Source organism: Mesorhizobium sp. WSM1497, from assembly GCF_001672455.2.
GTDB lineage: Bacteria > Pseudomonadota > Alphaproteobacteria > Rhizobiales > Rhizobiaceae > Mesorhizobium > Mesorhizobium ciceri.
In genome coordinates this window covers 3634019-3747885 of sequence record NZ_CP021070.1, presented here as the reverse complement: position 1 = coordinate 3747885, position 113867 = coordinate 3634019, and the positions used below count along the sequence as shown (strand labels likewise).

108 protein-coding genes, 2 tRNA genes and 2 riboswitches (2 of these 112 running past the window's edge) are annotated in these 113867 nt (G+C 63.7%); of the genes, 45 read left to right on the top strand and 65 right to left on the bottom strand.

The genetic code is table 11. The features are described from left to right. The 4 genes from A9K65_RS18180 to A9K65_RS18165 all read left to right on the top strand — a co-directional run. Nucleotides 1-942, top strand: the 3' portion of a protein-coding gene (locus tag A9K65_RS18180; protein WP_013531167.1) for a methyltetrahydrofolate cobalamin methyltransferase. The gene continues 33 nt to the left of window position 1, outside the view; 942 of the gene's 975 nt are visible here — the last part of the coding sequence; its start codon lies beyond the left edge, outside the window; the stop codon is at nucleotides 940-942. Then, nucleotides 893-3046 carry an ASKHA domain-containing protein gene (locus A9K65_RS18175; protein WP_064994035.1) on the top strand — a complete coding sequence of 718 codons (2154 nt, stop codon included), beginning with the start codon at nucleotides 893-895 and terminating at the stop codon, nucleotides 3044-3046. Before A9K65_RS18180 ends, A9K65_RS18175 begins: the two co-directional genes overlap by 50 nt. A 186-nt stretch (nucleotides 3047-3232) precedes the next feature. Then, nucleotides 3233-3418 (top strand): hypothetical protein, encoded by a 186-nt coding sequence (locus tag A9K65_RS18170; RefSeq protein WP_013531165.1) that lies wholly within the window; start codon nucleotides 3233-3235, stop codon nucleotides 3416-3418. 232 nt (nucleotides 3419-3650) lie between these two features. Next, on the top strand, nucleotides 3651-4598 hold the full coding sequence (locus A9K65_RS18165) for an alpha/beta hydrolase (RefSeq protein ID WP_064993726.1): 948 nt from the start codon (nucleotides 3651-3653) through the stop codon (nucleotides 4596-4598). Nucleotides 4599-4624: 26 nt separating this feature from the next. Here A9K65_RS18165 and A9K65_RS18160 read toward each other — a convergent pair whose 3' ends face one another. After that, nucleotides 4625-5524, bottom strand: coding sequence for a LysR substrate-binding domain-containing protein (locus tag A9K65_RS18160; RefSeq protein WP_013531163.1), 900 nt, complete (start codon nucleotides 5522-5524; stop codon nucleotides 4625-4627). A 220-nt stretch (nucleotides 5525-5744) separates the two neighbouring features. Here A9K65_RS18160 and A9K65_RS18155 point away from each other — a divergent pair, with 220 nt between their 5' ends. The 4 genes from A9K65_RS18155 (at nucleotide 5745) to A9K65_RS35215 (ending at nucleotide 7881) form a co-directional block, all read left to right on the top strand. Further along, nucleotides 5745-5930: a hypothetical protein gene (locus A9K65_RS18155; RefSeq protein WP_064993727.1), complete on the top strand. Its 186-nt coding sequence runs from the start codon at nucleotides 5745-5747 to the stop codon at nucleotides 5928-5930. Between the two features lie 339 nt (nucleotides 5931-6269). Beyond that, the gene (locus tag A9K65_RS36510; RefSeq protein ID WP_013531161.1) at nucleotides 6270-6404 is read left to right on the top strand and encodes a hypothetical protein; all 135 of its coding nucleotides are present in this window, start codon (nucleotides 6270-6272) and stop codon (nucleotides 6402-6404) included. A gap of 345 nt (nucleotides 6405-6749) precedes the next feature. Beyond that, on the top strand, nucleotides 6750-7688 hold the full coding sequence (locus tag A9K65_RS18140) for a GlxA family transcriptional regulator (protein WP_348625597.1): 939 nt from the start codon (nucleotides 6750-6752) through the stop codon (nucleotides 7686-7688). A gap of 13 nt (nucleotides 7689-7701) precedes the next feature. Then, nucleotides 7702-7881: a DUF1778 domain-containing protein gene (locus tag A9K65_RS35215; protein WP_245321833.1), complete on the top strand. Its 180-nt coding sequence runs from the start codon at nucleotides 7702-7704 to the stop codon at nucleotides 7879-7881. Here A9K65_RS35215 and A9K65_RS18135 read toward each other — a convergent pair whose 3' ends face one another. From A9K65_RS18135 to A9K65_RS18065, 15 genes are all read right to left on the bottom strand, one after another. Beyond that, nucleotides 7882-8664, bottom strand: a complete 783-nt coding sequence (locus A9K65_RS18135; protein WP_013531158.1) for an ABC transporter ATP-binding protein — start codon at nucleotides 8662-8664, stop codon at nucleotides 7882-7884. Beyond that, the gene (locus tag A9K65_RS18130) at nucleotides 8661-9434 is read right to left on the bottom strand and encodes an ABC transporter permease (RefSeq protein ID WP_013531157.1); all 774 of its coding nucleotides are present in this window, start codon (nucleotides 9432-9434) and stop codon (nucleotides 8661-8663) included. The genes A9K65_RS18135 and A9K65_RS18130 overlap by 4 nt, the downstream gene beginning before the upstream one ends. Nucleotides 9435-9541: 107 nt before the next feature. Next, nucleotides 9542-10492 carry an ABC transporter substrate-binding protein gene (locus tag A9K65_RS18125; protein WP_024501319.1) on the bottom strand — a complete coding sequence of 317 codons (951 nt, stop codon included), beginning with the start codon at nucleotides 10490-10492 and terminating at the stop codon, nucleotides 9542-9544. A 154-nt stretch (nucleotides 10493-10646) separates the two neighbouring features. Continuing rightward, nucleotides 10647-10991: a peptidase inhibitor family I36 protein gene (locus A9K65_RS18120; protein ID WP_024501320.1), complete on the bottom strand. Its 345-nt coding sequence runs from the start codon at nucleotides 10989-10991 to the stop codon at nucleotides 10647-10649. A gap of 78 nt (nucleotides 10992-11069) precedes the next feature. Continuing rightward, a complete protein-coding gene (locus A9K65_RS18115; protein ID WP_064993728.1) occupies nucleotides 11070-11918 on the bottom strand; it encodes a DUF1194 domain-containing protein in 849 nt (282 codons plus the stop codon). Nucleotides 11919-12012: 94 nt separating this feature from the next. After that, the gene (locus tag A9K65_RS18110) at nucleotides 12013-14574 is read right to left on the bottom strand and encodes an FAD-dependent oxidoreductase (RefSeq protein ID WP_063168209.1); all 2562 of its coding nucleotides are present in this window, start codon (nucleotides 14572-14574) and stop codon (nucleotides 12013-12015) included. A 153-nt stretch (nucleotides 14575-14727) separates the two neighbouring features. Next, nucleotides 14728-15486, bottom strand: a complete 759-nt coding sequence (locus A9K65_RS18105) for an FkbM family methyltransferase (RefSeq protein ID WP_027160515.1) — start codon at nucleotides 15484-15486, stop codon at nucleotides 14728-14730. Continuing rightward, nucleotides 15483-16715: a DUF2029 domain-containing protein gene (locus A9K65_RS18100; protein ID WP_064993729.1), complete on the bottom strand. Its 1233-nt coding sequence runs from the start codon at nucleotides 16713-16715 to the stop codon at nucleotides 15483-15485. Before A9K65_RS18100 ends, A9K65_RS18105 begins: the two co-directional genes overlap by 4 nt. Before the next feature lie 21 nt (nucleotides 16716-16736). Further along, nucleotides 16737-18167, bottom strand: coding sequence for an aspartate aminotransferase family protein (locus A9K65_RS18095; protein WP_198327643.1), 1431 nt, complete (start codon nucleotides 18165-18167; stop codon nucleotides 16737-16739). Nucleotides 18168-18271: 104 nt separating this feature from the next. Next, nucleotides 18272-19279: an NAD(P)-dependent oxidoreductase gene (locus A9K65_RS18090; protein WP_064993731.1), complete on the bottom strand. Its 1008-nt coding sequence runs from the start codon at nucleotides 19277-19279 to the stop codon at nucleotides 18272-18274. Continuing rightward, nucleotides 19276-19725 (bottom strand): EamA family transporter, encoded by a 450-nt coding sequence (locus tag A9K65_RS18085; protein WP_064993732.1) that lies wholly within the window; start codon nucleotides 19723-19725, stop codon nucleotides 19276-19278. Before A9K65_RS18085 ends, A9K65_RS18090 begins: the two co-directional genes overlap by 4 nt. Before the next feature lie 124 nt (nucleotides 19726-19849). Further along, nucleotides 19850-21202, bottom strand: a complete 1353-nt coding sequence (locus A9K65_RS18080; protein WP_064993733.1) for an FAD-binding oxidoreductase — start codon at nucleotides 21200-21202, stop codon at nucleotides 19850-19852. Nucleotides 21203-21204: 2 nt separating this feature from the next. Further along, a complete protein-coding gene (locus tag A9K65_RS18075; RefSeq protein ID WP_013531146.1) occupies nucleotides 21205-22638 on the bottom strand; it encodes a UbiA family prenyltransferase in 1434 nt (477 codons plus the stop codon). Nucleotides 22639-22844: 206 nt separating this feature from the next. Then, a complete protein-coding gene (locus A9K65_RS18070; protein ID WP_023812335.1) occupies nucleotides 22845-23108 on the bottom strand; it encodes a hypothetical protein in 264 nt (87 codons plus the stop codon). A 156-nt stretch (nucleotides 23109-23264) separates the two neighbouring features. Further along, nucleotides 23265-25751 carry a mechanosensitive ion channel family protein gene (locus A9K65_RS18065; RefSeq protein ID WP_027160520.1) on the bottom strand — a complete coding sequence of 829 codons (2487 nt, stop codon included), beginning with the start codon at nucleotides 25749-25751 and terminating at the stop codon, nucleotides 23265-23267. Between the two features lie 239 nt (nucleotides 25752-25990). Here A9K65_RS18065 and A9K65_RS18060 point away from each other — a divergent pair, with 239 nt between their 5' ends. The 5 genes from A9K65_RS18060 (at nucleotide 25991) to A9K65_RS18040 (ending at nucleotide 32749) form a co-directional block, all read left to right on the top strand. Continuing rightward, the gene (locus A9K65_RS18060; RefSeq protein WP_013531143.1) at nucleotides 25991-27250 is read left to right on the top strand and encodes a sarcosine oxidase subunit beta; all 1260 of its coding nucleotides are present in this window, start codon (nucleotides 25991-25993) and stop codon (nucleotides 27248-27250) included. A 17-nt stretch (nucleotides 27251-27267) separates the two neighbouring features. Beyond that, complete coding sequence (locus A9K65_RS18055; RefSeq protein WP_027160522.1) at nucleotides 27268-27564, top strand: sarcosine oxidase subunit delta; 297 nt, start codon at nucleotides 27268-27270, stop codon at nucleotides 27562-27564. Beyond that, complete coding sequence (locus tag A9K65_RS18050) at nucleotides 27561-30554, top strand: sarcosine oxidase subunit alpha (RefSeq protein ID WP_064993734.1); 2994 nt, start codon at nucleotides 27561-27563, stop codon at nucleotides 30552-30554. The genes A9K65_RS18055 and A9K65_RS18050 overlap by 4 nt, the downstream gene beginning before the upstream one ends. Continuing rightward, nucleotides 30547-31134, top strand: a complete 588-nt coding sequence (locus tag A9K65_RS18045) for a sarcosine oxidase subunit gamma (protein ID WP_013531140.1) — start codon at nucleotides 30547-30549, stop codon at nucleotides 31132-31134. Before A9K65_RS18050 ends, A9K65_RS18045 begins: the two co-directional genes overlap by 8 nt. A 172-nt stretch (nucleotides 31135-31306) precedes the next feature. Beyond that, nucleotides 31307-32749, top strand: a complete 1443-nt coding sequence (locus A9K65_RS18040; RefSeq protein WP_064993735.1) for an MFS transporter — start codon at nucleotides 31307-31309, stop codon at nucleotides 32747-32749. 11 nt (nucleotides 32750-32760) lie between these two features. Here the strand turns inward: A9K65_RS18040 and A9K65_RS18035 are convergent, their stop codons facing one another. After that, entirely contained in the window at nucleotides 32761-33465 is a 705-nt protein-coding gene (locus tag A9K65_RS18035) for a nitroreductase (protein WP_064994036.1), read from the bottom strand. Nucleotides 33466-33690: 225 nt separating this feature from the next. On the opposite strand from A9K65_RS18035, the gene A9K65_RS18030 reads away from it, so the two are divergent. From A9K65_RS18030 to A9K65_RS18010, 5 genes are read left to right on the top strand one after another with little or no spacing between them, the layout of a single operon-like run. Next, nucleotides 33691-34233, top strand: coding sequence for an XRE family transcriptional regulator (locus A9K65_RS18030; RefSeq protein WP_032807957.1), 543 nt, complete (start codon nucleotides 33691-33693; stop codon nucleotides 34231-34233). A gap of 20 nt (nucleotides 34234-34253) precedes the next feature. Continuing rightward, nucleotides 34254-36707, top strand: a complete 2454-nt coding sequence (locus A9K65_RS18025; protein ID WP_064994037.1) for an FAD-dependent oxidoreductase — start codon at nucleotides 34254-34256, stop codon at nucleotides 36705-36707. Further along, nucleotides 36704-37609, top strand: coding sequence for a homocysteine S-methyltransferase family protein (locus tag A9K65_RS18020; protein ID WP_064993736.1), 906 nt, complete (start codon nucleotides 36704-36706; stop codon nucleotides 37607-37609). Before A9K65_RS18025 ends, A9K65_RS18020 begins: the two co-directional genes overlap by 4 nt. Further along, nucleotides 37602-38783 (top strand): pyridoxal phosphate-dependent aminotransferase, encoded by a 1182-nt coding sequence (locus tag A9K65_RS18015; RefSeq protein ID WP_063172401.1) that lies wholly within the window; start codon nucleotides 37602-37604, stop codon nucleotides 38781-38783. The genes A9K65_RS18020 and A9K65_RS18015 overlap by 8 nt, the downstream gene beginning before the upstream one ends. Then, nucleotides 38780-41230, top strand: coding sequence for an FAD-dependent oxidoreductase (locus A9K65_RS18010; RefSeq protein WP_064993737.1), 2451 nt, complete (start codon nucleotides 38780-38782; stop codon nucleotides 41228-41230). Before A9K65_RS18015 ends, A9K65_RS18010 begins: the two co-directional genes overlap by 4 nt. A gap of 48 nt (nucleotides 41231-41278) precedes the next feature. Here A9K65_RS18010 and A9K65_RS18005 read toward each other — a convergent pair whose 3' ends face one another. The 7 genes from A9K65_RS18005 to A9K65_RS17970 form a co-directional block, all read right to left on the bottom strand. Then, nucleotides 41279-41866, bottom strand: a complete 588-nt coding sequence (locus A9K65_RS18005; RefSeq protein WP_064993738.1) for an NAD(P)H-dependent oxidoreductase — start codon at nucleotides 41864-41866, stop codon at nucleotides 41279-41281. After that, nucleotides 41866-42447, bottom strand: coding sequence for an NAD(P)H-dependent oxidoreductase (locus tag A9K65_RS18000; protein ID WP_064994038.1), 582 nt, complete (start codon nucleotides 42445-42447; stop codon nucleotides 41866-41868). The genes A9K65_RS18005 and A9K65_RS18000 overlap by 1 nt, the downstream gene beginning before the upstream one ends. Beyond that, the gene (locus tag A9K65_RS17995; RefSeq protein WP_064993739.1) at nucleotides 42447-43850 is read right to left on the bottom strand and encodes an FAD-binding oxidoreductase; all 1404 of its coding nucleotides are present in this window, start codon (nucleotides 43848-43850) and stop codon (nucleotides 42447-42449) included. Before A9K65_RS17995 ends, A9K65_RS18000 begins: the two co-directional genes overlap by 1 nt. Beyond that, the gene (locus A9K65_RS17990) at nucleotides 43850-45142 is read right to left on the bottom strand and encodes a cytosine deaminase (RefSeq protein ID WP_064993740.1); all 1293 of its coding nucleotides are present in this window, start codon (nucleotides 45140-45142) and stop codon (nucleotides 43850-43852) included. The genes A9K65_RS17995 and A9K65_RS17990 overlap by 1 nt, the downstream gene beginning before the upstream one ends. Before the next feature lie 195 nt (nucleotides 45143-45337). After that, nucleotides 45338-46189, bottom strand: a complete 852-nt coding sequence (locus A9K65_RS17980) for an ABC transporter permease (protein ID WP_063172405.1) — start codon at nucleotides 46187-46189, stop codon at nucleotides 45338-45340. Continuing rightward, nucleotides 46176-47003 (bottom strand): ABC transporter ATP-binding protein, encoded by an 828-nt coding sequence (locus A9K65_RS17975; RefSeq protein WP_064993741.1) that lies wholly within the window; start codon nucleotides 47001-47003, stop codon nucleotides 46176-46178. The genes A9K65_RS17980 and A9K65_RS17975 overlap by 14 nt, the downstream gene beginning before the upstream one ends. 11 nt (nucleotides 47004-47014) lie before the next feature. Continuing rightward, nucleotides 47015-48019 (bottom strand): ABC transporter substrate-binding protein, encoded by a 1005-nt coding sequence (locus tag A9K65_RS17970; RefSeq protein ID WP_063172407.1) that lies wholly within the window; start codon nucleotides 48017-48019, stop codon nucleotides 47015-47017. A gap of 264 nt (nucleotides 48020-48283) precedes the next feature. On the opposite strand from A9K65_RS17970, the gene A9K65_RS17965 reads away from it, so the two are divergent. After that, a complete protein-coding gene (locus A9K65_RS17965) occupies nucleotides 48284-48667 on the top strand; it encodes a RidA family protein (RefSeq protein ID WP_024501344.1) in 384 nt (127 codons plus the stop codon). A gap of 54 nt (nucleotides 48668-48721) precedes the next feature. Further along, the gene (locus tag A9K65_RS17960; protein WP_063168225.1) at nucleotides 48722-49525 is read left to right on the top strand and encodes a creatininase family protein; all 804 of its coding nucleotides are present in this window, start codon (nucleotides 48722-48724) and stop codon (nucleotides 49523-49525) included. A 103-nt stretch (nucleotides 49526-49628) separates the two neighbouring features. Here the strand turns inward: A9K65_RS17960 and A9K65_RS17955 are convergent, their stop codons facing one another. Both A9K65_RS17955 and cobD read right to left on the bottom strand, forming a co-directional pair. Then, nucleotides 49629-50138, bottom strand: a complete 510-nt coding sequence (locus tag A9K65_RS17955; protein WP_063172408.1) for a tyrosine phosphatase family protein — start codon at nucleotides 50136-50138, stop codon at nucleotides 49629-49631. Continuing rightward, a complete protein-coding gene (gene cobD, locus A9K65_RS17950; protein ID WP_084015792.1) occupies nucleotides 50135-51184 on the bottom strand; it encodes a threonine-phosphate decarboxylase CobD in 1050 nt (349 codons plus the stop codon). Before cobD ends, A9K65_RS17955 begins: the two co-directional genes overlap by 4 nt. On the opposite strand from cobD, the gene cbiB reads away from it, so the two are divergent. Continuing rightward, a complete protein-coding gene (cbiB, locus tag A9K65_RS17945; RefSeq protein WP_064993742.1) occupies nucleotides 51183-52154 on the top strand; it encodes an adenosylcobinamide-phosphate synthase CbiB in 972 nt (323 codons plus the stop codon). The two genes, cobD and cbiB, sit on opposite strands and share 2 nt — an antisense overlap. A gap of 36 nt (nucleotides 52155-52190) precedes the next feature. On the opposite strand, the gene cobO is transcribed toward cbiB, so the two are convergent. From cobO to A9K65_RS17920, 5 genes are all read right to left on the bottom strand, one after another. Beyond that, nucleotides 52191-52805 (bottom strand): cob(I)yrinic acid a,c-diamide adenosyltransferase, encoded by a 615-nt coding sequence (cobO, locus tag A9K65_RS17940; RefSeq protein WP_013531120.1) that lies wholly within the window; start codon nucleotides 52803-52805, stop codon nucleotides 52191-52193. Between the two features lies 1 nt (nucleotide 52806). Next, a complete protein-coding gene (cobU, locus tag A9K65_RS17935; RefSeq protein ID WP_064993743.1) occupies nucleotides 52807-53322 on the bottom strand; it encodes a bifunctional adenosylcobinamide kinase/adenosylcobinamide-phosphate guanylyltransferase in 516 nt (171 codons plus the stop codon). Continuing rightward, complete coding sequence (locus A9K65_RS17930) at nucleotides 53315-54085, bottom strand: CbtA family protein (RefSeq protein WP_064993744.1); 771 nt, start codon at nucleotides 54083-54085, stop codon at nucleotides 53315-53317. Before A9K65_RS17930 ends, cobU begins: the two co-directional genes overlap by 8 nt. Before the next feature lie 18 nt (nucleotides 54086-54103). Beyond that, nucleotides 54104-54283 carry a CbtB domain-containing protein gene (locus tag A9K65_RS17925; protein WP_013531117.1) on the bottom strand — a complete coding sequence of 60 codons (180 nt, stop codon included), beginning with the start codon at nucleotides 54281-54283 and terminating at the stop codon, nucleotides 54104-54106. A gap of 35 nt (nucleotides 54284-54318) precedes the next feature. Beyond that, a riboswitch (cobalamin riboswitch) is annotated at nucleotides 54319-54515 on the bottom strand. A 65-nt stretch (nucleotides 54516-54580) separates the two neighbouring features. Further along, nucleotides 54581-55780 (bottom strand): MFS transporter, encoded by a 1200-nt coding sequence (locus A9K65_RS17920; protein WP_064993745.1) that lies wholly within the window; start codon nucleotides 55778-55780, stop codon nucleotides 54581-54583. 223 nt (nucleotides 55781-56003) lie between these two features. On the opposite strand from A9K65_RS17920, the gene A9K65_RS17915 reads away from it, so the two are divergent. Together A9K65_RS17915 and A9K65_RS17910 are read left to right on the top strand one after the other, a co-directional pair. Next, nucleotides 56004-57002: a DUF1624 domain-containing protein gene (locus A9K65_RS17915; RefSeq protein ID WP_064993746.1), complete on the top strand. Its 999-nt coding sequence runs from the start codon at nucleotides 56004-56006 to the stop codon at nucleotides 57000-57002. Beyond that, nucleotides 56999-57475, top strand: coding sequence for an isoprenylcysteine carboxylmethyltransferase family protein (locus tag A9K65_RS17910; protein WP_024501351.1), 477 nt, complete (start codon nucleotides 56999-57001; stop codon nucleotides 57473-57475). The genes A9K65_RS17915 and A9K65_RS17910 overlap by 4 nt, the downstream gene beginning before the upstream one ends. Before the next feature lie 87 nt (nucleotides 57476-57562). Here A9K65_RS17910 and A9K65_RS17905 read toward each other — a convergent pair whose 3' ends face one another. From A9K65_RS17905 to A9K65_RS17895, 3 genes are all read right to left on the bottom strand, one after another. Continuing rightward, a complete protein-coding gene (locus tag A9K65_RS17905; protein WP_013531113.1) occupies nucleotides 57563-57949 on the bottom strand; it encodes a MerR family DNA-binding transcriptional regulator in 387 nt (128 codons plus the stop codon). Nucleotides 57950-58106: 157 nt separating this feature from the next. Then, nucleotides 58107-59525, bottom strand: coding sequence for a magnesium transporter (mgtE, locus tag A9K65_RS17900; protein WP_013531112.1), 1419 nt, complete (start codon nucleotides 59523-59525; stop codon nucleotides 58107-58109). Nucleotides 59526-59715: 190 nt separating this feature from the next. Beyond that, a tRNA-Leu gene (locus tag A9K65_RS17895) sits at nucleotides 59716-59800 on the bottom strand. A gap of 234 nt (nucleotides 59801-60034) precedes the next feature. On the opposite strand from A9K65_RS17895, the gene lipB reads away from it, so the two are divergent. After that, on the top strand, nucleotides 60035-60778 hold the full coding sequence (gene lipB, locus A9K65_RS17890; protein ID WP_064994040.1) for a lipoyl(octanoyl) transferase LipB: 744 nt from the start codon (nucleotides 60035-60037) through the stop codon (nucleotides 60776-60778). Nucleotides 60779-60798: 20 nt separating this feature from the next. On the opposite strand, the gene A9K65_RS17885 is transcribed toward lipB, so the two are convergent. From A9K65_RS17885 to A9K65_RS17775, 23 genes are all read right to left on the bottom strand, one after another. After that, nucleotides 60799-62049, bottom strand: coding sequence for a peptidase M50 (locus A9K65_RS17885; RefSeq protein WP_064993747.1), 1251 nt, complete (start codon nucleotides 62047-62049; stop codon nucleotides 60799-60801). A gap of 519 nt (nucleotides 62050-62568) precedes the next feature. Further along, nucleotides 62569-63252, bottom strand: coding sequence for an ABC transporter ATP-binding protein (locus tag A9K65_RS17880; RefSeq protein WP_027160544.1), 684 nt, complete (start codon nucleotides 63250-63252; stop codon nucleotides 62569-62571). After that, nucleotides 63249-64535, bottom strand: a complete 1287-nt coding sequence (locus tag A9K65_RS17875) for a lipoprotein-releasing ABC transporter permease subunit (protein WP_013531108.1) — start codon at nucleotides 64533-64535, stop codon at nucleotides 63249-63251. Before A9K65_RS17875 ends, A9K65_RS17880 begins: the two co-directional genes overlap by 4 nt. After that, nucleotides 64532-65860, bottom strand: coding sequence for a proline--tRNA ligase (proS, locus tag A9K65_RS17870; RefSeq protein WP_064993748.1), 1329 nt, complete (start codon nucleotides 65858-65860; stop codon nucleotides 64532-64534). Before proS ends, A9K65_RS17875 begins: the two co-directional genes overlap by 4 nt. 633 nt (nucleotides 65861-66493) lie before the next feature. After that, nucleotides 66494-66778, bottom strand: coding sequence for a DUF1467 family protein (locus A9K65_RS17865; RefSeq protein ID WP_064993749.1), 285 nt, complete (start codon nucleotides 66776-66778; stop codon nucleotides 66494-66496). Then, entirely contained in the window at nucleotides 66775-67179 is a 405-nt protein-coding gene (mce, locus tag A9K65_RS17860) for a methylmalonyl-CoA epimerase (protein ID WP_063168232.1), read from the bottom strand. The genes A9K65_RS17865 and mce overlap by 4 nt, the downstream gene beginning before the upstream one ends. A gap of 110 nt (nucleotides 67180-67289) precedes the next feature. After that, nucleotides 67290-68960, bottom strand: a complete 1671-nt coding sequence (locus tag A9K65_RS17855; RefSeq protein WP_013531104.1) for a ribonuclease J — start codon at nucleotides 68958-68960, stop codon at nucleotides 67290-67292. Between the two features lie 117 nt (nucleotides 68961-69077). Beyond that, nucleotides 69078-69899 (bottom strand): biotin--[acetyl-CoA-carboxylase] ligase, encoded by an 822-nt coding sequence (locus A9K65_RS17850; RefSeq protein ID WP_063168233.1) that lies wholly within the window; start codon nucleotides 69897-69899, stop codon nucleotides 69078-69080. Nucleotides 69900-69904: 5 nt separating this feature from the next. Then, the gene (nuoN, locus tag A9K65_RS17845; protein WP_013531102.1) at nucleotides 69905-71341 is read right to left on the bottom strand and encodes an NADH-quinone oxidoreductase subunit NuoN; all 1437 of its coding nucleotides are present in this window, start codon (nucleotides 71339-71341) and stop codon (nucleotides 69905-69907) included. A gap of 18 nt (nucleotides 71342-71359) precedes the next feature. Then, nucleotides 71360-72865 carry an NADH-quinone oxidoreductase subunit M gene (locus A9K65_RS17840; protein WP_024501357.1) on the bottom strand — a complete coding sequence of 502 codons (1506 nt, stop codon included), beginning with the start codon at nucleotides 72863-72865 and terminating at the stop codon, nucleotides 71360-71362. Continuing rightward, nucleotides 72865-74838 carry an NADH-quinone oxidoreductase subunit L gene (gene nuoL / locus A9K65_RS17835; RefSeq protein ID WP_064993750.1) on the bottom strand — a complete coding sequence of 658 codons (1974 nt, stop codon included), beginning with the start codon at nucleotides 74836-74838 and terminating at the stop codon, nucleotides 72865-72867. Before nuoL ends, A9K65_RS17840 begins: the two co-directional genes overlap by 1 nt. 10 nt (nucleotides 74839-74848) lie before the next feature. Continuing rightward, a complete protein-coding gene (gene nuoK, locus A9K65_RS17830; protein ID WP_010910101.1) occupies nucleotides 74849-75157 on the bottom strand; it encodes an NADH-quinone oxidoreductase subunit NuoK in 309 nt (102 codons plus the stop codon). A 1-nt stretch (nucleotide 75158) separates the two neighbouring features. Beyond that, complete coding sequence (locus A9K65_RS17825; RefSeq protein ID WP_013531099.1) at nucleotides 75159-75779, bottom strand: NADH-quinone oxidoreductase subunit J; 621 nt, start codon at nucleotides 75777-75779, stop codon at nucleotides 75159-75161. A gap of 125 nt (nucleotides 75780-75904) precedes the next feature. Then, nucleotides 75905-76396, bottom strand: a complete 492-nt coding sequence (nuoI, locus tag A9K65_RS17820; protein ID WP_013531098.1) for an NADH-quinone oxidoreductase subunit NuoI — start codon at nucleotides 76394-76396, stop codon at nucleotides 75905-75907. Then, entirely contained in the window at nucleotides 76396-77439 is a 1044-nt protein-coding gene (gene nuoH / locus A9K65_RS17815) for an NADH-quinone oxidoreductase subunit NuoH (RefSeq protein ID WP_013531097.1), read from the bottom strand. The genes nuoI and nuoH overlap by 1 nt, the downstream gene beginning before the upstream one ends. Before the next feature lie 2 nt (nucleotides 77440-77441). Beyond that, entirely contained in the window at nucleotides 77442-79523 is a 2082-nt protein-coding gene (nuoG, locus tag A9K65_RS17810; RefSeq protein WP_064993751.1) for an NADH-quinone oxidoreductase subunit NuoG, read from the bottom strand. A 73-nt stretch (nucleotides 79524-79596) separates the two neighbouring features. Further along, nucleotides 79597-80286, bottom strand: coding sequence for an NADH-ubiquinone dehydrogenase (locus A9K65_RS17805; RefSeq protein WP_027160548.1), 690 nt, complete (start codon nucleotides 80284-80286; stop codon nucleotides 79597-79599). Nucleotides 80287-80356: 70 nt separating this feature from the next. Next, nucleotides 80357-81661 (bottom strand): NADH-quinone oxidoreductase subunit NuoF, encoded by a 1305-nt coding sequence (gene nuoF, locus A9K65_RS17800; protein ID WP_013531094.1) that lies wholly within the window; start codon nucleotides 81659-81661, stop codon nucleotides 80357-80359. Nucleotides 81662-81671: 10 nt separating this feature from the next. After that, nucleotides 81672-82946: an NADH-quinone oxidoreductase subunit E gene (locus tag A9K65_RS17795; protein WP_064993752.1), complete on the bottom strand. Its 1275-nt coding sequence runs from the start codon at nucleotides 82944-82946 to the stop codon at nucleotides 81672-81674. Continuing rightward, nucleotides 82947-84137: an NADH-quinone oxidoreductase subunit D gene (locus A9K65_RS17790; RefSeq protein ID WP_024501361.1), complete on the bottom strand. Its 1191-nt coding sequence runs from the start codon at nucleotides 84135-84137 to the stop codon at nucleotides 82947-82949. Beyond that, nucleotides 84138-84740, bottom strand: coding sequence for an NADH-quinone oxidoreductase subunit C (locus A9K65_RS17785; RefSeq protein WP_024501362.1), 603 nt, complete (start codon nucleotides 84738-84740; stop codon nucleotides 84138-84140). Nucleotides 84741-84744: 4 nt separating this feature from the next. After that, entirely contained in the window at nucleotides 84745-85326 is a 582-nt protein-coding gene (locus tag A9K65_RS17780) for an NADH-quinone oxidoreductase subunit B (protein ID WP_013531090.1), read from the bottom strand. Further along, nucleotides 85317-85682 carry an NADH-quinone oxidoreductase subunit A gene (locus A9K65_RS17775; protein WP_010910112.1) on the bottom strand — a complete coding sequence of 122 codons (366 nt, stop codon included), beginning with the start codon at nucleotides 85680-85682 and terminating at the stop codon, nucleotides 85317-85319. Before A9K65_RS17775 ends, A9K65_RS17780 begins: the two co-directional genes overlap by 10 nt. A gap of 331 nt (nucleotides 85683-86013) precedes the next feature. On the opposite strand from A9K65_RS17775, the gene A9K65_RS17770 reads away from it, so the two are divergent. From A9K65_RS17770 to A9K65_RS17735, 8 genes are all read left to right on the top strand, one after another. Continuing rightward, nucleotides 86014-87213, top strand: a complete 1200-nt coding sequence (locus tag A9K65_RS17770; RefSeq protein WP_064993753.1) for a winged helix-turn-helix domain-containing protein — start codon at nucleotides 86014-86016, stop codon at nucleotides 87211-87213. Between the two features lie 30 nt (nucleotides 87214-87243). Then, a riboswitch (cobalamin riboswitch) is annotated at nucleotides 87244-87448 on the top strand. A gap of 38 nt (nucleotides 87449-87486) precedes the next feature. Further along, complete coding sequence (locus A9K65_RS17765) at nucleotides 87487-87915, top strand: DUF1636 family protein (RefSeq protein ID WP_013531088.1); 429 nt, start codon at nucleotides 87487-87489, stop codon at nucleotides 87913-87915. Between the two features lie 2 nt (nucleotides 87916-87917). Beyond that, nucleotides 87918-88955, top strand: a complete 1038-nt coding sequence (gene cobW / locus A9K65_RS17760; RefSeq protein ID WP_064993754.1) for a cobalamin biosynthesis protein CobW — start codon at nucleotides 87918-87920, stop codon at nucleotides 88953-88955. A gap of 18 nt (nucleotides 88956-88973) precedes the next feature. Continuing rightward, the gene (cobN, locus tag A9K65_RS17755) at nucleotides 88974-92336 is read left to right on the top strand and encodes a cobaltochelatase subunit CobN (RefSeq protein WP_064993755.1); all 3363 of its coding nucleotides are present in this window, start codon (nucleotides 88974-88976) and stop codon (nucleotides 92334-92336) included. Continuing rightward, nucleotides 92333-93826, top strand: coding sequence for a precorrin-3B synthase (cobG, locus tag A9K65_RS17750; RefSeq protein ID WP_064993756.1), 1494 nt, complete (start codon nucleotides 92333-92335; stop codon nucleotides 93824-93826). The genes cobN and cobG overlap by 4 nt, the downstream gene beginning before the upstream one ends. A 2-nt stretch (nucleotides 93827-93828) precedes the next feature. Continuing rightward, complete coding sequence (locus tag A9K65_RS17745) at nucleotides 93829-94461, top strand: precorrin-8X methylmutase (protein WP_064993757.1); 633 nt, start codon at nucleotides 93829-93831, stop codon at nucleotides 94459-94461. After that, complete coding sequence (locus A9K65_RS17740; protein WP_063172428.1) at nucleotides 94458-95216, top strand: precorrin-2 C(20)-methyltransferase; 759 nt, start codon at nucleotides 94458-94460, stop codon at nucleotides 95214-95216. Before A9K65_RS17745 ends, A9K65_RS17740 begins: the two co-directional genes overlap by 4 nt. After that, entirely contained in the window at nucleotides 95213-95977 is a 765-nt protein-coding gene (locus tag A9K65_RS17735) for a precorrin-3B C(17)-methyltransferase (protein ID WP_064993758.1), read from the top strand. The genes A9K65_RS17740 and A9K65_RS17735 overlap by 4 nt, the downstream gene beginning before the upstream one ends. On the opposite strand, the gene A9K65_RS17730 is transcribed toward A9K65_RS17735, so the two are convergent. Continuing rightward, complete coding sequence (locus tag A9K65_RS17730) at nucleotides 95941-96717, bottom strand: cobalt-precorrin-6A reductase (protein WP_064993759.1); 777 nt, start codon at nucleotides 96715-96717, stop codon at nucleotides 95941-95943. The two genes, A9K65_RS17735 and A9K65_RS17730, sit on opposite strands and share 37 nt — an antisense overlap. Before the next feature lies 1 nt (nucleotide 96718). On the opposite strand from A9K65_RS17730, the gene A9K65_RS17725 reads away from it, so the two are divergent. The 7 genes from A9K65_RS17725 to cobT are packed head-to-tail and all read left to right on the top strand — an operon-like array spanning nucleotide 96719 to nucleotide 103060. Beyond that, a complete protein-coding gene (locus A9K65_RS17725; RefSeq protein WP_064993760.1) occupies nucleotides 96719-97948 on the top strand; it encodes a bifunctional cobalt-precorrin-7 (C(5))-methyltransferase/cobalt-precorrin-6B (C(15))-methyltransferase in 1230 nt (409 codons plus the stop codon). Further along, complete coding sequence (locus A9K65_RS17720) at nucleotides 97945-98331, top strand: cobalamin biosynthesis protein (protein ID WP_064994041.1); 387 nt, start codon at nucleotides 97945-97947, stop codon at nucleotides 98329-98331. Before A9K65_RS17725 ends, A9K65_RS17720 begins: the two co-directional genes overlap by 4 nt. Continuing rightward, nucleotides 98328-99092, top strand: a complete 765-nt coding sequence (cobM, locus tag A9K65_RS17715) for a precorrin-4 C(11)-methyltransferase (protein WP_064993761.1) — start codon at nucleotides 98328-98330, stop codon at nucleotides 99090-99092. The genes A9K65_RS17720 and cobM overlap by 4 nt, the downstream gene beginning before the upstream one ends. Then, nucleotides 99089-99907, top strand: a complete 819-nt coding sequence (gene cobA / locus A9K65_RS17710) for a uroporphyrinogen-III C-methyltransferase (protein ID WP_063168247.1) — start codon at nucleotides 99089-99091, stop codon at nucleotides 99905-99907. Before cobM ends, cobA begins: the two co-directional genes overlap by 4 nt. Further along, on the top strand, nucleotides 99904-101217 hold the full coding sequence (locus tag A9K65_RS17705; RefSeq protein ID WP_064993762.1) for a cobyrinate a,c-diamide synthase: 1314 nt from the start codon (nucleotides 99904-99906) through the stop codon (nucleotides 101215-101217). The genes cobA and A9K65_RS17705 overlap by 4 nt, the downstream gene beginning before the upstream one ends. Before the next feature lie 3 nt (nucleotides 101218-101220). After that, nucleotides 101221-101997, top strand: coding sequence for an adenosylcobinamide-GDP ribazoletransferase (gene cobS / locus A9K65_RS17700; RefSeq protein ID WP_064993763.1), 777 nt, complete (start codon nucleotides 101221-101223; stop codon nucleotides 101995-101997). Nucleotides 101998-102049: 52 nt separating this feature from the next. Further along, nucleotides 102050-103060 carry a nicotinate-nucleotide--dimethylbenzimidazole phosphoribosyltransferase gene (gene cobT, locus A9K65_RS17695; protein ID WP_064993764.1) on the top strand — a complete coding sequence of 337 codons (1011 nt, stop codon included), beginning with the start codon at nucleotides 102050-102052 and terminating at the stop codon, nucleotides 103058-103060. A gap of 459 nt (nucleotides 103061-103519) precedes the next feature. Here cobT and A9K65_RS17690 read toward each other — a convergent pair. Together A9K65_RS17690 and A9K65_RS17685 are read right to left on the bottom strand one after the other, a co-directional pair. Beyond that, nucleotides 103520-103595, bottom strand: a tRNA-Lys gene (locus tag A9K65_RS17690). 106 nt (nucleotides 103596-103701) lie between these two features. After that, nucleotides 103702-104610 carry a PhzF family phenazine biosynthesis protein gene (locus A9K65_RS17685; protein ID WP_027160563.1) on the bottom strand — a complete coding sequence of 303 codons (909 nt, stop codon included), beginning with the start codon at nucleotides 104608-104610 and terminating at the stop codon, nucleotides 103702-103704. A gap of 101 nt (nucleotides 104611-104711) precedes the next feature. Here A9K65_RS17685 and A9K65_RS17680 point away from each other — a divergent pair, with 101 nt between their 5' ends. The 4 genes from A9K65_RS17680 to A9K65_RS17665 all read left to right on the top strand — a co-directional run bounded on the left by A9K65_RS17680 (nucleotide 104712) and on the right by A9K65_RS17665 (nucleotide 108311). Beyond that, on the top strand, nucleotides 104712-106004 hold the full coding sequence (locus A9K65_RS17680) for an efflux RND transporter periplasmic adaptor subunit (protein WP_064993766.1): 1293 nt from the start codon (nucleotides 104712-104714) through the stop codon (nucleotides 106002-106004). Between the two features lie 4 nt (nucleotides 106005-106008). After that, complete coding sequence (locus A9K65_RS17675; RefSeq protein ID WP_063168254.1) at nucleotides 106009-106722, top strand: ABC transporter ATP-binding protein; 714 nt, start codon at nucleotides 106009-106011, stop codon at nucleotides 106720-106722. Beyond that, nucleotides 106719-107936: an ABC transporter permease gene (locus tag A9K65_RS17670; protein ID WP_064993767.1), complete on the top strand. Its 1218-nt coding sequence runs from the start codon at nucleotides 106719-106721 to the stop codon at nucleotides 107934-107936. Before A9K65_RS17675 ends, A9K65_RS17670 begins: the two co-directional genes overlap by 4 nt. A gap of 132 nt (nucleotides 107937-108068) precedes the next feature. Continuing rightward, nucleotides 108069-108311: a hypothetical protein gene (locus tag A9K65_RS17665; protein ID WP_013531069.1), complete on the top strand. Its 243-nt coding sequence runs from the start codon at nucleotides 108069-108071 to the stop codon at nucleotides 108309-108311. On the opposite strand, the gene A9K65_RS17660 is transcribed toward A9K65_RS17665, so the two are convergent. Further along, nucleotides 108308-109024 (bottom strand): hypothetical protein, encoded by a 717-nt coding sequence (locus tag A9K65_RS17660; protein WP_064993768.1) that lies wholly within the window; start codon nucleotides 109022-109024, stop codon nucleotides 108308-108310. The genes A9K65_RS17665 and A9K65_RS17660 overlap by 4 nt on opposite strands. Before the next feature lie 3 nt (nucleotides 109025-109027). Next, nucleotides 109028-110140, bottom strand: coding sequence for an endonuclease/exonuclease/phosphatase family protein (locus tag A9K65_RS17655; protein ID WP_013531067.1), 1113 nt, complete (start codon nucleotides 110138-110140; stop codon nucleotides 109028-109030). Nucleotides 110141-110329: 189 nt separating this feature from the next. Here A9K65_RS17655 and A9K65_RS17650 point away from each other — a divergent pair, with 189 nt between their 5' ends. Then, complete coding sequence (locus A9K65_RS17650; RefSeq protein WP_013531066.1) at nucleotides 110330-110896, top strand: BA14K family protein; 567 nt, start codon at nucleotides 110330-110332, stop codon at nucleotides 110894-110896. A gap of 107 nt (nucleotides 110897-111003) precedes the next feature. On the opposite strand, the gene ilvC is transcribed toward A9K65_RS17650, so the two are convergent. From ilvC to A9K65_RS17635, 3 genes are all read right to left on the bottom strand, one after another. After that, complete coding sequence (gene ilvC / locus A9K65_RS17645) at nucleotides 111004-112023, bottom strand: ketol-acid reductoisomerase (RefSeq protein ID WP_013531065.1); 1020 nt, start codon at nucleotides 112021-112023, stop codon at nucleotides 111004-111006. A 100-nt stretch (nucleotides 112024-112123) separates the two neighbouring features. Then, nucleotides 112124-112837 carry a TetR/AcrR family transcriptional regulator gene (locus tag A9K65_RS17640; RefSeq protein ID WP_244514306.1) on the bottom strand — a complete coding sequence of 238 codons (714 nt, stop codon included), beginning with the start codon at nucleotides 112835-112837 and terminating at the stop codon, nucleotides 112124-112126. 117 nt (nucleotides 112838-112954) lie between these two features. Then, complete coding sequence (locus A9K65_RS17635) at nucleotides 112955-113413, bottom strand: MarR family winged helix-turn-helix transcriptional regulator (protein WP_064993769.1); 459 nt, start codon at nucleotides 113411-113413, stop codon at nucleotides 112955-112957. A 99-nt stretch (nucleotides 113414-113512) separates the two neighbouring features. Between A9K65_RS17635 and A9K65_RS17630 the strand changes: the two genes are divergently transcribed. Further along, nucleotides 113513-113867, top strand: partial view of a glutathione S-transferase family protein gene (locus A9K65_RS17630; RefSeq protein ID WP_064993770.1) — the 5' portion only. Its footprint extends 392 nt past the window's final position; the window shows 355 of its 747 coding nt (coding positions 1-355); its start codon is at nucleotides 113513-113515; the stop codon falls past the right edge of the window.

The following is a 113867-nucleotide window of genomic DNA, read 5'->3' as shown; positions in this document are numbered from 1 at the left end:
GAAATCATCATCGGCTTCGACCAGCCGTTCTGCGTGATCGGCGAACGCATCAACCCGACCGGCCGCAAGAAGCTGGCCGCCGAGATGATCGCGGGCAATTTCGAGACCGTCATCAGGGACGCATTGGAGCAGGCAGCCTGTGGCGCCACCATGCTCGACGTCAATGCCGGCGTCACCTCGGTCAATCCGAACGAGACCGAACCCGGCCTTTTGGTGCAGACGCTGGAGATCGTGCAAGGGCTGGTCGACCTGCCGCTGTCGATCGACAGTTCCGTCACCGCCGCGATCGAAGCCGCACTCAAGGTTGCCAAGGGCCGCCCGCTCGTCAACTCCGTCACCGGCGAGGAAGAAAAGCTCGAAGCCATCCTGCCGCTGGTCAAGAAGTACAACGTGCCGGTCGTCGCCATCTCCAACGACGAAACCGGCATTTCGATGGACCCGGACGTGCGTTTCGCCGTCGCCAAGAAGATCGTCGAGCGCTGCGCCGATTTCGGCATTCCGGCGCATGACGTCGTCGTCGACCCGCTGGTCATGCCGATCGGCGCGCTGGGCGATGCCGGCCGCCAGGTCTTCGCGCTGCTGCGCCGCCTGCGCGAAGAGCTCAAGGTCAACACCACCTGCGGCCTGTCCAACATCTCTTTCGGCCTGCCGCATCGCCACGGCATCAACGCCGCCTTCATCCCGATGGTGATCGGCGCCGGCATGACCTCGGCCATCATGAACCCGGTGCGCCCGCAGGAAATGGAAGCCGTGCGCGGCGCCAATGTGCTGAACGGCACCGACGAGAACTGCACCAACTGGATCCGCACCTACAAGGATTATAAGCCGGCCGAAGGCGGCCAGGCCGTTGCCGCCCCGACGCAAGTCAATGCGCCGGGCGACGGCGCCGGCAATGGCGGTCGCCGCCGTGGCGGCCGTGAAGCCCGGATGGGCCGAGGATAAGCGCGCAATCGTGAATTCACCTGCAAACATCACCGACCCGCTCGTGCTGTTCATGCCGTCGGGCAAGCGCGGGCGGTTTCCTGTCGGCACCCCGGTGCTCGATGCCGCGCGCCAGCTCGGCGTCTATGTCGAAAGTGTGTGCGGCGGACGCGCCACTTGCGGGCGTTGCCAGATCGAAGTGCAGGAAGGCAATTTCGCCAAGCACAAGATCACCTCCTCCAACGACCACATCACGCCCAAGGGCGCCAAGGAAGAGCGCTATGAGCGCGTCCGCGGCCTACCCGAACGGCGTCGCCTCTCCTGCTCGGCACAAATCCTCGGCGACCTCGTCATCGACGTGCCGCAGGATACGGTCATCAACGCGCAGACCATCCGCAAGGATGCCGACACCAGGGTCATCGCCCGCGATGCGGCGATCCGCATGTGCTATGTCGAGATCGAAGAACCCGACATGCACAAGCCGCTTGGTGATCTCGACCGGCTGAAGATCGCGCTGATGCACGATTGGGGTTTGAAAAGCCTCGATTTCGATTTTTATCTGCTGCCGCAGGTGCAAGGCATCCTGCGCAAGGGCAACTGGACCGCGACCGCCGCCATCTACAAGGATGCCGACTCTGAGACAGCGCGCGTCGTAGCACTTTGGCCCGGCCTCAAGAACGAAGCCTATGGGCTGGCCTGCGATATCGGCTCGACCACCATCGCCATGCATCTGGTGTCGCTGCTGTCGGGCCGCGTCGCCGCCTCGTCGGGCACCTCGAACCCGCAGATCCGCTTCGGCGAGGATCTGATGAGCCGCGTCTCCTATGTGATGATGAACCCGGACGGCCGCGAGGGCATGACGGTCGCCGTGCGCGAGGCGATCTCGGGTCTCGTCGACAAGGTCTGCGCCGAAGGCAATGTCCAGCGCAACGACATCCTGGACAGCGTCTTCGTCGGCAATCCGATCATGCACCATCTGTTCCTCGGCATCGATCCGACCGAGCTTGGCGGCGCGCCCTTTGCGCTGGCTGTCTCAGGTGCGGTGCATATCAAGGCATCCGACATCGGCCTGAAGCTTAACCAGGGCGCCAGGCTCTACATGCTGCCTTGCATCGCCGGCCATGTCGGAGCGGACGCGGCGGCCGTCACGCTGTCGGAAGGCCCGCATCGCCAGGACGAGATGATGCTGATTGTCGATGTCGGCACCAATGCCGAGATCGTGCTCGGCAATCGCCAGCGGGTGGTTGCTGCCTCCTCGCCCACCGGCCCTGCCTTCGAGGGCGCCGAAATCTCCGGCGGCCAGCGAGCAGCGCCCGGCGCCATCGAGCGCGTACGCATCGACCCCGATACGCTTGAACCGAAATACCGCGTCATCGGCTCTGAACTGTGGTCCGACGAGCCGGGCTTCCTGGAAAGCGTCCAGGCGACCGGCGTCACCGGCATCTGCGGCTCCGGCATCATCGAAGTGGTGGCGGAGATGTATCTCGCCGGCATCATTTCCGAGGACGGCGTCATCGACGGCGGGCTTTCGGCGCGCTCGCCGCGCGTTACGGCCAACGGCCGCACCTTCTCCTATGTGCTGAAGGACGGCTCCGCCGCATTGATGGAAGATGGGCCGAAGATCACCATCACCCAGACCGATGTGCGCGCCATCCAGCTTGCCAAGGCAGCGCTTTATGCCGGCACCAAGCTGTTGATGGAAAAGCAGAACACCGAGCATGTCGACCGCATCCATTTCGCCGGCGCCTTCGGCTCCTTCATCGATCCGAAATACGCCATGGTGCTGGGCCTGATCCCGGATTGCGACCTCGACAAGGTCTCGGCGGTCGGCAACGCCGCCGGTGCCGGCGCGCGCATGGCGCTGCTCAATCGCGGCTACCGCCGCGAGATCGAGGACACGGTCAGCAAGATCGAGAAGATCGAGACGGCGCTGGAACCGAAATTCCAGGAGCATTTCGTCTACGCCATGGCGCTGCCCAACAAGGTCGATCCGTTCCCGAAACTGTCGGCAGCGGTGAAACTGCCGCCGCGCAAGACGGTCAGCGAGGATGGCGTTGCCGGCGACGCCGCTCCGCGCCGGCGTTCGCGCGAAGGCCACGAGGGGCGGAGGCGTGGACGGGAATAAGCGGCCCGCCCCCGCCAACACCTTTCGAAACTCATTTGCATGCAAATGTTTCCGGATCGTCTGATCCGGAAACCAAAACGCTGTTTTCGTGAAATTCGCCAGATACATGGCAGGCGCATTCAACCGGCATCGAACGGCAGGCAGGAAATATCTTTCAGCCGCTGCAACGCTCCAGGGGAGACAACGATGTCAATGCTCGAAAGCCTGAGCCGCTATGGCACCGCCATCAGACAAGCCCATGACCGCAGCAAGGCGCGGCGCCTGCTGAACAGCCTGCCACCTGAGATCCAGAAGGACATCGGCTGGCCGGTGTCGCCGCGATCCAGTGAAAGGGCATCCCTCAGCAGCGCTATCTGGAGCGCCGCGCGCTGATGACCTTCGCCGACAAATGCAAATTGCTCGGCATGCGCCGGGGACCTCGCATGTCTCCGGCGACCACCAGCAACCGGCTGCGAGCCGCACTTTTACCGCGTCGCTGACCACTGCGGCGCGGATCAAACCGCCGTGTAGACGCGGGCGCAAATCTTGACATTTTCAGCCACGGCACAATCTTTCGATTTAGGGGGTTCTCTTAGTCGGCTTTGGCCGAAGTTCGTGTATTCGCATGCCAAGTTTGAAAAGCCATGTCGTGTCTTTTGTCTTGCGGCACAGCCGTAAGCAGGCATTTGCCAGTCCGGAAAATCTGCAGCGCTGGATCGCGGCCGCGCGCAAGACCGAGAACCACCGGCCGCCCGCCTCGCTGCACCAGCGTCTCGACATCGAGATGCATACGGTCGATGGCTTCCCCGTATACGAAATCCCACCCAAGTCCGGCGAACAGAAGCGGATTCTCTACTTGCACGGCGGCGCCTATGTCTTTGAAATCACGCCCTATCATTGGCACCTGATTGCCGACATGGCGGATCGGTTGGGCTACGCAATCACGGTGCCGATCTATCCAATCGCCCCCGAACATGATTTCCACGCCATGTTCGGAATGGTTGGCGATGTTTACCGGCAGATGCTCGCCGAGACGGAGGCCGAGGACATCGTCTTCATGGGCGATTCGGCCGGCGGCAACATGGCTGTGGTGCTGACCATGATGGCCGCCGAAGAAGGACTGTCCCTGCCGTCACGACATGTGCTCATTTCGCCGGGTCTCGACGTGTCGCTCACCAATCCCGCAGTGTTCGAGGCGGAACGCAACGACCCTTGGCTGGGCATAGCTGGCGGACGAGAGGCGATTCGTCTGTACAGTGCCGGCATCGATCCCAGCGACTGGCATATCAGCCCGGTCTATGGAGACCTGTCAGTGCTGCCAAGAACACTGCTTTTGACAGGCTCGCGCGATCTTTTGACGCCCGACAATCTGATCTTCGCGGAAAAAGCCCGCGCCGCCGGCGTTGAAATCGATCTTGTCTACGAGGAAGGCATGTTCCACGTCTGGCCGCTGATCGACATGCCGGAGGCCCGGCGCGCCCGCGAGCGCATCGTCGAATTTCTCGGGGAGAGCCGGATCGTGCAAGACACGAGACTAAGGCCTGAACAGCGCCCCGCCGAAGCGGCGGAGTAGCTCTATATATCGTCCTTACCAGCCGGTCAGAACTTGCCGGTTTCCCGGAACACTTCGAAGGTCGCGCGGATGTGGTCGGCGACGGCCTTGACCGGCGCGCTGGCGTCCGGCGCCACCACCATCGCCAGATTGTAGGTGCCGATGTCGGGCATGCCGTCCTTCGGGCAGAGTTCGACCATGTCGTTGCCGAGAAACGACTTCGGCAGCGGCGCCACGGCGAGATCGGACATGATCGCGGCGCGCTGGCCGGCCGTGTGCGCGCTCATATAGGCGATGCGGTAGTTGCGGCCCTCGCGGCCAAGCGCATCGAGCGCTCCGGCGCGCCAGGCGCAGCCCTCTTCCCAAAGCGACACCGGCAAGGGCTCGCGCAAATGCGCGCAGCCACCCTTGGCGCCGGCCCAGACAATCGGCTCGGTCAGCAGCACCTCGGCGCCGAGCGCGCTGGTCTTGTAGGAATTGGTCAGCAGCGTGATGTCGAGCGCCCGGTCGTCCATGCGCCGGCGCAGATTGCTACTCTGGTCGATGGTGACGTCGACGGCGATCGACGGATGCGACTGCGCGAAACGCTTCAGCACATGCGGCAGCACGCGCTCGCCGTAATCGTCCGGCGAACCAAGCCGCACGACACCGACAATCTCGGGAATGATGAACTTCGACACCACCTCGCGGTTGATCGACAGCAGCCGGCGGGCATAGCCGAGCAGCATCTCGCCGTCCGTGGTCAGCGACACCGAGCGGGCGTCGCGCGCGAACACGGAGCGGCCGAGAATGTCCTCCAGCTTCTTGATCTGCATGGAGACGGCCGACGGCGTGCGAAAGACGGCATTGGCGGCGGTGGTGAAGCTACCGGTCTCGGCAATCGCCACGAAAGTGCGCAAAACGTCGAGATCGAGCAGTGGCAGCGGATGATTGAGCGGGGCGTTCATGGCAACCGACCTTCAATTTTTCTGATACAAAACATCATTCCATTTCGTTTGATTGAACATCAGATTGGGAGGATAGTCAACTCCATCGAATGAGGCAGCTGCCACAAGCAGCCATGAAACGACCCGACACAGACCTGCATTCGACACGAAATGAAGTTGAAACAAGCCCGACGTAACCAACGCGCTGTCTGGCACCCGCCAGCCACCAAAGGAGAAAGAAATGTCTATCCTGTCGTCTCTTGGTCGCATCGCGACCGAATTCACCGCGGCACGCGCCCGCTACCAGACCGAGCGCGCCATCCGTTCCTTGCCGATCGAACTGCAGAAGGATATCGGCTGGCCTGAGGCTTCCGACACCAAGACCGGTACTCGCAATGGCATCGGATCCTGGGCTGGAGCAAAGTAGATCGTGTGTACTATGTGCTGAAGGCCTGCCGCGCGAACCGCCCGGCAGGCCTCCTCTATTTTATTTGTATTCAAATGAGTTTTGGAGCCATGTCGCCAACGCATGACGCATATGAGAAAGCCGCATAGCAGCTCCTGTTTTCACTTAATGCCTTGTAAATGATCGTAAATTTTGGGCACCTTGCCAAAATCTGTCGCAATCGATGTCGCATTTCATATCAAGCGGTTCGCTTTTGCGATTTAGTTTCTGCTTACACAAGCCTATATCAGCGCCAGCAAACGAGCTGCCCCACTCCATCAAGCGAAGGCGACCCGTCTGAGCAACCGATTGGAGATGATTATGAAGCTTTTTGCCCGCCTCTTTGCCCGCCGCGAAATGAACCTGACCACCGCTCTCGAGCGTCAGCGTCTCGCCAACACCATGCCCGGCCAGACTGGCGCCATGAATGCGGCGCGCCTCGGCTTCGTCGCCTGAAGATTTTCCAGGCAGCGCATCCCTGCCGCTGCTTTAAAACTGCAACGCCGCCTGGCTCCAGCCAGAGCGGCGTTTTTGTTCTGCGCACAGGCTGTACGCTGCCTGTCCCTTGAACAGTTCGTGCCACTTCCGGGCCCCGCTGCACGCCGATTGCCCATTTGCGACCCATGTCGCAAATTTAATCTTGTCGTAGCGGCGTAGCCGATTGACAGACATGGTTTTTCCTGATGTCGCTATGCTATTCGCGACATCCTGTTCGCGCCATGGCTGTGTGAGGTTCCCTTGAACGCCGTAAAGCATCCGATCAAGCGGTCGTTTGTATTCTTCCTTATTCCCGATTTCACCATGATCGCCTTTGCGACCGCGCTCGACCCACTGCGCTCGGCCAATCGCATGCTCGGCTACGAGGCCTATCGCTGGCGCCTCGCCAGCATCGACGGCAAGCCGGTGCGCGCCTCGAACGGAGTCGAATGCGCGGTCAACACGTCGCTCGAGGATGAACGCAAGAAGATGGCAGGCCCAGATCGGCCGAACATGGCCATCGTCTGCAGCGGCATCAATGTCGAGCGCTACCAAAACAAGTCCGCCTTCGCCTGGCTACGCGAGGAATACAATCGCGGCGTCGCCGTTGGCGGCCTGTGCACCGGCGCGCATATCCTCGCCGCCGCCGGCCTGTTGTCCAACAAGCGCTGTGCCATCCACTGGGAGAACCTGCCGGGCTTCTCCGAGGCGTTCCCGAAGGCCAATGTCTTTGCCGACCTCTTCGAGATCGACCAGAACATCTACACCTGCGCCGGTGGCACTGCCGCACTCGACATGATGCTGAAGCTGATCGGCGACGACTTTGACGAGAACCTCGTCAACCGCGTCTGCGAGCAGGTGCTGACCGACCGCGTGCGCAGCCCCACCGACCGCCAGCGCCTGCCGCTACGCGCCCGCCTCGGCGTCCAGAACTCGAAAGTGCTGACCATCATCGAGTTGATGGAAGGCAATCTGTCGGAGCCGCTGTCACTGATCGAGATCGCCGATCATGTCGACCTGTCGCGCCGCCAGATCGAGCGGCTGTTCCGCACCGAGATGGGCCGCTCCCCCGCCCGCTATTATCTCGAAATCCGGCTCGACCGCGCTCGGCACCTGCTGATCCAGTCCTCGATGCCAGTGGTCGAGGTGGCGGTCGCCTGCGGCTTCGTCTCGGCCTCGCATTTCTCCAAATGCTACCGCGAACTCTACGCCCGCTCGCCGCAGCAGGAGCGCGTCGACCGCAAGCAGCTGCTGGCCGCCTGAGCAGAGGTGTCACGTGAGTACGAGAACGACTCGACCCGAAAGACTGGCCGACCGGCGCATCTTTCCTCTCGATGTCGAAAAATGGCTAGCGCTCAAGGCGGCTCTGGACGCCCCGAAAAGTGATCTTCCTCGCCTCAAGCGTCTGTTGAGCGAGCCAAGTATCTTTCCAGATGATCAGGCTGTGTCGGTCTGACTACGCCTGCGCCGTGCGCATCGCCTCGACCCGAATATCCTCGGTCAGCCGCGCTTTCAGCGCCGAGAATTCCGGGCTGGTCTTCAGCGTGTAATGGCGCGGATGCGGCAGGTCGATGGCGACATCCGACTTGATGCGGCCGGGCCGCGCCGTCATCACGATGACGCGCGAGGCCATGAAGATCGCCTCCTCGATGTCATGGGTGACGAACAGCACCGTCTTTTGGCGCCGTTCCCAGATGCCGAGCAGCAGTTCCTGCATCAGACCGCGCGTCTGGTTGTCGAGCGCGCCGAACGGCTCATCCAGCAACAGGATCTCCGGATCGTTAGCCAGCGCCCGGGCGATCGCCGTGCGCTGCTGCATGCCGCCGGAGAGCTGCTTCGGCCAATGGTTCTCGAACCCTTTCAGGCCGACGAGATTGACGTAGGAAGCGACGACCCCGTCCCGCTCCTTTTCGGGCATTCCGCGTTCGCGCAAGCCGAAAGCGATGTTCTGCGCCACAGTCAGCCAGGGAAACAGCGTGTAGGACTGAAAGACCATGCCGCGATCCGGCCCCGGCCGGGTCACCGCCTTGCCGTCGAGCAGCACACGGCCCTCGCTCGATGCTTCCAGGCCCGCGACAATCCTGAGCAGTGTCGACTTCCCGCAGCCGGACGGCCCCAGAATAGTGATGAAGTCGTTGGCGGCGACCGCCAGGTCGATCGGCATCAGCGCCTTGACCGGCTGACCGCCGCGCACGCCGGCAAAGGTGCGCGAAACGCCCTCGATGAGAAGCTTGTTCACGCCAGGCTCCACGGAAAGAGCCAGCGGTTGAAGGCCTTGAAGGCGAAGTCGGACAACAGCCCGATCAGTCCGATGACGATGATGCCGAAGATGATCTGACCCGTCGCCAGCCGCGACTGACTGTTGATGATCATGTAGCCGATGCCGGATGACGAGCCGATCAGTTCCGCGACGATGACATAGGTCCAGGCCCAGCCGAGCACCAGCCGCAGCGTCTCGGCGATCTCCGGCGCATTGGCCGGCATGATCACCCGGTTGACGATGCCGCTGTTGGTGGAACCCAGCGTGTAGGCGGCCTCGACCAGATCGCGTCGTGTGCCGCCAACTTTGACCGCGATGATGAGGACGATCTGGAACACCGAGCCGACGAAGATGACCAGCAGTTTTTCCAGCTCGCCGATGCCGGCCCACAAGATGAGCAGTGGGATGAATGCCGACGCAGGCAAGTAGCGGGCGAAGGAGACAAAAGGCTCCAGAAACGCCTCCACCGGCTTCCAGGCGCCCATCGCGATGCCAAGCGGCACCGCGACGACCGAGGCAAGCAGGAAGCCGCCGAAGACGCGCCAGATGGTGATCAGAACGTCGAGCCAGAAACGGTCTTCGACCAAAAGCCGCCAGCCATCCCGCAGCATCGACAGCGGATCGGCGAGGAAGATGCGGTTGACGTGGCCGCCTAGCGTGATCCAAGCCCAGAAGGCCACGAAAAGCACGAAGAAGGAAATGCCGAGCACGGTTCGGATGCCCGGCGAGACTGGATGCAAGGGGCGCATCGTCAAATCGTCGCCATTTTCAAATGGTCCCCATGCTCAAATCGCGCTTTGTCCAAGAGAAGGCGGCAGCGCCAGGCGCCGCCGCTTGATGGTCAAAGGCCGAACGATCAGTTCGAAACCGCGCTGGTGTCAGCCAACGTGGTGACGTCGGGCGCTTCCTTGATCAGTCCCATCTGCAGCAGCAGTTCGCCAGCGGTCTTGGAAAAGTCCTGGAATTCCTTGGTGAAGAACTGTTTGTTCTCCGCCCGGTCGGCCCATTTCAGGTATTTCGCCGAATCCTCGAATTCCTTGGCCGACTGTTTCACGTCGGCACCCATGGTCTCGTAGGATTTCTGCGGATCGCTCTTGATCAGGTCGAGTGCATCAAAATAGCTGTCGGCCAGCGCCTTGGCGGCATCCGGATTGGTTTTCAGGAATTCGGGTGTGCAGCCCACCGTGTCGAGCACCATCGGGTAGTCGAGCGTCGTCGCCAGGATATGGCCCTGGTCCGACTTGTCGCGCACCGCCGAGATGAACGGCTCGTAGGTGACGGCGGCGTCGTTCTGCCCGGCGAGGAAAGCTTGCGCCGCCGCATCAGGCTCCAGATTGACGACGGTGACGTCCTTCGTCGACATGCCGTTCTTGTTCAGCACCCAGGCGAGCATGAAATAGGGCGACGTGCCCGGCGCCGATGACGCGACGTTCTTGCCCTTGAGATCGGCGACGGTCTTGATGTTGTTGCGGGCGACGATGCCGTCGGCGCCGTAGGATTTGTCGAGCTGGAAGATCTGCTTGGTGGTGACGCCGCTGGCGTTCCACACCAGCCAGGTCTCCACCGTGGTGGCCGCGCATTGCAGGTCGCCGCTGGCGATGGCGAGCGGCCGGCTCGCTTGCGGCACCTTTTTCAGGGTCACGTCGAGTCCGTGTTTCTCGAAGATGCCCGCCTGCTTCGCAAGCGTCAGCGGCGCGAAGCCTGTCCAGCCGCTGATGCCGATAGTGACCGAGGTGGCAGCCATCGCCGGTGCGGACAGGCCGGCGGCAAGTGTCAGAGTTGCGGTAAGAACGGCGATCCTGTTCATGTCGGTTCCCCTTTTGTTTTTGCTGGGGAATTGTCTCACAGACGCCAATCGGCTTGTCAATGAACAGCTTGGTGAGGCAACCGGCAGGCCCGGCTCTGCTGTCGGCCAATGGCTACCACCGCCAGAAATCCATCGTGGCTAATCCAAAATGGCCTCAATAATCGTCGCAGGTGCACTCCGCCGACGATATACGGTCATTCCAGTCGCTGCCGCCGAAATCGCGGATCCGGCGCCGGATCTCGATCGAGCGGCCACCCATCCGGGAGTCCTCATAGGCAATGAGTGTGCAACCCCGGCGCACAATCACCGACGACACACGGTCGTTCCAGAACTGGCCGCCGCGAAAGTTCACGGAATCGTCGGGGCCCATACCGATGGACCGACCGCGAAAATTCGCGTGCTCGAACATCATGCAGGCGGGCTCATCATTGTATTGGGCGCTGGCGGCGTCGGCAAAAAGCACGGACGCGACAGCAGTCAGGATGGCTAGACGTTTCATCTGATGTTTCCTCGGTTTTTGCCGCGGCCCCTCCGACTGGATAGCGCGGTCCGGCCAATTTGCCAATGCTTCGGTCGCCTAGCGGCTGTCAAACATCCAGCTGCGGTTGCGCCACATTTTCTCGCCGACCAGGCAGTCGGTGGCGGGCTTGTCCTGCGCCAATACCACCGGCGGATGCGTGGCTTCTTCTGCCGCCCATTGCGGCGAGGTCGGGCCGGCGAGTTCCAGCACCAGCTTGCGACGGATGGCTTCGGGAAACTGCGTCCAGTCATTGACCGGAATCATGAAGGCTCCGGGTCCGCCGATGACGCAGTCGCTGTAGTAGCGATCGAGATTGCTGACGTCGTAGGCGCCGGAAAAACCGCCTCGCGTCATCAGCGGCAGGCCGTTGATGACGATGCCTTGCTTGATCAGATCGTCGCGGGTCAGGTTGACCGGCGCGCCTTGATTGTTGGGGCCATCGCCCGAAATGTCGATGACCCGCTTCGTGCCCTGGTAGCCGCTTTCGGCGAACAGGTCATTGCCGAACTCCAGCGCTCCGGAGATCGAGGTGCGCCGCGCGCTGTTGGGCGGCTGAGCGGATAGTTGCGCAACCACCCGCTCGGCGTCGGTGCGGCTGGCGATCACCGTCCACGGCACGATGACGCGCTGCCAGTTGGTGCCGGCCCATTCGACATAGGTGACGGCGATCTTGCCATAAGCGCCATCGGCAATGGCCTGCAGCACATTGTCGTGCGTCAGTGCCGCGGCGTAGCCGTGACGCTGGATCTCGAGTTCGTCCGGAGACATCGACAGCGAGACATCGACGGCCAGCACCAGCTCGACATCGACGGGCTCGTCAGCTTGGGCCGCGGGCGTCAACCAGAGCGTCAGTGCGAACGCGGCGCAGCCTGAAAGGAAATGTCTTGCGCAGGCAAAAGCAGACATGCCGCGAAGGTAAGCGAAAACCGTCGGCTTAAAAAGAGAAAAGCCCGGCCGATGGCCAGGCTTTTGCCTTCATGCCCTTTGCGCCGGCTAGCAATCAGCTGCGCGGCTTCAAATTCTCCGGATCGTAGAGCGGCTTGTAGCCGACAGCCGCCACTTCGACCGGATATGTCTCACCGAAATACTCGATCGTGAGCTTGCGGCCTTCCTGGGCGTACGCCCACGGCAGATAGGCAAGACCGATATTCTTGCCGATGGTCGGGCCATAGGCCATCGAGGTGGTGAAGGACCGCCGGCCGAGTTCGTCGACCAGCGTCTCGCCGGTCTTCGGATCCATCACCGGCATGGTGCCGACGGGATAGCGGGCAACGCCTTTGGAATCGACATTCTCGGTCATCACCAGCGTGCACAGCATGGCCGGTTGGTGCTCGCGGGCGCGGTATTCGACGTGCTTCGCCTTGCCGCAGAAATCGTTCTCCTTGACCTTTGGACGAGCGAGATCCGCTTCGAGCAGATTGTACTCGGTCAGAAGGTCGGCGTTCTGCAGGCGCAGGCTCTTTTCCATGCGGCGCGTGTTGGCATAGGTCTCGACGCCGAAAGGCATCACGCCGGTCGAGCGCAGCGCGTCCCACACAGCGAGACCGTCCTCGTAGCGCATATGCAGTTCCCAGCCCTGCTCGCCGACATAGGAGATGCGGAAAGCGGTGACGTCCTTGCCGCCGATCCGGACCGGCTTGATCGCCGCGAATGGGAAGTTCTCAACAGAGAGCCCGTCCGGGTTTTCGACCACCTTCTGCAAGGTCGCCCGGGCGTTCGGTCCCCAGATGCCGATGGTGACGAACTTCTCGGTCACGTCGGTGATGGTGACGTCGAAACCTTTGTCCTGTGCCGTGCGGCGCATGTACTGGAAGTCGCGCGGGCCAGCGTCCGCGCCGTCGATCAAACGACAGCGGTCGGCCATGCGAATGACGGTAAAGTCGGCCCGCACCATGCCTTCCTCGTCGAGGAAGTGGGTGTAGATGCCCTTGCCGATGTTGTTGTCGCCGCCAATCTTGGCTGCGCACAACCATTCCAGCAGCGCGACATGGTCTGGACCTTCGATGTCGTACATGGCGAAATGCGACAGGTTGACGATGCCGCAATCCTCGCTCATGGCGAGATGTTCGGCATTGGAGACGCGCCAGAAATGGCGGTTGTCCCATTCGTTCTCACGCACCGGCACCCGGTTGCCGTATTTCTCCAGGAGATGCTCGTTGGCGGCATAGCCGTGGGCGCGCTCCCAGCCGCCGAGTTCCATGAAATAGCCGCCGAGTTCTTTCTCGCGTTCCCAGAACGGCGAGCGCCGGATATTGCGGGCCTTGGAGAACGGCTCGCGCGGATGCACCGCCGGATTGTACACCTTCATCGCCGTCTCGGTGCAGCGGTCCCAGATGAACTGCTCCTTGGTCTGGTGCGGATAGAACCGTGCATAGTCGATGGCATGGTGATCGATTGCGGTGCGGCCGTCGGTCATCCAGTCGGCGATCAGCTTGCCCATGCCGGGACCATCCTTGACCCAGATGGCAACGGCATACCACAGACCCCGCACCTTCTGGCTTTCGCCCATCGACGGGCCGCCATCCGCGGTTACCTGGAGAAGTCCATTGAACGAATGGCTCTCATTATAGCCGAGTTCGCCGAGGATCGGCGTCAGTTCCATGGCGCGTTCGAGCGGCGCCAGGATCTGTTCCATGTCGAGATCGCGTTGCGACGGCGAAAGCCGCGCCTGGTCCTTCTCCAGCAGGTCGCGCGGGTGGCAAAGGCGCGGATTGGTCTCTTCGTAATAACCCCATTCGATCTGCCCGCCCTCGGCGGTCTTGGGATCACCGGTGTCGCGCATATAGGCCGAGTTGCCCTGGTCGCGCAGCAGCGGCCAGCCGATCTCCTTGCCGGTGCCGGCGAACTCGTTGTAGGGGCCGAAGAAGGTCAGCGGATGGTCGATCGGCATGACCGGCAGGTCTTCGCCGACCATTTCCGCTATCAGCCGGCCCCAAATCCCGGCGCAGACGACGACATAGTCGGCCTCGATGGTGCCGCGGTCCGTCACCACGCCTGATATGCGGCCGTCCTTGACGACCAGCGACCGGGCCGATGTGTTGGCGAAGGATTTGAGCTTGCCCGACGCTTCCGCCTGGTCGACCAGCTTGCCGGCGACCGTCTGCGAACGCGGGATGACCAGACCGGCATCGGGATCCCAAAGACCACCTTGGACAATCGCTTCTTCGATGAGCGGAAATTTTTCCTTGATCTCGGCCGGCTCGATCAGGCGCGCGCGCGTGCCAAACGCCTTGGCCGAGGCGATCTTGCGCTTGATTTCTTCCATTCGGCTGTCGTCGCCGACACGCGCGACCTCGAGGCCGCCGATACGCGCGTAATGACCCATCTTCTCGTAGAAATCGATGGAGTAGAGCGTCGTCCAGCACGACAGGAAATCGTGGCTGGTGGTGTAGCAGAAGTCGGAGGCGTGCGCCGTCGAGCCGATATCGGTCGGGATACCTGATTTGTCGATGCCGACAATGTCATCCCAGCCGCGTTCGATCAGGTGATGGGCGATCGATGCGCCGACAATACCGCCCAGGCCGACGATGACGACCCTCGCCTTTTTCGGAAACTCTGCCATTGCCCGCGACTCCAAAGTGATAAAGCGGGCGGACTATAGGGCGGAGCGGCAGGGCGATTGAAGCCTGTTTGCGACATTGGCAAAAAGCCGAGCGACCAGACGGCAGAATGCTTCACATCGGGCGCCTGGGGCGGTTCGCTTTCGGTGGCTAACTCAGGCGAAGGCCCAGATGTCTTCGGCCTGGAAGCCGACCTGATAGCCTGATGTCTTCAGCTTGACCACGACCTGGCCGATCTCGGCGGCCGGCAGCGCGCCAACCTCGACCTTGATCATGCCGGGGCGGTAGCGCTTGAGGTCGAGCTGTTCGAAGACGATCCAGTCGGCGCCCTCGCAATCGATGAGGAAGGCATCGATATGGATGATGCCGTTGCGGTCGAGCAGCGTCTGCAAGGTCTCGGATGGCACCTCGATATCCCTGAGGTGCGGGGCGAACTTGTTGAAGTTGGCGTCGGCCTCGCCCCAGGCATTCTTGCCCGACATCAGATTGGTGTCGGTGACCGACGAACAGCCGATGAATTCGATGGGCAGCGTGCCGGACTCGAGCGCGGCTGCATCGAAGGTGTGGACGGTGATCGTCCCCTTGGCCTTTGTCACCGCCACCGGCTCGATGATGAACCGGCCGGTATCGGGATAATTGGCGCGCAGCCGTTTCTGATTGTAGGGGATCGGCTCGACCAGCATCGCGCGTGCGCCAGCTATGCGGTGCAGCCACGGCGTCACATCGTCGAACAGCGCGCCGTCGCAGGCGCCGACATTGACCATCTGGAACGGCCGCCCTGCCCCACCGAACCGCGCCTTCAGCGCCGCCTTGGCCAGGAACTTCGTGCCGCGCAGCGATGGTCCGCGGTCGAGAACGCCACTGGGAAGACCGAGCGACAGGGCAACGCGCGCCAGGCTGGATAGCGAACTCATGACTTGTCTCCAGGAATGATTTGCATGGCAGCGCGATTCTGACCGCGAGCCGCGGCCGCCCACAACGCCATGAGCGGCGTCGCCAGCAGCAGGAATGGCGGGATCAGATGCGGAAAATAGATGCGCGTGTCGTGGATCGGGAAGACGGTGAACTTCGCCAGCGCGCCGAGCACCAGTGCCGCAAACAGGATGCCGGCGCGGCGATCGAGGCGGAAGCCGGCGCGGGAGGCGGCAAACCAGCCGGCCAGTGCCAGCACCGACACCCCGACCCAGCTGTTCAGGCTGACGGCACGCAGCAGCGAGGTGGCAAATGCCCTGAGATAGGCAACGATGGAGAATGGCGGCTCGAACCCGTCCATATTGTAATGCTGCTCTATGCTGGAGAACCACAGATGCGGCCACCAGCCGGGATGATGCGCCCAGTGCGAGATGGCAAAATAGGCAACGAAGGAAGCGGCAAAGCCGGCCAGCGCGCCCCACGATTTCTGCCGAAAGGCGACCAGCAGCACGGCAAAAACAGCAAGGAAAACAATATTGTCCGGGCGCACCATGAAGGCGAGGAAGAGCAGGATCGCGGTCGCCATCTCGCGCCCGCGGACATAGGCATAGAGCCCGCCGAGCAGCAGCGCTGACGTGAGCAGATCCGGCGTCGAAGCGCGCGCCGCATCGCCGAAATCGGCCATGATCAGCACCGCGCCGACCACAGGCGCCAAGGCCAGTGCCCCCTCGGAGCGCAGCCACATCAGGGCGATCGCGCCGAACAGCAGAACCGAGACCACTGAGACTAGGCGCATCGCCTCGACCGGCGATATCACCGCGCTCATCGTCGACAGGACCTCGGCGTAGAGGAACTTGATCCTGTACATGCCGAGCAGCGAATGGAAGTCGGCGGCATTTTCTGTCATGTGGCTGCGGAAGCCGCCGCCATCATCGGTCAGCGCCTTATAATCGCTTGCCGAAACGCCCGATTTGACTGTGTTGTAGGCATAGTCGTGCAGGGCTTGTGCATCGGGATAGGTGCCCTCCTCCGATATAGCGAGATAGGGCAGCATGTCCCAATTGGCGTCGGGCATCACCCATGCCGTGAACGCTGTAAAAAGGATGTAGAGCGCGAAGGCCGCAGCGCCGATCGGTGCCGCCAGCCGCGCATAAGTCCCCTCGCCCCACGCCAGGCCGGCTCCGGTGAGCCGGTCGAGTGGGTTTTGTGGAGCGGGCGACTTGGTCAGCATCGTTGTACCCAGCGAACTCGCTTAACGAACCTGGCTTTTGACGAAATCCTTCACGATCGACACGATGCCGCGCGACAGCAGGCTGTCGAAGGCATCGACGAAGCGATCGACATGCTCGCGCTGGCAGATCAACGGCGGCTCCAGCCGGATGACGTTGCGGTTGTACTCGGTGAAGGCGACCAGCACGTCGTAGTCGCGCAGCAGCAGCGCGCCGACGAAGCCCGACAGCGAGCCCTTCAGCTTGTCGTCGAGCACACTGACGATCGGCCGCAGCACCATCGGCAAGGTCTGCGAGAAGTCGTGGAACTCCAGGCCGACCATAAACCCCTTGCCGCGCACATCCTTGATGATCTTCGGGTACTTTTCCCTGAGCGCCTGCAGGCGCTGCAGCAAATAGTCGCCGGTGACGGCGGCATTGTCGATCAGCCCCTCGTCGTAGAGCACGTTGAGCCCTTCGATCGAGGTGACGCAGGCCTCGCCCATTCCGCCGAAGGTCGCCATGGCATGGATCATCGCCGTTTTCGGTGTGCCATAGGCCTTCATGTAGACCTCGCGCCGCGCAATCATCGCGCCGACCGCCGCCTTGCCGGCGCCGAGCGACTTGGCCAGCGCCGTAACATCGGGAACGACGCCGTAATGTTCGAAGGCGTAGAAGCGGCCCGAACGGCCGTAGCCGCACTGCACTTCGTCGGCGACCCACAGCACGCCATACTGGTCGCACAACGCGCGCAGCTTCTGCCAGTACTCGGCAGGCGCCTGGATGATGCCGCCGCCGCCCTGGATGGTTTCCAGCACGATGACGCCGACCTCCGGGTCGGAACGGAACAGGCGCTCGACCGCCTCGATGTCGGCAAACGGGATACGGACCGTGTTTTCGGCCACCTTGAAGTCGGCGCGGTAGAGCTGGCCGTCGGTGATGCCGAGCACGCCCTTGGTCTTGCCATGGAAGGAATTCTCGGCATAGACGACCTTCGGCCGCTTCGGACCGGCGGCGCGCTCGGCGAGCTTAACCGCCGCTTCCATCGCTTCCGAGCCGGACGAACCCAGAAACACCATGTCGAGATCGCCGGGCGAGCATTTGGCGATGTTGTGCGCAAGTGCCGCCGCATATTGCGACATGAAGGCGATAGCGATTTCCTGGCGCTTCTCCTCCTGGAATTTCTTGCGTGCTTCCAGGATGCGCGGATGGTTGTGGCCAAAGGCCAGCGAACCGAAGCCGCCGAAGAAGTCGAGGATCTTGCGGCCGTTCTGGTCGATGTAGAACATGCCTTCGGCACGCTCGATCTTGATCTTGTGGAAGCCGAGCAGCTTCATGAAGTGCAGCTGGCCGGGGTTGAGATGCGCCTTGAACAGGTCGGTCATCTCTGCGACGTCCATCGCCTTGGCCTGCTCGACACTGATCAGGTTGGGCTTGGCGATGGTGGCGGGCGACAGCGCCGGCGCACTGACCATGGTGCGCGCATTCGTCTGTTCGGGCTTGGCCATGACGGTCATTTCAATCTCCTGTCTGCACGCACGACCGCAATCGTGCGCAACGAAAGCTGTTTTGCGAGCCGCTATTCGGCGGGCACATGTTTGGTGGCGACCGCGTGCCCGGCTTTCTTGGCGCGGTACTCGCTATAGGCGGCGATCAGCATGTCCTCGTCGCGATATTGCGGCGCCCAGCCGAGCTGACGCCCGGCCTTGGACACGTCGAGCACGCATTCCTCGTCGGCGATCAGATACTGTTCTGGGTCCATGATCGGCATGTTCATCAGGTCGAGCAGGTCCAGCGTGCGCTTGACCGCCCAACCCGGTGTCGGGATCAGGATCGATTTCGAGCCGGAATGCCTGATCAGATCGCCGAGCAGCTTCTTGACGGGCGGTGGATTGAGCGAACCCAGATTATAGGCCTCGTTTGGCACGCCGGCCTTCCAGGCCGCGCGGGCGGCCTCGGCGCAGTCGAACACCGAGATAAACTGATAAGGGTTCCTGCCCGAACCGATCATCGGCACCGGAAAATTCCAGTCGATCAGCTTGAACAGTTTTTCGAGAATGCCGAGCCGGCCGGGACCGATGATCAGGCGCGGGCGAAACAGCGAGATCGACATGCCGCGCTTGCGCCACTCGGCCGCCAGCTCCTCGGTCTTCTGCTTCGACCAGCCATATTCGCCCAGCGGCGCCACCGGGTGCTCCTCGGTCATAGGCTGCGTGACCGTGTGGCCGTAGATCATGTCGGTCGTGTAGTGGACGAGTTTTGACGCACCGGCTCCGTCCATGGCCTGCATGATGTGCTCGGTGCCATGGAAATTTACAGGGAAGAAGAAGTCATGCCGCTTGGCGCGCACCTGGATCGGCGACAGCATCTTGGCCGACAAATTGTAGACCATGTCGTCGGCCTTCAGCCCAATCGCGGCGACCGAGGCCGGATCGGTGACGTCGCATTGGATAAAGCGGACGCTGCGGTAATGCGGCAGGTCGCTCTTGACGATGTCGGCGACGACAACCTCTTCACCATCGGCCACAAGCTTCGGGGCAAGATGGCGGCCGACGAAACCGTCACCGCCGAAAATCATATGTCTCATCGAACGATCTCGTTTGCTTGGATCTTGTCGGGCGTGATGGAAGCGGTCTGGTCCTCATGCCCTTGCCCACCCAAATCCCGGCCACTTTGCGCGATCAGCACCGTGCCGACGCAGATGAAGGCGATGCCGGCGATCCGCCAGCCATTGAGGTCCTCGCGGAAGACGAAATAAGCGAAGATGGCGACGGCAACATAGGCGAGGCTGAGGAACGGATAAGCGAAGGAGAGCTCGACCTTGGACAGCACATAGAGGTGCGAGGCCATCGAGATGACGAAGGTACACAGGCCAAGGAACACCCAGGGGCTGAAGACGATCTGCAGCAGCTTGACGAGCGGATTGACGCCCTCGAACGAGATCGGTCCGAGCGACATCATGCCTTGCTTCAGCATCAGCTGCGCCGCGGCATTGGTCACGACTGTAAAGAGAATGAAGACGATGTATTTCATGAGTTCCAAGCCACCCCTTCACACTTCCTACTACAAACCCGCAAACATTTGGTGAAGTCCCAACATTGTTTTGAGTGAATCGCGCTATCAACCATCTGTTAACCAATAATTATTCGGATTTTATCTATTCGGCTGCCTCGACCGAGCCTCGCCGCACATCCAATTTCTTCGCAGTGCGCGCCCAGAAGTCGGACATGAAGGCGTGGTCGCGGAGCGCTTCCAGCCGCTGCCATTCGGGAAAGGACGAAGCGAAGATTTCGGCCCCCATGCGGGCGTCCTTGTACGGATTGACCGCGCCGCCGGCCTCGACCGTGATGCGGTCGAGCTCCCGCAGCAGTGTCAGCGTCGCGGCGCCCCTGTTGGGGAAATCCAGTGTCAGCGTGTAGCCGGGACGCGGAAACGACAGCAGCGCCGGCGAGCGGATGGAGCCGAAGCGTTTCAGCACCGTGAGGAACGAGCCCTGCCCGGCTTGCCTTGCAGCCGCCAGCAATGCCGGCACGGCCTCGCGCGCCGTCTGTTCCGGCACCACGCTCTGGTGCTGGAACAGCCCTTTCGGCCCATAAAGCCGGTTCCAATCGCGCACGCCGTCGAGCGGGAAGAAGAAGCCCTGGTAGCCGGCCTGGCGCGGCACCGTTGCCCGGCTCTTCCTCCACCTGTAGGCAGCGTTGAAGGCGGTCAGGAACGGCCGGTTGAGCACGTTGAACGGCGGCTGGACCGGCACCGAGAAATTGCCGCCGGCGCGCGAAGCGGCATGCGAGCCGTGCTCGGCGTGATTGCCAGTGAGCAGCAGGCCGCGACCGCTGTTGCGACCGCCGGCAAGCTGGTCGATCCAGGCGACCGCATATTCGTTGGCCTGATCGGCCGCCGCGGCCAGGTCGAAGAATTCGCAGAGGTCACGAAACGGCGTCGCCCTTTCGACGATGTCGAGGGAATGCACCCGCATCAGCCGGATCGAGGCCGACAGAATGAGGCCGGTCAGCCCCATGCCGCCGATCGTCGCCGCAAACAGCCGCGCATTGTCTGTCGCCAAGCAGCGATGGGTCCTTCCATCGGACCTGAGCAGCGTGAAGCTCTCGACATGGCAGCCGAAGGTGCCGCGCCGGTGATGGTTCTTGCCATGCACGTCATTGGCGATGGCCCCGCCGAGCGTGACGAATTGCGTGCCTGGCACAACGGCGGGGAAGAAGCCGTAGGGGGCAGCGTGGGCGATGATGTCGGACAACAGCACGCCGGCATCCGCCTTGAGAACACCGGTTTCGGCGTTGAAGGCGTGGATCCGGTTCAGCGATCGCATATCGACGACCGCTCCGGCCCCGTTCTGGCAGGAATCGCCGTAGGAGCGGCCATTGCCATAGGCAAGCAGCGACGCCGGCTTGGCCTGACCGCCCTTCAGCAGCGTGATCGCCTCGTCGGCACCGATGGCGCGCGGCGCCGGCGGCGTGGCAAGGCCAAAGCTTGGGAAACGTCCGGCGGCCATGCCTACCAGCCCCCGATGACCAGCATCACCGCACCGATCAGCACCACGATCTGGCTGCGCCAGTCGCGGATGATGAAGACGACCGGATCGTCATGCATCTCGTTGCGGCGCGCCAGGATCCAGACGCGCATGGTAAGATAGAGCACGATCGGCGCCAGCGGCCAGATCAGCCATGGATGCGGATAGAGTTCCCGCACCGCGACACTGTCCATGTAGAGCGCCAGCACCAGCGCCGAGGAGAAGGCCGAGGCCATGCCGGCCTGGGCGACGATCTCCTGGTCTTCGGTGCGATAGCCGCGACCGGCAATGCGCTCGCCGGGCGGAATGGCGGTGGTGCGCAGTTCGACGAAGCGCTTCACCAGCGCCAGCGACAGGAAGAAGAAGATGGAGAAGGCCAGCAGCCAAAACGAGACGTCGACGCCGGTCGCCGCCGCACCGGCCAGGACGCGGATCGTGTAGAGGCCGGCGAGCGTCAGCACATCGACCAGCAGCATGCGTTTGAACGACAGCGAATAGGCGGTGGTGACGACCATGTAGCCGCCGAGCACAGCCATGAATTCGGGCGACAGGAACAGCCCGGTGCCGATGCCGATCGCCAGAAGCACCGCGATCGCCCCAAGTCCGAACGGGATCGACAGCGCGCCGCTGGCGAACGGCCTGTTGCGCTTGGTGAGGTGTTTGCGGTCGAGCGCGAGGTCGAAGAAATCATTGAGGATGTAGATGGCCGATGCCACCGCGCTGAACGAGACGAATGCCAGCAGGCATTCCCAGATCATGTCGGTGTTGAAATATTCATGCGAGAGCACCATCGGCACTGCGATCAGCGAATTCTTCAGCCACTGATGCACGCGCAGCATCTTGACGATGGTCCGCAAAGTCGGCTTCGGCGCCGGCACCGTCTCGGCGCCATGTGCCGCCTGCCAGCGCGCGGCATGGCGGTCGGGCGCGACGACGATCGCGTTGCGTGCGGCATCGAAGACCTGGAGGTCATGGCGGCTGTTGCCGGCGTAGTCGAAACCGCCATCGCCATAGGCTGCGATCAGCGAGGCGCGCTTCCTGCCCGAGGTGAGATTGGCGAGACCATCGGTGGCCAGCACCTGGTCGAAAATGCCGAGATGGGCCGCGATGGCGTCGGCGAACTTGCGCGGCGTACCGGTCGCCAGCACGATCTTGCGGCCCTCGGCGTGCTCGGTCCGGAGGCGGCAAAGCAGCACCTCGCGATAGGGCAGCGATGCCGGATCGATGTCGATGCGCTGCGCGATCGCCTGCTTTAGCCGCGCCGGCCCGCCGGCGATCCAGAACGGTACGAGGAAGATATAGAGCGGGTTCTTCTTGAGAAGGATGAACAGCCCTTCCCACAACAGGTCGGTTGCGATCAGCGTGCCGTCGAGATCGACCGCAAGCGGTATTGCGTTCCTGTCCGATCGCGCATCCATGTCCGTCCTGCCCTGCCCGCGTAGAGTTGCGCGCCGCTTTTCGGCGTCTTGAGGCTGGTATAGCGGGCGATGGCGTAGCGAACGTTAAAACGCACGGTTGCAGACGGCTGCCATGGCGGTATTTCCGGTGTCATTGTTAAACAACCGCTACCGGAAACGATAAAAGGCCGGGCAAATGCCCGGCCTCTACAATCGTGACGCCAAGATTACTTGATGCGGGCGACACCGCCCGAGATCTCGACGGTTTCCGAACCGGTCAGGGCTTCGAGATCGCCATTGGGCAAGGTGACGAAGCAGCCGTTCGGGCAGAACTCAACCGTTTCGCCACCGGCCAGCGCAAGGTCGGTCTTGCTGCCGCCCTCCGTTACGACCAGCGTGCGGGTCTCGGCGTCCTTGTTGACCGCGCTCGCGGCATGGACCGAGCCGATGGCAGCGACCAGGGCGACTGCAGCGACGAGAGACTTCCACATGGTGCAATATCGGTGTTCCCACCGCCTCTGTTGCATTTGGCAAGGCATTTTCGCCTTTGCATGGAGCTTATATGAGATGGAAGCTGAACCGCAACTGAATGCCCCATTCATGCCGCAATCGATTCCGGGCAGGATTGAGGTCGACGGAGTCCGAGCCTAGTCCGGGTCCGGCTTCTTGGTTTTGCGAGACTTGACCAGTCGCTTCTTCTCCGCTTCGGCTTCGGCCCTTATCTGCTCCTGTTCGGCGAAGTCGGCCTCGATCTTGTCGTCGTCCGTCGGCCAGGCCTTGGGCTTGTGGGCCTCGACCACGGCGCGCGGCGTCGAGGGGATCTCGATGTGTTCGCTGCTGAATTTTTCGAGGACGGCAAAACGGATGTCGTTCTGCGCGATGTTGCCGTTCATCACGTCGGCCAGGAACACGCGGATTTCGAATTCCAGGGCGGCGGGGCCGAAATTGGAAAACAGCACGAAGGGTTCGGGGTTCTTCAGCACCATCGGGTGGCTGCGGGCGATCTCCAGCAGGACGGCATGAACCTGCTTGACGTCGCTGCCATAGGCGACGCCGACCTTGATGTCGACGCGGCCGAGCTTGTTGCGGTGCGTCCAGTTGCCGACGGCGTTGTTGATCAGGTTCGAATTGGGCAGGATCACCGATTGCCGCTGGAAGGTTTCGATCTCGGTGGCGCGCACGCTGATCTTCTTGACCGTGCCGCTGACGTCGCCGGCAACGATCCAGTCGCCCACCTTGAACGGCCGCTCGGCCAGAAGGATCAGGCCGGAAACGAAATTGGACACCACGTTCTGCAGGCCAAAGCCGATACCGAGGGAAAGAGCGCCGGCGACCAGTGCCAAGCTGGACAGGTCGATGCCCGCCGCCGAGATGCCGACCAGTGCCGCCAGCGCGACGCCGGCATAGCCGACCGCCAGCCTGATCGAGTTGCGCACGCCGGTATCGACCTTGCCACGCGCCATGACCGAGCCGTCGAGCCAGCCCTGGAACCAGCGCGTCAGGAAATAGCCTATGACGAAGACGACGATGCCGGAGAGGATGCCGGTGACCGAGATCGTCACCGAGCCGATGTTGATCCCGGTTGCGAGCTTGTAGGCCCAAGCCTGGATATCGCCGGGCTGGAAACCCCACATCAGCAGGATCAGCGGCAGGAACACCAGCACGATCATCACATTGATGGCAACGCTGACGACAAGGCCGAGCTGGTCGAGGGCCGTATCCTCGTAGCTGGAATTGGCCGACAGCCAGCGCCCGACGGAGGTGTTGGCGAAAGCACCCTCCTCGCCGATCGCCTGCGCCGACAGGAAGCCGATATAGGCGGTGATCAAGGCTGTGCCGGTGACGACGACCTGCAGCGAAACGAACAGCGCAAGGCCGATATAGCCGAGCAAGGCGGCTATGATGGTGAATAGGCCAAGGCCCAGCGACAGGTAGCGCAGCCATGCCGGCCAGGGCCGCCAGCTTCCGTCGCGCGCCTTGAACGGCCTCAGCATCGCCATCAGGATCAGGATGATGCCGACGATGATGGTGGCGACAAAACTGCGGGCGATGGTCAGCGACAGCGGCGAACCCATCTTGTCGTTGATCACCGACAGGAAGGTGTTGACGCTGATGACCACGGCCATGGCGGTGGCCAGGCGCACCAGCCAGCGCGCCGGCCCGGTTTCGACCGGGATCAGGCGCCAGTTCGGCAGCCGCGGTTCCAGCGCCGCATTGGTCAGCCGGTTGACGCAGAACACCACGCCGATGACGGTCGCCAGCGCGTTGAGGAAGAGCCCAATGTCGCCGCGCAACACATTGTAATAATTGAAAAAGAAAATCGTCGATCCAAGAAAGGCGGCAACCGCCAGCGTCGGCAGCAAGGTCGACCAGAAGGCCACCGAAAGGCGGCTGAGATAGGATGGGTCCTCATTGGTGGGGTCGGCTTCGAACACCCGCCCGAACAGGCGCCTGCCGCCAACCAGCAGCACCAGCGCCAGCCCGAGCGCCACGAAGGTTGCCGCCAGGATCGCCTGGAACTTGAATTTGAAGGCAAAGCTCAACCAGGACGACACCGCCTTGTAGAGATTGCCGAACTCGTCGCGGGCGTCGGAAAACACCTGCGGGCTGAGCGCATCCGACAGCACGTAGCGCTTGGTCAAAAGATTGCGGAACAGCTCGCTACGCATATTGCCGATCTTGTCGATCAGCCCGCTGATGCGGATCGACAGGTTCTGTGCGCTGGCAACGACCGCGTTGATCTCGGCCTTTTCCGATGCAAGCGCCTGACGCTCGCCCGTCACGATGTCGGGCTCCTGCGGCTGGCCCGCCGCCGGTGGAGGACCCAGCACCTCGATGCGATTGTTGATCTCGGTGAGCCGCGAGCGGAATACCAGCGCACTGGTGAGTGCCGCCCGCGACAGGTCCTCCAGCTGCAGACGGATCTCCACGAGTGAGGCATCGTCCTCACCGTCCTGCTGTATCTTCTTCTCGAGATCGTCCGTCTTGGCCGTTAGATCCTGGATGACCTTTTGCTGATCGGTGACCAAACCGGCCGAGCCCTGGCCGAGCGCTTGCGCCATCGCCTCAAACGAAAGCGGCGCCGAAACGACCAGCGTGAGTACCAGGATGAGACGAAGCAATCGGAAAAGCATGATTTGTTGGCGACTCATCGGCGGCAAAGGCAATTTGAAAGCCTGTCCTTGATAAAGACGGCCCTATCATGGGGCAAGCCGTCGTATCGCGAGCCCATCCGATCATTGGCCCCAACCGGCCACTCACGCCGAGTGATCCCATCCGGGCGTCGGCCAGTCGAAAGGCGATGGCGCAATATTGGCTTTGCGGATGCGGCCTGCTCTATAGTCTGCCGCATCGCCCGAACCGGATGACATCAATGGCAGAGTACTCGGCCTTTTCGCTGCTCGCGAACGCGCTCAAGGGAAACAAGGATTGGAAGCCGGCATGGCGCAAGCCTGACCCGAAGGCGTCCTATGACGTCATCATCATCGGTGGCGGCGGTCATGGGCTGGCGACCGCCTATTATCTTGCCAAGGAACACGGCATCACCAATGTCGCCGTTGTGGAAAAGGGCTGGCTCGGTTCCGGCAATGTCGGCCGCAACACCACGGCCGTGCGCTCGAATTATCTGCTGCCTGCCAACACCCGCTTCTACGAACACTCGATGAAGCTGTGGGAGAACCTGTCGCACGAGCTCAACTACAATGTCATGTTCTCGCAGCGCGGCTGCCTGAACCTGGCGCACACGCCGGCCCAATTCGACGACTATGCAAGGCGCGGCAACGCCATGCGCCATCTCGGCGTCGATGCCGAACTGATGACGAAGACTGAGATCAAACGCCTGATTCCGGCGCTCGATATCTCCGACAGCGCTCGCTTCCCGGTGGTCGGCGGCCTGATGCAGCGCCGCGCCGGCACCGCCCGCCACGATGCGGTGGCCTGGGGCTATGCGCGCGGCGCCGACAGGCGCGGCGTCGACATCATCGAAAATTGCGAGGTCACCGGTTTCCTGCGCGACGGCGACCGCATATCAGGCGTCACCACTTCGCGCGGCGACATCCGCGCCAGGAAGGTGGCCGTGGCGGTCGCCGGCAGCACCGGACGCGTCATGCAGATGGCCGGCATCGAGACGATGCCGATCGAGAGCCATGTGCTGCAGGCCTTCGTCACGGAATCGCTGAAGCCCTTCATCGACACGGTCGTCACCTTCGGCATGGGCCATTTCTACATGTCGCAGTCGGACAAGGGCGGCCTCATCTATGGCGGCGATATCGACGGCTACAACAGCTACGCCCAGCGCGGCAATCTGCCTGTCGTCGACGAGGTGATGAGCGAAATGCTGGCGTTGTTTCCGGGCCTCGCGCGCGTGCGCATGCTGCGCTCCTGGGGCGGTGTTTGCGATATGTCGATGGACGGCTCGCCGATCATCACCGCCGGCCCCCTGCCCGGCATGTATCTCAACTGCGGCTGGTGCTATGGCGGCTTCAAGGCGACGCCGGCTTCCGGCTGGTGCTTCGCCTGGACCATCGCCAAGGACCAGCCGCACGACCTCAACGCGCCCTTCACGCTCGACCGCTTCCACCGCGGGCTGGTGATCGACGACAAGGGCCAGGGTGCAAACCCGCGGCTGCATTAGGCAATAGGTAGAGTCCAATGTTGATCACTTGCCCCTATTGCGGCCCGCGCGACGTCATCGAGTTCACCTATCAGGGTGACGGCAATCGTGAGCGTCCCGACCCCGCCTCGCAGAATTTCGAGGCGTGGAACGCCTATGTCTATGACCGGCTGAATCCGGCCGGCGATCACAATGAGATCTGGCAACATTCCGGCGGCTGCCGCGCGCATCTCAAGGTCGTGCGCAACACGCTGACGCATGAGATTTCCAGCGTTGCCTTTGCGCGGGGCGATCATGGGCCGGCCGCGCGCCGCAAGGCGGAGGACAAGGCATGAGCCCGCGCCGTGCCGACACCGGCGGCCGCATCGACCGGCTGAAAACCATCCGCTTCACCTTCGATGGCACGGCCTACACTGGCCATGCCGGCGACACGCTGGCGTCAGCCCTGCTGGCCAAGGGCCTCACGTTGTACGGGCGTTCGTTCAAATACCATCGCCCACGCGGCCTGCTCACCGCAGGCGTCGAGGAACCCAACGCGCTGGTGACGGTGCTGAAGGGCGAGGTTCGCGAGCCCAACATTCCAGCGACCATGGTCGAGATCCATGACGGGCTGGTTGCCATCAGCCAGAACCGCTTTCCCTCGCTTGCCTGGGACATCAACGCCGTCAACCAGCTCGGCGGCAAGATCCTGTCGGCCGGGTTCTACTACAAGACCTTCATGGGACCGGTGTTCGGCCCGCTCAAGGGCACGCGTTTCTGGATGTTCTGCGAACACTTCATCCGCCGCGCAGCCGGTCTCGGCAGTGCCGGATCGGCGAAAGACCCGGCCCGCTACGAACGCATGAACGCCATTTGCGACGTGCTGGTCGTCGGCTCCGGCCCTGCCGGCCTGATAGCCACCAAGGCCGCCGCCGATCAGGGTGCGCGCGTCATGCTGGCCGATCTCGAGCCGCATTTCGGCGGTTCGGCCAACTGGTCCGAGGAAACGATCGATGGCGCGCCTGCCGCCGATTGGGCGCGGCGCACCGTCGCCCAGCTCGCAGGCCGCGACAATGTCCGGCTTCTGCCGCGCACCACGGTATGGGGTTACTACGACAACAACACGCTTGCCGCGCTCGAACGGGTCAGCGACCATAAGGAGCACCCCGGCAAGGGCGAGCCGCGCCATCGCTATTGGGCGATCCGCGCCAAATCCGTGGTCCTGGCCACTGGTGCGTTCGAGCGGCCGCTCATCTTCCCCGGCAATGACCGGCCAGGCGTGATGCTGGCGCATGCCGCCGAGCGCTATGCCAACGAATTCGGCGTGCTGCCGGGCGAGCGGATCGCGTTGTTCACCAACAATGACAGCGCCTATAGGGCGGCTGTCGCCTTGAAGAAGGCCGGTGCCGCGGTCGTCGCCATCGCCGATGTCAGGCCGGAACTTTCGCCGGAGATGCGCAAGCTGGCCGCGGAAGCCGAGGCAGAGATCTTTGCCGGCCATGCCGTCGTCGCCACCGAAGGCGGCAAGGCGCTGTCCGGCCTCAAGCTGCAGCGCTTCGACATGGCCAATGGGGCACTCATCGGTGATGCACGCAGTATCCATGCCGATTGCCTGCTGATGTCCGGCGGCTGGTCGCCGACCATCCATCTGGCCAGCCAGGCCGGCGCCAAGGCGGAATGGAACGCCGCGCGGCAAGCTTTCCTGCCGCCAAAGCCGACACAGAGCTGGATCGGCGCAGGCGCCTTCACCGGAAGCTTCTCGACGGCCGAAGCCATCGCCGAAGGCCGCGCCGCCGGCCTCGCCGCCGCAGGCGGGCAGAGCACACCGTCCATGCTGCCGACCGTCGAAGCAGTGCCTGGCGATCCCGACCCCGCCCCGGTGTTCGAGATCAGGGCCAAGGGCAAGAGCTTTGTCGATTTCCAGCACGACGTCACGGCCGAGGACGTGCGGCTGGCTCACCGGGAAGGCTTTGTCTCGGTCGAGCATCTCAAGCGCTACACCACGCTCGGCATGGCGACCGACCAGGGCAAGAGCTCCAACGTGCCTGGCCTTGCCATCATGGCCGAGGCGCTGGGCAAGCCGATCCCCGAGGTCGGCACGACACGCTTCCGGCCGCCCTTTGCTCCGGTGTCGATCGGCTCGCTGGCTGCCGAGCGTTTTGGCGACCTGAAGCCAGAACGATTGACGCCGATGCATGACTGGCATCTGGCCAATGGCGCGACGATGTATTCCGCCGGCCTCTGGTACCGGCCGATGATCTATGGGCTTTCAGGCGAAACGGTCGAGCAGGCCTATGTGCGCGAAGCCAAGGCGACGCGCGAAAGCGCCGGCATCGTCGATGTCTCGACACTGGGTAAGATCGCGGTGCAAGGCCCTGATGCCGCCGCATTCCTCGACCGCGTCTACACCAACATGTTTTCGACGCTGGCCGTCGGCAAGGCCCGCTACGGGCTGATGCTGCGCGAGGACGGCCTCGCCTTCGATGATGGCACCACCTGGCGGCTCGGCGAGCAGGATTTTCTGATGACCACCACCACGGCCAACGCCGGCAAGGTGATGCAGCATCTGGAATATTTCCTCGACGTGATCTGGCCGGAGCTGAAAGTCCACGTCACCTCGGTGACAGACGAATGGGCAGGTGCCGCGATCGGCGGCCCGAAGGCCAGGCAGATCCTCGCCTCTTGTGTCACCGGCACGTCGGTCGACAACGCCACCTTGCCCTTCATGGGCATCGTGCGCGGCGATATAGCAGGCGTGCCGGTGATGATCTGCCGGCTGTCCTTCTCCGGTGAAATGGCCTTCGAGGTCTATTCCGGCGCCGGCCATGGCACCCATGTCTGGAAAGCGCTTGTCGAAGCCGGCAAGCCGTTCGGGCTGGTCACCTACGGTCTTGAGGCATTGGGCACCATGCGCATCGAAAAGGGCCATGTCACCGGCGCCGAGATCGACGGCCGCACCACGGCGCGCGACCTGCATCTCGACTGGATGCTGTCGAAGAAGAAGCCGTTCATCGGCTCGGCGATGATGGACCGCGAAGGCTTGATCGCATCGGACCGCCTCGAACTGGTCGGCCTGATCGCCCTCGATAACCGGCCGCTCAACGGTGGCGCCCACATCGTCGAGGAGGTTGACGAAGCCAATCCGCACGACTCCATCGGCCATATCACCGCCTGCTGCTATTCGCCGGCGCTCGGCAGACATATCGCGCTGGCGCTGATCGAGGGCGGCAAGGCACTGCACGGCACGCGCGCCCACGTCTCCGATCCCTTGCGCAACCGGTTCGGACCGGTCGAGATCGTCTCCAACCACTTCTTCGATCCGGACGGGAGCCGCATGCATGGTTGAGCACCAATCCCCGCTTGAGCCGGAATTTCACGTCGGCTCGCACGGCAATTTCGAGCATGGCGTCGAGATCATCCTGACCGAGACGAGGCCGGGCTCGATCGTGCAACTCGCCGCCTGGCCCGGCGAGGAGAAGAGGCTGATCGCAGCCATCCGCACCGTCACCGGGCTGGCGCTTCCCGATGGCGCCGGCGGCGGAGTGAGCGACGGGGTCAAGTCAGTGTTCGGCTTCGCGCCGGGGAAGTTCACCGTTGCCGACGAGGCCGAAGGGCTGGCCGCTGCCTTTGCCAAGGTGGTGACCTCGGCCATCGGCACGGTGACCGATCTCTCGCACGGCCGCACCGCCATCCGCATTGCCGGGCCGAAGGCCGAATGGGTGCTGGCGAAATTCTTCGCCATCGACTTTTCGCTGCCGGCCTTTCCCAATGGCGCCGGCCGCTCGACCGCTCATCACGACGTCTTCGCCCAGATCCAGCGCACCGGCGCCGACCAGTTCGACATCTATGTCTTCCGCTCGTTTGCACGCTCGTTCTGGAAGGCGCTCTGCCACGCCAGCGAGGAAGTCGGCTACGAGGTGCAATAGGCGGCGCCGAAAGGTCAGCTCGCACTGTTCTGGCATCAACGCCAGCCGCTTCTGCCGCTAGAGAATCAGGCCGCAGGCGCCCATGGTGCGAGAACGTGGCCGCCCAACCGGCCCAAGGGATATGAAATCCCTTCTTCAAGAGTCGGCACATTCGTTTGGTTCGAACATCTCCATGACCGCAGAACTATCCGCCGGCGCCGCGGACCGCGCCGACGTGCCGGCCAGAGCCTTGCTCCTGCTGCCGCTGACGGTCGCCTGCGGCGTGTTCATGACCAGCCTCGACCAGAATGTCGTGGTGACCGCGCTGCCGGGCATCAGCGAAAGCCTCGGCCGTCCGCCCAGCCAGCTCGGCCTGCTGATCACCGTCTATGTCGCCAGCCTGATCATCTCGATGCCGCTTGGCGGCTGGGCTGCCGACCGCTTCGGCCTGCGCAACGTCTACTGCTTTGCCTTGCTGGTGTTCGCCGCCTCGTCGGCGCTTTGCGGGCTGTCCGACAACATCTGGACGCTGGTTGGTGCGCGTGCGTTGCAAGGCTTCGGCGGCGCCTTGATGGGCACACTCGGCCAGGTCGTCATCCTGTCGACTTTTCCGCGCAGCCGAACGCTCAAGATCAACATGTACATCTCGCTGGCCGGCCAGTCCGGCCCGCTGGTCGGTCCGCTCGTCGGCGGTGCGCTGACCACCTACATTTCCTGGCGCTGGATCTTCTTCATCAACGTGCCGTTCGCGCTGGCGGCGGCAATTCTTGCCGCCTCGCTGTTTCCGACGATGACCAAGCCCGTGCGCACGCCGTTCGATTTTCCGGGCTTCCTGCTGGTCGGCAGCGGCATGGTCCTGCTGGTCTTCGGCATGGATTCGCTTGCCGCCAAGGACGCCGCGGGCGGCATCATCGCCGGCGAACTGGCGCTGGCGCTCGTCATCCTGACCATCGCCTCGTTCTACTGCCTGCGCGTGCGCAATCCGCTGCTCGATCTCAAGCTGTTGCGCATCCGTACCTTCCGCATTTCGTTCCTCACCGGCGGCGGGCTGGACACGATCGGCCTTAGCTCGGTCGTCTTCCTGCTGCCGCTGATGTTCCAGCTCGGCTTCGGCATGAGCGCGGTGCAGGCGGGATCGCTGACCTTCGTCGCCGCGGTCGGCTCGGTGGCCATGCGGTTCTTCATGCCGCGTGTCCTCAACCGTTTCGGCTTTCGCCGCGTGCTGGTCTACAACACGCCCATCGTCGCCGCCCTGGTTGCCGGCTTCGCGCTGATGCAGGCGACGACGCCGGTGTGGATCGTGCTCACTTACATCTTCGTCTTCGGCGTCTTCCGCTCCGCGCAATGGGCCTCGACCGGCAACCTCGCCTATTCCGACATCGCGCCCGAGCAGCTCGCCCGTTTCAGCGCGCTCTATTACATATTATGGCAGCTGGCGGTGGCGATCAGCGTCGGCCTGGCCGCCGCGGCATTGTCGTTTCTGGCGGGCGGCGGCCCCGCCGTCGCCGACGATTTCCGCATCCTGTTCGTGATCGAGGGCATCATCACGCTCTGCGCGCTGCTCGCCTATCTCAAGCTGACACCCCAGGACGGCGCCCATGTCAGCGGCCACGGCGCACAGATGAACACGGAATGAGGCTGGCTGGCTTATTCTCTGAACGTCACCCACTCTTGCAGCGGCACGCGGTCGGTGCGGAAGGCGTTTTCAGGTTTTGACGTATCTTCATAACCAAGCGCCATGCCGCAGACGACGATCTCTTCGTCGGGAATGTCGAGCACCGGCCTGATCTGCCGGTGATAGGGCGCGAACGCCGCTTGCGGGCAGGTATGCAAACCCCTGCCCCGCGCCGCCACCATGATGTTCTGCAGGAACATGCCGTAGTCGATCCATGAGCCCTGGTTGAGGCGGCGATCGATGGTGAAGATCATGCCGACCGGCGCGTCGAAGAAGACGAAGTTGCGGTCGTGCTGGGCGCGCATCTTGTCGACCTCGCGGCGACCGATGCCGAGCGCGCCATAGAGGCCGAAACCGTTGGCGCGACGTCGCGTCAGGTACGGCTCGAAGAACTGCGTGGGATAATACCGGTACTCGTCCCAATCGGCTTTTTCGGCGCGAATGCCGGAATTGAGAATGGCGTCCGATATCCGCTGCTTGCTCTCGCCCTTGGTGACATAGACCTTCCATGGCTGCATGTTGGTGCCGGATGGGGCGCGCGCCGCAACCGCCAGAATGGCGCGGATGATGTCGTCTTCGACCATGTTGGGCAGGAATGCGCGCACCGAACGGCGCGACAGGATCGCCTCGTCGACAATCTCGGCATCGCCCTCGATTCGGGGGTTATTTTCCAGCATGGGCCGTCCCTTACCCTTTGTCTCGATCGGACGTCCCCACTCGCCGCTCTCGGCGGAGCCTTTGCATGAACCGTCAAAATCGCGCAAGCAAATCTTGTGCATCCGTGAAAATCTGCTTGATTTTTTCATGAGCTTGATTTCTCATGAAATTTGCCGGTAATTTTTCATTAAGAGAGCGTTTTGCCTTCGACTACCGCAAGAACATTGCAGGGACCTGACGAACGCGTGCTGGCCGGCGACATCAGGGCCCTGCGCAAGGCGCGCGGGCTGACGCTCGCCGAGATCGGCCTGAAGCTAGGCCGTTCGGTCGGCTGGGTCAGCCAGGTCGAGCGTGGCCTGTCGACGCCGTCGCTCGGTGACCTCAGGGCCTTCGCCGAACTGTTCGGCGTGCCGATCAGCCTGTTCTTCAGCCATGACGTACCTGTCGAAAGCGAGCGCGGCGTGGTCGTGCGCGCCGGCAGGCGCCGCACGCTTGGCACAAGCGAATCCGGCCTGGTGGAGGAGCTTCTGTCGCCCGATCTCGGCGGTAGCTTCGAGATGGTGCGTTCGGTCTTCGCGCCGGGCGCGGAACTGAAGGCCGAGGCGCAGCGGCCGACCGAGGAAGCCGGATACGTCGCGTCCGGACTGTTCGACATCGAGATCGGAGGTGTCTGGCATCGGCTTGGCGAGGGCGACTCCTTTCGCTTCGAAGGCAAGCCCTACCGCTGGCGCAATCCGGGTGCCGAGCCGGCAATTGTCATCTGGGTGGTTTCACCACCCGTCTATTGAGTTCAAGTTTGGAGAAGAACATGGCGGGTTTGCCGAGCACGGCGCGCGTGGTGATCATCGGAGGCGGCGCCGTCGGCACCTCCGCGCTCTATCATCTCGCCAAGGCGGGCTGGACCGACTGCGTGCTGCTTGAGAAGAACGAGCTGACCTCCGGCTCGACCTGGCATGCCGCCGGCAACGTGCCGACCTTCTCCTCGTCCTGGTCGCTGATGAACATGCAGCGCTATTCGACCGAGCTTTATCGCGGGCTGGCCGACGCGGTCGACTACCCCATGAACTATCACGTCACCGGCTCGCTTCGCCTTGCCCACTCGCTCGAGCGCATGCAGGAATTCCAGCGCGCCAAGGGCATGGGCCTCTACCAGGGTATGGACATAGACATTGTCGGTGTCGACGAGATCCAGCGTCGCTATCCCTTCATCGAGACGCATGAGCTGAAAGGCGCGCTCTACGACCCGAGCGACGGCGACATCGATCCGGCGCAACTCACCCAGGCGCTGGCCAAGGGTGCGCGCGACATGGGCGCGAAGATCATCCGCTTCTGCCCGGTCACAGGCGTGCGCCGCGAGAACGACGAGTGGGTGGTCGAGACGGCACAGGGCGAGATCCGCTGCGAGATCGTCGTCAATGCCGCCGGCTACCGCGCCGCCGAAGTCGGCCGGATGTTCGGCCGCGACGTGCCGATGATGGTGATGAGCCATCAGTACATCCTGTTCGAGGAGATCCCCGAACTCGCGGCATGGTCGAAGGAACAAGGCAAGAAGCTGCCGCTGCTGCGCGACGTCGACACCTCCTACTATCTGCGCCAGGAGAAGAACGGCATGAATCTCGGCCCCTATGAGCGCAATTGCCGCGCGCATTGGGCCACCCACAATGACCCGATGCCGGAGGACTTTTCCTTCCAGCTGTTCCCCGACGATCTCGACCGGCTGGAACATTATCTGGCCGACGCCGTCGCCCGCGTGCCGATCCTTGGCACGGCCGGCCTGTCCAAGGTGATCAACGGGCCGATCCCCTACACGCCGGACGGCAATCCGCTGATCGGTCCGATGCCTGGCGTTCCCAATGCCTTCGAGGCCTGCGTCTTCACCTTCGGCATCGCCCAGGGTGGCGGCGCCGGCAAGGTGCTGGCCGAATGGGTGACCGAGGGCCGGACCGAATGGGACATGTGGTCGTGCGACCCGCGCCGCTTCACTTCCTATGCCGCGGCGCCGGACTATTGCGTCGCCAAGGGCATGGAGATCTACGGCAACGAATACGCCATCCAGTTCCCGCGCCATGCCTGGCCGGAAGGCCGCGACCGCAAGCTGTCGCCGATCCACGATCGCATCAAGGCGCTCGGTGGCCGCTTCGATGCCTATAATGGCTGGGAGCGCGCCACCTGGTACGCGCAGGACGGCGATGACATTTCCGAGGAAGCCACGCTGACCTTCCGCCGCGACGGGCCATGGCAGCATCGTGTGCGCGAGGAATGCCTGGCCGTGCGTGACGCTGCCGGCATTTTGGACCTGCCTGGGTTCTCGCGCTTCAATCTCGATGGTCCCGGTGCCGCCGAATGGCTGAGCCTGCAGGTCACCGGACTGGTGCCGAAGCCAGGCCGCATCGGTCTCGTCTATTTCGCCGACGACAAGGGCCGCATCGTCACCGAAATGTCCGTCGTGCGTCACGACGAGAACCTGATGACGCTGATCACCGCGGCGGTCGCGCAGTGGCATGATTTCGAATGGCTGAAGTCGCGCATGCCCAAGGACGCACCGTTCAAGCTGATTGACCGGACCGAGGAATTCTCGACCCAGATCCTGGCAGGCCCGAACTCGCGAAAAATCCTCGCCGATGTCTGCGAAGCCGACCTCACTCTGCCATGGCTGACGCATCAGGAGACGAAGATCGCCGGCCGCTGGGCCAAACTCGTGCGCGTCTCCTTCGCCGGCGAACTCGGCTGGGAAATCCACACCAGGATCGACGACACCGCCGCCATCTTCGATGCCGTTTGCGCCGCAGGCCAGCAGCACGGGCTGAAGCCTTTCGGCATGTACGCGCTGGATTCGCTCCGGCTTGAGAAAGGCTACCGCACCTGGAAGGGCGACCTGTCGACCGACTATTCGATCCTGCAGGGCGGGCTCGAACGCTTCGTCAAATGGGACAAGCCCGACTTCCGTGGCAAGGCGGCACTGCTGAACGAAAAGCAGCAAGGCGTGAAGAAGCGCTTCGTTACGCTGGTGGTGGAAAACCCCGGCGATTGCGACGCTCCGTCAGTTTCTACACTCTGGCATGACGGCAAGATCGTCGGCGAGACGACGTCCGGCGGCTGGGGCCATCGCATCGACAAGTCGATCGCGCTCGGCATGCTGCGCGCCGACCTGGCCGAACCAGGTACATCAGTCGAGGTCGAAATCTTCGGTGACCGCTTTCAGGCAATCGTGCAGAAGGATGAACCGCTGTGGGATCCGAAGAACGAAAGGCTGCGCGCATGAAGAAAATCATCCTCACCGATGGCGGCATGGGCCAGGAACTGGTCCGCCGCAGCCAATCCGAGCCGACGCCGCTATGGTCGGCCAGGGTGCTGATCGACGAACCGGATCTGGTGCGCGACCTGCACGCGGAATTCATCCGTGCCGGCGCACGTGTCATCACCATCAACACCTATTCTGCGACACCCGAACGCCTGGCGCGCGAAGGTGCGGAAGACCTATTCAAGCCATTGCAGAAGCGCGGCATCGAATTGGCCAGGCAGGCCCGCGACGAGGCCGGCGATGCAGCCATCGCCGGTTGCCTGTCGCCGCTTTTCGGCAGCTATGCACCGGCACTGACCATTTCCTTCGAGGAGACGCTCGAGATTTACCGCCGCATCGTTGCCGAGCAGGCCGATGGCGTCGACCTGTTCCTGTGTGAAACCATGGCGTCGGCGGACGAAGCCCGCGCAGCGGTGACCGCTGCATCGGAAAGCGGCAAGCCGGTGTGGGTATCGTGGACGCTGGCTGACCACGGCAAGCCGCGGCTGCGCAGCGGCGAAGCCATTGCCACTGCGGCAAGCGCGCTCGACGGCCTGGCAGTCGCCGCGCGGCTGGTCAATTGCTGCCGGCCGGAAGCAATCGCCGCGGCTTTGCCTGAACTGATCGACCTCGGCGGCCCGGTCGGCGCATATGCCAATGGCTTCACGTCAACCGAAGCACTTAAGCACGGCGGCACCGTCGATGTACTGCACGCTCGTCACGACCTTGGCCCGGATGCCTATGCCGACCAGGCGATCGGCTGGGTGGAGGCTGGCGCCAGCATCGTTGGCGGCTGCTGCGAAGTCGGACCACCGCACATCGCCGCCCTGCGCGACCGGCTCGAACAGGCCGGCTACGAAATTTCGGGAGTTTTGCATGCCTAGACCATCATCGCGCATTTCCGGCATCGTGCCTTCGGGCAAGGACGGCTGGGAAGTCCATTTCGCCGCCTGGACGCGCAAGGAGGCCGGCGAAGACATCATCATGCTGTCGGTTGGCGACCATGATTTCGACACGCCTTCGCAGACCATCGAAGCCTGTGTGACCGCGGTTCGCGGCAGCAATCATCACTACACCCCGCTTCCCGGCTTGCCGCGCCTGCGCAAGGCGATGGCCGCGGCCTCGAGCGCCTGCACCGGCGTCGAGACATCGCCGGATCAGGTGATCGCCACGCCGGGCGGCCAGGCCGCGCTCTACGCGGCCGTGCAGGGCGTGCTCGACCAGGGCGATCACGCCATCGTCGTGGCGCCCTATTATGCCACCTATCCCAACACGTTCAGCGCCGCTGGCGCTGATTTCACCGTCGTCGAGACACCGGCCGAGGATGGCTTCCAGCCGCGTGCCGACATGATCCGCGCGGCAATCCGGCCGAACACGCGCGCCATCCTGATCAACACGCCGAACAATCCGACCGGTGCGGTCTATTCGCGCGAGCGGCTGGAACAATTGGCAGAAGTCTGCCGGGAGCACGACCTCTGGCTGCTGTCGGACGAAGTCTACTGGACGCTCGGCGGCGGCGAGCACGTCTCGCCGCGCTCGCTGCCAGGAATGGCCGAGCGCACGCTGGTCATCAATTCGATGTCCAAGAGCCACGGCATGACCGGCTGGCGCATGGGCTGGCTGACGGGACCGGAGCAGATGATCACGCTCATGATCAATCTCAATCTGGTGACGACCTACGGCCTGCCGGCCTTCATCTCGATCGCTTGTTCCGAGGCGCTGGAGAACCGTTACGGCGTCAAGGAGATCGCCGAACGCTACGCGGCACGCCGCACCGTCTTGCTCGACGCTGTGCGGGGCATGAACGATGTCACCGTGCGCGGTTCGGAGGGCGGCATGTATGTCATGCTCGACATCTCGGCCGTCGAGCCGGACGACGAGAAATTCGCCTGGGCCCTGCTCGACAAGGAAAAGGTTGGCGTGATGCCCGGCTCCAGCTTCGGCGAGGCGGCCGCCGGCCACATTCGCATCAGCCTCTGCCAGCCCGAACCCGTGCTGCAGGAAGCTGCACTTCGTCTGCGCCGCTTTGCTTCCAGCTACCGTCGCGAGGCAGCATGACCCCCAAGGCAGTTCCCGCCAAAGCAAGAGCGGTCATCATCGGCGGCGGCGTTTCCGGCTGCTCGGTCGCCTATCACCTGGCCAAGCTCGGCTGGACCGATATCGTGCTTCTCGAACGCAAGCAGCTGACGTCGGGCACGACATGGCATGCCGCCGGCCTGATCGGCCAGCTTCGCGGTTCGCAGAACATGACGCGGCTGGCGAAATATTCCGCCGACCTCTACGTCAAGCTGGAAGCAGAGACCGAAGTCGGCACCGGCATGCGCCAGGTCGGTTCGATCACCGTGGCGCTGACCGAGGAGCGCAAGCACGAGATCTACAGGCAAGCGTCGCTGGCGCGTGCCTTCGATGTCGACGTGCGCGAGATTTCGCCCAGGGAAGTCAGCGAGATGTACCCGCATCTCAATGTTTCCGATGTCGTCGGCGCCGTGCATCTGCCGCTCGACGGCCAGTGCGACCCCGCCAACATCGCCATGGCACTGGCCAAGGGCGCGCGCCAGCGCGGTGCGACCATCGTCGAGAACGTCAAGGTCACCAAGGTCCACAGCAAGGCCGGCCGCGTCACGGGCGTGTCCTGGACACAAGGCGAAGAGCAAGGCACGATCGAGGCCGACATCGTCGTCAACTGCGCCGGCATGTGGGCGCGCGAACTGGGAGCGCAGAACGGCGTCACCATCCCGCTGCACGCCTGCGAGCATTTTTACCTCGTCACCGAGCCGATCCCCGGCCTCACCCGCCTGCCGGTGCTGCGTGTGCCCGACGAGTGTGCCTACTACAAGGAGGACGCCGGCAAGATGATGCTGGGCGCTTTCGAGCCGGTGGCAAAGCCCTGGGGCATGGACGGCATCCGTGAAGATTTCTGCTTCGACCAACTGCCGGAGGATATGGAGCATTTCGAGCCGATCCTCGAAATGGGCGTCAACCGCATGCCGATGCTGGCGACCGCCGGCATCCACACCTTCTTCAATGGTCCCGAGAGTTTTACGCCCGACGACCGCTACTATCTCGGCGAGGCGCCGGAACTGTCCGGCTACTGGATGGCGACCGGCTACAACTCGATCGGCATCGTCTCCTCCGGCGGCGCCGGCATGGCGCTGGCGCAGTGGATCAATGACGGCGAAGCGCCCTTCGACCTGTGGGAAGTAGACATCCGCCGCGCCCAGCCGTTCCAGAAGAACCGCCGCTATTTGAAGGAGCGCGTCTCTGAAACGCTTGGCCTGCTCTATGCCGATCATTTCCCCTATCGTCAGATGGCGACGTCGCGCAATGTCAGGCGCTCGCCGCTGCACGAGCATCTGAAGGCGCGCGGCGCTGTCTTCGGCGAAGTCGCCGGCTGGGAGCGCGCCAACTGGTTCGCCCGCGAGGGCCAGGAGCGCGAATACCGCTATTCCTGGAAGCGCCAGAACTGGTTCGACAACCAGCGCGAGGAACACCTTGCGGTCAGGAATGGCGTCGGCCTGTTCGACATGACCTCGTTCGGCAAGATCCGTGTCGAGGGCCGCGACGCCTGTGCTTTCCTGCAAAGACTATGCGCCAACGACATGGATGTCGCGCCGGGCAAGATCGTCTACACCCAGATGCTCAACCAGCGCGGCGGCATCGAGAGTGACCTGACGGTCTCGCGGTTGTCCGAGACGGCGTTCTTTCTCGTCGTCCCAGGCGCCACGCTGCAGCGCGATCTGGCTTGGCTGCGCAAGCACGTCGCCGACGAGTTCGTCGTCGTCACCGACGTAACGGCGGCCGAAAGCGTGCTCTGCCTGATGGGCCCGGACGCGAGAAAGCTGATCCAGAAGGTCAGCCCGAACGATTTCTCCAATGAGAAAAATCCGTTCGGCACGTTCCAGGAGATCGAAATCGGCATGGGCCTGGCCCGCGCCCACCGCGTCACCTATGTCGGCGAACTCGGCTGGGAGCTCTATGTCTCGACCGACCAGGCGGCCCATGTCTTCGAGGTGGTCGAGGAGGCAGGTGTGGATGTCGGCCTGAAACTCTGCGGCCTGCACACGCTGGATTCCTGCCGCATCGAAAAAGCGTTCCGGCATTTCGGCCATGACATCACCGACGAGGACAATGTGCTGGAAGCCGGCCTCGGCTTCGCGGTGAAGACCGCCAAGGGCGACTTCATCGGCCGTGATGCGGTGCTGCGCAAGAAGGAAGCCGGCCTGTCACGCCGGCTCGTACAGTTCCGGCTGAAGGATCCGGAACCCCTGCTCTTCCATAACGAGGCGATCCTGCGCGACGGTAAGATCGTTGGTCCGATAACGTCTGGCAATTACGGCCATCACCTCGGCGGCGCAGTCGGGCTGGGCTATGTGCCTTGCGAGGGCGAGAGCGAGGCGGATGTGCTGGCGTCGTCCTATGAGATCGAAATCGCCGGCGAGCGTTTTGCGGCGGAAGCCTCGCTGAAGCCGATGTACGATCCGAAATCGGAGCGGACGAGGATGTAGTGCCTTTTCGCCTCCCCCTTTGTGGGGGAAGGAAGGAAAGTCGCCCTCTCAAAACCTTTCCAGCTTCCCTCGCACCTTCGCCAGAAACGCCGCCCTTGTCGCCGGTGTCGAGGCATCCATCAAATAGTGCGCCAAGAAAAAGGTCCGGCAGCGCGTGGCACACAGCGCCCGCATGCCGCGCAGCAGGGTCTTGCGTCCCGGCTGGCCGACGACCACGCTCCACCAGGTCGGGGCGCCGCAGGTGGTGATGACGCCGACCTTGGTTACATGCGTCATCAGCGACTTGATCCGTCCCTTGCCGGCCGGCAGCTTGAAGGCGACGTCCGTTGCCCACACCCGGTCGAGCCAGCCCTTCAGCATCGCCGGCAGTCCGTACCACCAGGTCGGATAGACGAACAGGATCGCTTCGGCCCAGTTGAGCAGTTCGAAATGCGGCTTCAGTGCCGGGTCCTGCGGCGCCTGGTCATTGTAGGAGCGCCGCTCGCCGCAGCCCATCACCGGGTCGAATTTCTCCGCATAGAGGTCGAGCAGCCGCACCTCCCAGCCTCGTCGCATCAGCACGTCGATGGCAGTGTCGCGGATGGCGGCGCAAAAGCTCTCGGGTACCGGATGGCAGTAGACCACCAGCGCGCGCATCAGAAGGCATCCATGCTGGCCGCGACCTTGGTCGTGAAAGCCTTGCGCGAGCCGTCGGTAGACAGGTTCATCGCGTAGTGCGCGAGGTAGGTCACCGGCGCGCCCGGTTTGACGGTGGCGCGCAGCATCCGCTTGATCAGCCTGCGCGGCGGATCGCCCATCAGCAGGGCGCGGAACCGGCTGCCGCCGTAGGTGGTCACCGCCGCAACCTTGCGAATGTTGTGCAGCGACGGCTGCGCCTTGCCGTCGACCAATTTGAACGACACGCCGGGCAAGAACACGCGATCGAAAAAGCCTTTCAGGATCGCTGGAAAGCCATAATTCCAGACGGGATAGGAAAGCACCAGCGCATCGGCGCGCAGCAGGCGCTCGACATAAGGCGCGACAGCGTCGGCGGGGCCACGTGGGTTGTGGTAGTCCAGCCGCTCCTGGCGCGTCAGTCGCGGATCGAAACCCTCGGCATAGAGATCGCAGTCGTCGACCGTATGGCCCGCCACCGTCAGGCGCTCGACGATCATCCGGTGCAGGCCGGCATTGAAGCTGGTCTCGACCGGATGGGCGTAGAGGACGAGGATGTTCATCATCCTACCTTCTGCAGCCCCTTGAACAAAAAAGTCCGCCCGGAACGGTAGTCGTAGTCGGGGTTTTCCCAGGCGATCATCTTGCCGGGGTTGAGGAGCCCTTGCGGATCGGTCTGGCGCTTGAAGGCGAGTTGCACCGCGTCGGTCTGCTTCATGCCGCCCTCTTCCAGCGTGTAGCGATGCGGGTTGAAGATCGGGCAACCGTTCGCTTCATGCAGGCGCACGATCTCGTCGAGCCGCGCCTCGGTCGTGAACTTGACCAGCGGCAGGCCGAAGCAGGTAATGTTGCCGTCCAGCCGCACGAATTCGAGATGCGAGAAAACCTCGCCCGGAAACATCGCATCCATCTTCTCGACAAGCGCCAGCTGGTTGGGAAAGGGATAGAGCGACTGCAGATAGGTGATCGAAGGGTCGACGCGCAGCGCCCTCAGCGTGGTGTGGTTCCAAGCCAATTCATAGGCCGGCGGCAGGCCTTTTTTCTCATCCGGCGTCGCCGTGGCCGCATTGTAGATCACCTCGCCGCCGGCACGCCGGGTGAAGGCAAGAAAAGCGTCCAGCCCATGCTGCGCCACCATGACGACGCAAATGCTCTGCCCGTCGCTCAGGAATTTCTGGTGCCGCTTGAAATAGAGCTGCGGCACGGGTGCTGCTATCGGCGTGATCAGCTTGGTCAGGATGCCGTCCTGACACGCCAGCGCATTGCCATAGCGGGCCGCATCCATGAAAGCGTCGAAGCCGACAATGACGTCGATCCAGTCATAAGCCGCGGTCAGCGGCATCTCGACTTCCGATATGATGCCGTTGGTGCCGTAGGCATGGGTCACCTTGTGCAGATCCGCGCCGGTGAGCTCGAGCGCTTTCGGCTCGGCCTCCATGGTCACCACGCGCAGCCGAAGCACATTGCCGAAATCGCGCAACCCGCCGAAATTGATCGAGCCGACGCCGCCCGAACCGCCAGCGATGAAGCCGCCAATCGAGGCTGTGTTGTAGGTGGAGGGCGATAGCCGCAGTTCCTGCCCGGAATGCGCCCGCGTTGCCTTGTCGATATCGGCCAGGATCGCCCCCGGCCCGGTCACGACGCGACCCGGAGCGATCGACTTGATCTCGTTCATCTCGGCAAGGTTGAGCACGACGCCGCCGGAGAGCGGCATCGCCTGGCCGTAATTACCGGTGCCGCTGCCGCGCGGTGTCACCGGCACGCCATGACGATGACAGGCGGCAAGCACGCGGATCAGTTCGGCCTCGTTCTTCGGCGTCACGATCAGGTCGCCGGTGACATGGTCGAGCTGCTGCTTCAGCACCGGGCTGTACCAGTAGAAGTCACGGCTCTTCTGCTGGACGATGGCCGGATTGTCGTCGACCTTCAGGCCTTCGAGATCGCGTTTGAGCGCCGAAACATCCATCATTCCACCATCAGTTCGTCGAGTTCGGCATAATCTGGCAATTGGCGGTCGATCACCTTGCCGCCGCGCACCACGATGCGATCCGATTCGGGCCGCGACAGCAATTCCGTCCAGCTTCGGCCTTTGAACACGATGAAATCGGCATCACCGCCGGCAGCCAGCGTGCCGAAGCCATCAAACCGCATCACCTTGGCCGGCGTCGCGGTGACCGCTTGCGGCCAGTCGGCGACCGGATGATCGAAATGCAGGATGCGCGTCGCCATGCGGTAGACCTCCAGCATGTCGAGATCGCCATAGGCATAGAAGGGATCACGCGTGTTGTCGGAAGCAACCGCCACCGGAATGCCCCTCGCCTTCATCTCGTGCAGCAGCGTCACGCCACGCCAGCGTGGCGTGGTGCCGTCGGCGCGCCGGTCCTGCAGATAGAGATTGCACATCGGCAGCGAGACGACGGCGAGCCCCGCTCTCGCCACCTTGTCCAGCGTGTCGAGCACGTCGAGATCCGGCTGGCGCGCCAGCGAGCAGCAATGGCCGACGAGGATCTTTCCTTCGAAACCGTTCCACAGAGCGGCCTCGGCGATCTTCTTCAGCGATATGGCGGAAATGTCGTTGGTCTCGTCGGCATGGAAATCGAGATCGAGGCCATGCTTGATGGCCTGCGCGAAGACGTGGTCGAGCAGCTCTTCGAGGTCCGGCGCCATATAGGTGACGACACCGAGCACGCCCTTTGCCGCGGCAACCCTCTTTGCCAGCCTGTCGAACCACTTTTTGTCGCGCACGCCTTCGATGCCGAGCAGGCAGGCGCCCTGCAACTCGATGCGGCCGCGCCATTCCTCGCGCATCGCCTCGAACACCGGCCAGGAGATTTCCTCCTGCGGCGCGACGCTGTCGATGTGGGTGCGCAGCGCCCTTGTGCCATGGGCGTAGGCGCAGCGCAGCGAGAAATCCATCCGCCGCGCCAAATCCTCGGCGCTCCAGCGTGCCACACGATCGGCACCGGCGGCATTCAGCGCGCCCATGAACGTGCCGTCGGGATTGGGCTTTCGCGGCCAGATATGGCCCTTGTCGATATGCGTGTGGCAGTCGACGAAGCACGGCAGGATTATACGGCCGCCCAGGTCGACCGCATCAGCGGATCGGCCATGCGCGGTGATGCTGGAAATCTTCCCGTCGGCCACAGCGATGTCGGCAAGCCCGAAGCCGTCAGCATCGAAGGGCGCGGAAAGGCCTGGCGTCAGTGAGCGATGAAGGCGAACATTGGCGAGATGGTAAGAGCCGGAGGTTGGTATCAAGCGTTGCCCTCCTCTGCCCTGCCGGGCATCTCCCCCTCAAGGGGGGAGATTGGCAGCGTCCGTGCCGGCTCATTTTTTTCAATGTTGGAGATTGGCGAAGATCGTGACAGCGGCCAATCTCCCCACTTGAGGGGGAGATGTCCGGCAGGACAGAGGGGGGCGCCTCGCACCAACATATCAATCACGTCACACACCCTAGCGCTCCTGCTTCAGCGCGCTTTCATGCCAGCGCCGCAAGATGAGATGCGATATCAGCGACAGCACGAGGAAGATTAAAATGCCGGTCAGCGAGATCAGGAACAGCGCCGCGAACAGCCGCGGCGCGTTGAGCCGGTAGCCGGCCTCGATGATGCGCGAGGCAAGGCCGGACGACTGGCCGGTGGTACCGGCGACGAACTCGGCCACCACGGCGCCGATCAGCGACAGGCCGCCGGCGATCTTCAACCCGCCGAGGAAATAGGGCATCGCCGCCGGCAGCCTGAGATAGCGCAATTGCTGCCATCGCGTCGCGCCGTTGAGCTTGAACATGTCGCGCAGATTGCGGTCGACGGAGTTGAGGCCAAGCGTGGTGTTGGACAGGATCGGAAAGAAGGCGACGATCCAGGCGCACAGCAGAAGCTTGGTCGTCTGGTCGTTCACATAGATGTTGATCAGCGGAAAGATCGCCACGATCGGCGTCACCTGCAGCACGATGGCGAAGGGGAAGAACGACATCTCGACCCATTTCGACTGCGCGAACAGCACCGCCAGCCCGACCCCGCCTATGACCGCCAGAGCCAAGCTGAGAAAGGTGATGCGCAAGGTGACCAGCAGCGAGGAAAACAGCAGGCCGGCATCGTTGTAGAGCGTCCACAGCACCACGCCGGGACGCGGCAGGATATATTGCGGGATCTCGTTCCACACGCAGATGCGATCCCACAGCCAGATCGCCAGGATCATGATCGCCAGCGGCAGCACCCAGCGGCCGATCCGTTCGAACCGCGCCTGGCGCACGCGGCGTGCTTCCTCGGGATCGAGTTGGAGCATCCGCTCGTCAATGACCGTCATAATGCGCGCCTGCTGTTGAGTTGATGGCCTTGACCAGCACGTCGGAGGCCTGACGGCACAGTGCCGCATAGTCTGGCGAGGTGCGAAACGCCTCGTCACGCGGATAGGAGGCCTCGATGGCGAGTTCGTCGAACACCCTGCCCGGCCGCGCCGCCATGACGACGACGCGGTTGGACAGGAACACGCTTTCGAAGACACTGTGGGTGACGAAGACGACGGTGAACCGTTCGTCCTGCCACAGTTCCAGGAGATCGTTGTTGAGCTTGAAGCGGGTGATCTCGTCGAGTGCCGCGAACGGTTCGTCCATCAGCAGCACGCGCGGTTTGGTCACCATGGCGCGCGCTATGGATACGCGCATCTTCATGCCGCCTGACAGTTCGCGCGGCACCGCGTTTTCGAAGCCGGTCAGGTGAACCCGCGCCAACATCTCCGTTACCGCCGGTGTCGCCTTGGCGCGCGAAATGCCTTTCAGCCGAAGCGGTAGCCAGACATTGTCGAAAACATTGGCCCAGGGCAGCAGCGTCGGCTCCTGGAAGACGAAGCCGATGTTCGAGCGGTCGAGCGAGCCGCCACCGCGCCAATCGAGCACGCCGGAAGTTGGCGTCGACAGGCCGGCGATCAGCCGCAGCGCCGTCGACTTGCCGCAACCCGACGGCCCGAGCAGGCTGACGAAATCGCCTTCCCGGATGGTCAGGTCGACGTCGCTGAGCGCCGTCACGCCGTTGGAGAACACCTTGCCGACGCCCTTCAGCGCCAGGAGCGTCGGGGCCGCACCCGACGCAGCCGGCGCTTGCGCCACTTTTTCCCTTATCATTCCGGGGCGGCCTATTTCTTCAGCTCGAGCCCGACGCCTTTGTTGATGAAGGTCAGCGTGTAGGCCTTCTTGATGTCGATGCCGGCTGGCGTGACCTTGGCCTTGACCATCTTGTCGTAGAAACTCTTGATCCGCGCGTCGGTCATGGCGCCGATGCCGAGCTTTTCGGTGTCGCCGGAATCGGCCAGGCCGAACTTCTTCATCTGCTCGATCGAGAACGCGATCTGCTCGTCGCTCATGTCGGGATTGTCTTTCTTGATCATGTCGTTGGCGGCTTTGTTGTCGCCGTAGAGATATTTGTACCAGCCCTTGGCCGAGCCATCGACGAAGCACTGGACCACCTCCGGCTTCTTGTCGATCGTGTCCTGCATCACCTCGATCGTCGTCGAATAAGTGTCCCAGCCATAGTCGGCGAGCAGGAACTGGTTCGGCACGAAGCCGCCTTCCTTCTGGACCGCGAACGGCTCTGAGGTGACGTAGCCCTGCTGGATCGACTTCTTGTTGGCGAGGAAGGGAGCGGTGTTGTAGGTGTAGGGCGCGCGTTTGGAGGCGTCGAAGCCGAGTTCGATGACCATCCACTGGAAGAAGGTCTGCACGCCCTCGTCGCCCAATATGTACTGGTCGGCGTTCTTCAGGTCCTCCCATTTGTCGAGCCCCTCGCCGGGGTGGGACATGATGACCTGCGGGTCCTTCTGGAAATCCGCCGCCACCACGCGCATCGGTATGCCTTGCTGGACCGCATCGAAGGCCGACAGCAGATTGCCGCCCATGTAGAAATCGATCTTGCCGGCCAGCAGCATCGGCCGGCCGCTGACTTGCGGACCGCCCTGCATGATGGTGACGTCGAGGCCGCAGGCGGCGTAGGTGCCGTCCGCCACGGACTGGTAATATCCGCCATGTTCCGGCTCGGCCAACCAGTTGGTGCCGAAGGTGACTTTCTCATTCGCAGCCGCACCCAGCGTGCTGGCTGTAAGCAGGGCCACAACCGCCACCGAGATCTTCTGTTTTCCGTACATCGACACCACCCTCTGTTTGCTCCGGCGCGCCACGCGCCAGGCTCGACACCAAAGATTCAAGAAGCAAGACACATGCCACCGGCGTCTGGCGCCGGGACCGCCCGCTTGAAAGACGTTGCCATGCCAAGCGCGAACGGGTCATGCTGTACGGAAGGCATCGTGCCTATTTTTTGAACGGCTGTCCACAATCGCCCGGGCAACATGCACCGCCATCTTGAAGGTGTAATGAGTCCGGCTTTAGGTGGCGGCATCCAGGAGATTGCCATGTTCAAATTCCTCACCCCGAAGTCCATCAAGCCGCCCTTTGCCCGCTATAGTCACGGCGTCGAGGTGCCGGCCGGCAAGCGGCTTGTGCTGTGCTCGGGCCAGGTCGCCATCACCGCCGACGACCTGATTCCCGAAGACGCCGGAGCGCAGGCCGAACTCTGCTTTCAAAACATCGCGGCGATTCTCGGCGAAGCCGGCCTGGGTCTCAGGGATATCGTGCGCATCAACGCCTATGTCACCGACCGCGCGCATCTGCGGCCCTATATGGACGTCCGCGACCGGCTGTTTTCGAGCCCCGCGCCAGCGTCGACATTGATGATTGTTTCCGGCTTTGCCCGGCCCGAATTCAAGGTCGAAATCGAGGCCATCGCGGCGGGGTGATCGACAGGCCGCCCGTCCCGCGCTAGGTCTGCCTGAGCATTGAAGAGGCATGACATGACCGTACCCAAAAGACGCGTGTGGTGGGGCGACTACCGGACCACCGAATACGCCTCGATCGATCCCGAGGCGACCATCGCCGTGCTGCCAGTGGCGGCGATCGAGCAGCATGGGCCGCATCTGCCTGTTTCGACCGACACGTCGATCATGAACGGCATGCTCGACACGGTCATTTCGCGCCTGCCCGACGATCTCGACATCCGCATCCTGCCGGTGCAGGCCGTGGGCAAGTCCAACGAACACCTGCATGCGCCGGGCACCCTCACTCTGCCGGCAACCACGCTGATCGAAGCCTGGACCGAGCTTGGCCTGTCGATCGCGCGCGCCGGTGTGCGCAAGCTGATCGTGGTCAATTCGCATGGCGGCAACGAGGAGATCATGGGCATCGTCACGCGCGAATTGCGCGTGCGCGAAAAGATGCTGGCGGTGAAGACCAGCTGGCAGCGTTTTGGCCGTCCGGCCGGCATGTATACCGAACTGGAGGACCGTCACGGCATCCATGGCGGCGATGTCGAGACCTCGCTGATGCTGCATTTCCGGCCGGACCTCGTGGACATGGGCAAATCAGACAATTTCGTTTCCAATGTCGCCAAGGCCGAAAAGGAATTTTCGCTGCTGCGCCACACCGGCACCCACGCCTTCGCCTGGATCGCCAGCGATCTCAACCCGAACGGCGTCGTCGGCGACGCCAGCATCGCGACGGCGGAGAAGGGCCGGCTGACGGCAGAATATCAGGCCGACGGCTTCATCAGCCTGCTGCAAGATGTGCGCAAGGCGAAGCTCGCGGAGTGGTTGACGTAGCCTCCAAACCAGTGGCAAGCGCTGTCATCGCTATTCCAGGTCCTCTTGAACAAACGAGGCGATGGAGGAGGCGGATCAGACGAACAACGATATGGGGGCAAAGCTAGCTGTCGATCCTCAGCGCAAAGGGCGTGCCTTCAAAGGCGTCCGCGCCGCGCCCGATCGATTCGATCGCCTCGACCATGCGGCCGTTGCGCTCAAGCAACGCATCGGCCACGGCGATCAGTCGCGGATTGGGCGTTGCCGAAGGCGACAGCGCCCGCAGCGTCCGCGCCAATTCGGCCTCGTCACGCTTCGGCGCCAGTGCTGCCGCGATGATAAAGGCCGAAGCCGTCGAGCGGCTGATGCCGGCATAGCAATGCACGAGCATCGGCCTTGCCCGGTCCCACCGGCGCGCGAAATCGAGCAGATTGCGGACATGGTCTTCGCCCGGCATGGTCATGCCGTCCTGCGCCACCGCGATGTCGTGCATGACCAGATGCAGGTGGTTTTCCCTCGAGATCGAGGCCGGCCGCACCACCTCCGTTCCGGCGGCGAGCAGCGAAAGCATGCGGTCGGCGCCGGTCCTGGCCACCGTTTCCTCGATCTTTGCCAGCGAGCAGACATGGATCATTGTTTGGAACCCTTCGATTGATGCTTGCGCCGCGACGCCCATTCGGCAAGTGCGGATTCGAGCCGCTGCCATTCCTCCTCACTGCCCGGCAGGCCGGCGCGCAGAACGTCAGGCCGGTCGGCAAAATGGCGAAGCAGGATGCCGCGCTCGCCGAGCGCTGCAAACAAATCGGCGGCATTGGTCAGACTGAGGAAACGATACAGTGTGGTTCCGCCCGCAACAGGAACGCCGAAGCGGCCGAAAAGCGCATCGAGACGCGCCGATTCACCGGCCAACGACGCCCGCATCACGTCCTGCCACCCGATGTCGGCAAGCGCGCGGATGCCATATTCCAGCGCCGGGCCGGCGACGGCCCATGGTCCGAACTGCGTATCCAGCCGGTCGACCGTCGCAGTATCGGAAAGTGCAAAGCCGAGCCGCAGCCCGGCCAGGCCAAAGAACTTGCCGAACGAGCGCAGCACGACGAGGCCGCCCCGACCGACATCGCCCGCGACGCTGTGCTGACGCGGGCCGACATCCATGAACGCCTCGTCGACGACCAGCAGTCCGCCCTTGGCGCGCAATCCGGCGGCCAGAGCCAGCAACCGGTCGCGCTCTATGACACGTCCATCCGGATTGTTCGGATTGACGATGATGACGAGGTCGGCGTCAGCCAACGCTTCGAAATTATCGACCTCCGCCGCCTGGTGCCCGGCGATCGCGGCAGCGCGGGCATGTTCGGCGTAGGTCGGACCCAGCACCAACGCCTTGCCGGGCGAAATGAGCGACGCAACGCGCGGCAACAGGATCTGTGTGCCCGGCGCCGCCACGACGTTGGCTGGCGACGGCGCGCCGTAAGTACTGGCCGCGATCTCTGTCAGGTCGCGTGTGCGCGCGGCTTCCGGCAACCGCGACAGCGAGGTGGCGGGCAGGTCGAAAAGCGGGTAGGAGTGCGGATTGATACCGGTCGAGAGGTCGACGAAAGGCAGCAGGGCGTTGGGGAAAAGCACCCTCGCGCGGCCAAGACTTCCACCATGGTCCACAACCGCCCCATTAAGAAGCTTCATGTCAGTCCTGATCGCTTTCCTGTCATTGGTCGTCGAATTCGCCCTCGGTTACCCCGACTGGCTGTTTCGCGCCATCGGCCATCCGGTGACGTGGTTCGGCAGGCTGATATCCTTTCTCGACCGCAGGCTCAACCGCGCCACTGATCCCGACGCGCTGCGTCGCAAGCGCGGTGTCCAGGCGCTGCTGGTCATCGTGCTGGTGCCGGCGATAGTCGGCCTGGGCGTACAGATCCTGTTCTGGTTCGTTCCCATGGGCTTGGTCATCACGGCCCTTCTGGCAACGTCGCTGCTGTCGCAGAAGAGCCTCTATGAGCATGTCGAGGCGGTGGCTGACGCCCTCGACACCGGCGGCATCGCCTTGGCCCGCCTTGCCGTTTCGCGGATCGTCGGTCGCGACCCTGAAACGCTCGACCGGGCCGGTGTCTGCCGCGCGGCGATCGAGAGCCTGGCCGAGAATTTTTCCGACGGCATCGTCGCCCCTGCCTTCTGGACCGGCGTCGGCGGCTTGGCCGGCGGCGCCGCCTACAAGGCCGCCAACACCGCCGATTCGATGATCGGCCACCGCACCCCGCGCCACGAGGCGTTCGGCTGGGCGGCGGCGCGCTTTGACGATTGGATCAACCTGCCGGCGTCGCGGCTGACGGCGCTTCTGATCGTGCTGGCGGCGTTCTTCGTCAAAGGCGCTGATGTGAAAAAAGCCTGGCATGCGGTGCGGCGCGACGCGAAAAAACACCGCTCGCCCAATGCCGGCTGGCCGGAAGCGGCGATGGCCGGTGCGCTCGGCCTGGCGCTCGCCGGCCCGCGCTTCTATGGCGGCGTGCTGGTCGACGACGTCTTCATGGGCGAAGGTGGGCGGCGTGAAGCCGACAGCCTCGACATCAGGCGGGCGCTGAAACTCTATCGCGTCGCCGACTATCTGCTGATCGCTCTGTTCGGGTTGGTTTCGGTCGTTGTCATCGTTGTGACCTAACCTCACCCTCCCCCGTCTGGGGAGGTTGAGGAACACTCAGAACTCGATCCCCTGCTGCGCTTTCACGCCGGCGGAAAAATGATGCTTGGTCACGCTCATTTCGGTGACGAGGTCTGCGGCCTCGACCAGCGCCGGCTTGGCGTTGCGGCCGGTGACAACGACATGCAGGCCCTCGCGCCGCGCTTTTAGCGCGCCAACCACTCTGTCGAGATCGAGATAGTCGTAGCGCAGCGCAATGTTCAATTCGTCGAGCACCAGCAGGCTGATCGACGGATCGGCCATCAGTTCGAGCACCTTGGCCCAGGCGGCTTCGGCGGCAGCGATGTCGCGCTTCAGATCCTGGGTTTCCCAGGTGAACCCCTCGCCCATCGCGTGCCACACGACACGGTCGCCGAAGGCGGCGAAGGCGTCCTTCTCGCCGGTGTGCCACTTGCCCTTGATGAACTGGACGACACCGACGCGCTTGCCGTAGCCGAGCATCCGCAGCGCCAGCCCGAAGGCGGCCGTGGTCTTGCCTTTGCCCGGGCCGGTGTTGACGATCAGCAACCCCTTCTCGACCGTCTTGCTCGCCACCTCGGCATCCTGCACCGCCTTGCGCTTGGCCATCTTGGCGCGGTGGCGCTCTTCGTCCTTATTGTCGATATCGGTCATATCATTTCACCTTGAGCGGCAGCCCCGCCACCATCAGCAGCACCGTATCGGCAGTCGCCGCGACCTGCTGGTTGAGCCGGCCGGCGGCATCGCGAAAGCGGCGCGCCAGTGCATTGTCCGGCACGATGCCTTGTCCGACTTCATTGGACACCAAGAACCAGGGTCCGCGCGGCCGCGACAGCACGTCCGCCAATCGCCGGCATTCCAGCTCGAAATCGTGTTCGGCCAGCATATGGTTGGTCAGCCACAGCGTCAGGCAGTCGACAAGCACCGGCCGATCGTCCGGCAAGGCGGCAAGCGCGCCGGCGAGATCGAGCGGTGCGTCGATGGTCGTCCAGCCTTCGCCGCGCCGCGACCGGTGCAACGCGATGCGCTCACGCATCTCGTCATCATAGGCTTGCGCCGTGGCGATATAGGTCCAGGGCGGCGGCAAGGCGGTCGCCAAAATTTCGGCGTGTGCGCTCTTGCCGGAGCGCGCACCGCCGATCAGGAAGGTCAGTGTCTTGCGATCAGGCAAAGCTGTCGCGCAGGCTGGTCGCGGTGCCGGTGAAGCGGCGGCGCACCACGCCGACAACCGCGCCGAGCACCAGCCAGAACACCAGATTGGTCACGGTCACCGCCACCACGAACTGGTGATGCAGCCCTTCCGGAATCGCCGTCTCGTAACTGTCGGGCTGCGGTGCCCCGACAACATGCGGTGCGACGATCAAAAGGACGGCAAGGATCGCCAGCGGCAGCGACTTGCGGAACGCGATCAGGCCGAGACCGGCAGCGGTTGCCGCCACCGTTGCCCACCACCAGATCTGGCGCTGGGTGAGATCGGCGGCCGGCATGGCCGGCAGTTCCGGCGGCAGGCCGAGGCCCGGCGCCAGCGTGAACACGGCAAAGCCGGCCAAGCCCCAGAACACGCCCTGGCGCCAACCACCGATACCGCCGGCGAATTCGGAAACCGCGACCAGGATCAATCCGAAGCCGATGCCGGTGACGATGTTGGCAAGCACGCTGAAGGCGAAACGCTCGAAACCGTCTGCCGGCGCCCAGCCCTCGTCTTCCGCCGCAGCAGTCGCTTCGGCAGGGGCCGGAGCGGCTGTGCTCATGGCATTGCTATCCGTTGCTGCCGGAGCGGCATGGTCATGGTGATGCCCGCCGCCCGCCTGTTCGTAGACTTCCGCCTTCAGGATCAGCGGCACGGTCGCATAGGCCTGCATGCAGGCGAGAACGACGCCGGCCACGAGCCCTGCGATCGCCGCGATGAACACGACGTTGCGAAACAGGTTCATGATGTCGTCAGCCCCTCGTCAGTGGCAGGGAAACGCCATCGAATGGCGATAGTCGTGAGCCGCATTGTGGACCGCATCGATATGCGAGAAGCCGACAAAGCCCATCACGAAAATGCCGAGCAGCGCGGCGAGCGCAAGCTGCATGAAGCGCGACTGCGAGGAGACGGAAGCGCCGAGGGAGACGGAAGCGGTAGTCATGTCTTGTCCTTTCGCCCTCCACCCGAGGGCATCGAAGTCAGTTTCCTGTCGCCGGCAGGTCTCCTGGCTCACGGATCAGCGTCCTTCCCCACCTTCCCGAAGAAAAATCTTCAGTGGCATATGGAGAGGACTACCGCACACAGTTGCGGGGGCAGCCACGGCATTGGGCGAAATCCGCCCTTACCGCATTCCCTCTTGGCTCCAAAATGGAACCGGCGACACCGGCGACTATAGGCAGAATCCTCGCGTCCGGCAAACCAAATTCCGCCGGCGACCGTTGCGAATGCGCCATGAAGGTCAAAGCGATTTCGGCAGATAGCGCCACGTCACGAAGCCGCAGACCGCCGCCAGCAGGCCAAGCGTGACGAACACCGAGCCCAGGCCGAAGAAGGCCAGCACCACCGAATAGACCAGCGGCGGCGTCAGCTCGGAAAAGTCGAGATAGGTGCGATAGACCGCCGCCATCTGCGATCTTTCATAGGAGCGCACCGAGCGCATGAAGGCGGTCGAGCCGAGCGCGTCGAGTGCAATGGTGAAGAAGGCACCGCAGAGCAGGAAGGCGCCGGTGAGCAGCGGCACGGTTTCGCCGACGAAGCCCGCCGCCAGAAGCGCGGCCGACATGGCGAAATAGGCAAATGTCATGGTCCTGCGGCCGCCAAAGCGCTTTCCCGCCTTGCCCCAGAAAATCGCCATGAACAAAAGCGCGTTGCCGGCCGAAACCAGCAGGCCGCCGGCCAGCTTGCCCTCACCCGTAATGACCATGAACAGCGGCCCATAGACGAAGAACGTCGTCCAGAAACAGGAGCGCCCAAACGCGATCAGCCAGGCCAGCCTGAGCCTGGGCTGGGCGATGAAGCGGCCGATATTGGCGAGCGGATTGGCTGGTCGCGTCTTGCCGGGACGGATCGACGGGTTGTCGCCGAGCCGGTAGGTCCAGAACAATGCCAGCAGGGCTAACGCGAACACGGCCACCGCGCCATGCGCGGCATAGACGCCGAAGCGCGTGTAGAGGAAGATGCCGAGCGTCGGCCCACCGGTCCAGGCCAGCATCGACCACGCCATGCGCAGCGATTCGGCCTGCATGAAGTCGGTCTTGCGGATGTGGTCCATGATGTAGAGGTTGAGCGTGATCGACAGCGCGCTGGCGCCCATCACCCGGCACAGCATGCCGGCCAGTTGCCCGGCAAGCGTGTCGGTGACGAAGAACAGCGAGCCGATGGCCAGCAGGCAGGCGCCCGCCGTGTAGACCCAGCGCCGGGCGAAACGGCGGATCAGCATCGGCATGAACAATGTCACCGACAGGCCGAGCATCGCCACGACGGTGTAGAGGATCGAGACGATCTGCTCGTTGTGCAGGATCTCGTAAGCCTGGATCGGGATGACGCTCGACACCGTGGCGCGGGCGAAGGATTCGACCGCATAGAGCGAAGCGAAGGTGCGCGCGTCCGCGGCCTTGAGGGCCGGTAGCCAGATCGGATGGCGCACATGGGTGGACATTGCTTTCCCCGAAGCAGATTCACCGGGTCAAATCTGCCGTGGCGACCTCAGCGCCAATAAGAGGAAACCGACGTGCATCCGGCAAAAGCGAAGCCGGCCAAAGGCTTTCCGGCACTGGCCCAATGCCGCGGCTGATCCGGCGTTATCGGCAGGGTTGCCGGTCTTCTTTTGTCCTGGGCAACCGTGATAGTCCTCCAGCGGGGCTGAATCAGAATGCGAGACCATGAGCATCCAAACGCCGACCGCGCCCGTTCAGGATCGACCAAAGCGCATCGTCGCCATCGACATCGTGCGCGGCATCGCGCTGATCGCCATGGCAAGCTACCATTTCACCTGGGATCTGGAGTTCTTCGGCTACACCGATCCCGGCCTGACCGCCTTCGGCTGGTGGAAGATTTACGCGCGCTGCATCGCCTCGACCTTCCTGTTCCTGGTCGGCGTCAGCCTGTATCTCGCCCACGGTCGACAAATCCGCTGGAACGGCTTCTGGAAGCGGTTCGCCATGGTCGCCGGAGCCGCGATCGCGATTTCGGTCGTTACCCGCATAGCCACTCCGGACGGCTTCATCTTCTTCGGCATCTTGCACGAGATCGCGCTGGCCAGCCTGCTCGGTCTCGCCTTCCTGCGCCTGCCGGCGCTGCTGACGCTTGTCGTCGCCGCGCTCGTTATCGCCGCCCCCGTCTATCTGCGCTTCGAGGCCTTCGATCACCCATGGCTGTGGTGGGTCGGCCTGTCGGCGACCAATCCGCGCTCCAACGACTACGTTCCGCTGTTTCCGTGGTTCGGCGCCGTACTTGCGGGCATCGCGGTGACAAAACTCGCCGCAGGTGCCGGCCTGCTTGCCAGGCTTGCCAATCTGGCGCTCGGTCGCTTGGCCAACCCGCTGGTCTTCATCGGCCGGCACAGCCTGGCTTTCTATTTGATCCACCAGCCGCTGCTGATCGGCTGCGTCTGGCTGTTCTCGCAAATCATGCCGGCGCAGGTCGAAACCCCGCAGGTGAATTTCCTCAAAACCTGTCAGCTGTCCTGCGAGCAGTCGCGCGACACCGAGTTCTGTACGAGCTACTGTGTCTGCATGCTCGATACGCTCGAGGGCGAGTCCACGCTTGATAGGCTCTACAACAACGATCAGACTGCGGAGTGGAAAGCGCATTTGTCCGATCTCGCCGGCATGTGCACCGCCAAGACCGACAGCAAGTTGATGGAGGGAGGGGCCGAATGACCGAGAACCAACCGAAGCCGGGGCTCATACCGTGGCCGCCGCTGATCTACATCGCCGCCATCGCCGTCAGCATCGCACTGGGCCTGCTCTATCCCCTGCCCTGGATCGGCGACCTGCTGGGCGATATCCTGTTCGCGGCCGGCTGGGTGGCGCTGTTTGCCGTCGCCGCACTCTGGTTCACCGCGATCCGCACCATGATCCGGGCCAAGACCACGCTCAACCCCAACGCTGTACCCGATCACCTGGTCACCACGGGTCCCTTCGGCGTCACCCGCAATCCGATGTATCTGGCCAACACGCTGCTGTTGATCGGCGTCGCCTTTGTCTCGGGCATCGTGTGGTTCCTGCCACTGGCGTTCATCGCCGCCTATGCCACGCAGAAGGTGGCGATCGAAGGCGAGGAAAAGGTGCTGGCAGCAAAATTCGGCAAGAAATACCGCGACTACGCCAAACGCGTGCGCCGCTGGATTTGAGCTGGCTTTCAAGCGGCCAATCTCCCCCCCCCTCGTGGGGGAGATGTCCGGCAGGAGAGAGGGGGCGCTGTCCCTCAAACTCTCTGCCTACGTATTCACGCCAAGCTCCACCAGCCGCTCCACACAAGACTCCTCGGCCTGGTCGAGTTCAGCCAGCGTCTCCTCGAGGTCGCGGCGTTTCTGCCGGAGATCCTCGCGCTTTTCCTCGATGCGCTTGATCATCAGGTTGAGCTGGCCGACTTCGCCGGGCGGCTCCTTGTACATCTGGATGATTTCGCGAATCTCGTTGATCGAGAAGCCAAGCCTTTTGCCGCGCATGATCTGGCGAATGAGCTGCCGGTCGGAGGGGCGAAACAGCCGCGTGCGGCCGCGCCGCACCGGCTGCACCAGCCCTTCGTCCTCGTAAAAGCGCAGCGTCCGCGTCGACACGTCGAACTCGCGGGTCAACTCGGTGATCGAATAATATTCTCGCATTGCCACTCCCACACGCCGAAACACCGGGGCGATCGCCATGCCGGCGTCACCCTTCTGTCCCGAACCAAAACCCATGCCATGCCGGAATCGACATGGCGCCCCGCGCGAGCCTCGCACGGCATTTACGTAAAAGTCAATTGAGCCAAAAGGCGTGCCTTCAGGGCACGCCGAACCACCACGTGGCAATGCCGAGAAATGCAAAGAAACCGACGACGTCGGTAACCGTGGTGACGAAGACCGCCGAAGCGACCGCCGGATCGACCTTGAAACGATCGAGCAGCAGCGGGATCAGGATGCCGGCCAGGGCGGCCACGAACATGTTGATGATCATCGCCGCCGCGATGATCCCGCCCAGATTGGGATCACGGAACCAGGCTGCCGCGACGATGCCGATCAGGATGGCGAAGACGATGCCGTTGATGAAGCCGACACCCATCTCGCGGCGAATGATGCGGCCGGCATTGTAGATGTCGAGATCCCTGGTCGCCAACGCCCGCACGGTGACGGTCATGGTTTGCGAGCCGGCATTGCCGCCCATGCCCGCGACGATCGGCATCAGCACCGCCAGTGCCACGATGTGTTCGATCGTGCGGTCGAACAGGCTGATCACCGACGCCGCCAGGAACGCGGTCAGAAGGTTGATCAGCAGCCACGGAACGCGTGAGCGCGAGGTCGAAAAGATGCTGTCGGAAAGCTCTTCGTCGCCGACGCCGCCCATGCGCATCAGATCTTCCTCGGCCTCCTGCTGGATGACGTCGACGACATCGTCGATGGTCAGAACGCCAACCAGCCGTTCGTTCTCGTCGACGACCGCGGCCGACAAAAGATCGTACTGCTCGAATTCCCGCGCCGCCTCTTCCTGGTCCATGGTGGCCGGAATGGCGTGCCGCGTCTCGTGCATCACCTCCTCGACCTTGACCGAACGCTTGGTGCGCAGGATCTGGTCGAGGTCGATGGCGCCGAGCAGCTTGAAGCTCGGATCGATGACGAAGATCTGGCTGAAGCGCTCGGGAAGATTGTTGTCCTCGCGCATGTAGTCGATGGTCTGGCCGATCGTCCAGAACGGCGGAACCGCGACGAACTCGGTCTGCATGCGGCGGCCGGCCGTCTCTTCGGGATAATCGAGCGATCGGCGCAGCCTGATCCGCTCGGTGAACGGCAGTTGGGACAGGATCTCGTCCTGGTCTTCCTGGTCGAGATCCTCGAGAATGTAGACGGCGTCGTCGGAATCGAGCTCCTGCACCGCCTGCGCGATCTGCGCATTGGGCAGATTGTCGACGATCTCCATACGGATCGCCTCGTCGACCTCCGTCAGCGAGGAGAAGTCGAAATCGGCGCCCAGGAGTTCGACCAGCGCGCGGCGCTGTTCGGGATGCAGCGCCTCGAGCAGGTCGCCGAGCTCCGACTGGTGCAGGTCGTCGACTTCATGCTTGAGGGTCAGCGTGTCGCGGTCGGCGATCGCCGCGCCGATCCGCGCCAGGAAGGACGAAAGCACGGCGCCGTCCTCGCCATAGATGTCGGCGTGGTTGTCCTCGGCGGCCCCGGCGCCGGTCGTCCGTTCGTGCTCGCCTTCCACCAGCGCCTCCCGCCACAAGAATCCCGGAAAAGGTGCAAATCAGGTCTAGAGCATCGGACCCAAAAGGGGAAACCGGTTTTGGGAGAATCCGACGCTCAAAAAGAAAGTGGCGTAAAGTGCGGGAATATCAACGAAATGCGTCCCGCCCGCAGCGGGCGAGACCGGCACAAATCGGATTCTGGGAAGAGAATGGTGCGGTCGAGAAGACTCGAACTTCCACGGGTTGCCCCACAGCGACCTCAACGCTGCGCGTCTACCAATTCCGCCACGACCGCACGTGGTAGAGCCGGAACCGACCGGCTCGCGGCGTGTAGCAAATCGTTTCCGGTGAAACAAGTGCACGGCAAGCAATAATGTCAGGCGATTGGCATAATGCTCCACAGGGCCCGAACGCAGCGCCGGAACTGGACGTTTGCGCCTGATATCGCCATATGGAAGGCAAGTTGATGTCGCCCAAAGGTGCGAGGCGTTTTTGGGCGCGCCATGGACAAACGAAAAGACGATACGCCATGACCGAACGCAGCCAGATCGCCACGTCGTTCCTGCCGCTTCCCGGCTCGGCACCGGTCGAATGGCTGATCGAGCCCGGCCTTACCGCCTATCCCGAGGCACTTGCCTTCATGGAGGCGCGCGCCGAGGCGATCCGCAGCGGCGCTGCCGGCGAAATGGTCTGGTTGGTCGAACACCCGCCGCTCTACACGGCCGGCACCAGCGCCCGTGGCGAGGATCTGATCGACGGCAGCCGCTTCCCGGTCTTCGCGGCCGGACGCGGCGGCGAATACACCTATCATGGGCCGGGCCAGCGGGTCGCTTACGTCATGCTCGACCTGAAGCGGCGGCGCGAGGATGTCCGCGCCTTCGTCGCGGCGCTCGAACAGTGGATCGTCGGCACGCTTGCCGCTTTCAATGTGCGGGGCGAGCGCCGCGAGGACCGGGTCGGCGTCTGGGTCGTGCGGCCGGATCGCCCTGCTCTGCCGGACGGCTCGCCGGCGGAGGACAAGATCGCGGCCATAGGCATCCGGCTGCGGCGCTGGGTAAGTTTTCACGGCATCGCCATCAATGTCGAGCCCGATCTCGAACATTTCAGCGGCATCGTGCCTTGCGGCGTGCAGGACCACGGCGTCACCAGCCTCGTCGACCTAGGCCTTCCCCTGACCATGGCCGATCTTGACCTGGCGTTGAAATCCGCCTTCGAGGATGTGTTCGGTCCCGCCACGGCGTTGCCTGTCGAAGCCGAGCGCAAAGCCGGCTGATCTTCCGGATCCGGTACGGCTCAAATCAGTTGGGCAGAGGCCCACAACACGCCATAGCCATGGATGGCGAACACCGCCAGCAACGCCGCCGCCATGGCCAGCCGGTCGATGGTGCGGATCGGCTTCAGCTCGTGACGCGGCTTCACCCCACTGCTCATCGTCAGCAGGCTGAGGAGCGAAAACACCGCTCCCGTCGCGAGCAGGAAGGTGGCGGAAAAGCCGGCCTGCCAACCCACGGCCAGGAAAGCCGAGAGCAGGAAGAAGGAAGCCAGCGCCAGCGCGACCGGTCCCGGACAGATCTGGCGCAGCACCTGGCCGCCGTCGAACTTCCACACCGGCACCAGATTGGCGATGTTGAACAGTGCGGCGAAACCCGCCAGCGTCGCCAGCAGGGCCGCCGCCAGCCGGTGACCTTCCGTGCCGGCAAAGGTGCTTGCGGCGATGGCGATCGGCACCAGGAAGGCGGAAAAGCCGGCGCCCATCAATGCCACGAAAGCCACTTCGAAACGGCTGTCATAGGGCCGCCCGCCAATGGCGATGCCGCCGAGCAGCGGAATGAAGATCATCCGCGCCCGGTTGTGGCCCATCAGCCGGAACGCCGCCATATGGCCAAGCTCATGCAGGGCGACCACCGATGTGAGGATCGCGGCCAGTGCCAAACCGCCGAAGTGAAGGCCGAAGAATGGCCACAGGATCAGCGCCGAAAGCCCGGCAAAGCCGACCTGGCTGAGCGGATGCTCGAACCAGCCGCCCTTGCGATACTTTCCGGTCCGCGCCCAGCGCTGCAGCTTGGAGAGTTCGCGGCGCAGGGCGAAATAGCGGAACACCAGGAAGGCAACGCCACGATAGCGATCGGTCTGGCTGAGCGTCACCCGCGTGCTGTTGCCTTCCGAAACGAGTTCGGCGGTTTCGCGAAAGTCCTTCCAGAACGAAGCGTCGAGTGCCGTATCCTCGATGACACGCATCGAGAAGCGGCTGCCTTCGACGACGTCTTCAAACCGCGACTTGCGTTCGATCGGCTTGCCGTCGCGACCTTCCCAGGACAGCGTGATGCGGGCCACGCCCTCGCCGTCCGGGGCCTCGGCGGACAGGATCTCACCGGACCAGCCGGCATCGCTGCCGAGCGGCCACAGCGCCTGCCAGAGGCGCTGCCGATCCATCGCCACCAGACGGGTCAGCCGGACCGTGCGCAAACCAAGCGGCACCGTCATCAACAGAAAGATCAGCCCGAGATTGCTGGCCACCAGAATGGCCGTGACGATGGGCGACACCTGGACGTTGCTCCCTGTCTTGCCGGGGCACTCTAACGTCGCTGCGGCAAGAAAAGCTTAACGGCGGAGCGGTCTTCGACCGCATGGGACCCACGGCGGCGAACGCCGCCAAATCACATGGCTCCAATCCAGATCGCCATGGAGACGAGAAAGGTGCTCATGCAAACCAGTGAGATGACATCCTGAACCAGATCGGTCATAACTCTCTCCTGTTGTTGATATGTTCGTATTTTGTTCTAATTTTGTTTCAAAGTCAACGGACACAATCCGGCCGTGTCCGAATTTCCGGGCGATCAGATCGGCAGGGTTAAGAAAAGGTTGACGGGCGAACGACGGTTGCCCAGCGCCGACCAGGGCACGACGAGACTGGGGTCAGGCCGAGCCGAGAATGGTGGATTTCGAGAACCGGAGCGGAGCGTACTTTTGGGTACGTGAGCACCGTTCTACCGCGACGGGGTAGAACGGGAAGCGCAGGAAGCCGCCTTTCGCAGGCCGGCCTCCCCCCAGTATCGCCGTGCCCTAGAGCGGCACCACTTTGCCGTCGGCCAAGGTGACGCGCCGGTCCATGCGCGATGCCAGTTCGTGATTGTGGGTGGCGATCAGCGCCGCGAGGCCCGATTGCTTGACCAGCGCCGCCAGCGCCTCGAACACATAGGACGCGGTGACCGGGTCGAGATTGCCGGTCGGCTCGTCCGCCAGCAGTACCAGCGGCGCATTGGCGACCGCACGCGCAATGGCGACGCGCTGCTGTTCGCCGCCGGAGAGCTCGGACGGCCGGTGCGCCGCGCGTTTGCCGATCTGCATGTAATCGAGCAGCTGCGCCGCGCGCTCGGCCGCGTCCTTGCGGCTGAGCCCCTTGATGAGCTGCGGCATCATGATGTTTTCCAGCGCCGAGAATTCCGGCAGCAGGTGATGGAACTGGTAGACGAAGCCGACATCGTTGCGGCGGATCGCCGTGCGCTCGTCGTCGGACAGCCGCCCGCAGGCGCGGCCGGCCAGGATGACGTCGCCGGCGTCGGGACGCTCCAGCAGGCCGGCGGTGTGCAGCAGCGTCGACTTGCCGGTGCCAGACGGCGCCACCAGCGCCACCATCTCGCCGCGCTTCAGCGAGAAGTCCGCACCATTGAGAATGGTGAGCTTTCGCGGTCCCTGGACGTAGTGCCGCTCGACGCTCTTCAGCTCGATAATGACCTCGGCCACTATTCGTACCTCAAGGCTTCGACCGGATCGAGACGCGCGGCGCGCCATGCCGGAAACACCGTTGCCAGGAAGGACAGGCCGAGCGCCATCAGGACGACATAGGTCGTCTCGCGCGGATCCATCTTCGCCGGCAACTGGCTGAGGAAATAGAGTTCAGGATTGAACAGCACCTTACCGGTCATCCACGAGAAGAACTGGCGGATCGATTCGATGTTGGTGCAGATCAGTACGCCGAGCAGCACACCGGCAAGCGTGCCGGTCACGCCGATCGCCGCACCCGTCATCAGGAAGATGCGCAGGATGGCGCCGCGCGACGCCCCCATGGTGCGCAGGATGGCGATGTCGTGGCCCTTGTCCTTCACCAGCATGATCAGGCCGGAGATGATGTTCAGCGCCGCCACCAGCACGATCAGCGTCAGGATCATGAACATGACGTTGCGTTCGACCTGCAACGCGGAGAAGAAGGTCTCGTTGCGCTGGCGCCAATCGACCATGTCGATCGGCCGCTGCGCCGCCGCCTCCACTTTCGGTTTCAGCGCATCGACATCGTCTGGATTGTCGACATAAATCTCGATCGTTTGCGCCCGCCCGTCCATGTTGAAATAAAGCTGCGCTTCGGAAAACGGCATGTAGACGATGGACGTGTCATATTCGGACATGCCGACTTCGAAGATCGCCGCGATCTTGTAGCCCTTCATGCGCGGCGTGGTGCCGATCGGCGTCACGTCGCCGTCGGGCGAAATCAAGGTGATGGTATCGCCAAGCGTCAGGCCGAGATTCTCAGCCATGCGCTTGCCGATGGCAACGCCCTCGCCAGAATCGAAATCGGCGATCGAACCCTGCTTGATGTTGCTGGCAACGATGGCGATCTTGCTCAGATCCTCGCCGCGTATGCCGCGAACCAGCGCTCCGGTTCCGCCGCCGACATTGCCTTGCGCAAGCACCTGGCCATCGATCAGCGGGATGGCGTATTTGACGCCTGCTACACCGTTGATGCGGCTGGCGACCTGCGCATAGTCCTCCAGCGGCGAATCGAGCGGCTGCACGATCAGGTGGCCGTTGACGCCGAGGATGCGCGTCAAAAGCTCCGCCCTGAAACCGTTCATCACCGCCATGACCACGATCAGCGTGGCGACGCCCAGCATGATGCCGAGGAACGAGATCGAGGCGATCACCGAGATCACCGTCTCCTTGCGCCGCGAACGCAGATAGCGCCAGGCGACCATGCGCTCGAAGATGGAAAAGGGTCCGGCGCCGACCGATCTTGCCGCCACCGCCTCGCTCATGCGGCGACACCGAAGCGCTTCTTCGCGTCCGCGATAGGCAGCGTCTCGCGCTCGCCGGTCTTGCGGTTCTTGATCTCGATCTCGCCGGCGGCGACACCGCGCGGTCCGACGATCACTTGCCAGGGAAGGCCTATCAGGTCGGCGGTGGCGAACTTGCCGCCGGGCCGCTGGTCGGTGTCGTCGTAGAGCACGTCCTTGCCGGCGGCGACGAAAGCGGCATGCAGTTCGTCGCAGACGCCGTCGCACTCGGCGTCGCCCGCCTTCATGTTGATCAGTCCGATGTCGAACGGCGCCACCGCCTCCGGCCAGATGATGCCGTTGTCGTCATGGCTGGCTTCGATGATCGCCGCGACCAGCCGCGACGGACCGATGCCGTAGGAGCCGCCGGAGACGAAATGATCCTTGCCGTCGGGTCCGGTCACCTTGGCGCCCATGGGCTTGGAATATTTGTCGCCGAAATGGAAGATGTGGCCGACCTCGATGCCGCGCGCCGAAACCTTGTCGCTCTCGCCGATCTTCTCCCACGCCGCCTCGTCATGCATCTCGTCGGTGGCGGCGTAGGGCGTCGTCCATGTTTTGACGATGTCGGCGATCTCGGCGTCGTTGGCAAAATCGGTGTTGGCGCCGGGCACATCGAGCGCAAGATAGTCGCGGTGGCAGTAGACCTGGCTCTCGCCGGTGTCGGCCAGGATGATGAATTCATGGCTGAGATCGCCGCCGATCGGCCCGGTGTCGGCCCGCATCGGTATAGCCTGCAGCCCCATGCGCGTAAAAGTCCGGAGATAGGACACGAACATCCTGTTGTAGGCCGCCTTGGCGCCTTCGAAGTCGAGATCGAAGGAATAGGCGTCCTTCATCAGGAACTCGCGCGACCGCATGACGCCGAAGCGCGGCCGCACTTCGTCGCGGAACTTCCACTGGATGTGGTAGAGATTGAGCGGCAGGTCCTTGTAGGACTTCACATAGGCGCGGACGATCTCGGTGACCACTTCCTCATTGGTCGGGCCGTAGAGCATGTCGCGGTCCTGCCGGTCCTTGATGCGCAGCATCTCCTTGCCGTAGTCGTCATAGCGGCCGCTTTCGCGCCACAGATCGGCCGACTGGATGGTCGGCATCAGGATTTCCAGCGCACCGGCGCGATCCTGCTCCTCGCGGATGATGCGGCAGACCTTGTCCAGCACCCGCTTGCCGAGCGGCAGCCACGAGAAACTGCCCTGCCCCTGCTGGCGGATCATGCCGGCGCGCAGCATCAGCCGGTGCGAGACGATCTCGGCCTCGCGCGGATTTTCTTTGAGGATCGGCAGGAAATAGCGCGACAAACGCATGGACAGGTCCGTGAGTGAGGAGGGCCGCGTCAGAATCGGCGCGACTTTGGCTTGCTTGACCCGGCTTCATAGCCATTTCAAGGCGGAATGGGAACCCGGACGCTTCGGCCCGAAAAGCGGAATCGATTTCCAAAAAACATGGGTAGCCGGGATCAGAAGCGTCGCACCGCCGTTCGCCCGTCCAGAAGACCCATGGCGCTGCAAGGCCTCCCGGTCACTGTGCGCGTCTTGGTGATCGTTCGCCAAGCAACGCCTGCCACACTATTGTGCAGTGCAGCACGAGAATGCCCGTTTCAAGGCAAAATTCTTCGTGACATTTTCATTCGCCTTAGGCTAATGTACCTCGATAACCGAGAGGGCAGAAAAAAATCTGCTCTCCTACGCGGTCAAAGTCTTGGGAGGATGCGATCTAGGCGCGGTTACTCGCTGCCGCCGGAAACCGGAAACAGATCGGACGCGTTTAAATTGCAAGGCCTCGTGCCTTGCATTTTTTTTGTGCAATCATCTGCTTAGCGCAACGCGTTGCCAAACCACCTTACCCAGCGTCAGCGCTCGTCAGGCCGCAAAACGGCACGACGTTCCCCGCCGAAACCCGCCCGGTTCCGACATATGAAAACGCCGTCGCTGGACAGTCTATTTAGCCGGCGTCTGGCTGAATTCCGGCACGATGTGCGGGATGTCGTTGAGGCTGTATCCCAGCCCATGCGTCAGGCCATAGAAAATGCCCATCAGGATCGCGGTGGCGATGGTGGTGCGGATCACGGCGCGCAGCATGTGAGGCCCACGCGGCGCGCTCGGAACCGTGCCGAGCGTCACGTCGTGATCGTCGTCCTGCGTCTTCACGCTGAACGGCAGCACGGCGAACAGCACCACCCACCAGGTCGCGAAAAACAGGGCGGTGAACGAAACCCAGCTCATGATTGCTCCAGTTCGATCAGCGTGCCGAAGAAATCCTTCGGATGCAGGAACAGCACCGGCTTGCCGTGCGCGCCGATCTTCGGATTGCCGTCGCCCAGCACGCGGGCGCCGGCGGCCTTGAGCTGATCGCGCGCGGCCAGGATGTCGTCGACCTCATAGCAAAGGTGATGCATGCCGCCGGAGGGGTTCTTCTCCAGGAAGGCGGCGATCGGCGATCCCTCGCCCAAAGGCTCCAGAAGTTCGACCTTGGTGTTGCCGACATTGACGAACACCACCGTCACCCCGTGCTCCGGCAGCGCCTGCGGCGCCGTCACCTCCGCGCCGAGCGTGTTGCGGTAGGCCGCTACGGCAGCAGCCAGATCCGGCACGGCAAGCGCGACATGGTTCAGACGTCCGAGCATAGGTTTTCCTCAGGGCAGTATGGCAATAGGGCAGTATGGCAATAGGGGAAAAGCTGACCTGCTTCGTATCGAAATCCCTACTGCCCTACTCCCTTACTGCCCTACTCCCCTCAGCGAGTGACGAACACCGTCACCAGCGGCTTCTTGCCCCAGGCTTCGTTGGCGGCGCCGCGCACGGCGCGCCGCACTGCTTCCTGCACCAGGTCGAGGTCTTTTCGGCGCTGACGGGGGATCGAGTCCACCGCGCCGATTGCCGCATCGATCATCAGATCTTCCAGCGACTCGCCACGGCCATCGGCCTCGGCGACGCCGATGGCGACCAAATCGGGGTCGCCGGCAAGCTCATATTTGTCGTCCAACACGACATTGACCGCCACGTGGCCGGCAAAGGACAATTTGCGCCGGTCGCGGATGCCCATCGCCTGATCGGTGCCGATCAGTCTGCCATCCTTGTAGATACGGCCGAACGGCACCTGATCCATGATGGTGGCTGGGCCGGGAGCAAGCCTGAGCATGTCGCCGTCGCGCACCTGCGCCACCTGGCCGATGCCCGATGTCGACATCAGCGAGCCCTGCGCCACCAGATGTGCCGCCTCGCCATGCACGGGAACGCCGATCTGCGGGCGCACCCATTCATACATCTTGCGCAATTCGCTGCGCCGCGGATGGCCGGAGACATGCACCAGCGCATCGCCGTCCTCGATGATCTTGACGCCGAGGTCGATGAGACGGTTCTTGATCTCGAGGATCGCCTTCTCGTTGCCGGGAATCGTACGCGAAGAAAACACCACTGTGTCGCCTGCCGTCAGCGACACCGACTTCATCTCTTCGCGCGACAGCTTGGCCAGTGCGGCCAGCGGCTCGCCCTGGCTGCCGGTGCAGATGATGACCAGGTTTTCGCGCGGGATGAAACCAAAATCCTCCTCGGCGATGAACTCCGGCAGACCGTCCATGTAGCCGAGTTCTCCGGCCACATCGATGACCCGCTTCAGCGAACGGCCAAGCACCAGGCACTGGCGTCCGGCATCGCGGGCCGCTTTGGCGATCGAGACGATGCGTCCGACATTGGAGGAGAACGTGGTGACGGCGACACGGCCTTTGGCAGCCTGGATGACGCCCTTGAGGCCCTCGCCCACAGCCACTTCCGAAGGCGACTCGCCTTCGCGCAGCGCATTGGTCGAATCGCAGATCAGCGCCAGAACGCCCTTGTCGCCATAGGCGCGGAAACGCGCCTCGTCGGTCTTCGGCCCGATCGTCGGCTCCGGATCGATCTTCCAGTCACCGGTATGGATGACGGTGCCTGCCGGCGAGGTGATCGCCAGCGACATCGGCTCGGGAATCGAGTGCGCGACCGGAATGGCTTCGATCTCGAAGGGGCCGACGGTGAATTTCTCGCCCGCCCGGTAGATCGTGACCGGTATTTTCGGTGCGCCCTGCTCGCCTTGCCGCTTGGCTTCCAGCAGGCCGGCGCTGAACGGCGTCATCCAGACCGGCGCCTTCAGCTTCGGCCATGTGTCGAGCAGCGCGCCGTAATGGTCTTCATGCGCATGCGTGATGATGATGCCGCGCAGATTGGCGAGGTTCTCCTCGATGAAGCGTGTGTCGGGCAGCACTAGGTCGACGCCCGGCAGGCTGGCATCGGGGAAGGTCACTCCGACATCGATGACGATCCATTCGCGCGCGCTGGGCGGCCCGTAGCCGTAAAGAGCGAAGTTCATGCCGATCTCGCCGACGCCGCCGAGCGGCACGAAGACGAGTTCGGCGTTTTCCGCTTTCGCCATGATTTTTCCCTTCCTGGCCCTCAGGCCAAGCTCAAAAGCAATTCCGGGAAAAGTGTGTAACGGTTTTCCCACCGGAGTTGCGTAAAAACAAACAGTTAGAACCGTTCATGAACGGCCCTATGCCCTGGCCGAAGCGACCGCGCCGAAATGCACATCGCCGGCGGCGATCGTCCGAACCGAACCTTCATCGTCGCGGATCACGAAACGGCAGTCCTCGTCAATGGTCTCAAACACCCCGCGCACCACATTACCGTCAATTCTGACGGCAACCTCGCCGCCGAGCCCCGCGGCACGATCAAGCCACCGTCGCCTGACGGCGGCAAGTCCGCGCCCCTCATCCCACAATCGGGCATTCTCGCTCCAGGCATCCGACAGCGCCAGGAACAGTGTTTCCGCATCGCATGCCGCGCCCAGCGCGCGCAAGGAAGTTGCGGGATACGGCAAATCCTCAGGGTATGCCACCACATTGACGCCGATGCCGACCGCCACTCCGAAACGGCCGCCCTCGAGGATTGCCGATTCCAGCAGGATGCCGGCCAGCTTGGCGCCGGAGGCAAGCACGTCGTTCGGCCATTTCAGCTCGAAACGGTTTTTTCCTTCGCTGCCACCGTCGAGGCCAATGGCGATCCGGCCCTTCGGCACCACGGCATCGAGTGCATCGGCCAGCGCCAGTCCTGCGACGAAGCCCAACGTCGCGGCAAGGCGAAGCTCTGCCTTGGTGATGACGAGCAGCGTCGCCGCCAGGTTGCCTTCTGGGGTCGCCCAGACGCGGCCGCGCCGGCCACGCCCGCTTTCCTGCTTCTTGGAAACGACCCACAATTTGCCGGCGTCGCCTGCCCTTGCGTGGTCCAGTGCCAGCGCATTGGTGGAGCCGACGCTCTCATGCGCCTCGAGCCGGAACCCTTCCGACGCCGAGGTTGGAGCCAGCCGAAATGCCATGCCGTCTAGAAAAACGTCTTGGCGGCGGCTTCGGCATAGGTGCCGATCGGCCCACCGATCAACACGTAGAACAGCACGAAGGCGCCGGAGACGCCGAGCACGACACGCAATTCCGTCGCCATCGGCACGAAGCCGCCGACCGGTTCGTCGAACCACATGATCTTGATGATGCGCAAATAGTAATAGGCGCCGACCACCGAGGCCAGCACGCCGATGATCGCCAGCGCGTAGAGATTGGCGTTGATGGCGGCGAGGAAGACGTACCATTTCCCCCAGAAGCCGGCGAGCGGTGGAATGCCGGCGAGTGAGAACATCAGGATGGTCAGGATCGTCGCCATGACCGGATTGGTCGACGACAGGCCGGCCAGGTCGCTGATCTGCTCGACATTGCCTTCCTTGCGCCGCATGGCGAGGATGAAGGCGAAGGTGCCGAGCGTCATCACCAGATAGATCAGCATGTAGATGGCAACGCCGCGCACACCGGCCTGGCTGTTGGCGGCAAGGCCGACCAGCGCGTAACCCATATGGCCAATCGAGGAATAGGCCATCAGGCGCTTGATGTTGGTCTGCCCGATTGCGGCGAAGGAGCCGAGTGCCATCGAGGCGATCGAGATGAAGACGATGATCTGCTGCCAGTCGGCGGCGATCGGCTTGAACGCGCCCATGGTGACGCGCACGATCAGTGCCATCGCCGCCATTTTCGGCGCCGCCGCCAGGAAGGCCGTCACCGGAGTCGGCGCGCCCTCATAGACGTCAGGCGTCCACATGTGGAACGGCACCGCGGAAATCTTGAAGGCAAGGCCGGCCAGCACGAAGACGAGGCCGAAAACGAGGCCAAGCTGGCGCTCGCCGCTGCCGAGTGCCGTGGCGATTTCCTGGAAGCCGGTGTTGCCGGTGTAGCCGTAGACCAGGCTGATGCCATAGAGCAGCATGCCCGACGACAGCGCACCGAGAACGAAATATTTGAGGCCCGCTTCGGTCGAGCGCAGATTGTCGCGGTTGATCGCGCACAGCACATAGATCGCCAGCGACTGCAGCTCGAGGCCGAGATAGAGGCCGATCATGCTGTTGGCCGAGATCATCAGCATCATGCCGAGCGTGCACAGCAGGATCAGCACCGGATATTCGAACTTGTCGAAACGCTCCGCCTTGGCGAAGCGCATCGACATCACCAGCGTCACCGCCGAGCCGACCAGTGCCAGCACCTTCATGAAGCGGCCGAAGGAATCCTGGATGAAGGCATTGCCATAAGCGCTGCCCTGCCCGGTTCGGAAGATCAGCCAGGCGCCCGCGATCGCCAGCACGGCAACCGCGAGGCCGGTTACCGTGTTGGCCGTGTTGGCGCGCGAATAGGCTCCGACCATCAGCAGCGCCAGCGCTCCGACGGCAAGGATCAGCTCTGGCGTCGAGAGCGACAGGCTGGAGAGAAGGTCCGGCGTCATGGTTCGCAAAACCTCTGGTCAGTTCGCCGCCGCGGTCTGCGCGGCGCCGATGGATGCAGTGACATTGGTGACGAGCGACTTGACCGATTGGGCCGTCGCGTCGAAGACCGGGGCGGGATAGACGCCGAAGAAGATGACCAGCACGACCAGCGGGTAGATGATCACCTTCTCGCGCGGCGACAGGTCGAGCAGTCCCTTCAGGCTCTCCTTGGTCAGTGCGCCGAAGATCACCCGGCGGTAGAGCCAGAGCGCGTAGGCGGCCGACAGGATGACGCCGGTGGCGGCGAAGAACGCCACCCATGTGTTGACCCGGAACACGCCGAGCATGGTCAGGAACTCGCCGACGAAGCCGCTGGTACCGGGCAGGCCGACATTGGCCATGGTGAAGATCAGGAACACCGTGGCGTATTTCGGCATGTTGTTGACCAGCCCGCCATAGGCCGCGATCTCACGTGTGTGCATGCGGTCGTAGATGACGCCGACGCACAGGAACAGCGCGCCGGAGACGAGGCCGTGGCTGAGCATCTGGAAGATCGCGCCCTGCACGCCTTCCTGGTTCATGGCGAAGATGCCCATGGTGACGAAGCCCATATGGGCAACCGACGAATAGGCGATCAGCTTCTTCATGTCCTCCTGCATCAGCGCCACCAGCGAGGTGTAGATGATGGCGACGACGGACAGCGCGAAGACCAGCGGCGCGAACATTTCCGACGCCAGCGGGAACATCGGCAAGGAGAAGCGCAGGAAGCCGTACCCGCCCATTTTCAACAGGATGCCGGCCAGGATGACGGAGCCCGCCGTCGGCGCCTCGACGTGCGCGTCGGGCAGCCAGGTGTGCACCGGCCACATCGGCATCTTCACCGCGAAGGAGGCGAAGAAGGCAAGCCATAGCCAGGTCTGCATGTTGGCCGGGAAGTTGTGGGTCAGCAGCGTCGGGATGTCGGTTGTGCCGGACTGGAAGAACATCGCCATGATGGCGAGCAGCATCAGCACCGAACCGGCGAGCGTGTAGAGGAAGAACTTGAACGAGGCGTAGACGCGCCGCTTGCCGCCCCAGACGCCGATGATGATGAACATCGGGATCAGGCCGGCTTCGAAGAAGACGTAGAACAGCACGATGTCCAGCGCGCAGAACACGCCGATCATCAGCGTTTCGAGCAGCAGGAAGGCAATCATGTAGGCCTTGACGCGCTTCTCGATCGATTCCCACGAGGCCAGGATGCAGAGCGGCATCAGGAAGGTCGTCAGGATGACGAACAGCATCGAGATGCCGTCGACGCCCATATGGTAGGAAATGCCGGAATCGAGCCAGGCGACCTTCTCGACGAACTGGAAGCCGGACTGCGAATTGTCGAATCCGGTCCAGATGAACAGCGAGATGATGAACGTGAAAGTCGTCGTCAACAGCGCGATGGCGCGGATGTTGCGGCGTGCATTTTCGCTGTCGTCATTGATGAACAGGATAAGCAGCACACCAACCAGCGGCAGGAAGGTGACCAGCGAGAGGATTGGCCAGGCGGTCATCAGAGCATCATCCAGGTGACGAGTGCGGCAACGCCGATCAGCATGGCGAAGGCGTAGTGGTAGAGATAGCCGGTCTGCAGCTTGACGACGCGGTTGGTGACATCGACGACGCGCGCCGAAATACCGTCGGGGCCGAGGCCGTCGATGACGGTGCCGTCGCCGGTCTTCCACAGGAAGTGGCCGAGGCGCTTGGCGGGCCGCACGAACAGGAAGTCGTAGAGCTCGTCGAAATACCACTTGTTGAGCAGGAAGGCGTAGAGCCCGCGATGCTGCGCGGCCAGGTTGACCGGCATTTCCGGCGAGCGGATGTAGAATTTCCAGGCCAGCGCGAAGCCGATCAGCATGGCGATGAAGGGCGACAGTTCGACCCACAGCGGCAATTCGTGGATGTCGTGCAGGATGTGATTGTCAGGCAATGTGAACAGCGATGCCTTCCAGAACTCGGCATAGCCCTCGCCGATGAAGGCGTTGTGGAAGATGACGCCGGCAAACAGCGCACCCGCAGCCAGGATGAACAGCGGCACCAGCATCACCGGCGGCGATTCATGGACATGGTGCATGACCTCATGGCTCGCCCGCGGCTTGCCGTGGAAGGTCATGAAGATCAGCCGCCAGGAGTAGAAGGAGGTGAAGCAGGCGGCGATGACCAAAAGCACGAAGGCCATGCCGGCAACCGAATTGTGGCCGGCAAAGGCGCTCTCGATGATGGCGTCCTTGGAGAAGAAGCCGGCGGTGCCGATGACCGTCACCGGAATGCCGACGCCGGTCAGCGCCAGCGTGCCGATCACCATCATCCAGTAGGTGGTCGGGATCAGTTTCCTGAGGCCGCCCATCTTGCGCATGTCCTGCTCGTCGGACACGGCATGGATGACCGAGCCCGAGCCGAGGAACAGCAGCGCCTTGAAGAAGGCATGCGTGAACAGGTGGAAGATCGCCGCGCCATAGGCGCCGACGCCGAGCGCCACGAACATGTAGCCGAGCTGCGAGCAGGTCGAATAGGCGATGACGCGCTTGATGTCGTTCTGGACGAGACCGACGGTGGCCGCGAAGAAGGCCGTGAAGGCACCGATGAAGGTCACGACCGTCAGCGCCGAATGCGACAGTTCGAACAGCGGCGACAACCGCGCCAGCATGAACACGCCCGCCGTCACCATGGTGGCGGCATGGATCAGGGCCGAAACCGGCGTCGGGCCTTCCATGGCGTCCGGCAGCCAGGTGTGCAGCGGCACTTGCGCCGACTTGCCCATGGCACCCATGAACAGGAGCAGGCAGACGATCGTCATGGCCGCCTGCTTGTCCAGCGCATGGCCAAGGAAAGTCAGCACCGCGGCACCCTGCGGCGCGCCTTCAGCGGGGATGAACGTCGCCGCATTGGCGAAGATGGTGCCCAGATTGACCGAGCCGAACAGCACGAACACGCCGAAGATGCCGAGTGCGAAGCCGAAATCGCCGACACGGTTGACGACAAAGGCCTTGATTGCCGCGGCATTGGCCGACGGCTTCTTGTACCAGAAGCCGATCAGCAGATAGGACGCCAGCCCCACCCCTTCCCAGCCGAAGAACATCTGCACGAGGTTGTCCGCCGTCACCAGCATCAGCATGGCGAAGGTGAACAGCGACAGATAGGCGAAGAAGCGCGGCCGGTTCGGATCGTGGTGCATGTAGCCGATCGAATAGATGTGGACCAGCGCCGACACGGTGTTGACCACCACCAGCATGACCACCGTCAGCGTGTCGATCCGGAGCGCCCAGGACGCTTCCAGCCCACCCGACTGTATCCAGCGCAGCACGGGCACGGTGAACACCTCGCCATGGCCGAAACCGACGGTGAAGAACGCGACCCACGACAGCACGGCCGCGATCACCAGGAAACCCGAGGTGATGTATTCGGACGCCTTGGCGCCGAGCGACGTGCCGAACAGGCCGACGATCAGGAAGCCGAGCAGGGGAAGGAAGACGATGGCCTGATACATGGTGGTTCCGTCAACCCTTCATCATGTTCACGTCTTCGACCGCGATCGAGCCGCGGTTGCGGAAGAAGACGACGAGAATGGCAAGTCCGATGGCGGCTTCGGCCGCCGCGACCGTCAGCACGAACAGCGCGAACACCTGGCCGACCAGATCGCCGAGTGCTGCCGAAAAGGCGACGAAGTTGATGTTGACCGCCAGCAGGATCAGCTCGACCGACATCAGGATGACGATGACGTTCTTGCGGTTCAGGAAGATGCCGAACACGCCGAGCGTGAACAGAACAGCCGATACGGTCAGATAATGTGCGATGCCGACAACCATCTCAGAGTCCCTCGCCTGTCTTGACCTTGCGGATTTCCATGCCGGTCGCCGGTGTGCGGCCGACCTGGGCTGCGATCGACTGCCGCTTGACGCCTGGCTTGTGGCGCAGCGTCAGCACGATGGCGCCGATCATGGCGACCAGCAGCACGAGGCCCGAAATCTGGAAGTAGTAGAGGTAGTCCGTATAGAGGATGTCGCCGAGCGCGGCGGTATTGGTCCGCGTGGCAAGATCCGGAATGGGCTTGGAGACCGTCGAAGCGAGCTGCGGCGCGAAGGTGTAGCCGCCGAGAACCACGATCAGCTCCGCCGCCAGGATCAGCCCGACCAGCGCGCCGATCGGCGCATATTGCAGGGCGCCGCTCTTCAGTTCGGCGAAATCGACGTCGAGCATCATGACGACGAACAGGAACAGAACCATCACCGCGCCGACATAGACGACGAGCAGGATCATCGCCAGGAACTCGGCGCCGGTCAGCATGAACAGGCCGGCGGCGTTGAAGAAGGTCAGGATCAGGAACAGCACCGAATGCACGGGGTTGCGCGACGAAATGACCATGAACGCCGATGCCACCGCGACAAAGGCGAAGAGGTAGAAAAAGGCCGCCTCTAGTCCACTTAACATTGGGGATCCCCCGGGTTCCTGTACAAACAGGACAACCGTCCTGTTTCGATGTTTGCTGCCGCCTCCGGCCGCAAGTTTCGTTGTGTCCTTAGACGAGGCCCCTCGCCCCGTCCATGCGTCAAATATCAGCGGTAGGGCGAGTCCAGCGAGATGTTACGCGCCAGCTCGCGCTCCCACCGGTCGCCATTCGCCAACAGCCTGTCCTTGTCGTAGTAGAGTTCCTCGCGCGTCTCCGTCGCGAACTCGAAATTCGGCCCCTCGACAATGGCGTCGACCGGGCAGGCTTCCTGGCAGAAGCCGCAATAGATGCACTTCACCATGTCGATGTCGTAACGCACCGTGCGGCGGGTGCCGTCATTGCGGCGCGGGCCGGCCTCGATGGTGATGGCCTGCGCGGGGCAGATCGCCTCGCACAATTTGCAGGCGATGCAGCGTTCCTCGCCGTTCGGGTAACGGCGCAACGCATGCTCGCCGCGGAAGCGCGGGCTGGTTGGCCCCTTCTCGTGCGGATAGTTGATCGTCTCCTTCGGCGCGAAGAACTGGCGCATCGACAGGAAGAAGGCGCTGACGAAATCCTGCAGCAGCAGCGATTTGGCGGCTTGGGAAAGAGCGGACATCACGCAAACCCCGTGATCTTGAGGAAGGCCGCGGTGGCGACCACCATGAACAGCGAGATCGGCAGGAACACTTTCCAGCCAAGCCGCATCAATTGGTCGTAGCGGTAGCGCGGCACGAAGGCCTTCACCATGGAGATGCCGAAGAACACGAAGCAGACTTTCAGCACGAACCAGATGACGCCCGGCACCCAGGTGAACGGCGCGAAGTCGAACGGAGGCAGCCAGCCGCCGAGGAACAGGATGGTGGCCAGCGCGCACATCAGCACGATGGCGACATACTCGCCGAGGAAGAACAAAAGGAACGGGGTCGACGAATATTCGACCATGTGGCCGGCGACCAGTTCCGATTCGGCTTCGACCAGATCGAAGGGCGGGCGGTTCGTCTCGGCCAGTGCCGAGATGAAGAAGATGATGAACATCGGGAACAGCGCCAGCCAGTTCCAGTCGAGGAAGGTGTTGGGCAGGCCAAGCCGCGTACCAATTCCATCATGCTGCGACAGCACGATATCGGTGAGGTTGAGCGAGCCGGCGGTGAGCAGAACGGTGACGATGACGAAGCCGATCGAGACTTCGTAGGACACCATCTGCGCGGCCGAGCGCAGCGCGCCGAGGAACGGATATTTCGAGTTCGACGCCCAGCCGCCCATGATCACGCCGTAGACCTCGAGCGAGGAGATGGCGAAGACATAGAGGATGCCGACATTGACGTTGGCGATCGCCCAGCCGTGGCTGACCGGGATGACCGCCCAGGCCGAGATCGCCAGCACGGCCGACACCAGCGGCGCCAAAAGAAACACGCCCTTGTTGGCGCCTGACGGGATGACCGGCTCCTTGAAGACGAACTTCAACAGATCGGCGAAAGCCTGCAGCGTGCCCCAGGGGCCGACGACGTTCGGGCCACGGCGCAATTGCACCGCCGCCCAGATCTTGCGGTCGGCGTAGAGGATGTAGGCGACGAAGATCAAAAGAACAACGATCAGCACGACTGACTTCAACAGGATCAGCAGCGCCGGCAGCACGTAGAAGGAGAAGAAAGTGTCCATGCTTATTCTGCCGCCTGCTTGAAGCCGCTCTTGGCCAGTGCCGAGCATTCCGCCATCACGGCCGATGCCCGCGCGATCGGGTTGGTCAGGTAGAAATCCGTCACCGGCGAGGTGAAGGTGCCCTTGTTCAGCCGTCCGCCGAGCTTCGCCACCTCGGCGATATCCTCGGCATTGCCGGCCGCGACCTGGTCGATACGGGCCAGATGCGGGTATTCGCCATAAAGCTTGGCGCGCAGCTGCGGCAGCGAATCGAACGGCAGTTTCTTGCCGAGCACATCCGACAGCGCCCGCAGGATCGCCCAGTCCTCGCGCGCCTCGCCCGGCGCGAAGCCGGCGCGGTTGGTCTGCTGCACGCGCCCTTCGGTGTTGACATAGGTGGCCGATTTTTCCGTGTAGGCGGCCGCCGGCAGGATGACATTGGCGCGGTGCGCGCCCTGGTCGCCATGCGTGCCGATATAGACGACGAAGGCGCCGCCGGTCTTGGCCATGTCGATCTCGTCGGCGCCGAGCAGGAACAAGAGCTCCATTTCGCCCAGCATGCCGGCAACGTTTCTGCCGCCCTCGCCCGGCACGAAGCCGAGATCGAGACCGCCGACGCGCCCGGCCGCATTGTGCAGCACGGCAAAGCCGTTCCAGTCTGCGCGAGCAGCGTTGACGGCGGCCGCGAGCTTGGCCGCCTGGCCGAGCACGGCTGCGCCATCGGCACGCGCCAGCGCGCCCTGTCCGACGATGATCAGCGGGTGTGTCGCCTTCTTCAGCGTCTGGAAGAACTTGCCGTTTCCGTCGGCCAAATCCTTCAGCGAATCCGGCCCGGCGCCCAGCTGTTCGTAGTCGTATCGGGTATCGCCGACATCGCCGATGACACCGACCGGCAGATTGCCGGTCCGCCAGCGCTTGCGGATACGGGCGTTGAGCACCGAGGCTTCATAGCGTGGGTTGGCGCCGATGATCAGCACCGCATCGGCCTGCTCGATGCCTTCGATGGTCGGGTTGAAGATGTAGCTCGCACGGCCGAGCGCCGGGTCGAGTGCAGCGCCATCCTGGCGGCAATCGGTGTTCTTCGAGCCGAGCGAAGCCATCAGCAGCTTGAGCGCATAGGTTTCTTCGACGGCGGCGAGATCGCCCGCGATAGCGCCGATCTTTTCGGGCGCCGTCTTCGACACCGCATCCTTGATCGCGGCGAAGGCCTCGGCCCAGCTGGCGGCAACCAGCCTGCCGTCCTTGCGCACATAGGGGCGGTCGAGACGCTGCGTGCGCAGGCCGTCCCAGATGAAGCGGGTCTTGTCGGAGATCCACTCCTCGTTCACCGCCTCGTTGACGCGCGGCAGGATGCGCATCACTTCGCGGCCCCGGCTATCGACGCGGATCGCCGAGCCGACCGCATCCATCACGTCGATGGATTCGGTCTTGGTCAGCTCCCACGGCCGCGCCTGGAAGGCGAATGGCTTCGAGGTCAGCGCGCCGACCGGGCAAAGGTCGATGACATTGCCCTGCAGCTCCGAGGTCATCGCCTGTTCGAGATAGGTGGTGATCTCGGCATCCTCGCCACGGCCGATCAGGCCCAGTTCGGAAATGCCGGCGACTTCGGTGGTGAAGCGGACGCAGCGCGTGCAGTGGATGCAGCGGTTCATCACCGTCTTCACCAGCGGTCCGATGTATTTGTCTTCGACCGCGCGCTTGTTCTCGTGATAGCGCGAGGAATCGACGCCGAAAGCCATCGCCTGGTCCTGCAGGTCGCATTCGCCGCCCTGGTCGCAGATCGGGCAATCCAGCGGATGGTTGATCAGCAGGAACTCCATCACGCCTTCCCTGGCCTTCTTGACCATCGGCGTGTTGGTGAAGATTTCCGGCGCCTCGCCATTCGGGCCGGGACGCAGGTCGCGCACGTTCATGGCGCAGGAAGCCTGCGGCTTGGGCGGCCCGCCCTTCACCTCGATCAGGCACATGCGGCAATTGCCGGCGATCGACAGCCGCTCATGGAAGCAGAAGCGCGGCACTTCCGCGCCAGCGTCTTCCGCCGCCTGCAGCAGCGTGTAGTGGTCGGGTACAGTGATCTCTTTCCCGTCGACCTTGAGCTTTGCCATTCGCCTCAAACCCCTGCGGAGTTCCCGCAATCTCTTTTTCCGGACGCGGTCGAGACCACGTCGGGCACTTCATTCACTTCTTGACGGCGAGCGCCGCCGCTTGAGCTGTCCAATCGTCGCGGCCGATGCGGCCGCCGAGCGACAGATAGTCCTCGACCCAGGCAACCTCTTGCGGCGTCCATGCCGCGATCTGGGCATACGTCCAGATGCCGAGGCCGTTGAGAACCTTTTCCAGCTTGGGCCCGATGCCCGATATCGCCTTGAGATCCGCCGGTTTCGCCGGCTTCTCCACGGCCTTGGGCTGCCTGAAATCCTCGGGCAACAGCGCATCGCCGACGCCGCTTGTTGCTGGAGCGGCGTTTGCGGCCGGCACGGCAGTTGCGGCTTCCTTGGCGGCAATATCGGTGACCTCCCTGGCGAAGGACTGCGCCTCGGCGATCATGGTTTTCGCCGTCGCCCGCGCCTTGGTGGAGGAAGAGTTCGGATCATCGAACTGCGCGACGCGCGCCTCGAAATCATCGACGATCGGCTGCAGCAGCCGTTGCGAGGCTTCTGCCGCACCTGAAAACGCGCCCAGCCAGACGCCGAAAGCATGATTGGCAAGCCCGAGGCCAAGCGCCGACATCGCCGCCGCACCCGCCACAGGATGCACGAAAAGGTTGACGGCACTGGCCATCTCCTTCGGCATCATCCTGGTCAAGTCCTGGTTCATCTTGTCGATCTGGTCCAAATTGGGCATCAGCGGGTTCGAATACGGCGCCATAGAGTTCTCCTGGTCGTTTCGTCGTTCGCCCGCCCTTCGCTGCGGACTTTCGTCCGCGTAAAACGTTCTTCTATTCCGCCGCCACCATCACAGGCTCGGCCCGGTGCGCATTGCGCGAAAACTCGTCGATGCGCCGCTCCACTTCGCCGCGGAAATGCCGCATCAGGCCCTGGATCGGCCATGCCGCCGCGTCGCCCAGCGCGCAGATCGTATGGCCTTCGATCTGCTTGGTGACGTCGAGCAGCATATCGATCTCGCGCTTCTGCGCCTCGCCGCGCACCAGCCGTTCCATCACCCGCCACATCCAGCCGGTGCCTTCGCGGCATGGCGTGCACTGGCCGCAGCTCTCGTGCTTGTAGAAGTAGGAAAGCCGCGCGATCGCCTTCACGACATCGGTCGACTTGTCCATGACGATGACAGCCGCGGTTCCGAGGCCGGATTTGAGATCGCGCAGCGCGTCGAAATCCATCGGCGCGTCGATGATCTGTTCGGCCGGCACCAGCGGCACCGAAGCGCCGCCCGGTATGACCGCCAAAAGATTGTCCCAGCCGCCGCGAATGCCGCCGCAATGCGTCTCGATCAGCTCGCGGAACGGGATCGACATCGCCTCTTCGACCGTGCACGGATTGTTGACGTGGCCGGAGATGCAAAACAGCTTGGTGCCGACATTGTTGGGCCGGCCGAAGGACGAGAACCAGGCCGCGCCGCGGCGCAGGATGGTCGGCGCAACCGCGATCGATTCGACATTGTTGACCGTGGTCGGACAGCCATAGAGGCCGACATTGGCCGGGAATGGCGGCTTCAGCCGCGGCTGGCCCTTCTTGCCTTCGAGGCTTTCGAGGAGCGCTGTCTCCTCGCCGCAGATATAGGCGCCGGCGCCGTGGTGCATGTAGATGTCGAAATCGTAGCCGGAGGTGTTGTTCTTGCCGATCAGCTTGGCCTCATAGGCCTCCTCGATCGCGCGCTGCAGCGCCTCGCGCTCGCGGATGAACTCGCCGCGCACATAGATGTAGGCGGCAACCGCACCCATGGCGAAACCGGCAAGCAGCGCGCCCTCGACCAGCGTGTGCGGGTCGTTGCGCAGGATGTCGCGGTCCTTGCAGGTGCCGGGCTCGGATTCGTCGGCGTTGATCACGAGATAGCTCGGCCGGCCATCGCTCTGCTTGGGCATGAACGACCATTTGAGGCCGGTCGGGAAGCCGGCGCCGCCACGGCCGCGCAGGCCCGACGCCTTCATCTCGTTGACGATCCACTCGCGGCCCTTGGCGACGATGCCGGGCGTGTTATCCCAGGCGCCGCGCGCCATCGCGCCGGCCAAGGACTTGTCGAACAGGCCGTAGATATTGGTGAAGATGCGGTCTTTATCCCCGAGCATTTTTCGTCCCTCAGACCGGCTTCTTGCCGAAGACGCGGATGTATTCGGCGACGCCACCCTTGGCGAGCGCCTTGGCCTGCTTGACCCAGTCGTCGCGATCGATGCGGCCCTGGAAAGAGAGATAGCCATCCACCCACTCGCGTTCGGCCTTCTTCCACGACGCGACCTGCGCGAAGGTAAAGATGCCCAGCGTATGCAGGATGCCCTCGATCTTGGGGCCGACGCCGGAGATCAGTTTGAGGTCATCGACCTGTGCCGGCCTGTCGATGCCGGCCGGGCGATTCTTGTCCCCGAGCGACGGTTTGGCCGGCTTGGCGGCCGGTACCTTGACCTCTGGCGCCTTGAAGGCGGAGGCCGGCTCGGCCTTGGTGATGGGGCCACTGCGCTGCTTGGAAACCTGCTCGACTTTGGAGTCTGCCTTGTTGGCATTGGCGGCCGAATGCAGTGGAGCGGCAACACTCGCCGCCTTTTCAACCGCCGGCGCGACCTTGGTTTTTGAAGGCGTCTTCAACGCCGGGCTGGTTTCAGGGGCGTCGGTCTTCGGCTTGCTGGTGTTGGACGGTGCGACAGGGGCCGCGGCCGGCGCCGGCACTGCGACGATCGCGTCGGGTGCCGCCCTGGCGGCCTTGGCCGCCTCCCTGGCTTCCCTGTCGCGGGTCGACTTGAGGATCGCCTTTTCGCTCTTCAGCGTGGTGAGGCCGGAGGCCGGCTCCGAGCCGGTGCGGCCATTCTGCGGCCCCGGTTCTACCGCAGCACCCTTGCCGGCGTCATAGAGATCGATGATTTCAGCCAGGCGTTCCGGCGTCAGATCCTCGAACGTGTCCTTGAAGATCATCACCATCGGTGCGTTGACGCAGGCACCGAGGCATTCCACCTCTTCCCAGGACAAGGTTCCCTTGTCGTTGGTGTGGAACTGGTCGTGATGGACTTTGGAGCGGCAGACATCCATCAGCGCTTCCGAACCGCGCAGCATGCAGGGCGTGGTGCCGCAGACCTGGATGTGCGCACGCGTGCCGACCGGATTCAACTGGTACTGCGTGTAGAAGGTCGCGACTTCCAGCCCGCGGATGCGGGGCATGCCGAGCATGTCGGAGATCGTCTCGATCGCCGCCTTCGTCACCCAGCCTTCCTGCTCCTGTGCTATCATCAGAAGCGGGATGATGGCCGACTGTTCACGGCCCTTCGGGTACTTCTTGATCCATTGCTTCGCAGCCGCGGCATTCGCCCGGTTGAAGGCGAAGGATGCTGGCTGGACGCTGGCTTCTGCGAGACGGCGGACTGACATTTAGCGATCGACCTCACCAAACACGATGTCGAGGGAGCCGAGAACGGCGGTGACGTCGGCCAGCATGTGGCCGCGGCAGAGGAAATCCATCGCCTGCAGATGCGCGAAACCCGGCGCGCGCAGCTTGCAGCGGTAGGGCTTGTTGGAGCCGTCCGAAACCAGATAGACGCCGAATTCGCCCTTCGGCGCCTCGACCGCGGCGTAAACCTCGCCGGCCGGCACGCGATAACCCTCGGTGTAGAGCTTGAAGTGATGGATCAGCGCTTCCATCGAGCGCTTCATCGCCTGGCGCTTGGGCGGCACCACCTTGCCATCGAGGTTCGACACCGGGCCGGTGCTCTCCTTGCCGAGCAAAAGGTCGACGCACTGGCGCATGATCTTCGCCGACTGGCGCATTTCTTCCATGCGTACGAGGTAGCGGTCGAAGCAGTCGCCGTTCTTGCCGATCGGAATATCGAAATCCATCTCCGAATAGCATTCATAGGGTTGCGACTTGCGCAGATCCCAGGCTGCACCCGAGCCACGCACCATCACGCCCGAAAAACCCCAGGCCCAGGCATCCGCCAGCGAGACGATGCCGATATCGACATTGCGCTGCTTGAAGATGCGGTTGCCGGTCAGCAGCCGGTCGAGGTCGTCGATCGACTTCAGGAACGGGTCGATCCACTTGCCGATGTCCTCGACCAGTTGACGCGGCAGGTCCTGATGGACGCCGCCGGGCCGAAAATAAGCGGCATGCATGCGCGAACCGGAGGCGCGCTCATAGAACACCATCAGCTTTTCGCGTTCGACGAAGCCCCACAGCGGCGGCGTCAGCGCACCGACGTCCATCGCCTGCGTCGTCACATTGAGGATGTGCGACATGATGCGACCGATCTCGCTGTAGAGAACGCGGATCACCTGGCCACGCTTCGGCACCTCGATGCCGAGCAGACGCTCGGCGGCCAGCGCAAAGGCATGTTCCTGGTTCATCGGCGCGCAATAGTCGAGCCGGTCGAGATAGGGCACCGCCTGCAGATAGGTTTTGGCTTCGATCAGCTTTTCGGTACCGCGATGCAGCAGTCCGATATGCGGATCGACGCGATCGACGACTTCGCCGTCCAGCTCCAGCACAAGGCGCAAAACGCCGTGCGCCGCGGGGTGTTGCGGGCCGAAATTGATGTTGAAGTTGCGGACGGAGGTTTCAGCCATTTACTGCTTTGCCTTCTCGTCACCCGGCAGCACGTAATCCGTACCTTCCCACGGGGACAGAAAATCGAAATTGCGGAATTCCTGCTTGAGCTCGACCGGCTCATAGATAACGCGCTTGGCCTCGTCGTCGTAGCGCACCTCGACGAAGCCGGTCAGCGGGAAATCCTTGCGCAAGGGATGGCCTTCGAAGCCATAGTCGGTCAGCAGGCGGCGCAGGTCGGGGTGGCCCGAGAACAAAACGCCGTAGAGATCGTAAGTCTCGCGTTCGAACCAGTCGGCGCCGGGATAGACGCCGGTGATCGACGGCACCATGGTTTCCTCGTCGGCCTGCACCTTGACGCGGACGCGCACATTCTGCTTCGGCGACAACAGGTGATAGACGACGTCGAAACGCTTGGCCCGCGACGGATAGTCGGCGCCGCAGACATCGATGATCGAGATGAACTGGCAGCGCGCATCGTCGCGCAGGAAGGTCATCACCTCGACCAGATCGCGCGGCTCGACATGGATGGTGAGTTCTCCATAGGCGATATCAGCCTCGTTCACGCGGCCGATCAGCTTCTCGCCGAGATAGTTCGACAGTTCGCTCAGGGATGCGGTCATGGATTTACCGTTCGATCGTGCCGGTGCGGCGGATCTTCTTCTGCAGCAGAAGAATGCCGTAGAGCAGCGCTTCGGCGCTCGGCGGGCAGCCGGGCACATAGATGTCGACCGGCACGATGCGGTCGCAGCCGCGCACCACCGAATAGGAATAGTGGTAATAGCCGCCGCCATTGGCGCAGGAGCCCATCGAGATGACGTAGCGCGGCTCCGGCATCTGGTCGTAGACCTTGCGCAGCGCCGGCGCCATCTTGTTGGTCAGCGTGCCGGCGACGATCATGATGTCGGACTGGCGCGGAGACGCACGCGGCGCGACGCCGAACCGCTCCGAATCATAGCGCGGCATCGAGGTGTGGATCATCTCGACCGCGCAGCAGGCGAGGCCGAAGGTCATGAACATCAGCGACCCGCTGCGCGCCCAGGTGATGAGCGCCTCGGTCGAAGTGACCAGAAAGCCCTTGTCGGCCAACTCGTTGTTGATCTCGAGGAAGAAGGGATCGTCCTCCCCCACCGGCCTGCCGGTGTTGGGATCGATGATGCCCTTGGGCTTCGGCGCGACGAGGGTGCCTGAACTGTCGTTCAATCCCATTCCAGCGCTCCTTTTTTCCATTCATAGGCAAAGCCGATGGTCAGCACCGCCAAAAAAACCATCATCGACCAGAAACCGAGCATGCCGATCTTCGAAAACGACACCGCCCACGGAAACAGGAAGGCTACTTCCAGGTCGAAGATGATGAACAGGATCGACACCAGGTAGAAACGGATGTCGAACTTCATGCGGGCGTCGTCGAACGAGTTGAAACCGCACTCGTAGGCGGAAAGCTTTTCGGGATCGGGATTGCGGTAGGCCACCAGGAAGGGCGCGGCCAGCAGCGCCAGGCCGACAACCAGCGCCACGCCTATGAACAGGACGATGGGCAGGTATGAGCTCAAGAGTGCGTTCATGCTCGGCTTTCCGTTGGCGCCAATCCACGTTGATTACAGCACCGGACCCTAATGCGGAAGCGTGACAGTTTAACCGCTGAACCGTTTTAAGGGCCTATGCTGCAACGCGGCGAGGGTTAGCGCAGCACTTCCAGCGAAGCAAGTCAAACCTTGTTCAAAACATCGACCTGGACGGCATATCGCGGCAAACTGGTCCGATCCGCTCCTGTTTGATTTCCTTCGCTTTTTACTCCACTTTTCTCTCCTGACATGGATGCCGCCAAAACCCTGCTAGCATGGGTTGGAATCAGCCATTCGACCCTCGGTCAAAACACGTCAAAGTGATATCTGCATGAAGGAAAAGATCTCGCTCCCAATGGCCCGGCGCATTGCGCTTGCCGCCCAGGGGTTCCTCGATCCTCGCCCGACCGGCACGCCCGACCGCCGGCATTTTGCCCGCACGCTGTCCCGCACCGGCCTGTTGCAGATCGATTCCGTCAGCGCGGTGGTGCGCGCTCATTATATGCCGCTCTATTCGCGCCTTGGCCCCTACCCGTTCTCGCTGCTCGACAACGCGGCCGTGACGCGCAAGCGCATGGTTTTCGAATACTGGGCGCACGAGGCCTCCTTCCTGCCGGTCGAGACATACCCGCTGATGCGCTGGCGCATGCAGCGCGCCGAGCGGGGCGAGGAAATGTATCTGGGTCTCGCCAAATGGGGCCGCGAGCACGCCGCCTACATCGAAGAGATCTACCGCGAGGTCGCCGAACGCGGCCCGATCGCCGCTTCCGCGCTGGAGGGCCAGAAAGGTTCGGGCGGCTGGTGGGGCTGGAGCCATGCCAAACACGCTTTCGAATGGCTGTTCTGGGCCGGCCGCATCACCACGGCGCACCGCCGCGGTTTCGAGCGCTTCTATGACCTGCCCGAGCGCGTGCTGCCGCAGGCGATCCTCGATCTGCCGGTGCCGACGCCTGAGGACGCGCACCGCGAATTGCTGCGCATTTCCGCCCGCGCCCACGGCGTGGCGACTTCAAGCGATTTGCGCGATTATTTCCGCCTGTCGCCGGCCGATATGAAAGGCCGGTTGGAGGAACTGGTTGAAACGGGCGAGTTGCTGCCGGTGCGTGTCGAAGGCTGGGACAAGCCGGCCTATCTTCACCGGGACGCCCGCCTGCCGCGCAAAGTCGAGGCCCGCGCCTTGCTGGCACCCTTCGATCCGGTCGTCTTCGAGCGCTCGCGCACCGAGCGGCTGTTCGATTTCCACTACCGCATCGAGATCTACACACCGGCCGACAAGCGGCAGTATGGCTATTATGTCCTGCCGTTCCTGCTCGGCGACCGGATCGTGGCGCGCATCGACCTCAAGGCAGACCGCCCGGCCGGCATACTGCGCGTCCATGCAGCCTATGCGGAGCCCGGTGCGCCGCCTGAAACCGCTGCGGAGTTGTTCGAGGAATTGAAGCAGATGCAAGGTTGGCTCGGGCTCGAACGCATCGAAGTGACGCCTGCCGGGGATTTGGGGCCGGCGCTGGCCGACATAGCCGTGTCGTAAGCTCGCGTTGACACCGCCGCCCGCAAAAGCCTAAATCCGGTTCCAGATGGTCCCTTGCCCGCAACGGCAAGGGCTAAGAGGGAATGCGGTGCGGGGCAAAATCCCAAATCCGCGGCTGTCCCCGCAACTGTAAGCGAAGAGCCAAGGCCGAAAACCACTGGGAATTCCCGGGAAGGCGGCTACCCAAGGCGATGACTCGCGAGCCAGGAGACCTGCCGTCTGCGACTGTAGAATCCGATCGCCCGGCGGGTTTCCGGGCAAGGAGCCCGATCTTTGGACCACGACAGCAGTTTTTCGGCTGGCACAGCGGATATTTCGTCCGGCCATGATGATGCCTTGGCCGGCGTCACCATCATCGTCTGCGGCTCCTGCCGCAATGAGACCGGCTCCGACGCTCATCCCCGCGCCGGCGAGTTGCTGACGGACGACACGCGCCGCGCCGCCGCTGGCGACGATATCCGCATCCGCAGCGTCGAATGCCTTGGCAATTGCAAGCGGCGCCTCAGCGCCGCGATCCTGCGCGACGGTTGCTGGAGCTATGTCTTCGGCGACCTGACCGCGACCAGCGGCGCCGACCTCGTGACAGGCGCAAAGCTCTTCGCCACCTCGAAAGATGGCCTGATCCCGTGGCGTGGCCGCCCCGATAGCCTGAAGCGCGGCCTCGTGGCCCGCATTCCACCCATCGACATGCTGAAGGATTGACCATGACCACTTCCGTATCCCGCGTTCCCTGCACCGTCGTCACTGGCTTCCTCGGCGCCGGCAAGACGACGCTGGTCCGCCATCTCCTGGAAAACGCCGGCGGCAAGCGCATCGCCATCATCGTCAACGAATTCGGCGACATCGGCATCGATGGCGAGATCCTCAAGGGATGCGGTATCGACACCTGCCCCGAGGAAAACATCGTCGAACTGGCCAATGGCTGTATCTGCTGCACCGTCGCCGATGATTTCGTCCCGGCGCTCGACCAAATCCTGTCGCTGACGCCGAAGGTCGACCATATCCTGATCGAAACCTCGGGCCTGGCACTGCCCAAGCCGCTGGTCCAGGCCTTTCAGTGGCCGAGCGTGAAAAGCCGGGTGACCGTCGATGGCGTCATCGCCGTGGTCGACGGACCGGCATTGGCCGAAGGCCGCGTCGCCAACGACATGGAGGCCCTCCAGGCGCAGCGCGCCGGGGACGAGACGCTCGACCACGACGATCCGGTGGAAGAAGTGTTCGAGGACCAGATCGCCTGCGCCGACCTGATCATCCTGTCGAAGAGCGACCTGATGGACGCCGCCGGCACCGCCCGCGCCAATGCCATCATTGGCGAACACTCCGCCCGCGCAGTGAAGATCGTGCCGACGTCGCATGGCAAGGTCGATCCCTCCGTGCTGCTCGGGCTCGGTCTCGCCGTCGAGGACGACATCGAGAACCGCAAATCCCATCATGACGGCGCCTTCGACCACGAGCATGACGACTTCGACACCTTCATTGTCGACATAGCCTCGGTCGCCAATCCCGATGAACTGGCAAAACGCGTCGCCACGGTCGCAGAAGAAGAGAACGTGCTGCGTGTAAAAGGCTTCGTCGAGGTCGGCGGCAAGCCGATGCGGCTGTTGCTGCAGGCCGTCGGGCCGCGCGTCAATCATTACTATGACCGCGCCTGGACCGCGCAGGACGACCGCCGCTCGCGCCTCGTCGTCATCGGCCTGAAAGGGCTGAACCGCCCGGCGATCGAGCGTATACTCGCCGGCTGATTTCGGACACGGATTGCGATGCACATCCTAACCACGACATCCGCCTCGCTCGACGACCTCGCCGAGCCGGTCGATCTGCGGCAGACGCCGGCGGATATCGTGGCCCTGTCCTTCACCGACAGCGACCTCGCCGGACTGGCGGCAGCGTGGAAGGCCGATGCCGACCGCCTGCCCTCGATGCGGCTGGCGGCGTTGCGCGACCTGCGCCATCCGATGTCCGTCGACCTCTGGGTCGACAGCGTCGCCCGCCATGCCAAGATCATCCTCGTGCGCATCCTCGGCGGCTACGACTGGTGGCGCTACGGCTGCGACCAGCTTGCCTCGACCGCCCGCGAACGCGGCATAAAACTGGCGCTGCTGCCCGGCGAATGCCGCGACGAGGATCTGCGCCTGATCGAAGCCTCGACCCTGCCGCGCGAGGAACTGGACGGCCTGCTCGACTATTTCCGCGAGGGCGGCCCGGCCAATATGAGCGCGCTGGTGTGCAGGCTGGCGGGGTTGGCGGGACAGGATGCGGAAGTTATCGGCCCGGTGGTGGTGCCGAAAGCTGGTTTTTACGTGCCCGGATGTGGAGTTGTGGAGAAGCCGGACTTATCGAATGCTGGCGCTTACAACGTCAACGCTCCTATCATCCCCATCCTGTTCTATCGCTCGATGCTGCTGGCCGCCGATGTCGCGCCCATCGATGCGCTTGTTGAAGCGCTGCGGCAGCGCGGCATCGACCCAGTCCCGATCTTCGTCTCCAGCCTCAAGGACCCAACCTCCCTCGCCTTCGTGGAAACAGCACTGACGGCGCTGAAGCCCGCCGCCATCATCACCGCGACCGCTTTCGCCTCAGGCGCCGAACCCGGCATCGAAACGCTGTTCGACCGCGCCGGCGTGCCTGTCTTCCAGGTCATCGTCGCCACCACCCGCCGCGACATCTGGCAAAACAACCAGCGTGGCCTGGCACCCGCCGACCTCGCCATGCATGTCGTGCTGCCCGAACTCGACGGCCGCGTCCTCGCCGGCGCCATTTCCTTCAAGGGCGAGACCGAGACCGATCCCGCACTCGGCCACCGCGCCTTCGCCAACCGGCCGGAACCGGATCGCGTGGCGCAGGTCGCTGACCGCGTCGCGGCCTTCATCAAGTTACAGGAGACACCCCGCGCCCGGCGCAAGCTGGCCATCCTGATCCCGGATTACCCTAGCGCTCCTGGCCGCACCGGCTATGCCGTGGGCCTCGACGTGCCGTCCAGCGTGCTCGCCATGCTGCATGACCTGAAGGAGCAGGGCTATATGATTGAGGGGATTCCAGAGACGCCGCGTGGGTTGCTGGATTTGCTGGAAGCCAGCGATACTGGATTGGCCTTGGATAACTACATTGCCTTCTCGACGGAGTTGCCGACTGCGGCAATTACTGCGGTCGAAGCCGCTTGGGGCAAAGCGGAAGACGAAACAGGTTTGCGCGGAAGCTTCCCCTTCCGCGCCGCCACCTTCGGCAACGTCACCATCGCCCTCGCCCCCGACCGCGGCCGCTCCGTCGACCGCCGCGCCGACTACCACGACCCGACGCTGCCCCCGCGCCATGCGCTGATCGCCTTCGGCCTCTGGCTGCGCAAGTCGCTCGGCGTCCACGCGCTGGTCCATGTCGGCGCCCATGGCACGCTTGAATGGCTGCCGGGCAAAACCGTTGCTCTGTCGGAAAACTGCTTTCCGGAGATCGTCACCGGCCCCCTGCCCGTCATCTATCCCTTCATCGTCTCCAACCCGGGCGAAGCGGCGCAGGCCAAGCGGCGCATTGCCGCCGTCACCCTTGGCCATTTGCCGCCTCCGCTGACCGGCGCCGGGCTGGACGAAAACCAGCACAAGCTCGAGCGGCTGGTCGATGAATATGCCCAGGCCGACGGGCTCGACCGTCGCCGCCGTGACCGACTGGCGAAACTGATCGTCGACACCGCGCAAAAAACCGGTCTCGCCTCCGAAGCCGGCGTCGCCACGACCGACGCGCCGGACGAGGCGCTGCGCCGCATCGACGCCTGGCTTTGCGATCTCAAGGATTTCGCCATCAAGGACGGGCTGCATATCTATGGCCGCGCTCCGGAGGATGAGCCCGACGCCATGCGCCGCCAGAGCGCTGAAGCCGAGAAGGCGGCGCTGCTTGCCGCGCTCGATGGCGGCCACGTCAAGGCCGGTCCGGCCGGCGCGCCTACGCGCGGCCGCTCGGACGTCTTGCCCACCGGCCGCAATCTGTTCACCTCGGACCCGCGCACCATGCCGACGCCGACCGCCTATGATCTGGGCAGGGCAGCGGCGGAGGAAGTCGTGCGCGGCTACATGCAGTCGCATGGCGACTGGCCACGCTCGCTGGTCATCGATCTCTGGGGCTCGGCATCGCTGCGCACCGGCGGCGAGGAGATCGCTCAAGGCCTGGCGCTGATGGGCTGCCGGCCGCAATGGGATTTGGCCACCGGCCGCATCACCGGCATCGAAGTGCTGCCGCCGGCCACGCTCGGAAGGCCACGCGTCGATGTCACATGGCGCATATCAGGCCTGTTCCGGGACATGTTCCCGACCCAGATCGCGCTGATCGATGCCGCAGCCAACGCGGTTGCCGCGCGCGACGAGGACGATTCGGAAAACCCGCTCGCGGCCAAAACGCGCGCCGACGGCAAGATCAGCCCGCGCATCTTCGGCACCTCGCCGGGCACCTATGGCACCGGCGTCGAGGATCTCATGTCCTCCGGCGACTGGAGCGCGCGCGACGAAATCGGCCGCGCCTATCTCGACGCTACATCGCACGCCTATGGCGGCGCCGGGGGCGAAGGCATCTCCGCGCCCGGCGCCTTCGAGGGCCGCATCGCCGAAGCCGATCTTCTCGTCCACACCGGCGACGACCCCGGCCGCGACATCCTCGAGGGCTCCGCCGATGTCGCCTTCATCGGCGGCTTTTCCGCAGCAGTTGCGGCGCTCGGCAGGAATGCCGACGTCATCGTGCTCGACACCACGGACCCGCAAAAGCCGAAGCCACGCTCGATCAGTGAGGCCGTAGCGCGTGTCGTGCGTGCTCGCGCCGTTAATGCCCGTTTCATCGCTGGCCAGATGCGGCACGGCCCGCGCGGTGCCTCCGAATTCGCCGAAACCGTCGACCGGCTGGTCGGCTTCGCCGAAACCACGCACGCCATTTCGGGAACGCTGATCGAGGCGGTTCATGATGCCTATCTAGGCGATCCCATGGTCCGCGCCTTCATCCTGCGCGAAAACCCAGCCGCCGCAAAAATCATCGCCGAGCGCTTCCTGTCGGCGCGCCGGCGCGGCCTGTGGCATCCCCTGCGCAATTCCATCGACGACGATCTCGCAGCCCTGATCGCCGAGGCAGAAGCGCTTGGGGTGGCGGCATGAACGCCTTCTCGCGCCGCGGCGCCTGTCCGGCTTTGTCGGCGCCGATGCAAACCGGCGACGGCCTGCTGGTGCGGCTCAACCCGGTCGCTGGGGGGATGTCGCCAGAGTCGTTGATCGGACTAGCCGAATCCGCTTTGCGGCACGGCAATGGCATCATGGAAGTCACCGCGCGCGGCAGCCTGCAGATACGCGGCCTGACGGCGCAAAGTGCTGCGCTGCTGGCGGCGGAGGTCGATGCGCTTGATATCGCGGTTCGCACCGGCGTGCCGGTCGAGACCGGGCCGCTGGCCGGCATTGATCCGCAAGAGATTGCCGATCCCCGGCCGCTGGCTGAACGTATCAGGGCTGCGATCGAAGAAGCTGGGCTCGTACAACGCCTAGGGCCGAGGGTGTCGGTCGTTGTGGACGGCTGCGGGCAACTCACCATGGATGCGGTCACGGCCGACGTGCGGCTTGCTGCGACGCGCACCGATGCGGGAGTTCGGTGGCGGGTGTCTGTCGCGGGTGACGGGCAGAATGCGAGGCCGCTGGCGTTTGCCGATCAAAGTGCGGCGCGCGATATTGCCGTTGCAGCTCTAAGGATGGTTGCAGAGAAAGGCCGCGAGGCTCACGCAAGGGATTTATCGGAGAGGCAATTAGTGTCTCTGGCGGGTTGGCTATGCTCGACGAGTTTGCGCGAGGCGCCCCGATCTGTCCTGCCGGACATCTCCCCCTCAGGGGGGGAGATTGGCAGCTTCGACGCCGGCTTTTCCTTAACAACACCGGAGATTGGCGAAACCATCGGTGACGGCGTAATCTCCCCCCTAGAGGGGGAGATGTCCGGCAGGGCAAAGGGGGGCGCCTCGCGCAAACCTATCGGCCTTTTCCCCTTAGCCGGCCACGCCACCGCCCTCGGCATCGCCCTGCCCTACGGCAGCATGCCGGCGGACAACATCATCGCCCTCGCCCAACACGCCCTCACCCTCGGTACAACCGAAATCCGCCTCGCCCCCGGTCGCGCCCTGCTCTTCCTCGGTCAGCCAACCGCCGCCAACCGCCCCCTCCAGCACACAGCCGCCACCCTCGGCTTCGTCATCGCCCCCACCGACCCGCGCACGCGCATTGCCGCTTGCCCGGGCATGCCGGCCTGCGCCTCCGGCCGCATCGCCACACGCGACATCGCCGAGACGATAGCCGCTGAAACAGCCGACATCCTCGACTTCACCCTTCACATTTCCGGCTGTGCCAAAGGCTGCGCCCACCCCGGTCCGGCAGCGCTGACGATCGTCGGCGGCGAAAATGGAGCCGGACTTGTCGTGAACGCGACGGCAAAGGCCCTTCCTGCCGGCTACAGGCCGGGCTATGACGCCGCGCGCGGCATCGGCCGCGTCGCGGCGATGATCCGCAGCACACGATATCAAGGTGAAACCGCCGCCGCTTGCCTGACAAGGCTCGGGCCGGCCGGTATCGCCGAGGCCTACCGACAGGCCCAAACTGAAAAACGGAAATGAGCATGGCCGCCTACGACTACATCCATGACGGCACGGCGATCTACGAGCGCTCCTTCGCCATCATCCGCGCCGAGGCCGATCTGTCGCACTTCTCCGAAGCTGAGGCCGATGTCGCCATTCGCATGATCCATGCCTGCGGCCAGGTCGAAGCTTCAAATCATTTTGTGTTCTCCACCGATTTCGTTGCCGCCGCCCGCACCGCTTTGGCGGCCGGCGCGCCGATCTTCTGCGACGCGGAAATGGTCTCACATGGCGTCACCCGCGCTAGGCTGCCGGCGGGCAACGAGGTGATCTGCACCTTGCGCGACCCGCGTACGCACGACATCGCCAGGGAGATCGGCAACACCCGCTCGGCCGCCGCCATCGACCTCTGGGGCGAGCGCATGGCCGGCTCTGTGGTTGCCATCGGCAATGCGCCGACCGCGCTATTCTATCTCCTGGAAAAACTGCGCGATGGCGCACCGAAGCCGGCGGCCATCATCGGCATGCCGGTCGGTTTCGTCGGTGCGGCCGAATCCAAGGATGCGCTGGCCGAGAATTCCCACGGCGTTCCCTACGCCATCGTGCGTGGCCGGCTTGGCGGCAGTGCCATGACCGCCGCCGCGCTCAATTCATTGGCGAGGCCTGGCCTGTGAACGCCTTTCTCAAAGGCCGCCTCGTTGGCGTCGGCACCGGTCCTGGCGACCCCGAACTGCTGACCCTAAAAGCCGCCCGCATCCTGGCCGAGGCCGATGTCGTGGCCTATTTCGCCAAGCGCGGCAACAACAGCAACGCCCGCGCCATCGTCGAAGCGCAGTTCCGGCCCGAAATGACGGAATTGCCGCTGCTCTATCCCGTCACAACCGAAATCGCCAGGGATCACGACGACTACCGCTCGCAGATCACGGCTTTCTACGAGGAGTCGGCCGAGAAGGTCGCCGAGCACCTCGAAGCCGGCAGAATGGTTGCGGTGCTGTCGGAGGGCGACCCGCTGTTCTACGGCTCTTACATGCATCTGCATGTGCGCCTCGCCCATCGTTTTCCGACCGAAGTCATCCCCGGCGTCACCGCCATGTCCGGCTGCTGGTCGCAGACCGGTATTCCGATCGTCCAGGGCGACGACGTGCTCACCGTGCTGCCGGGCACGATGAGCGAATTCGAGCTCACCCGCCGGCTGGCCGACACCGATGCCGCCGTCATCATGAAGGTCGGCCGCAACCTGCCCAAGATCAGGCGGGCGCTGGAGGCTACGGCCAAGCTGTCGCGCGCCGTCTATGTCGAGCGCGGCACCATGGCCGGCAGCGTCTCGATGAAGCTTGCCGACAAAAAGGACGACAAGGCACCCTACTTCGCCATCGTGCTGGTCGCCGGCTGGTCCGGTCGCCCCGGCGCCGTGGGAGCACAGGCATGAGTGGCCGTCTCACCGTCATCGGCCTTGGGCCCGGCAATGCCGATCAGGTCACCCCGGAGGCCAGCCGCGCTGTCGCCGAGGCGAAATTCTTTTACGGCTACAAGCCCTATCTCGATCGGCTGGACCTGCGCCCGGACCAGACCCGCGTCGCTTCCGACAACCGCGAGGAACTCGCCCGCTCCAAGGACGCATTGAGCAAGGCCGCAGAGGGCCATGACGTCGCCGTGGTCTCCGGCGGGGATCCCGGCGTGTTCGCCATGGCGGCGGCCGTCTGCGAGGCGATCGAGGCCGGTCCGGTCGAATGGCGCGCGGTCGATGTCGCCGTGGTGCCCGGCATCACCGCCATGCTGGCGGTTGCCGCCCGCATCGGCGCGCCGCTCGGCCATGATTTCTGCGCCATCTCGCTCTCGGACAATCTAAAGCCATGGGAGTTGATCGAACTGCGCCTGCTGGCGGCGGCCGGTGCCGGCTTCGTCATCGCGCTTTACAACCCGATCAGCAAGGCCCGCCCCTGGCAACTCGGCCGCGCCTTCGAGTGCCTGGCCGCCATCCTGCCGGGCACCACGCCAGTAATCTTCGGCCGCGCCGCCGGTCGCCCGGACGAGCGTATCGAGGTCTACCTGCTGGCCGATGTCGAGGCTGAAAAGGCGGACATGGCGACCTGCATCATCATCGGCTCGCCGGAAACCAGGATTATCAAGCGCACGGAGAAGCCGGCGCTGGTCTACACGCCGCGCTCGTCCACGGGACGGACAAAATGATCGACCCCAAATCGATCGACAATGGCGGCCAGCGCTTCGACGGTTTCAGCCGAGGGCACGTCCGGCAGATCAGGCCTGCGGATCATGACCACCTCGATGCCAAGCGCCCGCGCCGAGGCGATCTTGCCAAAGGTCGCCTCGCCGCCGCTGTTCTTGGACACCACGACATCGATGCGGTGCCTTTCGAGCAACGCGCGTTCCTCCGCGTCGCGAAACGGGCCACGGGCCAACAGATATTCGGCGTCGGGCACGGCCAGCTTCGGCTCGACCGGATCGACACTGCGAATGAGATAGTGGTGCTGGGGCGCTGCTTCGAAAGCCGCAACCTCTTGCCGGCCCAGTGCCAGAAAAACGCGGCGCGGCGCCGGTCCAAGCGCTTGCGCGGCATCGCCGACCGTACCGACCAACGTCCAGCGGTCGCCTTCGGCAGGCTCCCAGCCGGGACGCCGCAGGGCAAGGATCGGCACGCCGGCCATGCGCGCGGCTTGTGCGGCATTGGCGGAGATTTGCGCCGCATAGGGATGCGTGGCGTCGATCAGCAGATCGGTGGCCGTTTCCGTGAGGTAAGCGGCCAGCCCGTCGGCGCCGCCAAAGCCTCCGCTTCGCACCGGCACGCCTTGCGCGACCGGGCTTTCGGTGCGGCCGGCCAGAGACAGCGTGACCGAGGCACGCGCCGCCAGTTTTCCGGCCAGTTGCCGCGCTTCGGTAGTGCCGCCGAGGATCAGGATACGGTGGGTCATTATGCCTGGTGAGCGTCAATCGCGAGCCGCCTGGCTGACAGTCGTCGGCATCGGCGAGGACGGTTTAGCGGGTCTCGGCGACGAGGCCAAGCAGCGGATTGCCCAGGCTGAGATCATCTTCGGCGGCAAGCGGCACCTCGCCCTAGTCGCTTCCTTCGCCAAGGGCGAGCCGCGCCCATGGCCGGTTCCCTTCGATGCCGAGATGGCTGACGTCCTGGCGCTTGCCGGCAGGAACGTCTGTGTGCTCGCGTCCGGCGATCCGTTCTTCCATGGCGTCGGCGCCACGCTCGCCCGCAAGGTCAAGGCGCAGGAGATGCACGTTATCCCCGCGCCTTCAGCCGTTTCACTGGCGGCCGCCCGGCTCGGCTGGGCGCTGCAGGATATCGAAACCGTCTCGCTGCACGGCCGGCCGCTCGACCTGATCCGGCCGCTGCTGCAGCCAGGCGCGCGCATCCTGGCGCTGACCTCGGATGCAGAGGCCCCCGCGGCGATTGCCCGCCTGCTCGCGGAACTCGACTTCGGCGCATCGCGGCTGACGATCCTGGAGGCGTTGGGTGGGCCAAGCGAGACCCAGCGCTCGGTCCGCGCCGATGCCTTCGACCTCGAAAACCTCAATCCGCTCAACGTGCTGGCGGTCGAAGTTGAATCCGGTCCGGACGCGCGCGTGCTGCCGCTCACATCAGGCCTTGCCGATCACCTGTTCGACCATGACGGCCAGATCACCAAGCGCGAAATCCGCGCGATCACCCTGTCGGCGCTGGCGCCGCGGCGCGGCGAGTTGCTGTGGGACATCGGCGCCGGCTCCGGTTCCATCGGCATAGAATGGATGCTGGCCCACCCTTCCATGCGCACTTTTGCCATCGAGGCCGATCCGGTGCGCGCTGCCCGTATTGGTCGCAACGCCGCTGCCTGTGGCGTTCCCGGCCTTGTCGTGGTCGAAGGCAGCGCGCCGAAGGCGCTTGCCAGACTGGACACGCCAGACGCGATCTTCATCGGCGGTGGCGGCAGCGATGCCGGTGTCTTGAACGCTGCCATCAAGGCCCTGCACACTGGCGGCCGTCTCGTCGCCAACGCGGTGACGCTGGAGATGGAAGCCCTGCTTCTTGCCCAGCATACGAAGCTCGGCGGCGATCTCACGCGTATAAACATCTCCCGGGCCTCGCCGGTCGGCTCGATGCAGGCCTGGCGGCCGGCCATGCCAGTGACGCAATGGAGCTGGGTGAAGCCATGATGGTCGCAGGCATAGGCTGCCGAAAGGGCGTGGGCGTCGAAGACGTGCTTGCGGCGATTGAAACGACGCTGGAGGCGCATGGGTTGGCGATGACGGCGCTGTCGGCACTGGCGACTGCCGCGTTCAAGAAGGATGAAGAAGCGATCGCCGCCGCTGGCCGCACGCTGAGTCTTCCCGTCATCGTCGTCGACGACTCAGCACTTCAAGCTGCCTCGTCGGATACGCTCAGCCATTCCGATCTCTCGCAGGATGTTGCCGGCACACCATCGGTCTCCGAGGCGTCCGCCCTCGCCGTCGCCGGCACAGGCGCAAAACTGCTTGGCCCCCGCACGGTGCTCGGCCCGGTCACCTGTGCCATCGCCATCAGTGGAGATGCGCCATGACCGTTCATTTCATCGGCGCCGGTCCAGGTGCGGCCGACCTCATCACGCTGCGCGGCGCAAGGCTTTTGGCAAACTGCCCGGTTTGCCTGCATGCCGGCTCGATCGTCGCGCCCGAATTGCTGCAGCACTGCGCGCCGGGGACAAAGCTGGTCGACACCGCGCCGATGTCGCTCGACGAGATCGAGGCCGCCTATCTCGACGCGCACAAATCAGGCCAGGATGTCGCCCGGCTGCATTCCGGTGACCTGTCGGTATGGAGCGCAGTCGCCGAACAGATCCGCCGGCTGGAAAAGCACGGCATCCCTTATACGCTGACGCCGGGCGTCCCCTCCTTCGCCGCCGCCGCCGCAGCATTGCGCCGCGAGCTGACCATTCCCGAAGTGGCGCAGAGCTTGGTGCTGACCCGCATTTCCGGGCGCGCCTCAAAAATGCCGCCCGGCGAAACGTTGGCCGGCTTCGGCCGCACCGGCGCCACGCTTGCCATTCATCTGGCCATCCACGCCATCGACCGCGTCGTCGCCGAGCTGACGCCGCATTATGGCGGCGATTGCCCGGTGACGGTCGTCTTCCGCGCTTCCTGGCCGGACGAGCGCGTGCTGACCGGCACGCTGGCGACCATCGAGGCACAGCTCGCCGCCGATCCGATGGAGCGCACGGCGATCATCTTCGTCGGCCGCTCGCTGGCGGCGCAAGGTTTTGGCGAGAGTTCATTATACGACGCCCATTATCAGCGGCGTTTTCGCGGACGGGACGGATTGTGAGCGGCAGCACCAAAAACACCGGCGAAAACGCCACGCTCGAAAAAGCCTTGTCCCGGCTGAACTTCAAGCCGCGCCAACTGGAGCCGGGCCATGTCTGGCTGGCCGGCGCCGGCCCTGGCGACCCCGGCTGCCTGACGCTCGAAGTGTTGGCGGCTTTGGCCGAGGCGGATGCGCTGGTCTACGACGCACTGGTGTCCCCTGACATTGTCGCAGTTGCGGAGAATGCCGAGCTTTTCTTTGCCGGCAAGCGCGGCGGCAAACCGTCGATGAAACAGGACGACATCACCGCCCTGCTGGTCCGGCTCGCACGCGAAGGCCGCCGCGTCGTCAGGCTGAAGGGCGGCGATCCCTATATTTTCGGCCGTGGCGGCGAAGAAGCTCTGGCGCTGGCGCGGGAAAGTATCCCGTTCCGCGTCCTGCCCGGCCTGACCTCGGGCCTCAGTGCGCTGGCCGCGACCGGCATCCCCGCCACCATGCGCGGCATCAACAAGGCGGTGATCCTGGCGACCGGCCACGCCGCCGGCACCGATGACGATCTCGACTGGGCGGCGATCGCCCGCACCGGCCAGCCTGTCGTCGTCTATATGGGCATGGCCAATCTGCCCTTGATATCAGCCGCCCTTCTCGATGGCGGGCTGGCGCCGTCGACACCGGCGGCTGTGATCGTCGCCGCGACGACGCCGCAGGAGCGAACCGTCGTCGCCACGCTCGCCACCATTGCCGAGGAAGCTGCGGCCGCCGGTCTGGCCTCGCCGGCGCTGATCGTCGTCGGCGGCATCGTTGCCATGCGCGCGGCCCTGGCGGGGCAAGCATGACGGCCCGCGCCATCATCATCGGCGCGCCGCGCTCCGGCTCCGGCAAGACCAGCGTCACCATCGGCATCCTGCGCGCGCTAACCCGGCGCGGCTTGAAAGTGCGCGGCGCCAAATCCGGCCCCGACTATATCGACCCCGGCTTCCACACCGCCGCCACGGGGCTGTCCGGCGTCAACCTGGACAGCTGGGCGATGCCGCCATCGCTGCTCAACGGGCTTGCCGCGCAAGCCGCCGATGACACCGATTTCGTCATCCTGGAAAGCGCCATGGGCCTGTTCGACGGGATACCCGCGGCTCCCGGCCGAACCGGCTCGGCGGCCGACCTGGCGCGGCTCTATGGCCTGCCGGTGCTGCTGGTGCTCGACGTCTCCGGCCAGTCGACCACGGCGGCGGCTGTCGCCAAGGGTTTTGCCACCTATGATCCTGACGTGCGCATGGCCGGTGTCGCGCTCAATCGGCTGGGCAGCGAGCGGCACCGCAAGCTGTGCAGCGAGGCCATCGAGGCGATCGGCCTGCCGGTCGTCGGCGCCATCCTGCGCGATCCCACTCTGAACCTGCCCGAGCGGCATCTCGGCCTTGTCCAGGCTGGCGAATATGACGACCTGATGGCGCATCTCGACCGGCTGGCCGACATGGCGGAAAAGTCGCTCGATCTCGATGCGATCATGGCCCTGGCGACGCCCCTCACCCCCGCGCCCGGCGGTTTCGACGACGCGCTGGCGCCGCCCGGCCAACGCATCGCGCTGGCCGAGGATGCCGCCTTCACCTTCCTCTATCCGCATGTCGCCGCCTACTGGCGCAAGGCGGGTGCGGAAATCGTCCCGTTCTCGCCGCTCGTCGACGAAGCGCCCGACGGGACCTGCGACGTTTGCTGGTTGCCGGGCGGCTATCCCGAGCTTCACGCCGGCAAGCTCGCCGCCGCCGCGACTTTCCGCGCCGGCATGGCGCGTTTCGCCGCGACGAAGCCCATCCATGGCGAGTGCGGTGGCTTCATGGTGCTCGGCGAAGCTCTGGAGGACGCGTCGGGCGAAACGCATGCGATGCTCGGCCTGCTCGGCCACGCCACCAGCTTCGCCAGGCGCAAGATGAACCTCGGCTACCGCGAGGCGCGGCTGCGTGCCGATTGTCCGCTGGGTGCACAGGGCGCGCTTATCCGTGGCCACGAATTCCACTATGCGCAGATGACGGCGACAGGCAATGACGAGCCGCTGGCCGACCTTGCGGACGGCCAGGGCAATCCGATCGGCGCCTCGGGCTACCGGCGCGGCCATGTCAGCGGCACCTTCTTCCATGCGATTGCGAGGGGCTAGAGCATGAAATTCGGGAATCTGGCCCTCTCACCACGACAGGTCGTCGACGACATCGCGCTCTGCCTGGTCTTCTTCACCAGGCTGCCGCTGCCCGTCTTCGATTTTCGCGGCCGCAGCCTTGCCGCGGCGATCTGGGCCGCCCCCATCGCCGGTCTCGTCGTCGGCCTGATCGGCGCCATCGTTTTTGCCACGGCGGAACGGTTCGGCCTTGCCATGGGGCCGGCGGCCGCACTTGCCCTCGTGGCAACCCTGCTCACCACCGGCTGCCTGCATGAGGACGGCCTGTCCGACGTCGCCGACGGGTTTGGCGGCGGCAAATCGCGCGGCCGCAAACTTGAGATCATGCGCGACAGCCGCATCGGCGCCTATGGTGCGGCGGCGCTGGCTCTGTCGCTGCTGGTCCGCTGGAGCGCGCTGTCGGAGTTCGTCGATCCCACACAGGCCCTGTTTGCCGTCCTGGCCGCACACGCGGCCTCGCGCGGCCTGCTTGGCGCTTTCATGCATCTCTTGCCTCCAGCGCGCGTCGACGGCCTCTCGGTCGACGCCGGCACCGTGTCGCAGGAAACCGCCATGGCCGGCGCCTTGCTCGGCGCGATCCCGCTTCTCTTGCTCGGGCTGGGCGGCGCCGTCTTCGCGCTGATCCTGCTTGGCCTGCTGTTTGCCGCATTCCGCGCCCTTTGCTTCAACCAGATCGAGGGCCAGACCGGCGACACGATCGGCGCCTTGCAGCAGGCAAGCGAGATCGCGGTGCTGCTCGTCGCTTCCGTAGCGCTTTCCTGATCCCTTTGGCCTGATCCCCATGGCCTGATTCCTTTTCGGAGACTTTGCCCCCATGTCCTTCAAGTCCCTTAGTGAATTGCGCGCCGCCTGCCTCGACCTGCCGGCTGGCAGCGATGCCGCGGCCAATGCGGTCGCACGCCGCCAGGACACGCTGACCAAGCCGCAAGGCAGCCTCGGCCGGCTCGAGACCATCGCCGCGTGGCTGGCGCGCTGGCAGGGCCGCGACATGCCGAAACTCGACCGCGTCAAGGTTTTCGTCTTCGCCGGCAACCACGGCGTCACCGCGCAAGGTGTGTCGGCCTATCCCTCGGAAGTCACCGTGCAGATGGTGGCGAATTTCGCTGGCGGCGGTGCCGCCATCAACCAGCTTGCCCGCATAGCCGGCGCCGAACTCGACGTCATCCCGCTCGATCTCGACCATCCGACCGGCGACTTCACCCAAGGTCCGGCAATGGACGAAGCGCCCTTTCTGGCGGCGGTCTCGGCCGGCTATGATGCGGTGACGAAGGATCTTGACCTTATCTGCTTCGGCGAGATGGGCATCGGCAACACCACGCCGGCGGCTGCCATCTCAGCAGCCCTGTTCGGCGGCGGCGCGGAAAAGTGGACAGGGCGCGGCACCGGCGTCGATGACGCCGGCTTGAAGCGCAAGGTGGTCGCCATCGAAGCCGGCCTGAAGCGCCATGCCGCAGCCCTCGCCGACCCGCTTGCTATCGCTGCCGTGCTCGGCGGACGCGAACTGGCCGCCATCTTCGGCGCCACGCTCGCCGCCCGACATCTCGGCATACCCGTGCTGCTCGACGGCTTCGTCTGCACCGCCGCCGCAGCCCCGCTGTCGAAGCTGCACCCGACCGGCCTCGCCCACACCATCGCAGCCCATGTCTCCGCTGAGTCAGGCCATCGCGGCCTGCTCGAAGCGCTCGGCCTGCCGCCGCTGCTCGACCTCGGCATGCGGCTCGGCGAAGGCTCCGGCGCCTGCCTCGCCGTCAACATCGTCCGCTCGGCGCTGGAGTGCCATGCCCGCATGGCGAGTTTTGCAGAGGCTGGCGTGTCGGAGAAGTAGTTATTCATTCCCCGTATCGGCCGACAAAGATGCCGTTGTCACGACAAAGGGGGCATCTTACCGCAACGGCGATTCTCAAATAGATTTTCGTGGATGAATTTCATCCTGCCGCAGCTGCGGTGTTATCGCCGGGGCGGTCGCTGTTGTGTCCCGTCACAGCAGCTATTCAAGTCATGGCCCGATCGACACCGGCATTTTCGTTGTCTTCCTGGTCTTCTTCTGGTGGCTCGTCAGCGATTTCTCCGGGGGAAAAGACGGAACTGGCGCCAACGAAGCTGCAGCCGGGGAAAGGAGCCTTGCTTTTCGATTCGGCCGGTTTCTGAGCCGCATTTTTCAACGCGGCTAAATCGCCACAAGATCCGGATAGCGCGTTTGAAGAATCACGGTCGGACAGCCTTGCCCGAGATGCGCCAAACGCGTCTCGCTTTCAGGGTCTTTCCACCAACTCTTCTAGGAATTTGGTGGGTGCGCACAGGATTGAACTGTGGACCCGCTGATTAAGAGTCAGCTGCTCTACCAACTGAGCTACGCACCCACTCGGCCGGCAAAAACCGGCGTTGGCGGGCATATAGCCGCCACCATCGGTCCTGTCCAGCCCTGCCGGAATCATTTCCCGACAAATCGACCGAGCATGCGTTCGATCAAACGAACAGCTTGCCCTCCGCCACCTTGATTGCGTTGCCGCCGATGCGCGCCGAGGCCAGTTTTCCGCCTTGCACGGTCAGTTCGAGGCGGATGCGCGATGGCCGGCCCATCTCCAGCCCCTGCTCGATCCACAGCTGTGAAATGCCATCGGTCGGCGCGTCGAAATGCATGATGGCGCCGGCAAAGGCGGCTGCCGCCGAACCGGTCGCCGGATCCTCGTAGGAAGGCGTGCCGGGCACGATCATGCGCACATGGAAGGCGCTTTCGTGGTTCACCGTCTCGCGGCAGTAGACATAGGGGCTGGCGAAGGCCCATTCGCTCTTGCGCGGCGCCAGTTCCGACCAGGCCTGGTTGTCCAGCCGGATGCGACCCGCCGCCTCGAGATTGGCAACCGGGATGGTGACATAGGGCACGCCCGCCGACCAGAATGCGACGCGGTGATTCTCGAATCCGATCTCATGCGGCGTCAACCCAAGCGCGGCACCGATCGCCTCCGGATCGGCATCGAGCTTCAGCGGCTCCGGCAGCTTCGCCAGATCGAACTCGGCAAAAGTGTTGCCGTCATGCTTGCTGACGGCGCACCGCACCGGACCGATGTTTTCCTCCAGCACGAAGATGCCGGCGCCGCCCTCCTCCGCAAGTTCGGCCAGCGCGATCGCGGCGCCGACCGTCGGATGGCCGGCGAACGGCATTTCATAGTCGGGCGTGAAGATGCGGATGCGGTTTTTGTGCTTGGGATTGTCCGGCGGCAGGACGAACACCGATTCGGACAGGTTGAATTCGCGCGCGATGGCCTGCATCGCGGCCGTGTCCAATCCCTTGCTGTCGAGCACGACGGCCAAAGGATTGCCGGCCAGTCGCTCGGTCGTAAACACATCGTAAAGCAAGTAATTCCGGGTTTTCATTCCTGCCTCAATCCCAACATGGGCGAAATTTAATTTGATATTTGAACCGGTAAGCCTGATCTGTGCACAGATAGGGACATTGCGCGTTATAGGGGTCCAGCGTGGACCAGATTGTCAATCTGCCAAAGACGGAATCGGATTCCGCCATCGAGACGGCGCTTGGGCTCGACCAGACAGGCCGGCGCAGATCGCGCCGTCGTGGGTGGCTCTATGCGCTGCTGGCGCTGATCGTGCTCGTCGCCGGGCTTGGCGTCTATCAATGGTATGCCGGCTCGCCGGCCAGGATTGACTACACCACCGTGCCTGCCGCCAAGGCCGACCTCACCGTCGCGGTGTCGGCGACCGGCACGCTGCAGCCACTCACCCAGGTCGATATTTCAAGCGAACTGTCCGGCATCATCCGCTCGGTCTCGGCCGAGGAGAACCAGCAGGTCAAGAAGGGTGACGTGCTGGCGACACTCGACACGGTGAAACTCGAAGTCCAGATCGAGCGCGCCGAAGCTTCGGCCAAGGCCGCCGCCGCCAATGTCGAGGACGCCGCGGTTACGCTGGCCGAAAACGAGAAGGCGCTTGTCCGCGCCGCAGCGCTCACCAAGCGCGGAATGGCGACCGACCAGTCGCTTGAAGCAGCAACCGCCACGCGCGACCGTTCCAAGGCAGCTCTCGACAGTGCGCAGGCCAACCTCGCCATCGCCCAGGCCGACCTCAAGGCGCAGCAGACCGACCTTGCCAAGAGCACCATCTATGCGCCGATCGACGGCATCGTTTTGACGCGCTCGGTCGATCCCGGCCAGACGGTCGCCTCCTCGCTGCAGGCGCCGGTGCTGTTCATCATCGCCGCCGATCTCAGGAACATGGAACTGGTGGCGGCGGTCGACGAGGCCGACATCGGTGCGGTCAAATCCGGCCAGCATGCCCGCTTCACCGTCGATGCCTTCCCCGAGCGGCCGTTCGATGCCGAGATCCGCGACATCTCCTATGCCTCGGTCACCACCGACGGCGTCGTCACCTACAATGCGCGGCTCGAGGTCGACAACAACGAGCTGCTGCTGCGGCCCGGCATGACCGCCACCGTTTCGGTCGTCACCAAGCAGGCCAAGGACGTGCTCACCGTGCCGGCCACCGCGTTCCGCTTTCGTCCTGCCCAGCAGGCCGCACGCGGCTGGAGCCTCAGCGACCTGTTCACCGGCCGCATGGGCCGCCCCGGCGGCAACCGCCAGCGCCAGGCCGCGACAGCGCCCACCGACGGCTCGCGCACGCTCTACGTGCTGGAGAACGGGCGTCCGCACCCGGTCAACGTCAAGATCGGCTCCACCGACGGCGAACTGACCGAGATCATTTCGGGCCTCGACGAAGGCGCACAGGTCATCACCGCGTCGCAGCAGCGGAGCTGATGCCGTGGCCGCCGGTGCTGCCCTCATCACCTTCGACAAGGTCTGGAAGAGCTATGGCCAGGGCGAGGCCAAGGTGCATGCGTTGGCCGGCGTCGATCTTGCCATCCGGCGTGGCGAATTCGTCGCCATCATGGGGCCGTCCGGCTCCGGCAAGTCGACGGCGATGAACATCATCGGCTGCCTCGACACGCCGACGGCCGGAACCTATTCCTTCATGAGCATCGACGCCGGCCGCCTCGACCGCAACCGCCGCGCCATGCTGCGCAACCTCTATGTCGGCTTCGTCTTCCAGGGTTACAATCTGCTGGCCCGCACCACGGCGGCCGAAAATGTCGAACTGCCGCTGATCTATCGCGGCGTGGCCGCCCGCGAGCGCCGCGACCTTGCCATGCAGGCCCTGGCGGAGGTCGGCCTTGTCGGCCGCGAGCACCACACGCCGGCCGAACTGTCCGGCGGCCAGCAGCAGCGCGTGGCGATCGCGCGCGCCATCGTCACGCGCCCGACGCTGCTCGTCGCCGACGAGCCGACCGGCAACCTCGACACCGCCCGCACGCACGAGATCATGGAGTTGCTGACGCGGCTCAACAAGGAGCTTGGCCTAACCATCGCCATGGTCACCCACGAGGCCGACGTCGCCGACTATGCCGAACGCACCATCCGCTTCCTCGACGGCCACGTCGCCTCCGATTCCAGGAAGCTGGAGATCGCACAACCATGATCTGGGAAACCGTCCGCCTGTCGCTGCGCTCGATCCGCCGCAACGTGCTGCGCTCGTTCCTGACCTTGCTCGGCATCGTCATCGGCGTTGCCGCCGTCATTGCCATGCTCACCATCGGCTCGGGCACCACGCAGAAGGTCAAGGCCGACATCTCCAAGCTCGGCAGCAATCTGCTGGTCGTCCGCTCCGGTCGCCCGGCCGGTCCCGGTGGCCCGGGCGGGCTCGACCAGGTGGTGCGTCCGCTGGCCGAAAAGGAGCTGGCGGCGCTGGTTGCGCATCTGACTGGCGCCCGCGCCATTTCGCCGGCTTCGCAAAAGCAGGTCCGGGTCATCTTCGGCACCGAGAGCCTGACCTCGGGCGTCACCGGCACCGACAGCGCCTATCTCGATGCGCGCGACTGGAAACTGGTGTCGGGCCGCCCGTTCAGCGATTCCGAAACCCGCTCGGGCACCGGCGTGTGCCTGATCGGCGAGACGGTGCGCCAACAATTCTTCGGCGCTGGCGATCCCGAGGGCGAGATCATCCGCGTCAACCGCACCTCCTGCAAGATCATCGGCCTGCTCGAGCCCAAGGGCTATACCGGCTTCGGTCAGGATCAGGACAATGTCGTGCTGATGCCGCTGCACGCCTACCAGCGCCGCATCGCCGGCAACCGCGACATCGACAACATCTACATCGCCGCCGATGACCGCACGCCGACCAGCGAGCTGCAGCCGCGCGTCGAGGACATTCTGCGCGACGCCAGACGCATCACGCCCGATCGTGAAAGCGATTTCGCCATCCGCGACATGACCCAGATCGCCGACGCCATGGCCAGCGCCACCACCACCATGACCGGCATGCTGGGCGCCGTCGCCGGCGTCAGCCTGCTGGTCGGCGGCATCGGCATCATGAACATCATGCTGGTGTCAGTCACCGAACGCACCCGCGAGATCGGCATCAGGCTCGCCATCGGCGCGCATGAAAAGCACATCCTGATCCAGTTCCTGGTCGAGGCGACGGTGCTGTCGCTGCTCGGCGGCATTATCGGCATCCTGATCGGGCTGGCGCTGGCCGGCCTCGCCGCGGTGACGCTGACCATCCCGTTTGCGCCGAGCCCGGCGGTGATCCTGCTCGCCGTCGGCTTTTCCGCCCTGATCGGCATGGTGTTCGGCTTCTTCCCGGCGCTGCGCGGCGCCTGGCTCGACCCGATCGACGCACTTAGGCACGAATAGGGCAACCCGGCCGGAACGCGGCCAGCGCTCAGACCGGTTTTGCACAGCCTTAGACGTTTCCACGCTACCCGCCACTGTCGCCGCGCCGTTCATGATGCTAGGGCAATTCACGCTTGGGTGGAGGAATAGCCAATGAGCAAGAAGGCACGACTGATCCTGACGATGGTCGTCATCGAGGCCTTCCTTGCAGGCATCTGGTGGTATCTCGCCCGCTTCGGCATGGCCAATCCCGATCGCGTCACAGCCGATTTTCAGGCAGTCGTCGGCCAGACCATGGGAATGGCGATGGGCGGTTTGCTGGGCATCGGCTTCATCCTGTTCCTCGTCGCCGCCCGCAACGATCGCAACGCGGCACAGAACAAGACGCGCCCTTAACTCCCGTTTGCGAAATGCCACTCGATCAGCGGCTTCATGTGCGGTGACAGGCCGACCGGCAGGTCGGCGGCATGGCGGATGATCACTGCCCCGTCGATCTCCGGCTCGGTTTCGGTGGCGACGAAGGCTGAGATGCGCTGGGCGATCTCGTCGGCGGGCGCCGCCGCGTGGTAGCGGCGGAAGATCACCGTGCCGCTGTTGGTCGACATGGCATGGTAGCGCTTGCCGCGTTCAGCACCTGACAGGTCGAGCCCTGTTTCCTCGCGCACCTCACGCATCATGTTGAAATCGACATCGACCAGGCCATCGCGAAAATCGACCGGCTCGAACGAGCCGGCGGCAAAATAGACGCGGCCGGCGTTGACCGTGTGCGGACCCATGCGGATCGCCACCAGCGCATTGTCGGCAGCCACCAGCATGGCATGGGCATAGGCATGCTCGGCGCCCGAATTCTCGCGCCGCTTCCGCCACAGCATGAAAGTCGAATAGTTGACCGCATGGCAGCGGCCGGCGAGACGGCTGTCGCGCCAGGCAAGCTGCGACAGCAGCACCACCATGCCGTCGAACAGCGCCGGATTGGCAGCGATTTCGTGCTGCCAGTTCTCGGCGATCGCCTCTGCATTGTCCCTTGCGAACGGGTGCGGACCGGGATCGAGCCGGACGTCGATGGCGTCGACCGGCAGGATGACGTTGCGTGGCAGGTCGAAACTCATGCGTCAGGTCATGTCCAGCGTGATCGCCACCGGGCAATGGTCCGACGCCTTCGGCCGGTCCCAGCCGGCACGCGGAAAGCGGTCGACCTCCTGCCCCGGCGGAAAAATGGTGCGCCAGGGCTGGCCGTTGCGGATGATGTCAGGAACAGCCGTCGCGTTGCTGGCGGCGAGCCCCTTCGACAGCAGGATGTAGTCGAGCTGGCACAGATGCCGCTCTTCCGGTCCGCGCGTGTGGTAAAAACTCCAGCGGTTCATCTCCGGCCGCCGCTCGACGACGTTTTCGCAGAAGCCGCCGGCCGTCAGCACGTTGATGCAGGACAGGGCTTCGTCGACGACTTCGAAGCGATAGCCGTCGATCGCATCGCCGGCCACCTTCACACGCTGGCGGTAATCGTTCATGTCGCCGCAGATTGCCCAGCGTTTGTCGGCGGCATAGTCCTTGCCAAAGCGCTCCTCGATGATGCGCCGCACGGCCTGCGCCTCCGCGATCCGCACCGGCATCGTCGCCTCGCGCCCGTCGAGCCCGTTGCGCGGCGAACCCATCGACTTGAAATGCACGAGATAGAGCGTCAGCGGCACGCCGCCCACGGTGACGTCGATCTCCAGGCAGTCGCGCCGGAAAATGCGCTCATTGGCCTGATTGCCCAGTGCCTCGAGTTCCGGCGTGTGCAGCCCGAACTGCTCGTAGGTGACATAGGCGTGGCTGGTCATGCGCACGAATTCGATCGGCTGGCCCTGGGCGGTCTCATTGCGCATCATCACGGCAACGTCGATGCCCCGTGAATCATTGCCCGATGTGGTGTATTTCTGCCGGTAGCCCTGCCCCACCATCTTGAACAGGTAGCCATATTCGAAGGCCTTCAGCGCCTCGATGTTGTCGACCTCCTGCATGCAGATGATGTCGGCCCGGGTGGCAGCGATTGCCAGCGCCGTCAGCTGGCGCGTGTCGTCGGATTGGGCGATGGCGCGGGCCTGCTCCAGCATCCTGTATTCCGCCTCGCTCTGGATATCGAACAGCGCCAGCGTTCGATCCTCGTTGAGCTGGTTGCGATAGCCGGAATAATCGAACCTGTTCATCAGGTTCTCGACATTGAAGGTGGCAAGGCGCAGCGACATGCCATGACCTTTGCCCGCAAGTGCTTCGGAAAACAAGCGCGCAGGATCACCATCTGAGATCGATTGGTCCTGGGTGCGTTCGCGTCATGGTTGACGGAACCTTTCCGTTCATCCGCCGTTCAGATGCAAACATCCATTGTTGCCCCATTCCTCGGGTGGGCGTGGGGCCTGTAACTCTTGGAGAGTGCAATGAATTCGCTCTTTTCTTCCACGGTCAAATCGGGGCTGCTAGCCCTGGGTATCCTCTCCGGCGTCACGGCACCGTCCGCCGCCGGCCCGATCATGCAACCGGACCTGTCGATTCCCACCAGCACCGCGGCGCCGAATGTCACGCCGGTCCGCGACAGCTGGGCGGGCGGCAACAACAACCGTCAGTTCAACAACGACAATTGGAGATGGCGCCGGTCGGGCAATTGGGACGGCGGCCGTCGGCACTGGCACGGCGGCGGCGGTCACTGGAATGGTGGAGACAACTGGCGTTGGCGCCATGGTCGCCATCACTATCGCGGCGGCCGTTACTACGATGATGGCGCGAGTGCCGCGATCCTGGGCCTTGGCCTGGGGCTTGGCCTCGGCAGCATGTACAACAACTACGACTACTATGACCGGCCGGCGCCGCGCCGCTACTACCGCGCGGGACGGCTTTCGAGCGCCCATGTCCAATGGTGCTACAACCGCTACCGGTCGTACCGGGCCTACGACAACACGTTCCAGCCCTACAACGGCCCGCGCCAGCAGTGCTACTCACCCTATTGATGGGCTGGCCCTGTAGCTGAGCTGACCGACAGAATGAAAAAACGGCGCCACGTGGCGCCGTTTCTTGTTCATGGAAGCTGCTATTTTCGAGCGCTTGTGGATTTCGCTCAGTTCTTCGCCTTGTCGACCAGCTTGTTCTTGGAAATCCACGGCATCATCGCGCGCAGCTTGGCGCCGACTTCCTCGATCTGGTGGCTGTCATTGTTGCGGCGGATGCCCTTGAAGCGGGACATGCCGGCGCGGTATTCCTGCATCCATTCCGAGGTGAATTTTCCGGTCTGGATGTCCTTCAGCACGCGCTTCATCTCGGCCTTGGTCTCGGCGGTGATGATGCGCGGACCCGAGACATATTCGCCCCATTCGGCGGTGTTCGAGATCGAGTAGTTCATGTTGGCGATGCCGCCTTCATAGATCAGGTCGACGATCAGCTTGACCTCGTGCAGGCACTCGAAATAGGCCATCTCAGGCGCGTAGCCGGCTTCCACCAGCGTCTCGAAACCGGCCCGGATCAGCTCGACCAGGCCGCCGCACAGCACGACCTGCTCGCCGAACAGATCGGTCTCGCATTCCTCGCGGAAATTGGTCTCGATGATGCCCGAACGGCCGCCGCCGACGCCGCAGGCGTAGGACAGTGCCAGGTCGAGCGCATTGCCCGAGGCATCCTGGTTGACGGCGACCAGGCACGGCACGCCGCCGCCCTTCTGGTATTCGCCGCGCACCGTGTGGCCGGGACCCTTCGGCGCGATCATGACGACGTCGACCGTCGACTTCGGCTCGATCAGGCCGAAATGCACGTTGAGGCCGTGCGCGAAGGCGATCGCGGCACCATCGCGGATGTTCGGGGCGATCTCGTTCTTGTAGATGTCGGCCTGCAGTTCGTCCGGCGTTGCCATCATCATCAGGTCGGCCCATTTGGCCGCGTCCGCCACGCTCATCACCTTGAGACCGTCGGCCTCGACCTTCTTGGCGGTTGCCGAGCCGGCCTTGAGGCCGATGGCGATCTCCTTGGCGCCGGAATCCTTGAGGTTGAGCGCATGCGCCCTGCCCTGGCTGCCATAGCCGATGATGGCGACCTTCTTGCCCTTGATCAGATTGAGATCGGCATCACGATCGTAATAGACGCGCATTTTGTCTTCCTTCCCGTTTATAAATCAGAGCATGATGCCGAAAAGTGTGAAGCGGTTTTCGGACGACATCATGCTCTATCTTCTTGATTTAGAGACGGATTCAGATTTCAGGTCGACTTGACCTGAAATCATCCGGCTCTAGGGCCTTGCGGCCGGTTGTTGCTCCATGAAGAGCGAGAAACTGCTGCGTCGCCCGCGCGGCATCGCCGCCGATCGCCGCCTCAGTCAATTCCAGCCGGTCGCCGAGCAGCAGACGGATCTGCACATCGCGGGCGACCAGCCCGAAAAAGGTGCGGAACGCCGTCTCGGCATCCGCGAAATCCAAAAGCCCGGTCCGTCGGCCGGCCTCGAGCACCGGCTTCAGCCGCTTGGCCAATGCGAAGCGGCCGTTCTCCAGCACCACGGCGCCGAGATTGTCCTTGCCGGAGCCCGCATGGCTGACCGCCACCCGATTGAGCGCGATCGACGTGTCGCTGGAAATCACCTTGAGCCAATCCGAGGCGAAGCGCTCGAGGCTCGCGGTCAGCGAGGCAAGATCGAGCCCCTTGCGGTCGACCGGTGCCACCCGCACTTTAGAGGCCTGCCATTGCACCGTCGCCGTCAGCAGCCCGTCGCGGTCGCCGAACCATTTGTAGAGCGTTTCCTTGGAACAGCTGGCGCGGCGCGCCACGGCGGTCATGGTCAGCTGGTCGCCCTCTTCGACCAGCAGCCGCAACGCCGCGTCGAGCACGGCCTTCTGCCGCTCTGTCAGCGCTTCGCTGGTGTCGATGTCAGGCACGATGTGCAACACGCTCTTCTCTCGAAAGGTCGGCATTCCCGATAAGCCGTACCGTACGTTACGGTTCTGCATATTGCGCGATCCGAGGCCGTGCGCAAGAGGACGAGAGCAAAATATCTGCAAAATGGACAGGCGCTGGCGCGACAGGCTCGCTTAATCGCTGGCTGGCGGATGGCGCAACCGTCCAAGCAGTGCCGAGACCATGGTCAGCTCATCCGCCGACAGTTTGGCGCCAACCAGTTCGGCGATCGAGCGTCCGTAGACAGCCCACATCTGGCGGCGTGTCTCTCGCCCCTTGGCCGCGATGCGGATGGTCTGGCCACGGCCGTCATCGGCCACCGGCAGTTTCTCGACGAGCCCATCGGCCTCGAGCCGGGTCAGCAGGCGCGAAATGTTGTATTGCGCGAACAGCGTGTGCTCGATGAGCTGGAACGGCCGCAGCCCGCCCTCGCCCGCCTCGGCGAGTTCATGCAGCACGTCGTACCAGGCAAGTGGGGGCAGACCGGCGGCCTTCAACGCCTCTTCGGCGCTCTCCATCAACTGGCGCGATACGCGCATCAGGCGAGCCCAGGCCTTGATGGCTTCGGGCGAAGGCGCGGCTTTCTCGGTCATGGCGCACCTTAGACGATAGATGCAATTGCATCAAGCTTGACGATCAATGCATATGCATCTACATAGATGCAATTGCATTAATCAGGGAAAGCCAATCCGATGAAACACGAAATCTGCAAACGCGCCGACAAGCTCATTCTCGTCAGCCATCACCTCTGCCCCTATGTGCAGCGCGCCGCGATTTCGCTCACCGAAAAGGGCGTGCCGTTCGAACGCGTCGATATCGACCTCGCCAACAAGCCGGACTGGTTCAAGGCGATCTCGCCGCTCGGCAAGGTGCCGCTGCTGCGCGTGCAGCGAAATGGCGAGGAAACGGTGATCTTCGAATCGGCCGTCATCCTCGAATTCCTCGAAGAGACGCAGGCCAATCCCCTCCACCCTGCCGATCCCTATGCCCGCGCCCGGCATCGCGCCTGGATCGAGTTCGGTTCGGCAACCCTCAATGCCATCGGCC

Coding starts and splice junctions, on each gene's coding strand:
- A9K65_RS18110 (WP_063168209.1), bottom strand. CDS start 14,574: ATGGCAGAGTTTCCGAAAAAGGCGAGGGTCGTCATCGTCGGCCTGGGC.
- A9K65_RS17925 (WP_013531117.1), bottom strand. CDS start 54,283: ATGACTACCGCTTCCGTCTCCCTCGGCGCTTCCGTCTCCTCGCAGTCG.
- A9K65_RS17775 (WP_010910112.1), bottom strand. CDS start 85,682: ATGAACGCACTCTTGAGCTCATACCTGCCCATCGTCCTGTTCATAGGC.
- A9K65_RS18105 (WP_027160515.1), bottom strand. CDS start 15,486: ATGAGTTCGCTATCCAGCCTGGCGCGCGTTGCCCTGTCGCTCGGTCTT.
- A9K65_RS17920 (WP_064993745.1), bottom strand. CDS start 55,780: ATGTCCACCCATGTGCGCCATCCGATCTGGCTACCGGCCCTCAAGGCC.
- A9K65_RS18160 (WP_013531163.1), bottom strand. CDS start 5,524: ATGAACGCCCCGCTCAATCATCCGCTGCCACTGCTCGATCTCGACGTT.
- A9K65_RS17785 (WP_024501362.1), bottom strand. CDS start 84,740: ATGACCGCATCCCTGAGCGAACTGTCGAACTATCTCGGCGAGAAGCTG.
- A9K65_RS18175 (WP_064994035.1), top strand. CDS start 893: ATGGCGGTCGCCGCCGTGGCGGCCGTGAAGCCCGGATGGGCCGAGGAT.
- A9K65_RS17975 (WP_064993741.1), bottom strand. CDS start 47,003: ATGATAAGGGAAAAAGTGGCGCAAGCGCCGGCTGCGTCGGGTGCGGCC.
- A9K65_RS17915 (WP_064993746.1), top strand. CDS start 56,004: ATGAGCATCCAAACGCCGACCGCGCCCGTTCAGGATCGACCAAAGCGC.
- A9K65_RS17965 (WP_024501344.1), top strand. CDS start 48,284: ATGTTCAAATTCCTCACCCCGAAGTCCATCAAGCCGCCCTTTGCCCGC.
- A9K65_RS17850 (WP_063168233.1), bottom strand. CDS start 69,899: ATGGCATTTCGGCTGGCTCCAACCTCGGCGTCGGAAGGGTTCCGGCTC.
- cobG (WP_064993756.1), top strand. CDS start 92,333: ATGAACGCCTTCTCGCGCCGCGGCGCCTGTCCGGCTTTGTCGGCGCCG.
- A9K65_RS17905 (WP_013531113.1), bottom strand. CDS start 57,949: ATGCGAGAATATTATTCGATCACCGAGTTGACCCGCGAGTTCGACGTG.
- A9K65_RS17995 (WP_064993739.1), bottom strand. CDS start 43,850: ATGGATGTTTCGGCGCTCAAACGCGATCTCGAAGGCCTGAAGGTCGAC.
- A9K65_RS18155 (WP_064993727.1), top strand. CDS start 5,745: ATGTCTATCCTGTCGTCTCTTGGTCGCATCGCGACCGAATTCACCGCG.
- A9K65_RS18005 (WP_064993738.1), bottom strand. CDS start 41,866: ATGCGCGCGCTGGTGGTCTACTGCCATCCGGTACCCGAGAGCTTTTGC.
- A9K65_RS18000 (WP_064994038.1), bottom strand. CDS start 42,447: ATGAACATCCTCGTCCTCTACGCCCATCCGGTCGAGACCAGCTTCAAT.
- A9K65_RS18010 (WP_064993737.1), top strand. CDS start 38,780: ATGACCCCCAAGGCAGTTCCCGCCAAAGCAAGAGCGGTCATCATCGGC.
- lipB (WP_064994040.1), top strand. CDS start 60,035: ATGACCGAACGCAGCCAGATCGCCACGTCGTTCCTGCCGCTTCCCGGC.
- A9K65_RS17720 (WP_064994041.1), top strand. CDS start 97,945: ATGATGGTCGCAGGCATAGGCTGCCGAAAGGGCGTGGGCGTCGAAGAC.
- A9K65_RS36510 (WP_013531161.1), top strand. CDS start 6,270: ATGAAGCTTTTTGCCCGCCTCTTTGCCCGCCGCGAAATGAACCTGACC.
- A9K65_RS17705 (WP_064993762.1), top strand. CDS start 99,904: ATGACGGCCCGCGCCATCATCATCGGCGCGCCGCGCTCCGGCTCCGGC.
- nuoG (WP_064993751.1), bottom strand. CDS start 79,523: ATGGCAAAGCTCAAGGTCGACGGGAAAGAGATCACTGTACCCGACCAC.
- cobO (WP_013531120.1), bottom strand. CDS start 52,805: ATGACCGATATCGACAATAAGGACGAAGAGCGCCACCGCGCCAAGATG.
- cobS (WP_064993763.1), top strand. CDS start 101,221: ATGAAATTCGGGAATCTGGCCCTCTCACCACGACAGGTCGTCGACGAC.
- A9K65_RS17635 (WP_064993769.1), bottom strand. CDS start 113,413: ATGACCGAGAAAGCCGCGCCTTCGCCCGAAGCCATCAAGGCCTGGGCT.
- A9K65_RS17955 (WP_063172408.1), bottom strand. CDS start 50,138: ATGATCCATGTCTGCTCGCTGGCAAAGATCGAGGAAACGGTGGCCAGG.
- A9K65_RS18020 (WP_064993736.1), top strand. CDS start 36,704: ATGAAGAAAATCATCCTCACCGATGGCGGCATGGGCCAGGAACTGGTC.
- A9K65_RS18050 (WP_064993734.1), top strand. CDS start 27,561: ATGAGCCCGCGCCGTGCCGACACCGGCGGCCGCATCGACCGGCTGAAA.
- A9K65_RS17725 (WP_064993760.1), top strand. CDS start 96,719: ATGCCTGGTGAGCGTCAATCGCGAGCCGCCTGGCTGACAGTCGTCGGC.
- A9K65_RS18090 (WP_064993731.1), bottom strand. CDS start 19,279: ATGAGACATATGATTTTCGGCGGTGACGGTTTCGTCGGCCGCCATCTT.
- A9K65_RS18095 (WP_198327643.1), bottom strand. CDS start 18,167: ATGGTCAGTGCGCCGGCGCTGTCGCCCGCCACCATCGCCAAGCCCAAC.
- nuoH (WP_013531097.1), bottom strand. CDS start 77,439: ATGGACACTTTCTTCTCCTTCTACGTGCTGCCGGCGCTGCTGATCCTG.
- A9K65_RS18040 (WP_064993735.1), top strand. CDS start 31,307: ATGACCGCAGAACTATCCGCCGGCGCCGCGGACCGCGCCGACGTGCCG.
- A9K65_RS17960 (WP_063168225.1), top strand. CDS start 48,722: ATGACCGTACCCAAAAGACGCGTGTGGTGGGGCGACTACCGGACCACC.
- A9K65_RS18140 (WP_348625597.1), top strand. CDS start 6,750: ATGATCGCCTTTGCGACCGCGCTCGACCCACTGCGCTCGGCCAATCGC.
- A9K65_RS18045 (WP_013531140.1), top strand. CDS start 30,547: ATGGTTGAGCACCAATCCCCGCTTGAGCCGGAATTTCACGTCGGCTCG.
- A9K65_RS18165 (WP_064993726.1), top strand. CDS start 3,651: ATGCCAAGTTTGAAAAGCCATGTCGTGTCTTTTGTCTTGCGGCACAGC.
- A9K65_RS17865 (WP_064993749.1), bottom strand. CDS start 66,778: ATGAGCTGGGTTTCGTTCACCGCCCTGTTTTTCGCGACCTGGTGGGTG.
- A9K65_RS17660 (WP_064993768.1), bottom strand. CDS start 109,024: ATGAGTTTCGACCTGCCACGCAACGTCATCCTGCCGGTCGACGCCATC.
- nuoN (WP_013531102.1), bottom strand. CDS start 71,341: ATGACGCCGGACCTTCTCTCCAGCCTGTCGCTCTCGACGCCAGAGCTG.
- A9K65_RS17640 (WP_244514306.1), bottom strand. CDS start 112,837: ATGCCGACCTTTCGAGAGAAGAGCGTGTTGCACATCGTGCCTGACATC.
- A9K65_RS17795 (WP_064993752.1), bottom strand. CDS start 82,946: ATGTCAGTCCGCCGTCTCGCAGAAGCCAGCGTCCAGCCAGCATCCTTC.
- A9K65_RS18080 (WP_064993733.1), bottom strand. CDS start 21,202: ATGGCCGCCGGACGTTTCCCAAGCTTTGGCCTTGCCACGCCGCCGGCG.
- cobT (WP_064993764.1), top strand. CDS start 102,050: ATGTCCTTCAAGTCCCTTAGTGAATTGCGCGCCGCCTGCCTCGACCTG.
- A9K65_RS18170 (WP_013531165.1), top strand. CDS start 3,233: ATGTCAATGCTCGAAAGCCTGAGCCGCTATGGCACCGCCATCAGACAA.
- A9K65_RS17825 (WP_013531099.1), bottom strand. CDS start 75,779: ATGTTAAGTGGACTAGAGGCGGCCTTTTTCTACCTCTTCGCCTTTGTC.
- A9K65_RS18130 (WP_013531157.1), bottom strand. CDS start 9,434: ATGCGCCCCTTGCATCCAGTCTCGCCGGGCATCCGAACCGTGCTCGGC.
- cobM (WP_064993761.1), top strand. CDS start 98,328: ATGACCGTTCATTTCATCGGCGCCGGTCCAGGTGCGGCCGACCTCATC.
- cobD (WP_084015792.1), bottom strand. CDS start 51,184: ATGAAGCTTCTTAATGGGGCGGTTGTGGACCATGGTGGAAGTCTTGGC.
- cobN (WP_064993755.1), top strand. CDS start 88,974: ATGCACATCCTAACCACGACATCCGCCTCGCTCGACGACCTCGCCGAG.
- A9K65_RS17855 (WP_013531104.1), bottom strand. CDS start 68,960: ATGGCGAAAGCGGAAAACGCCGAACTCGTCTTCGTGCCGCTCGGCGGC.
- ilvC (WP_013531065.1), bottom strand. CDS start 112,023: ATGCGCGTCTATTACGATCGTGATGCCGATCTCAATCTGATCAAGGGC.
- A9K65_RS18115 (WP_064993728.1), bottom strand. CDS start 11,918: ATGTCTGCTTTTGCCTGCGCAAGACATTTCCTTTCAGGCTGCGCCGCG.
- cbiB (WP_064993742.1), top strand. CDS start 51,183: ATGTCAGTCCTGATCGCTTTCCTGTCATTGGTCGTCGAATTCGCCCTC.
- A9K65_RS17840 (WP_024501357.1), bottom strand. CDS start 72,865: ATGACCGCCTGGCCAATCCTCTCGCTGGTCACCTTCCTGCCGCTGGTT.
- A9K65_RS17980 (WP_063172405.1), bottom strand. CDS start 46,189: ATGACGGTCATTGACGAGCGGATGCTCCAACTCGATCCCGAGGAAGCA.
- nuoL (WP_064993750.1), bottom strand. CDS start 74,838: ATGTATCAGGCCATCGTCTTCCTTCCCCTGCTCGGCTTCCTGATCGTC.
- A9K65_RS18065 (WP_027160520.1), bottom strand. CDS start 25,751: ATGCTTTTCCGATTGCTTCGTCTCATCCTGGTACTCACGCTGGTCGTT.
- A9K65_RS18125 (WP_024501319.1), bottom strand. CDS start 10,492: ATGAACAGGATCGCCGTTCTTACCGCAACTCTGACACTTGCCGCCGGC.
- A9K65_RS17650 (WP_013531066.1), top strand. CDS start 110,330: ATGAATTCGCTCTTTTCTTCCACGGTCAAATCGGGGCTGCTAGCCCTG.
- A9K65_RS17735 (WP_064993758.1), top strand. CDS start 95,213: ATGAGTGGCCGTCTCACCGTCATCGGCCTTGGGCCCGGCAATGCCGAT.
- A9K65_RS17770 (WP_064993753.1), top strand. CDS start 86,014: ATGAAGGAAAAGATCTCGCTCCCAATGGCCCGGCGCATTGCGCTTGCC.
- A9K65_RS17745 (WP_064993757.1), top strand. CDS start 93,829: ATGGCCGCCTACGACTACATCCATGACGGCACGGCGATCTACGAGCGC.
- A9K65_RS17930 (WP_064993744.1), bottom strand. CDS start 54,085: ATGAACCTGTTTCGCAACGTCGTGTTCATCGCGGCGATCGCAGGGCTC.
- A9K65_RS17780 (WP_013531090.1), bottom strand. CDS start 85,326: ATGGGATTGAACGACAGTTCAGGCACCCTCGTCGCGCCGAAGCCCAAG.
- A9K65_RS17970 (WP_063172407.1), bottom strand. CDS start 48,019: ATGTACGGAAAACAGAAGATCTCGGTGGCGGTTGTGGCCCTGCTTACA.
- cobW (WP_064993754.1), top strand. CDS start 87,918: ATGACCACTTCCGTATCCCGCGTTCCCTGCACCGTCGTCACTGGCTTC.
- A9K65_RS18120 (WP_024501320.1), bottom strand. CDS start 10,991: ATGAAACGTCTAGCCATCCTGACTGCTGTCGCGTCCGTGCTTTTTGCC.
- nuoK (WP_010910101.1), bottom strand. CDS start 75,157: ATGGTTGTCGGCATCGCACATTATCTGACCGTATCGGCTGTTCTGTTC.
- A9K65_RS18015 (WP_063172401.1), top strand. CDS start 37,602: ATGCCTAGACCATCATCGCGCATTTCCGGCATCGTGCCTTCGGGCAAG.
- A9K65_RS18100 (WP_064993729.1), bottom strand. CDS start 16,715: ATGCTGACCAAGTCGCCCGCTCCACAAAACCCACTCGACCGGCTCACC.
- A9K65_RS18085 (WP_064993732.1), bottom strand. CDS start 19,725: ATGAAATACATCGTCTTCATTCTCTTTACAGTCGTGACCAATGCCGCG.
- A9K65_RS17910 (WP_024501351.1), top strand. CDS start 56,999: ATGACCGAGAACCAACCGAAGCCGGGGCTCATACCGTGGCCGCCGCTG.
- A9K65_RS18025 (WP_064994037.1), top strand. CDS start 34,254: ATGGCGGGTTTGCCGAGCACGGCGCGCGTGGTGATCATCGGAGGCGGC.
- A9K65_RS17685 (WP_027160563.1), bottom strand. CDS start 104,610: ATGAAAACCCGGAATTACTTGCTTTACGATGTGTTTACGACCGAGCGA.
- A9K65_RS18060 (WP_013531143.1), top strand. CDS start 25,991: ATGGCAGAGTACTCGGCCTTTTCGCTGCTCGCGAACGCGCTCAAGGGA.
- A9K65_RS18070 (WP_023812335.1), bottom strand. CDS start 23,108: ATGTGGAAGTCTCTCGTCGCTGCAGTCGCCCTGGTCGCTGCCATCGGC.
- nuoF (WP_013531094.1), bottom strand. CDS start 81,661: ATGCTCGGGGATAAAGACCGCATCTTCACCAATATCTACGGCCTGTTC.
- A9K65_RS17805 (WP_027160548.1), bottom strand. CDS start 80,286: ATGGCGCCGTATTCGAACCCGCTGATGCCCAATTTGGACCAGATCGAC.
- nuoI (WP_013531098.1), bottom strand. CDS start 76,396: ATGTCCGCTCTTTCCCAAGCCGCCAAATCGCTGCTGCTGCAGGATTTC.
- A9K65_RS17665 (WP_013531069.1), top strand. CDS start 108,069: ATGAGCAAGAAGGCACGACTGATCCTGACGATGGTCGTCATCGAGGCC.
- A9K65_RS17790 (WP_024501361.1), bottom strand. CDS start 84,137: ATGGCTGAAACCTCCGTCCGCAACTTCAACATCAATTTCGGCCCGCAA.
- A9K65_RS18055 (WP_027160522.1), top strand. CDS start 27,268: ATGTTGATCACTTGCCCCTATTGCGGCCCGCGCGACGTCATCGAGTTC.
- mce (WP_063168232.1), bottom strand. CDS start 67,179: ATGCTCGGACGTCTGAACCATGTCGCGCTTGCCGTGCCGGATCTGGCT.
- A9K65_RS18035 (WP_064994036.1), bottom strand. CDS start 33,465: ATGCTGGAAAATAACCCCCGAATCGAGGGCGATGCCGAGATTGTCGAC.
- A9K65_RS17670 (WP_064993767.1), top strand. CDS start 106,719: ATGATCTGGGAAACCGTCCGCCTGTCGCTGCGCTCGATCCGCCGCAAC.
- A9K65_RS17875 (WP_013531108.1), bottom strand. CDS start 64,535: ATGAGCGAGGCGGTGGCGGCAAGATCGGTCGGCGCCGGACCCTTTTCC.
- proS (WP_064993748.1), bottom strand. CDS start 65,860: ATGCGTTTGTCGCGCTATTTCCTGCCGATCCTCAAAGAAAATCCGCGC.
- A9K65_RS18075 (WP_013531146.1), bottom strand. CDS start 22,638: ATGGATGCGCGATCGGACAGGAACGCAATACCGCTTGCGGTCGATCTC.
- A9K65_RS17655 (WP_013531067.1), bottom strand. CDS start 110,140: ATGTCGCTGCGCCTTGCCACCTTCAATGTCGAGAACCTGATGAACAGG.
- A9K65_RS17730 (WP_064993759.1), bottom strand. CDS start 96,717: ATGACCCACCGTATCCTGATCCTCGGCGGCACTACCGAAGCGCGGCAA.